Source organism: Methanoculleus methanifontis (assembly GCF_030464365.1).
GTDB lineage: Archaea > Halobacteriota > Methanomicrobia > Methanomicrobiales > Methanoculleaceae > Methanoculleus > Methanoculleus methanifontis.
Window position 1 is genome coordinate 1 of the sequence record NZ_VCYI01000009.1, and the last position, 112796, is coordinate 112796.

The window sequence follows — 112796 nt, forward strand, 5'->3', positions numbered from 1 at the left end:
CGCCCGACATGAGGTTTCTGGGGAGGGAGATGCGGCTCAATGATTGCCCAGAGTTCGTCATCGATTTCCCGGAATGCCATACATCCCGGGTTTTATTCAAGGTCTCTTATAATTGTGGGATGACCTCGGTTTGATTTTGAAACAATACCCATGGGAGGTTTATGAAGGAATAATATTAAATATTCTCTTTGTTTTATTTCGCGGGTGAGACGATCAGGAGGACATATGAGAAATATAAATGCTCGGATGCTGTTTGCCTTGTTGCTGGCGACATGTGCTTTCACTGTGCCAGTTACGGCTGAAGAATGGGATGCACCATCCCCCAATGAATCCGAACTCCAGAATATGGGAGTTGTGAACGGAAGCCCAAACTGGGCTGGAATGCGAGACTTATCTCAATTTAGCAGGTACGAGCCTCAGGTTGAGGTGACGCCGCCGTCAAGGGAAACCCTGAAAAAAATGTATCCGAATATCATCTTTTACAACTCATCGGACCTGCCTATGCATGACATAGACTTTTCCGGGCAGGTATCGTTCAACCCGGACGGGAGTTTCACGGTGATCCGGACGGCGAGCGACGGGAGAGGGGCGACGGCAGCCGAGCCCGCTCGGATGCTCCCTCCCGCGCCGGGGGGAGATCCCCTGATGGAGTTACGGGGTGCCCATCCGAACGTAGAGAGAAACGCCGAGATTATGGGATACATCCGGACCTGCGGTCTCTCCAGTTGGTATGAGAGACCCTACAACGCAACCTGCCGCTATGTCTACCTTGTCCCGGGCACGTCATGCTCGCAGACGCAGGTGTACCTGAACAGGAATGTCAACGAACGAGAGGATCATGATAGTATCGTATGGGTGGGCCGGGTCGACCGCGGCGAAGAACTCCCGGTAGAGGCGTCCGATCCGCTTGCCAGCCTCTCTGTCCGGTACCCACGGGTGATGGAGAATCCCGCAGTAGAAGCGTTCATCAGGGAGGATAGACCGGAGCGCTGGGGTGAGGTGTTCGAGAACGAAACAACGGTACAGGTCTACCTCATCGCTGAGAACGCGGCCTTCAGGGAGCTGATCGCTACCGTAGGGGCAGGGGCCGTCACTGGTGTGATGGTCCTCGATGAGCAGCACCTTGCGGTCAATAAAACCGAAGCGCTGGCAATCGCCCGGGAGGACGTCTCCCCTGCTGCACAACTCATCGACATCCATCTCCAGATGAAAGACGGGAGGGTGGTGTGGATGGCCTCGTACATGGACGGCCCCGTCTACTCCTCGATCCCGGTGGACGCCGGGGAGGCACCGGCGCCGGGAGAGAAGGTTCCCGGCTTTTCCTCCGCCACAGCGGCCGGAGCGCTTCTGGTCCCGGCGGCGTTGCACTGGAGAAGAAGATGACCTCACGAGGGTGATGCCCGCCACGGTCCATAGCATGGGGTGAGAGCCTGGGGAATGGGGTGTTTTCCTGCGTACAGCCTCTCGCTCTGCCCCATGAACGCTCCACACCCCTTCGCGATCTTCCGCGTGATCCACGCCAGAACCCCCAATATAAGATGCAATGCTCCGCTAGATACCCCTGTGCGGAACCTTTATACCCGCTACCACCTCCCCCTCCCGCAATCATGGAGTTACAGCGGGGACTCTCGCAGTTCGACCTCACAAACATCATCGTCGGGGCGATCGTCGGTGCCGACATCTACATCGCGTCCGCCCTCACTGCGGGCCTGATCGGTCCGTTCTCGATCGTCCTCTGGGTGGTGGCCGGGCTCTTCGCCGCAACGATAGCGATGGTCTTTGCCTACTGTAGTTATTACGTCCCCCGTGTCGGCGGACCGTTCGCCTACGTCTCGGAGGCGTTCGATGACTTCTATGGGTTTCTCACCGGCTGGAGCATGTGGATCTCCGAACTCCTTGCCCTCCCGGTCTTTGCAATAGCGTTCGCAAACTACCTCCAGGCGCTGGTCCCCCTCACCCCAACTGCAGAGGTCGTCGTGAGAGCACTTTTCGTCGCGTCCCTGACGCTCGTCAACATCGTCGGCGTCCGGGCCGCGGGGAAGTTGAACGATGTCCTCACGCTCATCAAACTTTTCCCGCTCCTCCTCCTCATCGTTGCCGGGCTCGGCATCTTCATCGTCCGGCCGGAGACGGTCATCGCGAACTACACCCCCCTGCTCCCTCTCGGTCTCGATAACGCCGCCCATGCCCTGGTCCTGATCTTCTGGGCATACGCCGGGTTCGAGCTGGGGACGCTCCCGGCCGGCGAGGTCGAGAACCCGGGAAAGGCCATCCCCCGCGCCATCATCACCGGGATGCTGATCGTCTCCTTCTTCTACGTCTCGACGAACTTTGTCCTCTTCGGGCTCGTCAACTGGACCGAACTCAGCCAGAGCACCGTGCCGCTCGTCGTCGCCGGCACCGTCCTCTTCGGGTCGGCAGGGGCGATCATCATGACGGTCGGCGCCCTCTTCTCGGTGGCGGGGTCGGACGAGTCAGGAATGCTCGGCAGTGCACGGCTCGCGTATGCGATGGCTATCGACGGGCTCTTTCCTCGCGCCTTCGCACGGCTCCACCCGCGCTACAACACGCCCTACGTGGTCCTCGTCGTCCAGGGAGTTATCGCGTTCGTCCTCTCCAGTATCGGGAGTCTCCCGGGACTGATATCCTTCGCCGTCCTCACCCTTGCGTTCTCGTTCCTGCTCACCTGCTTTGCCCTTATTGTCCTGCGGAAAGACGACGGCATGACCCTCCGCGGCCAGCACCTCCTCCCCCTTGCCGGCATCGGCATCTGTCTCTTTCTCCTCTTCTCCACCACGACCTTCGATAAGGTCGCAGGAGCCCTGGTCATCCTGGCAGGTATCCCGGTCTACCTCTTCTTCTCTCCAAAACAGGACATACGCCATCTCAAGGCCCTCTTCCTCTCCGAAGAGGCCGTACTCGTTCGAAGGCTCGAGGCGCGGGAGACCTACCTCGCAAACTTCCTGAACCTCGCCCGTGCGGTCTTCCGGTGGGCCAGGCGGCCGGACAACCGCGAACCCGGGAGGAGATGACGGATATTCCCCTCCGGGCAACCGCCCCCGCAACCACTCCCGGCCGGCAGCAGCAACGGGGATCCGGCGCTCCGCCCCGTTCTCCGGAGCATGGCCCCCCGGCGCTTCCCCAACCATACCCTTATATCTCCCGCTCCGTATTATGTCGAACGCATACCTGCCTTCAGGGTTGTGCCGTCTTGGTGCCGGACGCATCGTTCGAGAGTGGGTGCGCTCTGCGGCATACCGGATCTATTGGGGGACCGTCGTGGACTCAATCAAGATTGCAATCGTGGGCGTCGGGAACTGTGCCAGTTCGCTGCTCCAGGGGATCGAATACTACCGGGGGAAGAGCGAAGACGACGCAACCGGGCTGATGCACTGGAACCTCGGAGGCTACCTGCCCTCTGAGATCGAGGTGGCTGCAGCGTTCGATATCGATGCGAGGAAGGTCGGGAAGGACGTCTCGGAGGCCATCTTCGCCCCCCCGAACTGCACCACCGCCTTCTGTCCCGGGATGCCGAGAACCGGTGTTACCGTCCGGATGGGGCGTGTGCTGGACGGGTTTCCCGGGCACATGCAGGGCTACAAGGAGGAGCACCGGTTCATCCTCGCCGACGAGGAGGAGGCCTCACGCGAGGAGATCGTCCGGGAACTCGAGGACTCGGGGGCCGAGATGTTGCTCAACTACCTCCCCGTGGGGTCCGAGGAGGCGGCACGGTTCTATGCCGGGTGTGCGCTGGAAGCAGGCGTCGGCCTCGTCAACAACATGCCGGTCTTCATCGCGAGCGATCCCGCCTGGGCGGCGCGGTTCCGCGAACGCGACCTTCCGATCATCGGCGACGACGTTAAGGCCCAGCTCGGTGCGACGATCACGCACCGGGTTCTCGCGAGCCTCTTCCGGCAGCGGGGCGTGAAACTGGACCGGACCTACCAGTTGAACACCGGCGGCAACACGGATTTTTTGAATATGCTTAACCGCGACCGCCTTGCCTCGAAGAGGACGTCGAAGACGGAAGCGGTGCAGTCGGTTCTGGAAGAACCTCTCGACGACGATAACATCCATATCGGCCCGAGCGATTACGTCTGCTGGCAGAAAGACAACAAGGTCTGTTTTCTGCGGATGGAAGGGCGGCTGTTTGGGGACGTTCCCATGCATATCGACCTCCGCCTCTCCGTCGAGGACTCGCCCAACTCCGCGGGGATCGTCATCGACGCCATCCGGTGCTGCAGGCTCGCGCTCGACCGGGGCGTCGGCGGTGCGCTCATATCCCCGTCCGCCTACTTCATGAAGCACCCCCCGTTGCAGTTTCGGGACGACGACGCCTACCGCATGACCGAGGAGTTCATCCGGGGCGCCCGGAATGATTGAAGGCCGGGGCGTCACTCAATCAGGACGAGACCTACCGAGGTGATCTTGCCGTGCTCGATCTTGCCGTACTCGAGATCACGGCAGGGGACGACGTGCAGGTCCCATCCGACCTTCCGGGCGGTGGAGAAGACGTCGATCCCGGCTCCCTCCATCGTCGGGCGGACGAGATCCATGTGCCGGCAGAGTCTCCGGATGCTCTCGTCGACGACCCCTTCGTGCTCCTCGGCGACGCAGTGCAGGTGCTCGCAGTAGATGCAGGGGTATCCCCCGAACCCGAAGGCTTTCGGGAAATCGTCGTAGAACGCCGTCTTCTCGAGGAGGTGCACCGTCGAGTTCACCCAGAGGATGAGGTCGCGGAAGAACGGGTGGAAGTCGAGCGGTATCTCGTCGGGTTTGAGGTCAGGATGCCCGGGAATGCCCTCGAACCGCAGAAGGAGGGCAGTACTGTACTCGCCGAGCAGCCGCCCGGTCTCAGCGGGGGTAGGCGCGTAAGGCGGGCAGGACATGTGTTTCCCGTAGCCCTTGCACCCGAACCGGCATTTGAACCGCACCCACTCTGCGACGACGACGTCGTGGGCGGCAATCTGCCGCGCTTCTGCTCCCCGCTCCCGTGCAAGGGAGGAGAGTTTCTCGATCTCCTCTTCAAGTTCGTTTCTCATCGTCTTCGCCTCGATGGGGGATATCTGCCGGCTCCGGGTATTTATGGGTAGCGAGGGGGGGGAGGGGGGTTACGGTGAGGTGGTGGTAGGAAGAGGAGGTGACGCTCAGGAGAGAGGCGTATCGGAGGGCACGATTGTAACAGGTGAGTGAGCCTGAACTGACGTCGGGATTACTATCGTGGTAAATAGGACAAACGGAGCGATGATATAGCCTGGTACACTAAACCGTGGGGGACTACGAAAACAGTAGAAATTGTCAAAAATGTCCATACGCTGGACCTTGGGGATATCGCCATGACTGCCCCCGCCCCCCGGGGCGGGGGAGGAGGCCGAAGGCCGGGTGGGGTGGGGGCAACAGATCTCGAATTTGGAACTTGAGCACCAGGGATGCGAACTGGAGACAGGGGAGGGAGGATGCTCCCCCCTCCCCGTCAGCCCCTCCCCCAATGGCGATAGCCCATGGGAATCCGTGTCCGGGGATGTGGGGCAATGAGTTAAAGAATGGGCGCACCACTCAAAAAAATGAGCATCTCAAGAACCGAAACCGAAGACTGCACCCCCGCTCTCACTCCACCGGTTCCCACCCGGTGCAGACGTCCCGTCCGGGGTCGAGGAGCACGTCGTGGGGGAGCCCGATGAGCGAGACCGCCGCGAGCGCCCCGATGACGCCCCGGCCGCCGTGGAGCCGGATGCCGAACCCCTCGGCGGTCGCCTCCGCCGCTTCCCGGGTGAGCACCGCCTCTCGCGCACTCCTGCCGTAGGCCCGGAGTCCGCCGGGCACCCGGAACCCTTGCCGGACGGCGACGCCCCACTCGGGGGACGCCGCCTCGCCGGCGACGAATCGCACGGCCGCCTCCTCGATCTGCGGCACCCTCTCGGGCTCCACCGCAAGTTCGATGTAACTGCAGGAGTTGCCGGCGGTCGCGCCTTCGAGCCGGGGGTTGAGCATCGCGACCCGGTGGCCGATCGGCATGACGCCGTCGAGTTTCGCGAGGTGCTGGAGGAGGGCGAGGGCAAGGGCGAACGTCGCGCCCTCACCCTCGACATCGGTGTCGTCGATCCCGATGGCGACGTAGGCGAGCGCCCGGGTGACCACCTCCCCCTCGACCACCGCCCCTTCGCGGCGGACGGTGACGCCGCAGACGCCTTCGGCAAAGGACATCATATCGGTGAGCGAGTAGGCCGGACCGCCGATACACCGGATCTGCTGGCGGATGCAGCCGTCCTCGTGGAAAACGCCGACGATCCCGACCGCCGGCGCGGGATCGAGCCCGACGGCGACCTCCCGCCGCCCGAGGCATGCCCGCTCCCGGAGCAGCGTCCCGTCGCGATGGACAGACTGCAGGGCGCCGCCGGCACGGGCGTGGTGGAACTCGCAGAACGCTGCGCACCCCCCGCTCATACACTCATGGTAGATCTCGACCTCGCCGCCGTCGATCGTGGTGAAGATCCGGCGGCAGGCGCTCTCCGGCATCACGCTGGTCGCCGCATACCGCGCCGCGTGCCGCCCCCGCTGCTCCTCCGTGATGAGGACGCATCCCTCCTCGATGAGACGGTTCACCCAGTCCTGGACGGTGCTCCGGGGGGTGTCGGTCGCCTCCGCGATATCGGCCACCGTAAAGTAGCCACTCTCAAGCGTCGCCTGACGCATCAGCCGCAGGTACTGTTTCCTTCGCTCAAGAACCCTGGACATGCCGATCACGGATGTAGAGGAGATCGCCGATCACCGCGCTGGCGGTCTCGGTGGAGCCCGCACCCTTCCCGATGAACGTCAGGTCTCCGGCGAGATCCGTTCCCACGGTGACCGCGTTGAGCGTCCCTTCGACGACGAGCGGGTGCGCTTTTGAGACGATCCGCGGCGAGACGCGGAGCACCCCGGCCTCCGGCACGACCTCGCCGATCAGCCGGATGGTGCAGTCCTGATCCTCCGCAAGCCGCAGGGCTTCGGGTGTCAGGAGGGTGATCCCCGTCCGCTCCACGTCGTCGAGCGTGGTCCGCATATCAAGGATGGTGTTTGCGAGGATGACCAGTTTGATCGCCGCATCGATCCCCTCGACGTCGTAGGTGGGGTCGGCCTCGGCGTACCCGAGTTCCCGGGCCTCGGCAAGAGCCTGCTCGTAGGTGAGGCTGTCCTCGGCCATACGGGTGAGGATATAGTTGCAGGTGCCGTTGAAGACCCCGTAAAGCCGGGAGATGGTGTTGCCCGCAAGACCCTCCTGCATCGCGTGGATGAGCGGGATCGCGCCGCAGACCGTCGCCTCGTACCTCAGGAAGACGCCGTTTGCCACCGCAAGATCGCGGAGTTCCGGGTACGCAAGGGCGATAGGACCCTTGTTCGAGGTGACGACGTGTTTGCTCCGTCCGAGAGCCGCCCGTATGTAGCCCAGCGCCGGTTCGCCGTCGTCCACGTCCGTCGGGGTCACCTCGACCAGGACGTCGTATTCCGCCTTCGCCACCACGTCACTGGGGGTGACGTCCGGGCTGCCGCAGGGGCCGCCGTTCCCCTTCCGGTCAAGCGCCGCCGCAAGGTCGATCCCGGCCGGATCGATGACCCCGCCCTTTGAGTCGGCAAGGCCGGTGACGGTGATATCGAGGTTTTTTGCAAGGATTGCCCGGGCGATTCCCCGCCCGACGGAGCCGAACCCGAGTATGGCGATCCGCATCATATACCCTCCAGGGGCTCGATGATGAGGAGATCCTTCTGCTCCGCAACATTGCGCAGGATCTGCACCGCCTTCTTCATCTCCGCCCGGGTGGTCGAACGGATGGTGATGCGAGCCGACGACGGGGAGTTGATCGCGGGCATGGCAAGAGAGAGGTCCGTCACCTCGGCCGAGCCGGTCGTGTCGATCCGGTCGACCGTATCGGAAAGATCCGTGTGCATCAAATGGCCGATCGTGATCAGTGTGCATTCGTAGAGGAGCCGCTGCTCGCCGATGCGCACGACGCTGACACCCTGCTCCCGGAGCAGTTCGAGGAGTTTGGGGAGAGACCCCTCCTCGGGGAGTTCCAGCACGATCTGGACGTCCAGCACCTCCGTAGCCGCCAGTGTCTCCCTCTGGTGGATAACCGCGATGATATTTCCCCCGACAGCCGAGATCGGTTGAAGGGCTGCGACCAGCTGTCCGGGCTGATCCTTCATCTCGAGCTTCATAGATACCTGCAAAAAACCACCTGGTGAATAGTTGACCTGCCGGAGTGATAAGCCTTTTACCCCGGAACAGTCCCTTGATGGGAAGTGTGCCGAAAAAATAGAACGGGATGTTGTATTACTTCACCGACCCGGGCGCAGCGGTGACGATCGGGAGCGCCCGGGCGAACTCCGGAAGGATCTCGGCGGGAATGCCCATGACGAGCTCGTTGTCCTCGATCCCGGAGAACCGACGCGAACCGTCGCACCCGAGCGAGTAGTTGACGTTGCCGGAAAGATAGGGCAGCGCGGTCGCGTCCGCGCAGACCGACTGGATCCCCGCCATCGTGGACCCGATCCGCCCGCCGAGCTGGTAAAGCGTCGTCTGCGCGAGTTTCAGCATCGCCCGGGGTTCGGCGACGATGACGACGACGTGGGGGTCAAACGGCGTCTTTTCAAGCGGTGCATAGACGGTCGCATACGTCTCGAGTTCCGGGACGTGCGGCACCTGCCGGATGGTTCGCATGCAGGCGGCCCAGCTCTCGAACTTGCCGAGCTTGTAGTAGAACTCTCCAGAACGGAGGCTCGGCGTGAGTTCCTTCAGTCCGAGGGCCCAGCCGCCCCCCATGCAGACGTGTTTGTCGGCTGTCGCGTAGAAGATCTCGCCGTTCAGTCGCGCCCTGGTGATCATCTGGCAGTGACGAACCGTCTCGTCAATCGGCCCGACCCCTTCGGGGATTCCCTCGGGGCTCTTTGCGAGTTTGACAGCGACCGGTGAGCCCCGCAAGTCGAGGGATTTCTTGAGCGTCTCTGCGATCTCCGCGTAGGGGATCTCCGCGCGCATCTGGTCTTCCATAATTGTGCTCACTCCTCTGTGGAGATAATCCCCGCCGACACTCATAAAATCTCTGTTCGGGGTATCGGCAGGGTCAGAGGTTGCGCAGTTTATAGTTCACCTTTTCAAAGAAGGGCTTGCCCGTGTGGACGAAGAGGGCGGGCTGATCAGCTTTCTTGACCGTGAGAGTAGCCCCTTCCTCCAGCTCGAACGTGTTCTGCCCGTCGATGACGAGGTGCGCTGGTTTCTCGGTCTCGAGGGTGATCTCGAGGTTTCTTCGGGTGCTGATGAGGTTGGGGCGGGATGAGAGCATATACGGCGCAAGCGGCACAAGGAGGAAACCCTCTATCTGCGGATCGACGATCGGCCCTCCCGCGCTCATGGCGTAGGCGGTCGACCCGGTCGGGGTCGATACGAGCAGGCCGTCGGCCCGATACCGTTCTGCGGGCGTGCCGTCGACGTAGACGCCGAACCGGAGCATCTTCGCCGGACGATCGGTGACGACGAGCCCTTCGTTGAGGGCGTCGCCGAGTTGTTTCCCGTTGGCGGAGAGGCTGACCCGCATCCGGCGCTCGACACCAAACCCGCTTTCATGCGCGGCGAAGAAGGCGCGTGCTTCGTCGGGTTCCAGGTCCGTGAGGAACCCCACCTCGCCCCAGTTGATCCCGAGAACCGGAACCTGTTTCTTCATCTGCTGGACGGTGAGGAGAACCGACCCGTCGCCGCCGACGACCACGACCAGGTCGCCGCCGATCTCTTCAAACGGAATACCCTCTTCCCCGAGACATTCCGCCGTGCTTTCCTCGAGAGCGACATCGTGTCCCAGGCCTTCGAGTTCCCGGCCGAGAGACGCCGTATAGCAAAGCGCATCCACCTCATCGATGCGCGATACCAGGACAATCTTCATGCGCGGTTCACCTCAGGTACTCGATGACCTTGTTGTGCACGATACCGTTCGTGGCGACGAGGCTCCGGCCGACGGAGACCTCGTCGGGGAAGACAAGCGCTTTCCCTTCGAGATCGGAGACCGTCCCCCCGCCCTCCTCGCAGATCAGCATCCCCGCCGCCGCATCGGTGACCCGGAGCGTCCCCCGCACGTCGATGAAACCGTCGATGCGGCCGCATCCGACGTAGCAGAGCTCGAGCGCCGATGCGCCGAGGAGACGCCACCGCCGGATCTTCCGGCCGATCATCTGGACATGCGTCGGGTCGAACTTCCGGCCGTAGACGCTCATGGCGCTCTCTTCGAGGAGCGATACTCCTGAGACGTGGATGGGATGACCGTCGAGGCAGGCGCCCTGTCCCCGGACGGCATGAAACGTCTCTCCCGTGGCGAGGTTCTGGACGTATCCCGCCTGCACAACCCCTCCTTCCGCATACGCGATAGAGAGGGCGTAGAACGGGATCCCGGCCACGGCGTTGTAGGTGCCGTCGACCGGGTCGAGGAAGATGGTTCCGCTCTCCCCGCCCATCTCGGCGCACCCGAGTTCTTCACTGATCAGGTGCCGGCAGAACGGGTGGCACATGAAGTAGTCCACGATGATATCCTCTGCAATCTGGTCGATCTTCTTTGTGGGCGTGCCGTCCGCGCCCATCTTTACGTACGCCCCTGCCTCAGGCGTTCCGACCATGCCGGCTATTGCATCGCGTACCGCCCCTGCCACGTCCTCACACGCCCGGATGAACTCCATCAACTCTCCTCATCCCGTCCCTTATTCTACGGTGTATTTATGTACTGTAATCCAGATACATTAATCACGCGTTTACCGAGTGAGACAATATGAAGGAACAGACAGAAGTTGGGAAACTGAAAGAGGGACGTTACGTCGTCGTAGATGATGAACCGTGCAGGATTGTCTCCATCGCTACCTCCAAACCCGGGAAGCACGGAGCGGCAAAGTCCCGGATCGATTGTATCGGCATCTTCGACGGCGTCAAGCGCTCGATCGTCCAGCCGGTCTCGGCAAAGACTTACGTGCCCATAGTGGAACGGAAGATGGCGCAGGTCATCTCGATCGCCGGAACGGCCGTTCAGTTCATGGACGTCAAGGACTTCGAGATGTTCGAACTCGACGTGACCGAAGAGCAGGTCGCCGCCCTTGAGCCGGGTAAGGAGATTCCCTACATATCATCCCTGGGCAAGAAGAAACTTGAGTGACCTTTTCTGGCTTACGAAAACGGGCATGCACGAGCTCGCCCATCTCCATTTTGCGGATGCGGATGCGTCCTACGAGGATGCCCGCTACGCCGTCTTCGGCGTGCCCTACGACGGTACGACGTCGTTTCGGCCGGGGACGCGGTTCGGGCCCCGGGCAATCCGGGAGGTTTCGTTCAACTTCGAGTCTTACGATCCCGCAACCGGGATTGACTTTTCTGAAGTGCCGATCACGGACCTCGGCGACCTTGCGGTCTCCCGGCTACCGGAGGAGGTCGTCGGGCAGGTCGCAGACGTCGCGGGGGATATCGTCCGCGACAACAAGGTGCCGGTGATGCTCGGCGGCGAGCATACCGCGACTGTCGGCGCGGTCCGGGCCGTCCGGCCGGATGTCTACGTCGTCTGCGACGCCCACCTGGACCTCCGGGACGAACTCGACGGGACGCCCTACAGCCACGGGTGCGTCACCCGGCGCGTCCTTGATACGGTCGAGGACGTCGTCGTCATCGGGGCGCGGAGCGGCGACCGCGAGCAGTTCGAGGTTGCGGCGGAGAGGACGCGCCTCTACACCGCCGATACGGTGCGGGAGCGGGGGATCGGCGCCGTCCTCCGGGAGGTCCGGGAGCACGTTGCGGGGAGGAGGATCTACCTCTCGATCGACGCCGATGCGATCGACTGCTGTCTCACCCCCGGCCTCGGGACGCCCGAGCCGTTCGGGATGACGCCGCTCGATATCCGGGAGGTCGTGCGTGCCCTTGCGCCCGAGATCGCGGGGTTCGATTACGTGGAGGTCGCGCCGTTCGATTCCGGGCAGACGGCGGCGGTGGCGGCGCAGATCGTGCGGGAGTTCATCGCCCGGCACTGGGTTGCCGGACGGTGAAGGCCCGGGATCTTTTCTGAACCTCGTTTGGAGCCTGCCCAACCCGGAGAGCATGTCTCCGGACAACAGTCAGCCTCTCCCGCCGGTTCTCCTCGCGATCAAACCCCCATTCTACACGGCTCCCTCCGGACATGCGACCGCCCCATGAATGCCTGGAGCAGTAACCATAATAGTTGTATATCCACAACTACTCCGTTGTATGCCGTTGGTCAAGCGGCCGATCGTCCATGAGTTCGCGGCAAAAGCACGAGAGGTGTGCGGAGACGCAATAGAAGAGATCATACTCTGTGGCTCTGTAGCCCGGGGAGATGATCGGCCTGACTCAGATATCGATATCCTGGTGATTACGCCTGAAGAGGACTAACGCCCTCGCGAATACCTCACCGGATTTGCTTTAGATCTGCTGATGCAGACGGGTGAGCGGCTCCTGGTCAAGGTACTCTCCCGTGCCGATGTTGCGGCGCACCGGCAGTATCCCTTTGTCAGACATGCTCTCCGGGATGGCGTGGCGGTTTAACTCGGATACTGTCTCTTGAGGTCGGGGAGACAGGAGTCTGAATACACTTTGTTCTCAAGGCACCAGTTCCGAACGAAAGTACACCTCGCAAAGCCGTTGAACAGCCGTTGCTCAACGGCATGAGAGAGGTATGCTCGGTAGCAGGTGACGCGTCTCATTGCAGGCTCTCTGGATGGACGCTCATCAGGCCATAAGGCATCCCGTGCGGGGTGAAAGGGAACAGACCAAGGGGCGCAATTTTCCCCACGGCTCAAGCCGGGAACTTGCTTGCGCCCTTTGAGCCCGTTTTCTGTCAGAGGATGCCCGACTCTTCGTAGAGTGCGGCCAGCCCCTGCCTGTCAAGTCGGCAGTCCACCAGATCCTCGAACTGCTGTCGGGAGAGGCCGAGCTGCTCGGCCATGATGGAGAGCAGCCTATCGCTTATCTCCTTCTTCCCGTGGCTGACCCAGGTGCGGATGGCGGTATCGCGGTCGTTATAGCGGAACGTCAACTTGATGTGCCCGGACATTTCCGCATGGAAACCCTTCTTTGTGAGCCGCTTTACAATGACATAGTTCTTCCGCGAGCCCATCAGGACTCTCCGTGAACGAGCAAGAGAAGTTTTCTCCGGAATTGAAGGGCGCCGTCTGTAAGGTCGCTCTCATCCCGCTCTACAAAATCCTCCCAGTTCGTCTCAAACTCGGCGGTAATCTCCATAAGACCTTCACGCAGATCCGGGGCAACTGCAAGCAGGCGGTATGCGTGGTTATACAGAATGTACTCCCTGTCCTCGATCTCGACGCACAACATGATAGGGTCTGCAAGTTCCCGGATCTCACCGCGCACCCGGACATAGATCAGGGGAATCTGGGTGGGCGGCTGGCTTTCACGGGCGTGAGAGACGAGCCGCCCGATCAGGTCGTTATATGTCTCACGGGGATGCACCTTCAGGCTGTTGAGCTGGTATTTTAACTCGGTTGAGATCTTGATTGATGATGTGTCGGGCATACCACTCTATACCACCGCGGTGGTATATATCCGGATCGGCTGGATGGGTACCTCAAATAGGCTTCCCCCTCAGTCAAATCTCCCCGCCGTTCTTCATCACTCATCGATAATATCATAGAAGCAACAGAGCTTCATTTCGAAGAGGAAATCGAGAAGGGCGAACAAATTACCGTCTACACCACGCCCGAATCTTCGGAAGAAACGACCCCTGACAAGCCACATCTTAAGTTTAGTTACAAGGTCGATATCATTGCCAGGACGGCCAGTTGTTAGTGGATATCAGGTGATCAGAATGCTCGAATCCATCGGGTATTCTTTTCTTCGCCAAACCGGAAGTCATGTCAGAATGGGAAAACAATATGAAACTGGGATTAAACCTATCACCATCCCTCTCCATAACGAGTTAAACGTCCTCCTTAACGATATCTCCAATCAAACCAACATTCCCAGAGAAAAATTACTGGAAATGCTCCGGTAACCTCATTTTCATCTTGAATGGGCAAGGAGACCCCCTGCGCAAGTTGGGGGAGGAATTGCCCCTGTAAGAGCGTTACACTTTCACCCCGCGCATGGGAATTCTTAATGATTTATGGGATACAGAGACTGGGGATAATGGCACTGCGAGTCGTCAGCAACTACCTCCGTCTTTCCAAAAAGACGTTCCAGATACTCGACACGCTCGCGTACCATTCCAAAAGCATGTACAACGTGGGGCTGTACCATGTCCGGCAGCACTATGCGACGCATATGGGGAACAGTGCGATCCACCTGGGGGTCCGGCCAGATCTGACCTCAAAAGTTGAAGTGCTTGTTGGATCCTACCTCCCCTACACGCGAAAGAAGGACTTCCCCTTCAAAGAGTACAGCACCTATGCGCAGTCAAGAGAGAACGAAAACTACGGGTTGCTGCACAGCGATACCGCTCAGCAGACTCTGAAGTCAGTTGAAGAGGCGTACAAAGGCTATTTTGAGCTGCGAAACCTGTACCGCAAAGGGCAGCTCGAATACCCTCCGGGTCCGCCGAAGTACCTGCCAAAAGATGGGAGGTTCAAGCTGGCATTCCCTCGAGCGCACCTGACGATCCGGAACGGCTCCATCACGCTGGGCATGTCCAACAAGTTCAGGAAGCAGCACGGTCTGACGGGGAAGGAGCTGACGTTCCCGATCCCCCCGTGCATCAAGCCGCACCAGATCCGAGAAGTCACGATCCTGCCGGTCAACAACGGGAACGCCTACAAGATCGAGTTCAGCTACAAAGTGCCGAACCAACCTCAGAATCTCGACCCCGATCAGTATCTCGCTATCGACCTCGGGCTCAACAACGTTGCGACGATGGTTGACACCGCCACCGGGGCTGCCGTCATTCTCGACGGTAAGCGCATGAAGTCGATCAACCGGTGGTACAACAAAGAGAACGCACGGTTGCAGAGCATCAAGGACAAGCAGAAGATCGGCGGGATCACGAAGCGGCAGGCATGGCTGCTGAAGAAGCGGGACTGCAGGATCGACGAGGCAATGAACCGGTATGTGAACTGGATCGTGGACCATGTTCTCAGGCACAAGATCGGTACGGTTGTATTTCCTCGCTGGGACGGGATCAAGGACAAGATCCGGCACGGCAAGCGAGGCAACCAGAACTTCGTCCAGATCCCCTTCCACAAGTTCCGGCAGAAGCTGAAGAGCAAGTGCGAGCAGTACGGGATCCGGTTCGATGACTCGCACTCCGAGGCATACACTTCGCAGGTGGATGCTCTCGCGCTCGACCCGATCCGAAAACCGCCCTATGGGAGGAAGCGGCGGGTCAAGAGAGGGTTGTACCAGAGTGCTCTGGGAACCCTGATCAACGCCGACGTCAACGGTGCTCTGAACCATTTGAGAAAGGTAGCCGGTGATTCCGTGATCCCACGGATAATCGGTAGTGGCCGTGTCAACCGGCCGGTGCGAATAAGGACGTCCTTTGAACCGTCAACCTTCGCACAAATTACATTGCAACCCTGTGGCCTCCAGACCCCCGTTGCAAGCCTCCTCCGATAGGTGGGGGTAGTTGACTCTTATCTACTGCCTTGACAACAGCTCGGTGGACGAGCGCCTGGCCGGGGAACCTACCCTCGTCTCGGCTGCTATCTGCTTCAAACACAAGAACTTCAAGATCCCGGACTTCAGATAATGTACTATCACGAGCAGGGGTGCATTATGATGAGAAGCCTGAACTATTGTATCCTTCTCCGGAAGGAGCCGAAAGACGGATATACTGTCACCGTACCGATCCTCGCTCGTGCTCGCGTCACCTTCGGGGAGACCGTCGAAGAGGCGATGGCACGAGAGGCCATCGAACTCTACCTTGAAGACCTCCGGGGGAAGGGTGAGGAGATCCCCACCGAGGAGGGGCGAATACACCCTCGCCGCCGAAGCCCATGCCTGAACTTACGGCCTTCACGGCCCAGAAGGTCATCAGAAATCCTTCTCAATCCTCGCCGCCGGTCGCCCCGCCCCGGCACCGGGGAGAGCCGTCCCCGGATCTATCTTAGGTACCCACATACGTCTCAGGCACCTGGATCTTTAGGTGGTAAGAGTCGATGCACCGGGTGTTGATGACGAAGTAGTAGTCGTGGTTCCCTTCGTAGAAGGTATGTACCCACTGCTCTTTTTTGAGATCGGGCTTGCCCTTCATGGCGATGAATTCGGGAAGGCGGAGGGTGACGATCTTGATCAGCCGGTTCGGGTCTTGTGCGTCCACGACCTGGCAGTTGAAGAACGGGATCTCATCGTTTGTGGTCGCGGTGTCCGAGTAGTCGAGCCGCCACATGGGGGACGGGACCCGGACGATCCCGGTGGTCCCCGACCATTGCCCGTCGATCGTCGCGTAGGTCACCCACCGGGTGGTGCCGGGTGCGGTCCCGGCTGGCGGGGTGGACATGTTCAGGCGAGTCTCCTCAGACGGGATCTGGTAGGTCGCGGGATCGATGAACCCGATCGTCTGCGGTTTCCCGTCCCAGGTGGGCACCGGAGTGGGTGTCGGCACCGTGGTTTGGGGGGGAATCGATGGTGTCCACGCCGGGGTGACCGTCGGTTCCGGTTCCCACAACCCCGGCAGCTCGCCGGTCGCCGCCGGCTTGATGACCAGGGCCAGCACGAGGACGATCCCGATAGCCAGAATGACGTAGATGAAATCCTGTCTGTTCGCCATACTTTGCTCCTGACCCTTGAGTCCCGTCTGCGCGGCCCCCCGGCCTCTCGCCCTCCGGCACCGGAGGGATACAGATTTTTTCGCGCGTGGAAACGTTATTTCCAAATTCGGGGGCTGACATCACGGATTTTCTAGTATAGGTATCGTTGCATCTCCGGCTACAAATACTTGCCTGAGTTTGATCGAGGCGGATAAACGGAGGCCTATACGCAGCCTTTATCAAAACACGCAATTTTCAAATCCCTCTTCTATTGAATATCTTTATATATCGGGTTATGTATATACTCCAAAGAACCGAATTAGTCTGAATGAGGCGCTCGTTCGGGCTCCGGTAACAGGAGGAAACGTTTCATGAGTAAATTCGTAAGAAACGAAGATGCATTTACCGGCCTCGAGGCGGCGATCGTGTTGATCGCGTTCGTCGTCGTCGCGGCTGTATTCTCGTATGTGGTGCTCGGCGCCGGGTTCTTTACAACCGGCGAGGCGCAGAGGACCGTGCATACCGGCGTGGGGCAGGCAACCTCGAACCTTGAGGTGTCAGGGCCAGTAGTCGTGAAGGCTACAAGTGCAGATAAGCTGGGCGAGATCGCCTTCTTCCTGCAGCTTGCTGCCGGGGGGACACCGGTGGATATGAACAAGGTGACCTTCACTGTATCGACGGCTAATGATCTGGTGACCTACAAGTTTAGTGAGATAGACGATGCGTGGTACGTGGATGGCAAGGTGCAAACAGGCGACAACGACATGCTCGACAAATTCGAGATGGTGCAGATCGCAATCAAGACCAACAGCACTGCAAGTAAAACGTTGCCTACCATCGGCACGAACGCCCGGTTCACCGTTGAGGTCAAGCCCGACATCGGTGCGGCGCTCCCGATCAACCGTATAGCGCCAGCTGATTTCAAGGCAGGCAATTACTACGAGGTCTACTGAGGTGGATGAGAATGATGAAACTGTTCAAGAATGAGGATGCATTCACCGGGCTTGAGGCGGCAATCGTCCTGATCGCGTTCGTCGTCGTAGCCGCGGTCTTCTCGTACGTGGTGCTTGGTGCCGGGTTCTTCACAACCCAGGAGGCACAGAGGGTCGTCCACACAGGCTCGCAGCAGGCCAGCTCCAGCCTGGAGATCATTGGTAATGTCTATGGGTATTCCACTACCGTCGGAGGAGACCTTACTTCCATTGAGTTCACCGTCGGAAATACCGCAGGCGGCACACCGCTCGATATCAGCCAGATGCTGGTGACGTTTACTAGTGGAGAGACGTCAAAGGTAATAGGGTATGACTCAGATCACTCCAGCGTGAATAAGACTGCAGCAACTCCGAAAGGTCTCCCAGCGGTCGGCAACTGGACTGTCAATACAACCTACAACGATATCGGCGCTCAGAACCATCTCCTCGAACCAGGAGAGCAGTTTGTGCTGAATATCACGTTCCCTGCGGAGGCAAAGTTGGGCCCCAACACCCCGTTCTCCGTGAACCTGCAGCCGGCGGTCGGTGCAGTCTACCCGATTAAGAAGACCGTACCGGCACACTTAAACCTGGTGAACATTCTCTAGCGGTGAACACTTACCACAACCCTTTTTTTATCTTTCAGGTATTGATGCAATAATTTTTGTAGGAGCCGCGGCCTGCACTAGAACCCGGCCCATCGAATACGTCGGACCTTTCCAAATATGTTGATCCTGCTACGCCTATCCCTTCCATCCGACGCTCATGGAAGTGGTTCGAAGAACCAGAGCGCCGGACGCGAGAGGATCAATGGAACTGACAGCATGAGCCCATGGATCTTCTCCCTCCGGCACGAGGCTGCCTGGAGGGCCGGATTGCAAGTTCAACAACGATCAATCTCAGGATCCACCACCTGCTCCCCCGCCAGATGATTCGGGAGACAGATACACCGTCCCACCCCAACCGACAGCACATTGCCGCGACATGCAACCCACTGTGGATGTGATCTTCCAGGTATAGCGCTGATTGGTGCGGGTATCGACCATCTCAACACTGGCTCAATATACCTCTCTTCTCGTATCAAATTCGGGGATGACCTCTTTTTGAGCACGACGAGGATTTAAGCGATATTGCACTGAGGAACCTCGGGAATCGCTACAAAAAAGAGTTCGGGTTCAGGGAGTATCCAATCCCGAAACCCCAATACAATGCTGAAAGAGCGTCTCAACAACCGGGATCCAGAGCGGGTAGCCGTTGAATTTTGCCACCGAGTAGAGGAAGAGCATCATCAACTGCCACGCGAACGGAGCGGCGATGAGAAGGAGCAGGGCTGCCGTTATCCACTTGTCTGGTATACCGAACCGCTTCTGTACCGCGATGAGGATAAGGGATGCAGCAAGCAGCACGAACGTAATCTGAGTAAAGAACGTGGTATAGCCGGCATACTGGCCACCATAAGGCTGGAAGAGCATCATAACGACAAGCAGCACCGGGGCGGAGACCGCGATGACGGCGGCCAGCGAGAGCGTCTGCCGCTTCGGGTCGGCACTGCTCAGGCGCGATACGGCATAGGCCCCGAGCAACCCCGCCGGCAGGTAGAACGGTGTCAAATACCGAATATCCGGGACGATACCGTTGCTGGTATTGAGCCCGTGCATCGACCGGAGATATGCCACCCAGACCGCGATGCCGACAACAGCAAGGAGCAGGATGACCTGCCGGTCCGACGCACTGAACCGTTCGGGTCTCCTCCATAGCAGGATGGGCAGCAAAACCAGCGCGATGATGATCAGCGGCGAGACCGCCACAAGGCTCATGTTCCCGGATTCGGGGGCAAAGAGGATGCCGAAGATATCGCCGGGCAGGGTCGACCATGACGACGAGAAGTGCCTGGTGGCTATCGAGAGGAAACTTCCAATCCCGCCTGACGGCGCCTGGACCGCCTGGACGACATCACCAACCGCCTCGGCCGAACCGATGAACGACCCATCGGTTCCGGCACGCCAGACCCTGCTCTGGTAGACGTAGAACGAGGGCACAAGGGGGTTTCCTGTCACGCAGATGTTGTTGATGAAGAGCGGCACGGCCCCGGCAAGCGTGGCAAGAGGGATGCAGAGCGCTTTTGCCGTCTCCTGTACCGGCCCCCGCTGGAGGCCGCGGGAGACCTGGAGCCCGACAAAGTAGAGCGCGGAAAAGACGAAGACCGCCAGCCCGACCTCCGGCCGCGCCCAGGCGAGCAGCCCGACGAATCCAAATCCGATAGCAGCCTCCCGGAGACCCCCGTACCGGATGTAGCGCACCAGGAACAGGAGGACTGCCGCCATCATCGCCGCCACAAGCATGTGGTCCTTCGCGTTTGCAGCCCAGAAGATGTAGGACGAACAGGAGATGCAGGCGATCGTCCCGAAGAGCGAGAGCCAGGTATCCTCAAAGATGGTTCTGCAGGTGAGGTAGACCATCACCGCGAATGCAGCAAAGAGGAGATGGTTCGTGAAGACCACCGCTGCGGCCTCCACGGGTGCATCCGGAGCGGTGAACGGCCAGGGGTAGTACAGGAACAGGTTTACAAGGAACCCGACGAACGCACCACCAATCACGAGCCACGTCCACCGAACTCCCCGCCAGCGGGCATACTGCGGCCGGTAAGCGTCGACCAGCACCGCCATCACAACCGGCAGCACCGACCAGAGGAGGACGATGGCCAGCCTGAACTGGTCGCCGAAGAGGCCGAAGAACCAGAGCGCCGGGAGCGAGAGGACAGGGAGCATCATGGTATAGCCGAGGAGGTTATGGTGAGACTGCATGTACGGCCCCGGCGTCCCGTTCAGGAATGTGCCGTACTTCCCCTCGTTCACGATGATCTGGTGCCCTTCCCCAAGCTGGTGCAGCTGGTTGACGGTGATCCACTCATCGTTCAGGAAGAGCGCCGGGTTCGAGAACGTTATGATGAAGAAGAGCGCGAAGAGGAAGATGAGCACCGGGATAAAGTTCCGGTTCAATAAACAGGATAGCGCCCCCTGCTCCGGCTGGCACCGGGCTTCTTCCGCCCGATCGTGTTGGGGCCTCGACGTCGGCCCTCGTCGTCGTGAACTCATAATAATCGCCCGGATAAACCATAGGAGGAGTTAATCTATCGATTGATAAATTGTCGGCCCATCAATTCTTATATCTTCGTATATTATCCAGTTCCATCACTCGAAAGCATTATATAAGACAACATTCAGGAGCATGGGCCAGGGGGCCTCACGACTTGCCTCGGGGAGGAGCCGGCCCCCGGTGTATCCCGATACACCCACACGTCTAGGCTGCCGGGCCTACGTGGTCACGTAATTGTTCACCCTCAGGAGGACGGCGCATCTGTTTCTGAAGATGCTTTCAAATCAACAGGCATCGCCCGGCAACGTTTACCGAAAACAAAATGCGGGTGGCTTCATGGGCCGGGATCAACTACCCATCAAGTACAGAAAAACCGGCAGATATCCGGATATATGCAGATCGTCAGCAATATTGCTGACGTTAATCTCTGGAAGCAGGTGCTCTGAATACAACCCATCACGTATTCCTCCCGTCTGGTGCTGCCCACCACGGGACATATTTTATTTCAAGTCTCCAGTAGTCTCATTGTTTTTGTTATCCCGTTCCTCTCCTTTGGGCAGGGCGGCCTCCTTTAGCATCCGGTCGAAATCGCTCTCAAAAAGTCTGTCCTGAACAACCCGGTACTTCTCAAATTCACTCTCTGCGAACTCCTTTGCCATCTCTTTTGTGGCCTTTCCACGGTCTTCGAGCAGTTTGCGATCATCGAACTCAAGGAACCGGTCAAGGCGTTTTGCCCAATCCTCCATAGTCATCGAACTGTTAGATATTTTCTAATAGTTGCATCACGGGTCAACTCGCCGCTTTCGTAGATGTTTTTGAGGTGTACGTTTATTATCGGAATAGTCACATCGAAGAGCGCCGCCATCATCTTCTGGCTCAACCAGATGGTTTCGTCCTCATACCTGACCTCGATTGAGCCTTCACCGGCGGCCGAGGTAAATAGCAAAAATTCAACCGTGCTGTTCCGTATCAGTTTCTTCTCATCTCCGCTCATAGTTCCACCCCTGCTCGTACGATATTGTGGAGACCCTGCCGAACGACGGGCTTTCTCTTCTGTGATCCCCGGATCTTCTATGGCGGTTCATGATGCACTCCTCGTTCATATCCGTCAGGATGGCAGAAACGCCTTCTCGTAATGGCCCGGCCACCACCCGAGGGGGGATGGCTATTCGAAGCCGGGACGATCTGCTCAAAGTCGAGCTCCGAACATCTGGATACACTACTTGACACTCTCCCCGGGCTAAAGCCCGGGAGATTCCTGGTTCGTTGACCGGGACGTGCACCGCCAGGGTCGGCGGTGTAGCGGTCTCCATCTCCGCAAGCGTGAGCCGGGTGTGCCCCACCCGGCTCTACAGGCATTTTGGACTCTCCTGGGCATAAAGAATCGCTGTTCAGGGTGAAAGTGAACGGATCTGGGGGTGTAATTCATCCCCGGCCTTCAGGCCTCCACCCCGGCCCGCTTGAGGATGAGCCGGTAGTCTTCCTCCGGGATCTCGCGCATGGCCTGCCGGAGGTGACTGCTCCACATTGTTTTGTTCGTGATGAACGTGAGATCCCCGATCAGCGGCTTGAACTCCAGCGGTTCGGCAAAGACCGCGACCGGCCGGGCCCACAGCGGAGACGCGAACGAGGCAGGGCTTGCGTGTTCGCTGACCGGCCGGAAATCTAAAACATCAATCTTATCAAGGAAACTCAAGACCGCTCCCCGCTCCGGCCGGCACCGGGTTTCTTCCGCCCGAAGATGTTGGGGCCTCACCGTCGTGGACACATACCAATCGCCCGAAAAACTCTGCCACACGCCCCTCGAATGTACACGAACCTCTTCTCTGGACAGTTCAAACCGGCTCATACGGGGGTCACGCCAGGCCGCAACTTCGCACCGCTACCAGAAGTCCCATCCCCAACCACCCCTTCACAAACTCCAGAACACCCCAAACCAACAGGAAATCACGCGCCCATATAGCAAAGATTTATAAATAATAATGATGATATAAATCAACATTATGGTGGGGGTAGACCAGGCTCAGATCGACAAAATACTCTCCGGTATATCTTCCGATGACCCAGAGACCCGTCTCGACGCTCTCGAGAAGGAACTGGACTTCGTCAAGACCTCGATCAAGCGGCTGCTCATCGACCTCCGGGAGCGGATGAACGAACTGGACAACCCATTCACCAGCGCCACCACGTCTCACACCAGGAACTGGTCCGAGCCGCCGGCTCTTGCTATGGACGATGAGGAGAGAGACGGTGAGATGCCCGCACTCGACACTCCCCCCGCAGGCCTCAGCGTGCCGGAGGTGCACCCGGCCCCGGAGGGGCTCGGCACCGGGTTCTTCCCCGCCGATCTCGGCCTCCCCACAGGCAGCATGGCCGCTCTCCCGGAGGCAAATCCTCCCGCCCCCGAGACGAAGGCCGCGGGAAAACTCAAACTGCAGAAGGTCCACCGGCTCTTTGCCTGGGTGCACCAGGGGTGCAACAAATACGGGCATGAGCATATGACGATCATGACCGACGCCTACCGGTCGATGGGCTACATCACCGACGATGTCGCCGATCAGATCCGGGAGATCATGCGGATGGCCCCCGAGACCCGGCACGACGTCGCTGATATCGGCCCGAACGAGTTCGTCTCGGAACTCTACGTTTTAAACCGGATCCTCGACCCCGAGGATGCAACGCTTGACCGGGACCTGATCGAGGTGCTGATGCTCTCCCGGCGAGGTTCGGGGGAACAGGAAAGCAGGAAGACATCCTCACAGGAACAAGATGCCGGTGATACCTGGATTGAGTTGCTGGACAGGATATGATGGATGTCGAGTGAAACCTTCACCACCGCGATGTTCCTTATCGCCGCCATTATATCGGCCGGCGTCCTTATCAACGCAGTCTTTCCCGTCATCTACACCCTATCAGGCACGATCACGTCGTCCTCTCACACCGTAGACGAACGGCTGAGCACGGACGTGAAGATCGTCACGACGTATGCCGGCAACGAGAGCAGCACCGCCAGAATCTGGTTGAAAAACGTCGGCGCCGGCAGGATCTCCAGCGCCGACGTGCAGAAGGCCGACGTCTTCCTCGGGGGCCAGGGCGACTTCGTCCGGCTGACACGGGCAACAGAGCTCGACTATGGAACCTGGAGGTACGAGATCCTCGAGGACGCGAACAATTACTGGGACCCCGGAGAGACACTCTACATCGAGGCAAAGACTGAAAAGTTCCCCGAGAAGGAAGATATCGTCTACTTCCAGTTCGTCCTCCCCTCAGGTCTCTATCGGTCGACCACCTTCACCGCGAGTGATTAGCCATGAGTGGAGGATCCCTCGTTGCATCCGGAATCGGCATCTTCCTCCTGGTCTTCACCGCCTACATCCTGATCGGCGGAGCCCTCACCACCACGGAGGTGATGGTCGAAGCGCAGAGCAACCTCGCCGCTCACCAGGAGGCCCGGATGCGGACGGCAATCGCGATTCAGGATACAACGATCGACGGCACGACCCTCTACGTCAGGGTGACGAACACCGGGAGCGAACCGGTCGTCGATCTTGCATCGATCGACGTCTACCTCCAGAGCGAGGGGGTTCCGGTCTACATCCCCCACGGCACCGACCCCTATCACTGGAGCACAGTGAAGATAGATCCGGACGGGATTCACCCCGGCCAGCTCGACCCCGACGAGACCCTCAACCTCTCCATCACGTGCCCGGAGGGCGCCAACCCTACGTGGGTCCAGGTCGTCACCCCGAACGGGGTCTCAGGTTCCGCATACATACAGACAGGTGAATGACGAAATGGCTCTGAGCGAAGACGCGAACCGCAGTATCCTCGATCAGCCCGACAGGACAATCCTCTCGACCGGGAACTCCGAGCTCGACAAGAAGATCGCCGACGGCCTCCCCCTCGGGTCGCTCACCCTCATCGAGGGTGAGAACGACACCGGCAAGAGCGTGCTCACCCAGCAGATCGTCTGGGGTGCCTTAAAGCAGGGGTTCAACGTCGACCTCTTCTCGACCGAGAACACGAGCAAGAGTTTCCTCACCCAGATGGAGTCTATGAGCCTTGATATCTCCGACTACTTCGCCTGGGGCTACCTCCGGGTCTTTCCCATGCACGTTGTCGGGTTCGAGTGGACAAAAGAGAAGATGCAGGGAACACTCGAGCGGATGATCGCCTACATGGAGCGGAGCAAAGCGGAGGTGATCGTCATCGACTCGCTCACCCTCTTCACTGAGTACGCCAAACAGGACACGGTTCTCACGTTTTTCACCAACTGCAAGAACCTCGTCGACCACGGCAAGACCATCCTGATCACCCTGCACACCTACGCCTTCGTCGAGGACTCGCTTGTCCGCATCCGCTCGATCTGCGACGCCCACCTCTTCATGAAGAAGGCGCTCGTCGGGGGCAAATACGTCATGATGCTCGAGGTCGTCAAGGTCCGCGGGGCACGAAAGACCACGGGCAACATCATCAGTTTCGAGGTTCACCCCGGGTACGGCATCAAGATCATCCCCGTCTCGGTCGCGAAGGTGTAAGCAATGACGTCGGCGCTGGAAGCAACGGTCATCCTCCCCTTTGAGCCCGAATTCATCGACGAGGGGAACGACTGCTACAACAACGTCGAGTCCTGCGCACTCTACCGGATGCTCCCGGCAAACGCACGCGACTACGTCAAGGCAAGCCCCCACCTGCTCGAGTACCTCCACATCCTCCCGGTCAACACCGTCGGCATCCCGCTCTTCCTCTCGGAGTTGAAGCAGGACTTGAAATCGATGGAGAACCCGAACATCATCTACCCGGTGAACGAAACGACGTTCATCCACATCTTCCCTGACCCAAACGACGTCCGGAACTGGTACATCCCGATTGAACCGTCGTTCCTGCACTCTGTTAAAGAGATCCTCCCGGCGATCGAGGAGAAACTGATCGACCTGATTGACGTCCTCGAAGAAGAGCCGGTGACCCAGCAGGCACGGATCGAGGTGCTGAAGAATTTCATCCAGCAACTCGTCTACATCAAACGGCCTGGCGAGGTGATCGACGAGTCCCTGCTTGCCGGCGGAACGCCAAAGGACCTGAAGGGCCGGATAAAGACCTTCCTCACCTCGGAGATCGGGGCGTCGAAGGGACCCTCGACATCGGGGTGCCCTGAACTCGCCGACGGGCGGGTCATCCTCACGCAACAGGAATACAAGGCGCTTGAATACATGATCGTCCGTGACAAGATCGAGATGGGAACGCTCAAACCGTTTCTCTCCGACAGGTACATCGAGGATATCACCTGCGACGGCGTCGGACCGATCTTCATCGAGCACAAGATCTTCAAAGGGCTGAAATCAGTCATCGGGTTTCAGGACTCGCAAGAACTCGACAACTTCGTCATCAAACTCGCCGAGCGGATCAAACGGCCGCTGACGTATAGGAACCCCATCGTGGATTCGACCCTGCCTGACGGCTCGCGTATCAACATCGTCTACGGAACCGAGATCAGCAAGCATGGCAGCAACTTCACCATCCGTAAGGTGAGCGAGGTGCCCATGAGCATCCTACAGGTCATCGAGAGCGGGGCGTGTAACTACATGATGGCCGCCTACCTCTGGATCTGCCTTGAGTACGGGATGTCGATGTTCGTCTCCGGCGAGACCGCGAGCGGCAAGACGACCACCTTAAACGCCCTCACGACCTTCCTCTCGCCCGAGAACAAGATCGTCACCATCGAGGATACCCCGGAACTGACCGTTCCCCACAGGAACTGGACACGCGAGGTCGCGAAAGCCAAGGGGAAGGGCGAAGGGGAAGGTTCCGAGGTCACGATGTTCGACCTCCTGAAATCCGCTCTCCGTCAGCGCCCGAACCAGATCCTGGTCGGTGAGATCCGTGGTGTGGAAGGGTCAGTCGCGTTCTCCGCAATGCAGACCGGCCACCCGGTGATGAGCACCTTCCACGCAGCGTCGGTCGAGAAACTGATCCAGCGTCTCTGCGGCGACCCGATCAACATCCCGAAGACCTACGTCGACAACCTCAACCTGGTCGTCGTCCAGAGCGCGGTAAAACTCCCCCAGGGCGGAACCGTGCGCCGGATGCTCAGTATCAACGAACTCGTGGGCTACGACCCCGAGACCCAGGGATTCTCCTTCATGGCGACGTTCGTCTGGGATCCGGCGACCGACACCTTCACCTTCACCGGGAAAGGGAGCAGTTATCTCCTCGAAAACAAGATCGCAACGATGCTCGGCATTCCCGAGAACCGACGGAGCGAGATCTACGACGAGGTCGAGAAACGTGCCAGGATTCTTGAACGGCTCCACAAAGCCGGGTACACTCAGTTCTGGGACCTCTTCCACATGACCACCAAGATCAAGAAGCAGGGACTGCTCAACATTGAGGTGTAGGCGTTGTTTGAGGACGTGACCGAACGGCTGCGAGCGGCAAACCAGGGAAAGATCCCGTTCGAGGAGCAGGCTAAAACTCTCGGAGATCTCCATTCCACCATCCTCGAGAACAAGAAGATGGAGCAGGACCTGCTCTTCATGTACACCTACATGGCCGCGATCACCACATCAACCGTGACCAGGCCCGAGATCTTCCAGTACACCTCCGAGCGATTCGAGTACATCCCGTCGCGCTACATAGCAAAGGTGCAGCGCCTGGTCGCCGGGTGGGGCCAGAATTATTCCAACGCTCTCCGGGCGGTCGCGGAGCGGTGCCGGAACAAAACCCTCCAGAGCATGCTCAACCGCTACGCCAACTCCATCGACTCCGGTGTCCCGGACGACGACTTCATCGGCACGGAACTCTCGAGCATCCGGAGCATCTACCGGAACTCGTTCGAGCAGGGGATCGAACTCTTGAAGAAGTGGGGCGACGCCTACATCGCAATGCTCCTCTCCGGGGCGCTCGTCGCGATCATCATGATGATCTCCGTGGCGATCTATGCACCCGACGGGATTGAAGCGACGCTGAACACATCCTACTTCATCATCCTCGCGATATCGGTCTTCGGTCTCACGATCATGTACCGGGCCGTCCCCGATGACCCTCGCACGCACGGTCTTTCCGAGATCTGCTCACAAGAGCAGGGCCTCATCCGGCGGCTGGAACGCCTTATCCTGCCGATAACCGCCGCAATCGGGCTGATGCTCATCCTTGTCGGCGTCAACGCAGGCATCATCTTCCTGCTTGTCGGCCTGCTCGTGATGCCGCTCGGGATCATCGGCTACATCGACGATGCGAATGTCATCAACCGGGACACCGATTTCGCCACGTTCATCCGCGGCCTCGGGTCGATCATGGGAGGCAAAGGCATCACCACCGGCGACGCACTCCAGGAGGTCGACAGGAAGTCACTCTTCCACCTGGAGCCGTTCATTGACTCGGTCTCATCGAAGTTGAACCTCGGGCTCGACGAAGCCAGGAGCTGGAAGAAGTTCATCGGGGAGACCGGCAGTTACCTGATTTACAAGTACATGAACATCTTCCGCGACGCAGTGGCCCTCGGCGGGTCGCCTGACGCGATCGGAAAGATCGTCGGCTCTTCAATGCTTGAGCAGGTGCTACTCCGCAGAAAGCGCGATATGATGGTGAAGGGGTTCGTCGTCCTGCTCGTGCCGATGCATGGAGCGATGATCGCCATTTTCGTTTTCCTCTTCGAGATCCTCCTCTCGATGTCGAACGCGATACAGGAGGTGATGGTGCATTTCGACGAGACTTCAGCCGCGCTCTCAGGGAGTACGGCAACGGTCGGCGGCGGCATGGCAACGTCTTTAAACATCTTCGTAAACTTCCCCGAAGACACGATGCGAGCCTACGTGGTAACGATCCTCTTAATGCTGACCGTTGCAAATATCCTTGCAGGAAAGATTGTCATGGGCGGCGACCGATACCTGTACTACTTCTTCACGAGCCTGCTCTGCGTGGCAACCGGTATCGTCTACATCATTGCACCAATCATCGTGAGCGTATTCTTTAGCATTCCAACACTCGTGGGGGTTTGATGTTGAGAGAAGGTTTACGTCGTCCGTGTCTGTTTCTAATAACCGTCGGTACAGGTTCCGTGATTATTGTCCTTGACGCCACCGTCGAGATCGTTGTCGCCGGCACCGTGCTCGCAGGGTTCCTCGCACTCGTCGTCACCGGGGCGCTCGACCTTACCGAACTGAAACCATCGAGGCTGCGCGCCGCGTTTCGGGAACGCAGGAAGAAAAAAGAACAGCCCAATGTGTCGGAGACGGCAAAACCGGGTGCACCGGCTGAGAGCCCGGTCTCCGGGATCGGCATCTCCGGTATGCTCAGAACCTTCAAGGCATCAGTCCTGGAAGCGATCACACATGCCCGCGCTCCTGAGGATGAGAAGGAGAGGGGCATCCAGAAGATCGACGCCATGCTCGACCAGGCAGTCGAGGGTGGGGTTCCCGACCCGTCCATAACCCCGGCCCCCCCGAAGGCCGGTGGGAACGCTGCCGATCCCCTTGCTTCGCTTGCGGACCTCGATATCGACTCACTGGAGGATCTCGACCTCGATGGCGAAGCATCCGGTCCGGGGACGGTGTCTGAGCCCGACCAGATCTCTCTGCTCTCGGCAGAGGATGCGGACGCCATATCAGATATCCTCAAGTCGCACCAGAGCGAGTTAGAAGACCTTGACCTCCCGTCCAGCGCCGATCTTGCCGGGGATGCGGGCGAACCCGACGCCGACCTTCCGCCGGTAACAGCGGACGTCCCCGAGCTGCCCGGAGACGACGGCATGCCGGACATGAGCGCGCTGAGCGAAGAACTCGCCGCGCTTGACGAACTGGATCTCGACGAGATCGAGATCGAGGGGGAGGAAGAGGAAGAAGAAGAGATCAATGCTGAAGAACCCATCCAGGATGAAGATGTCCTTGGGGAGATCGAGGAAGAGACACAAGAAGACTTCGACATGGTCTCCTTCGCATCCGGCGGAGCGGTCGAGGACGACCTGATCACCGCTCTCAAAGCCGACACCAAGAAGAAGAAGTTCGTGGAGGATATCAGCCTGGTCCGCGAACTGAAAGGTGAGAAGTATCACGCGAAAGACCTGGCGGCGGAACTCGAGGAGATCCTCACGGCAATGAAATCACAACGATGATAGTATCGCGCAGGATATAGTAATGCAGAGGGGTAAGAGAGGCAACGATGAAATCGGTTCCGGTAAAGGTCGAGCATGAAGGGAAGTGGGTCCCGACGACGATGGGTATTGCTGAGGACCGTTTCCGCATCGATGCTCCCCTCAATCGGGAGATCCCTTACAAATCCGTGGTCGATCTCGAGGAGAAGAAGAACCAGGTGCTCGTCACCGTTGGGGCAAACGGAGAGGGCGTCTACCGTATCGCATCGGTCGAGAAGGTTCTCCAGATCTTAAAGAAATTTGTCATCACGCAGGCCAGCGCCTATCGGCTGAACGCTTTCTTCATGTCCCCCGCAATCCGCGGGGGAGTACTCGTCAAGAACGCTCAGTGGGAGAAGGGCGTGATCGCCGTCATGAAGACCGGCATCTGGTTCGTCAGCCAGGATAAACAGGTCTGCATTCCGCTCGATGAGGTGACCGGCATCGAACTTACGTCCCGGGAGATCCAGGAGAAGGATCTCGACGTCGTGAAGATCGACCACCTTATTGAGAACGAGGTCGTGACGAGTTTCGTTCTCTGCCCGCTGACGACACTCCAGGTTCTCTACAACTTCCTCAAAGAGGCGACACACGACACCGAGGTCAGCGAGGAGCTCGACCCCCTGACCGGGCAGGTGGCCATGCTGGTCTACAGCGGAATGGACTCGAGCACCATCGAGAACATGCTGAAACTCTCACACAGAGATCTCGACGCCATTTACGAGAAACTCCTCGGCTCAGGACTCGCCGAAGTGCTCTATGTCAGGAAAGAAGTACAACTAACCCCAAAAGGCGTAAGATACATCTCAGAGTCTGTAAAATCTCCAATGGATTAAAAACTTCATTTCTTAAAAATAAGAAGACATATATAATTTTTTTATCAAATATCCAATGAGTGGTGTCCGATGGGGAGAATCCTAATCGTCGATGATACAATGTTTATGAGAACGCTGCTGAAGAACATCCTTTTCTCCGGCGGGCACGACATCGTCGGTGAGGCAGCGGACGGGGCGGAGGCCGTTGCCAGATATCAGGAACTCAAGCCCGACCTCGTCACAATGGACGTCGTCATGCCGAAGATGAACGGGATCGAGGCGCTCAAGGCCATCAAGGCCGCCGACCCGGCAGCAAAAGTCATCATGTGCACGGCGGTCGGTCAGGAGCAGATGGTCAAACTCGCCGTCAAGAGCGGTGCAAAAGGCTACATTGTCAAACCGTTCCAGGCTCCGAAAGTGCTCGAAGAAGTCAAGAGCGTCCTCAGTGCGTAGCTATGATACGGGTTCTGATCGTCGACGATTCACTCTTTATCCGAACGATTCTCCGGGATCTGCTCAAGGACAGCCCGGATATCGAAGTAGTCGGAACGGCGGTCAACGGCATTGATGCTCTCGAAAAGATATCCGATCTAAAACCCGACGTCGTCACGCTCGACATCGAGATGCCCCGGATGAATGGTCTTGAGGTGCTCGCAGCGCTGCAAAAGGCGAGCGCAAAACCGAAAGTGATCGTCTTGAGCACGCTGACCTCCCGGCAGGCCGATATGACTCACCGGGCGCTGCGGCTTGGGGCGGACGACTTCATGCTCAAACCGAGGGACGTTCCGAACGTCAGAGGCGTCGAGAAAGAACTCGTCCAGAAGATCAGAAACCTTGTTGCGCTACCGACGATCGTAAAACCCACTGTAACCAGACGAAACGAAGCGAATATAATCGTCTTGATAGGCTCTTCTGCCGGGGGGCCACCGATGCTCGATACGCTCCTCTCCGCGCTTCCGCCGGACCTGCCCGCTGCGGTCGTCGTCACCCAGCACATGCCCGAAGGGTTCACGGCATCGCTTGCTGAGCGCCTGAACAGGGTCTCTGCTCTCCCCGTGAAAGAGACCGGGAGCGGAGACAGCCTGAAGACCGGAGCAGTCCTGATCTCAAAGGCCGGGTTCCACACCGTCATCTCGGGAGTCGCAGCGGGCGACGGAAGAAACCATGGGCGGATCATCCACTCGACTGCTCCCCACCTGCACGCAGTTCGACCTGCCGTCGACAAGACCTTCGCCTCTGCAGCACGCGTGTTCGGCCCGCGCACCGTCTCTGTGATCCTCTCAGGGATGGGGAACGATGGCGGCGAGGGAATGCTCGCGGTGAAGACTGCAGGCGGCAAGACGATGGTATGCGCCGAAGAGGACTGTCTCGTATACGGGATGGCGCGCTCCGCTCTTACCAGGAACTGCGTCGACCAGGTGGTTCCACTTAGGAATATCGCGCGCGAGATCGCGAGAGCAGTCGGACAACTCGAGGTGAATGATGTTTGACGAAGAGGGGTATCGGAAGCTGTTTGTTGAGGAGTCGCGGGAGAACCATGAGAACATCGTGAACAACCTTCTTGCCCTCGAGAACGGAGATGAGCAGCATGTCGCCATCGACGAGATCTTCCGGTCAGCACATACGCTCAAAGGGATGTCTGCATCGATGGGCTTTGACGTGATGGAACACCTCTGCCACTCGATGGAAGACGTATTCTCCCTCATCCGCAACGGGCGGCGCGAGGTGACCGCGTCGCTCACCGATCTTCTGCTCACCTGCACCGACGCGATCGAGGGGATGCTGGATGCCATCGAGGCAGGAGAAACGCTATCCGACGAGCAGTCAGCAAGCCTGGTTCAGGAACTTCAGGCGTTTACCGAAGAAGAGGAAAGAGGCGAGCAGGAATCATCGCCCGGTGCGGCGACCTCCGCCGGGATACCTCCTGAGCAGGCGGATGACGTCGACGGCCGACCACTGTATACGTTAACGGTTGCCGTCGACCCGTCCAGCACCATGAAAGACGTCCGGGCGATGCTGCTGCTGCAGAACCTGGAGGATATCGGGACGATCCACGCGACGACCCCCTCACGGGAACTCCTCGAGGACGGGAAGTTCGACGGGCCGTTCGAGATTCTTATCGAGAGCGAGGCAGGGGAGGATGCACTCAGGACGATCGCTTCCGGAACCGAGATCTCGCTCCTTGCCCTCTCCGCACCGCAGTCGGTGCCGGATGCTCCCCCCATGATCCCCCCGGCGGTGAGTGAGGAGACGCAAGCGCCTGAACCAGCTCCGGAACCGCAGATCGAGCCGCCGCTGCCACAGGCCCCGCGGACGGCGAAAATTGAGAAGAGCCGGGAGATCAAGAATATCCGTGTTGATATCCAGCGGCTCGACCGGATGATGAACCTGGTAGAGGACTTGGTGATCAACCGCGGACGGCTCGAGCAGATCGCGAAGAAGCACGGCATCAAAGAGTTCGACGAGGCACTCTCCATGGTCGGCCGTTCGGTATCCGACCTTCAGAACCTCATGATGGGGATCCGGATGATACCCCTCGAACGTATCTTCAACCGTCTTCCACGCGTCGTGCGGGACGTCGCAAACCACGACGGGAAGGTGGTCGAGTTCACCATCGAGGGCGGCGAGACCGAACTCGATCGGAGCATGATGGACAGGCTCTCCGATCCACTCCTGCACCTCATCAGGAACGCCGTGAACCACGGCATCGAGACGCCGGAGACCCGAATAGCTGCCGGTAAACCCCGGAAAGGAGCATTGCAGCTGACGGCGCGGCGGGACAAGGACAACGTCGTCATTGAGATCGAGGACGACGGTGCCGGCATCGATCCCGAGAAACTCCAGAAGAAAGGTGTTGGGAAAGGCCTCATAACGCCCGAAGCGGCAGCGAACGCAACGAAAGACGAACTCGTCGGCCTGCTCTTCGAACCCGGGTTCAGCACGGCCGAGACGATCACCGACATCAGCGGCAGGGGCGTCGGGCTCGACGTGGTCAAGAAGACGATCGAATCGCTCAAAGGAACGATCAAGGTCAAGACTGAGGTCGGCAGGGGAACGAAGTTCGAACTGGTTCTCCCCCCGACGATGGCGATCATCGACGTCATGATGGTGCACATCAACAGCAGGCGGTGCGCCATCCCGATCAGCAATGTCGTCGAGGTGGCGCAGACGAGGCCGGAGGCAATTCATCGGATCGGCAACAGCGAGGCGATCCTGCTCCGTGACCAGACCCTCCCCATGCACCGCCTTGAGGACATGTTTGGCCGGGCAGGGAAAAGCGACACGCTGGTCGTGCTGCAGAACGACGGCAGGAGATGCTGCATCGTCGTCGATTCCGTCGACGGCCAGCAGGAGGTAGTGGTGAAACCGCTCTCCAGGATTGCAGGCAACTGCCGCGGGATCAGCGGGATCACCATCCCCGGAGACGGGGATGTCGTGCCGGTACTCGATGTAAGTACAATGATTTAGGAGAAAAAGTTCATGGAGCTGGATCTGTTTCAGAAGGACGCGCTGGCAGAGTTTGGGAATATCGGTGCAGCACACGCGGCAACGTCATTATCGCAGATGTTGATGAGCCCGATCGAGATGACGGTGCCGGAGGTGCTGGCCATTGATATCGCCGATCTGCACAACTACATCAGCAACGAGATCTCGGCAATGGTCGTCTTCCAGATTCAGGGGGAGATCGCGGACGGTGGATATGTCGTCGTCAGCATGCCCCGGGAGACTGTCATCCAGCTGACCAACCAGATGCTCGGCACTACCGATACCGATCGCGAGATCAACGAGATGGACCAGAGCGCTGCGATCGAGATCGGGAACATCATGATATCGGCGTTTCTCGATGCGACAGCCGAACTGCTGGGTATCGTCATGCTGCCGTCTCCCCCTGCGCTGGCCATCGATATGACGCATGCCGCCTTCGAGTCCATCGTCGCGCAGGTGGCCGGCGACGTGAACGATGTCCTGATCTTCAACACCGAACTCACGAGCGAGGCGCCGCCCGTCTACGGGAGCATCTACATGCTCCCGAACGCCGAACTTACGCAGCAGCTGTTCCTCATGCTGGAACGGATGATGGAACCGCTCTCATAACCGGCATCCGGGATACCATGGAGAATAATTTTTTTGGTGAAGAGGCAGGAATAATCCTGGGTCTGGGCGAATTCCGGGTTGGGAAGTGCCCGATGGGGACGATAGGGCTCGGTTCCTGCATCGCGCTCATCCTGCACGACCAGCGGAGGTCGCTTGCGGGACTCGCCCATATCATGCTCCCCGAGAGCCGGGGGGAGACCGACCGGCCCGGGAAGTTCGCGGATACTGCCATACGTGCTCTCCTCGAAGAGATGAAGCAACAGGGAAGCATAAAATCCTCGATCACCGCAATCGTGGTCGGCGGTGCAAGCATGTTTGCGTTTTCGGCCAATTCCCTGAATATCGGCGAACGAAACGCCACTGTGGTGAAGGAACTGCTTCAGAAACAGGGCATCAGGATCGAGCACGAGGAGACCGGCGGAAAGATCGGGCGGTCCGTATACTACTGGCCGGAGGGGAAGGGTCGTCTCATCATCAAAAAGGCGGACGGGACATGCATCGCACTCTGATACTCATTTTAGCCGCGGCATCCCTCTTCATTCCCTTCGCATCAGCCCTGTACGTTGAAGTGCCCGATTACCATTCGGGCATCGCGTCCGCCGGGGTAAAGGACGCGATTAACGGCCGCTACGGGGACGTCATCTTTGCGACCGACACCGGCATCTCCGTATGCACGGAGAACGGTACCTGGTATTCGGTCAACGCAAGGAATCCCGGGGAGACGCCTTACGGCGTGCTCGCGCCTCTCGAGACGATGGTAACCGCGGTCGCGCTCGACGCGGAAGGGCACCTCTGGCTCGGGTACCCAAACGGGCTGCAGATCGGAGACGGGACGGGCTACCGCGCCGTCCAGGACCTGGATCTCCTCAAGAACCTCAACATCAACTGCATCACACGATGGGGGGATGAGATGTGGGTTGCCACCGGGCGGGCGGGCCTCCACCGCTGCCACGGCGATGACTGGACATGGTACAAGCCTGCCGGGCCCGAAGGCCTCGGGTGTCATACCATCGTGAGCATGGTGGTCGACGCCGCAAACGATGCGCTTGTCATCGGATCGGAAAACGACGGAGTCCGGGTGCTCAAGGAGCGGGCCGAAGAGATCCGCTTCGAGCAGGTCACCTACGGTAGCGACACACTTCGCCGGGTCTCCGAGGTGCGGGTCGATCCGTTCGGGGGGGTGTACCTCTTCAACCGCACGACGGTTCTCTATTACGCCCCAGATACGGGGGTTACACCGGTCCTCAACGCCGGGAACCTGAGCGCGTTCCCAATCGTCATCAACGACGTTGCAACGACGGCCGAAGGGATGCTCTACATCGCGTCCGATAACGGGATATACGGGTGGAATTCTTCGGGCGTCGCCCTGCATATCACGTCCGGAGACGGTATTCGCGCAAACGTCGTCAAGAAACTCTTCGTCGACGCCTACGGCCGGTGCTGGTTCGTCGTTCCCGGAAACGTGGGCTACATCCCGCCGACGGCGGGCCACGCCACCCTCGATCTCTCCGCAGTCCCGGTGCCGACACCGATGGTGACCGAGACACCCCTGCCCCAGACCCCGGCACCGGCGGTGACTGCCGGAGAGAGTGCCAGGCTGTTTGAGGGTGTGTGGGCTTTCTTTGAAGGGTTGTTCGGCGCGGGGAGCCGTGGGTGAACAGGGAGGTTGAGGCGTAGCCAGAGATTCCGGGAAGGCAGGTGCCTCCGACCATCGCAATACTACGGTCAAATGCACAGGCGTGTTTGAGCTGGCCTGTGAGTTAGTTGGGCGTATCCTCAAAGACTAGAAGCTGCTTGTTTGCCCGGCAATCACAGGTACCCCCTTTTGACGAGACTGATGGAACGTTAGAGGCCCGGAAAAAACCCGATACACTGGACCGTGGGAATATCGCCACGGGGGGGTGGGGACAATAGGGAGTGCGAACGGAGTGAGCATGAGCACCGCTAGGTGCGAGGGGGGAGACCCCCCTCCCCTGCAACCACTCCCCCAGACGCGATATCCACTGGAAAACCGTGTTTGGGAACGCTGACGAACGTAACTCTGTTTCCAATTAAATCTTCGTGGTTACTATCGACGGCTCACGAAAAAAAAGAGAACTTCGCACCCCGCCCATTACTTCGAGATCTCAGTATAGTAATACTCCCCGGCGGAGATCTGCTCCCGATCCAGGAACGAGCCGGGTTTGTTGATCCGCGGCCTTCCACTCTTGTCCCGCCGGAAGGTGATCCTGAGCGCCTCGAGGAACCGGTTCATGCCCGGCGCCATGTCGAACGGCCCGGCGGCTTTGCCGTTGATGCCCGGCTTGCCCTCGAAGACCAGGATACGGTCGCTGATCATGTCGATGACGTAGATGTCGTGGTCGATCACGAGCGTGCTCGCGTCCCGCCCTTCGGCGTGCTTCCTGATCATCCTTGAGATCTTCACCCGCTGCTCCACGTCGAGGTGGGCGCTCGGTTCGTCCAGGATGTAGAGATCGGCGTCGCGCGAGAGGCAGATCGCTATCGCCACGCGCTGGAGTTCGCCCCCGGAGAGCGTGTTTATGGGCGCCTGGAGGAGCTGCGCAAGGGAGAGCGGCTCCAGGATCTCGTGCTGGTAGTACGAGGTGTTGAACTTCGTCGTCGTCTGGCGGAGGATCTCCTCGACGGTCGCTTCCGTGTCGCCTTTGAGGTACTGAGGCTTGTAAGATATCCGCACCCGGGTATCCATCGCCCCCGTATCGGGTTCGAGCACCCCGGCGAGGAGCTGGGCGAACGTACTCTTCCCGATACCGTTCGCTCCAAGGACACCGAGAACCTCGCCGCTCCGGATCTCCCCGCCGTCGACGGTGAGCGAGAATTGCTCGAACCCTTTCGTCATCGACGGGAACTCGAGCAGCACCTCCCGGTTCACATCGGAAGCATGCGCCCGGGCATCGAACGTCACCGCATACGTCCTGAACCTGACGTTCTCCTCCGGGAGGAAGCCTTCCAGGTACTGGTTTATCCCCACCCGGACGCCTTTCGGGTGGGTGATGACACCAAAGACCGCCGGTTCTCCGTAGGCGATGTGCACGGTATCGGCAAGCATGTCGAGGATGGCAAGGTCGTGCTCGACGATCACGACCGGCCGCTCCAGGGCAAGTTCCCGGATCAGGTTCGCGGCAGCCATCCGCTGGTAGACGTCGAGATAGGGCGTGATCTCGTCGAAGAAGTAGAAGTCGGCGTCACGCGCAAGACAGGCGGCGAGCGCCACCCGCTGGAGTTCGCCACCGGAGAGGGTCGTGATAGGCCGATCCATGACAGCTGAAAGCGAGAGCCGGTCAATGTAGTAGTCGAGTTTGCCGCGCTCGTCGGTGGTCGTGAGGAGGTCGCGCACCGACCCGGAGAAGACCTTCGGGATCTGGTCGATGTACTGCGGTTTTACCGCGACCTTCACGTTCTTCTGCGAGAGCAACTGGAGGTAGTCGAAAAGCTCGGTCCCCTGGTAGAGGTCGAGGACTTCTTTCCAGGAGATCTCGGCATCGATTCTCCCCAGGTTCGGGACGAGCGTGCCCGAGAGGATATTCACCGACGTGCTCTTCCCGATACCGTTCGGGCCGAGGATCCCCGTGACCTTCCCCTCGACAGGGATCGGAAGGCCGTAGAGGACGAAGCCGTTCTGGCCGTAGCGATGGGTCGGCTGGTCGAGTTGTTCGGGGAGGTTGACAATGTCGAGCGCCTGGAAGGGGCACTTCTTCACGCAGATACCGCACCCGACACAGAGTTCTTCAGATATGACGGCCTTCTGGTCTTCGCCGATGACGACGGTCTCGTCACCGGTTCGGACACGGGGGCAATAGAGGATGCATTCGGTGCCGCACTTGACAGGGTGACACCGATCACGGTGTACAACAGCAATACGCATGGGTGATCACAGAACAGTGGTAGTCAGAAGGATCGTCCAGGTCATGAACCAGAGCGCGAACGTCATGAAACCCTGGTAGAACCAGTCTTTTCCGGTCAGTGCCATGTGGTCGACCCGGATGAGCATGAAGATGTGTTTCTGGAAGACGACGCCCGCCATGAGAAGGAGGATGCCGATGATGGCGTTTTCCTGAAGGCCTGTGACCGGGTCGGGCGTGCCGGAGAGGTAGAACGAGAGTCCCCCGGCCAGAATACCCATGAAGCAGGCTACAAGCGTCCGTGTTATCCGATTTCTGTGCTCAGCCTGTTTCTCGGCACGTGTCCGTGGCCGTGTCATTTCAGACTCTGCTGCTACCGCATTCTCGCTCATCGTGACACCAGTGTTGCGCCATTCCTGAAAGGGAAGAGTCCCTTCGGGGCGGCGGCCCGGCGGGAGCAAACCGACTTCTGGCCACTTCCCGGGATTGACGGAATTACTACATTATTGGGCGTTCTCCGGTTATAAAAGTAGGTACCTTCCTGCCCGGCGGGGCAGGAGGGGCAGCGGAGCGGGTGATAGTAACGAGGTGCAGTGACGTAGAAAGGACCGCATCGCACTTGCGATGTTCGTCGAACTCCGGTCCGACGCACGTTACATGAGACGACGATACAGAGATAGCGTCACGATCTCACGCGAAGAACAACGTTTCGAAGAAATGGAGTTTGAGCACTCGAAGAGTGCGCAGGGGAGTCATATACTCATCTACTGAACTTCGCGTTCTTCGCGGCTTCGCGTGAGCTGGGAGAAGAGATAACGGTGGAGCCTCACGCGAAGAGCGCGAAGCCGCGAAGTGCGACTGGCCGAAGGGCAGGAGCGTGAGCACCGTCAGGTACGAAGTGCGACGTTCCGTAGGAACGGAGTTTGAGAAACCTGAAGGGTGCGACTGTTCAGAGAACCGGAGATCGAGAAACCCGAAGATTTTCGAGGAAGGAGGTCGAGCACCATCAGGTGCGAGGTGCGCCGCCTCTCACTCGATCTTATACCGCAGAAGCGCCGCGGCGCCCCCGATGGCATCAAGGCGCTCCCCGGGCTCGAACTCAGTGCTCAGCACCACGACCGTTGCGTTGACGCGCTCGGCCTGCTCGATGACGCCCGTAGCCTCATCGTCACGGAGCAGGGTGTCGGCGACCAGCACCGTCTCCGCCGCCCCGTAGGCGACCGCTTTCCGGACTTCATCGAGGCCGTAGGCGACGGCGCCCTCGGTCGCGATCCGGAGCAGGACCTCGTCCATCAGCGCAACCTCCCGTGCGAGGTGCAGGTCGCCGAGCAGCCGGTCAAGGATCCCCTGCCCGATCACCTCCTGCACGGCGCCCCGCCCGATGCGCCGGGTCTCGACGGTGACCATCCGCCCGGCGAGATCGGGGGCGCGGGCCTTCACATACTCCGCAAACTCGTCCTTCACGAACCCCGGGCCCGCGACGACGAGAGGGCCGGTGACGGCGGCAACCGTGTCAAGCGTCTTCTCAAAAAGCGCCGACCGGGTGCCGGTCTCGGCACCCTTGCTGCTCCCGATCGTGATGGTCGTCACCCACTCCGGGCCGAACTGGCGCAGCCGGTAGACCTGCGCCTCCCCTTCCTCGACGCTCACGACGTGAACCACGCCGTACGCGGAGGCGTCGACCGCGCGCCGGATCCGCTCGCAGTCGACGGCACGCCAGCGTTTGACGACCGAAATCTCGAACCCGGCCTCGACGTTCAGGGTGTGGTGTGCGGCAACGTCCACCCCGCTCTCGATGACGCCCGCGATCCGGAGGCGGTTCGTGTGCTGGTGGAACTCCACCTTCTCGACGCGGATCCCGAGCCGCACCGGCCGCTTCTCGACCTTCTCCGGCCGGAGTTTGTCGGTCGCCGCCTCCACGCTCCGGAAGGTCGTCGCGAAGACGAGATCCCCCGGCCCGACCAGGTGGGAGAGGTGCCAGAGGTCGTCGAGCGTCTCCGGGAAGAGACGTATCTCGCCGAACTGCTTCTTCATCTCCCGGACTTCGGCCTTCATGATTCTACAATGTCGGAGCCTCCCGGCGGGACGAACGCGGCGACCGCTTCGGTGTTTAAGGCGTTCTTCAGCCCTTTCCACTCGTCCTCTGAGAGTTTCTCCCTGAGCGCCCGGACAACCTTCCTTGCGGTATCGTTCGGCTCGAACTGCCCGGGACGGAGTTCCACCCACACTTTCGTACGCCCGGTGACGGCACCCGGCGGGCCGCCGATGACGGCGACCTCAGGCGCCATCTGAAGGCCGATCGCCACCCCAACCGGGACGTTCCTGAAGTACTGCCGCTCACCACGGACGATGAAGGCGCCTCTCGCCACGTACTCGCCGGACTCGGCCGTCTTGCTCACCTGGTCGGGCCGGGCGGCGTAGACGTCCGCCGTGAAGTGCCCGGCCTTCCAGGCGTTGGAGTAGGATGCAGCGAACCGCACGGCCTCGTCAAGGTGCTCGGTCGCGCCCTTCACGATGACGACGCTCCCGCCGTGGACGTCGGCGTGGACGAAGAGGTCTCCGCCCTCCATGTACTTCTTGACGAGTTCCTCGTTCTGGGAGGCGTCCCGGCCACCGATGACGAGGACGCCGTCGCTGGTGGTGAACCAGCGGAAACGGTGATACCACCGTTTTTTCAGGAGGGGAAGGTTCCGCTTCGTCCGGGGCTTCTCGGGGACCGTCCGCTCCATCGCCGTGAGCGCGCCCGCCTTCTTCTTCTTGAACTTCTTGATCTGGTCGTAGTAGCGGCCGAGGTTCTGCTCGATCGTCTCGTGGACGTAGATCTTCACCCGCTCCCCCGAGAGATCGAGGTCTACCGCCGCATCGGCAGGATGGACGCCCCTGACCATCTTTGCCGCCGGGTTATCGCCGTTCGCTTTCAGGATCTGCTCGATCTCCTGCCACGACCGGTTTTTGCTCGCCTCATCGAGCGTTGCTATGATCCCGGCAACGTCCGTATAGTTCTCGTAGATCACCTCCACGAGCCGCTGATTGCGCTCGATCTTCTTCTCGAACCCCTTGATTGCGTCGGCCTGCCGGCGGCGGATCACCTCCGCCTGGGAGAGGCGGGGCTTCTCGGCCGCGGCCTCCTGCTTTTCGCCAACCGTCTTCGGGTAGAACGCATCCAGCGCCTCGCTGAAGGTCGCAAACCGCTCGCGAACCTCCCCACCAGCCAACACCACCGGCCAGCACCCGGACGCCGTTATCACCGGCTCGCGGTGCCCCCAAACATCGGCCATCAGCCGTTCGAACGCTTCCCGGACGGCTTTTGCGTCCACTTCCGCGGCGGCGGCGCTCTTCTCGACGCCCGCCGCCCGGCAGACCTCTTCGGCATACGCGCCGCCGAGCATGCACCCGACGGCGAGCGTCCGGACGATGTCGCGGTCGGACTGTGCGAGCAATGCGCGGAACTCTTCCGGGGAAAGGGTCGAGCAGTCAGAGCCCTCAAAGGCGTAGACCGCTCCCGGGACAACCTCCCGGGTCTTGAACCGGTGGTGCCAGAGGGGCTTGACGATCGTATACGATTCATCGCAGAGGACGGCGTTCCCTTCGTCGAAGAGTTCGAAGATGAGGTGATAAGTCGTATTCCGCTTCCCGATATCGAGGCTCATCGTGCGCTCGAGTCCGAGCTGGCGGATGCCGAGCACCTTCCCGCCCTCGAGGTGCTTGCGGAGCAGCATCGCGAAACTCGGCGGGTTCTTCGGGGGTGTCGGAAACTCCGCGGTGAAATGGGCGCGCCGTCCCGTCTCGACGAGGAACAGGTATTTCGCCCGGTCTTCACCGTTCAGCCTGATGCCAAGGGTCTTCGCGTCGAACTGGTAGATCTTGCCGACCCAGAGCGGGAGGCGATCGGCAGCCTCCGCTACCAGCGCCCGAAGATCGACCCCGCTCATTCCCTGTAGTGTCGCCATTGATTCAGAATACATTCGGCCCGGTACCTAAAGAAGGGTACGGGCGGGCGGCACGGGTTCCTGATCTGGTGGGGAGCGGGTATCCGGGGTCAAGAGGATCGGCGACAAAATATTCATTGCACTCGGGGACCTGAAGACAGTCGTAGTTCGAACCCAAGGAACTCAGATGCTCCTGCTGTTGCGCATTCCCGGAAACGGATTTCCAGTGGATATCGCCACGCGGGGGAGGGGCTGACGGGGAGGGGGGAGCATCCCCCTCCCCTGTCCCCACCCCCCTTAGGGCGATACCCCCACGGTCCAGTGTACGGGGTTTTACCCTCGCTTCCAGGTGCTCAAACCCCTGGTGAGTGCTATAAGCGTGAAACGCAGATATGAGAACTCATTTCATGCTGCCGTCGGTCATAAACAAGCATCCCAGACAGGGGTGCCCGACAGCCCATGACACCTCGCACTCAGGGAGCATCTACAGGCGTAGAAAAGTCTTCAAAAAAAAGCAAAACCGCAAGAGCGGAGGAGAATTACTCCTCGGACTCTTTCGTCTCTTCGGTCTCTTCGGTCTCAGCGGGTTCGGGAGCCTCTTCGGCCTCAACGACCTCAGGCACCGGCTTCTCCGGGCGGGAGATCGTCTCCTTCATGACGACATCGTTGATCTCAGAGTAGTTCTCGAATATCTCGCGGACGAGAGTGCCCCGCCAGACCATCCAGCGTCGGTCGTAGGTGATCGCGGGAGGGAGCTCCAGTTCAGCCGTCCCGCCGGCGATGCTGATCCCGATGTCGGTCCGGCCCGAGAAGAGCTTGATGAGGCCCTTGATCTGCTCCACCGGCTCCTCGACCTTCTCGAGGATCGCGTAGGAGTAGTTCAGGGTCTTGCCGGCAAGCGGGTGGTTGAAATCGACGACCGCACGCCGTCCGATGACGTCGACGACGACACCCTCGCGCCCCTCGACCTCGATCCGCATCCCCCTCTGGGGCTTCTCGCGGAACTGCGTGACCGGGACGGACTTTACGGCCTCATCCTCGTGCGCCCCGAACGCTTTCTCGGGCGGGACGTCGATCTCGCCCTCGGCGCCGACCTCTTTACCGATCAGCTCGTCCTCAAGGCCGACAATGATGTGGTGACTCCCCAGGCGGACGGTTACAGGACCGTACTCTGCCCGCGGGTTGTAGATCCCCTCTTCCTTTGCGTTCTCCTCATCCGTGGTATCGAAAATATTCTCACCGACGCGGCCGGTGTACCTGAGCCTGATAAAATCTCCTTCCTGAAGTGCCATTCCATTCACCTTGGATAGCGGATGCGTGCGGTCCCGGTACGCCTCCCGCACCGGCCCGCCGCATGCCTGCGTCTTGTTGTTCCATTTTATTTGGATGGAATGGTATTTATACTGTCTATCAGAACATCCGGCAGGATCATGGACGAGATACAGCAGCAGGTCGGTGGGGTCTCGTACGCCCCCTCGCCGCCAGAGGAGTTCTGCGGCAGACGGGAGGAACTTGAGCAACTCTCGACTATCCTCTCACGGGCGGGAGAGCATGGACAGACAGTGATGATCTCCGGGCCGCCGGGCATCGGGAAGAGTTCGCTCCTGAACAGGCTCGCATACGAGGTGCAGGAACACCCCGGCGGGCGGCAGTCCCCCGTCCTCAGGGCGGAGGCCTTCGACCTCCCGGGGATGATCTTCTCTGCGGTCCGGGAGTTGTTGAGCGATCTTCAGCGATCCGCGGCATCCGCAAGGTTCACAAGTATTCTTGATGTCGAGAGCATGAGAGAGGCTATCCGGTACGCCGACGACGTCTTCGAGAAATACGCCGCGCCGGTGGAGCCAATCGGCCTGCTCCCGAAGGGCGGCGAGGAGATCGTCGGTGTCTTCGCCCGGTCGCCCGAGGTCGGATACGACCGCGTGTACCAGGCGTTCGAGGAACTGCTCGGCGAGCTCGGGAGACAGATGAGCATGGCCGATCGCGTTGCTGCAGTTCTTCTGGACGACGTCCACCTCGCTTCGAGTCACGACCGGCGCCTCCTCCGGGATGCCGTGCGCAACCTCCCGCCCGGTATCCTCCTCGCCTTCACCTGCAGGATCGAAGATGGCGCCGGTTCCGGGTACGCGACGATGCAGGAGGAGATCCAGGAGCTCGGTATCGAGGAGGTGCAACTCACCGGGATGCGGAAGCACGAGATTCGGGAACTCGGGGAGAGGCGATTTCACTTCTCCATCGACGACGCAGCAGCCGGCCTCCTCGAAGAGAGATCGGGCGACCCGTTCGCCCTTATGGCCTGCTTCAACACCCTGCGCAACCAGGGGCTCGCACCGTCCCGGGAGAACGTCACGGACATCATCGCCGGGGAAAAGGATCCCGCAGGGCTTATCTTCGACGCGCTCCCCGAATCCATGAAAGCATGGACGGATGACCTCTGCGTCTTAAACCCCCCGTTCCCCGTGCCGGTCATGGCCTGCATGCTCGAACTCCAGGGGGCGGGCGTGGCGCCGACAACCGATCAGCTGCTGGAGAGCGGGATGTTCCGCAGGCTCCCGGGCGACGAGTATGCCTTCGCGCACCCCCTCCTGCAGGAGCACTGCAGGAACAGCCTCACCGAAGACACGCAGATTGCGCTTAACGCCCGCGCTGCAGACTGTTTCGAGCGCTCCATACATCGCCTCCCCAGCAGGCTGCACGTCCTTCTCTCGCTTGCCGGCCACCTCTTCCACGCGCGCGAGTATGGAAAAGCCGCCGACCTGAACCTGGAGATCGGGCTCCGGTTTCACCATCGTGATGATCACGACATCGCCCTGATGCTCACGGAGCGGGCGATCGTCTCCGCTGAACAGCTCGGGGACGACGCGCTTCTCGCCGCCGCAGAACGGCAGAGAGACCTTATCCGGCAGAGAGCCTCCGGCGCGCTCACGCCCGGACAGTGAGGGTTTATCGTCGTTCCCAAGAGACAGATCTGACGCAGAATGGGCATGCTCGAAGTAGAAGCAAAATATGCGGTCGGAGACCTGGAGAGCGTCAGGGCCGGGCTCGACCGGAAGGAAGTGCGGATGGAAAGAAGGCAGCAGGAACGCGACGTCTACTACAACGCTCCCCACCGTGATTTCGGAGAGACGGACGAGGCGTTAAGGGTCAGGTACGACGACACCGGAGTCACTGTGACCTACAAAGGCCCCAAGATCCGGGTCGGGAGCGCCAAGGCCCGCGAGGAGTTCAACCTCGCGATCGCCGACGGGGAGACGCTCGAAGGGATCCTCTCCCGCCTCGGGTTCCGGCGCGCCGCAACGGTCTCGAAGATGCGGGAGTTCTACGAGATGGGAGATATGACGGTCACGCTCGACGACGTCGAGGGGCTCGGGACGTTCGCCGAGATCGAGATCCTGACAGAAGAGAACAAAGAGGATGCCGCCGACCGGATCGGGGCTATTGCAAAAGAATTGGGTGTAGACGGTCCACCGATCTACACCTCGTATCTGGAGATGCTGTTATCTAAACAGCAATAAGGTCGATATGGATATCTTTGGGCTCCTTTCCGAAACGGATGATAGCTCCGTAGCCTTCTGAAGCGGGTCCGGGGTTGACGACCTTGACGCCGTCGACCTCGGTGACGCCCCGTGCCTCGTGGATGTGAGCACAGCAGACCAGATCGAACCGGGTCATGTGCTTGCGGATGCTCTGGCTGCCGACGTGGTTATCCTCGACGGCATCCAGCACCTCATACGGAGGGGCATGGCAGAGCAGGACATTGTGGATGTTTTTGTCCATGTGATTGGTTATCCGGGTAAGTTCTTTATCGATCTCCTCCTCCGTCAACTCGAACGGCGTGTCGAACGGGGTCTTGTTCGAACCGCCAAGACCCGCGAGCGTGATCTTGCCGAGCGCGATCCACGAATCGTGCAGGCAGACCGCATCCGAGCGCTCGAGCACATCGATGATCTCGCGGGGATCACAGTTGCCAGGGATTGCGAAACACGGTACCTCGAAGTTCGAGAGTACCGAATCTACAGGCTCAAGTGGACCGAAATTGGTGATATCGCCTGCAATGATGACTGCATCGTAGTCGTAGCTGAGAAAAGCGTCAAGCTTTCCGTAGTTACCGTGCAGATCTGCTAGGAGTAGCACATCCGTCATGCTCTATAGATGAGAAGTGCGTCTAAAAAACCTTATCTCATGATCCATCCACGAGCCGGTTATTCTGCCGTCGAGCGCCAGTTTCCCGAGAACCTTTTCCGTCTCAGGAAGGAGCGGGCGGGGGCGGGCGTTCTGGAGAGGAGTCCCGGGCAGCGGCATGAAGTAGTGGATGTGCGCCTTCCCGCCCCGGGTGACCATCTTCACAAGGTCGAGCGTCGCGCGCTGGTCGTCGTCGCTCTCGAACGGCAGCCCGAGGATGAAGTCGACGACCGGAACGAGCCCGTGCTCCCGGCAGAGATCGAAGGCACGGACGACGTCCTCGACGGTATGCCCCCGATGCAGGCGGTAGAGCACCGCGTCGCTCCCTGACTGCGCCCCGAAATGCAGGCGGGTGTTGGCGCAGTGGTCAAGGACGAGCTCGACCGACTGCCGCGAGACGCACTCCGGGCGCACCTCGCCGGGAAAGGTGCCGAAGTAGACCCGGCCTTCGAGGCTCCGGAGGAGACGTTCGATCTTATCGAGACGGAGATGAACGCCGTCGGAGCCGTAAGCGAACGCGTTCGGGGTGACGAAACGGATATCCCGGAAACGCGAGGCGGAACGGACGATCTCGTCTATAGAACGGTGGCGCATGCACCGCCCGAAGAGGCGCGGCGTCTGGCAGTAGCCGCAGGAGAACGGGCATCCCCGGGTGATCTCGACGAAGCCCTTGACCCGCGAGAAAGGCGGGTAGCCGTCGAGGAGGACGGTGTGGCGGGCGGGTGCGTAGCCGGCGGTGGTGGCGACCCCGGGAGGAGGATCTCTCCCCTCCTCGATGGCGGAGAGAAGCGCCGGGAGGGTGTACTCTCCCTCCCCGACGACGACGTAGTCGGCGTACTCCGCCACCTCGCGGTAGCAGGCGGAGGCATGGGGGCCGCCGACGATCGTTATGGTGTCGGCTCCCGCGATCTCGTCGTGGTAGATGCGCTCGTTGATAGAGTTCAGACTGTAGATGGTGACGTCGGGGAGCGGCCTATCCGTCGCCTCGAGGTCGTATCCGTGTACCTCGCACGCAGCGGCAAGCGCGGCGAAGGAGTTATTCGCCTGGGGGATGTGTCGCCAGTATACCTTCATATCTGCAATATTCCAGCCGTGCAGCATGCGCTCACCGGGTTGGCGGTTCTGCCTGCACGGCATACGTACCCTGTACTCTCGCCGCGCACGCGATTAAGGTGACGACCTGCCGGACTGTCTGCCGGACCGATACGTTTATCCCGGGAACGGGAGAAACTGCGCAGATCGGCTGGTGAGGTGCGATGCCGAAGTACCGACAGAACAAAGACCTGCCATTGCAGGTGAGAAAGGCGCTTCCCGAGCATGGTCAGGACATCTACCGTGAAGCGTTCAACAGCGCCTGGGAGCAGTACGCCGACCCTTCTAAACGGCGAAACCCCGAAGAGTCGCGTGAGGAGGTTGCCCACAAGGTCGCCTGGGCGGCGGTGGAGCAGGTCTACGAGAAAGGTTCAGGCGGAGCGTGGCAACTGAGGGAGGAGGCGAAGCAGTAGGTCGTGCTCCGGGCAACGCCGTCGCCGACCGCCTGCCCTGGAGAGCGCTCCTGTGGCACCAGGTATCCAACCACCATTATATTTCAATAAGAATTAAATATCCCCGGCCTGTATTCACCCCCTTGCCGTGGGACAGGACGTTCCACGATCATGGAGATGTGATGCAGATGAGAGGAACTGCCACAGAGACGCAGACACGAAATATTATACGGGGAAAGGATATTGCGGATTACTCGGTCAGGAACCCGCGCGGTGAAGACCTCGGGAGCATCGAGGACATCGTGATCGATACGAGCGAAGGCTGCATTGCCTATGCCGCCCTCTCGTTTGGAGGAATCATGGGGCTTGGAGACAAACTCTTCGCCATCCCCTGGGAGGCCCTGCAGTACAACGCGACCGACGATGCTTTCGTCCTTGACGTGCCCAAAGAGCGGCTGGAGAACGCGCCGGGTTTCGACAAGGGCAACTGGCCGACGACCGCCGAACGCGAGTGGCTCACCGGGATGTACAGCCACTACGGCTACACGCCCTACTGGGAGCGCCGCATGGAACGGTGAACCTGCTGAAGAGAACCGGGATCCGACCAGCCGCCGGCCCCCTGCCGGGAACCGGGGCTGGCGACACTTCTTTAGGGAACTGTGACCAGAGAGATCGAGACCGTCGTCTTTCGCACGGGTTCATGTCCAGGTGCCGCTGCGAACACTATATATGCCAGGGTACGCATGCACTGCGACACCGTAATCCGGCGGGGAACGGCAAAACGATCGAAGGGAGCCGGACAGGGAAGCGCGGCCGCCCGCACACCCGGGATGGGAACTCTGCCGTTCTCCGTTGCTCCGGGGGTATGCCGGTATGCAAAACGTGATACCAAGACGGAAGAAGACAGTTCGGGAGATCGACGTGCAGGGCAAAAGGGTGCTCGTCCGTGCCGACTTCAACGTGCCTCTCGATGAAGAAGGGGCAATCGCCGATGATACCCGTATTCGAGCCAGCCTGCCGACGATACGCTACCTCTGCGAGCGGGGGGCGCGGGTGATCCTCTGCTCCCACCTCGACCGGCCGAAAGGTGAGATCGTCGAACGGTTACGCCTCGCTCTCGTGGCAAACCGGCTCTCCGAGCTGCTTGACCAGCCGGTCGTCGCGCTCCGGGACTGCATCGGACCGGAGGTGGAGAGCGCGGTCGCGGCGATGAACGATGGGGATATCATCCTCCTCGAGAACCTCCGGTTCCACTCAGAGGAGCGGGCGGACGACTCCCCCTTTGCGGAGAGGCTCGCCGGTCTTGCCGATGTCTACGTCAACGATGCGTTCGGCGCCTCGCACCGCGCCCACGCATCGGTCGTGGGTGTCCCACAGCACCTGCCGGCGGTGACCGGGCTCCTGCTGGAGAGGGAGGTCAGCGCGTTCACGCGGATCCTGGAAAAACCTGAGAGGCCGTTTGCCGCAGTGATCGGCGGTGCCAAGGTGAGCGATAAACTGGAGGTTCTCGATAACGTCATCTCCCGGGTGAACCTCCTTCTCATCGGGGGAGGCATGGCGGCGACGTTCCTTGCAAGCCGGGGCTACCAGACCGGTGCGTCGCGCGTCGAGACCGACCGCCTGGACGACGTCAGAAGGATCGAGGCGAATGCCGGGCGACGCGGCGTCCGCCTCATCCTTCCTCGTGACGTCGTCGTCGCAGAGAGGCTGGAAGCGGGCGCCCCGACCCGGGTTGTGTCCGCGACGGAAATCCCGGACGGCTGGATCATCGCCGATATCGGACCGGGGGCTGCCGACGAGTTCTCCCGGGAACTCGGGAATGTGCGAACCGTCGTCTGGAACGGGCCGATGGGGGTCTTCGAGATCCCGGAGTTTGCGGAAGGAACCCGCCGCGTCGCCGCGGCCCTCGCCAACCTCCGCGGCACCACGGTCATCGGCGGCGGTTCGACAACGGATGCGGTGCAACGGTTCGGGCTTGCCGACGAGATGACCCACGTCTCGACGGGTGGCGGGGCTGCGCTGACCATGCTCGCGGGCAAGGCGCTCCCGGGCGTTGAGGCGCTCGATGATGCAGAGACACCATGAAGCGCATCGGTATCCTGACGAGCGGGGGCGACGCTCCCGGGATGAACGCCTGCATCCGGGCGGCGGTGCGGACCGCGCTCGCAAACGACCTTGCCGTCGTCGGGATACGCCGGGGGTATACCGGGCTCATCGCCGGCGACGCGACACCGCTCGACCGGAAGGCCATCCGTAACACCATCCACCTGGGCGGCACCATCCTCGAGACCTCCCGGAGTCGGGACTTCTACACCCAGGAAGGGCGGCTCAAAGCAGCGGCCGCCATCGACCGGATGGGGCTTGACGGGATCATCCTGATCGGCGGCGAGGGAACGTTTCACGGGGCAAGCCTGCTTGCTGCGGATGCGGATACAGCGGCGCTCGTGGGGGTGCCGGCGAGCATCGACAACGACGTTTACGGGACCGACTACTGCATCGGGTTCGATACGGCGGCAAACTGTGCGGTCGAGGCGATCGACCGCATCCGCGATACCGCCCGGTCGCACGACCGGCTCTTCTTCATCGAGGTGATGGGGCGGACGGCCGGGTTCCTGGCGCTCGAGAGCGGCATCGCCGGCGGCGCCGAGGAACTGGTAATCCCGGAAGAGGAAGTCTCGGTCGACCGGATCAGCGAGCGCATCAAGAAAGGGTTCACCATCGGCAAAAAGAGCGCGATCGTGGTGGTGGCGGAGGGGAAGAGACCCGGCATCTCTTTTGAGATTGCCCGGGAGGTCGGGGAAAACCTCAACTTTGACTCGCGGGTCGTCGTCCTCGGCCACCTCCAGCGGGGCGGGCCGCCGACACTGCGTGACCGGGTGCTCGGGAGCCTCCTCGGTTTTGCCGCCGTCGAGGCGCTGATGGATGGGCGGAGCGGGTGCATGGTAGGAGAAGTCGGCAGAGACCTCACGTGTACGCCGCTTGAGGAGACCTGGCAGAAGAAGAAGCCGCTCGATAAGAATCTGCTGCGGATATTCCCGTTCCTCTCGGAGTAGAAGGGGGCAGACAGAACACGGGCCGCGCTTGCAAAAAAAAGCGGTCTCGACACCCCACCGGGGCTGGTGGTCGCCAGCCCCGGAATAGGGGAAAATGGCAGGACGTTGAAGTTTTCCCAGGAATGCTGTCACTATAGATACTTTTGCCGCGCGAAAAAACGGGTGATGCGCTTAATACGCTGTCCACCCGCCGTCGGCCGCAACAACCGCACCGTTCACGAAGCTGACATTATTCGAGATTGCCGCGCTCATCCCGCAGCTCGCTCCGACGATAACGGCAACCCAATCTGATGTCATGCTGGTAACACACTTCAATATCGGTTCGGATCTTACCTATCCATGATGGCGACCATTCTACCTTTAACGCCGCCCTGTTTTAATTTCTCCAGACCCTCAGCGATCTCCTCAAACCCAATCTCGGTGACGTCCGGCTTGAGGTCGCCTGATGCCATCATCTTATAGACGCTGGCGATATCGTCGACGTTACCGCCCTGGCTACCGACGATTGTGACCTCTTTCGTGATCAGGGGCATCGTGTTGAGGGTGGTCTCCAGTTTCGCCATACCGACCAGGACGATGCGGCCGTTGACGCCAACCGCTTCCAGGGCATCTGTGGTTGTCTGGCCAGCGCCGGCAAAGTCGACGATGACATCCAGATCGTGGTGTTCGGCGACCTCGCCGATCGTCGGGTATGCAGCCTTGCACCCGAGTTTCATGGCCTCTTCCCGTGCGGCGGGGTTCCTGGAAGCCGCGTATACGTTGGCGCCCTTGAGGACCGCAACCCGGGTGCCTATCTGGCCCAGGCCACCGATGCCGATGATGCCCATGTTGATGCCGGGCCTGGCACCGCCCGCCACGGCTACCGCATGATGGGACGTCATCCCCGCGTCGGTAGCGGCCGCAGCGTAGGCAAAAGAAACGTTATCGGGAACCGGAACCAGCATCTCGGCCGGAGCGGTCGACTTCGTGGCGTACCCGCCGTCCCGGCCGTATCCCCCGCCATACCCGTCTTTGGTGGGCATGGGGCAGACGCCGACTCTATCCCCCACTTTGTATCCGGTGACGCCCTCGCCGATCTCCGTGATGACGCCGGCGTATTCGTGCCCGATGATGAGCGGATACTTCATCAGCGCCAGCCACTTCTCATCTTCCAGTGCACCGACGTCCGAATGGCAGAGCCCGCAGGCCTTCACATCGAGCGCGACGTAACCGGGTTTCGCGACCGGATCGGGTTTTTCAACAAGTCTCAGCGGTTTATGTGTGTAGGTAAATTCCCATCCTTTCATCATAGTTATACTCTCCTCGTTTCAGCTGCTCCATCCTGTCTGGATGTGCAGTCTCGCGATCCAGCACCTACAATCACAACCCCGCCCAGACATCCGGTCATCCCATGACGTTTCCCCGGCGGCCGGGTTTGAGCGAAGATACTGGCCGCTCCTGCCGTTGCCGGGGCGCGGGGTCCAGCCCGTGCACCCGCCCGGCAGGGTGTGTTCGTCTACTCTACCTTACCACGCAGACCAGCCGGCATCCGCCGGAACGACTGCGCCATTGACCAGGCTCGCCTCGTCCGATGCGAGGAAGAGTGCCAGGTTCGCGATCTCCTCGGCCTTACCCATACGCGGGTTGGCCCCGACACCGGCGGAGACGAGTTCCATCCCCTCAGGGTGGCTCTGGGTCGTCTGGGAGAGCTCCACCATCTCGGTTGCGACGTATCCGGGCGCGATGATGTTGGACCGGATGCCCTTCTTAGCGTACATGTAGCCAGTGTTCTTTGCGAGCCCGAGGCTCGCGTGCTTGGACGCCGTGTAGGCGGCCCCGCTGTGCCCGCCGTGAGTGCCGCCGATGGATGAAACCGTGACGAAGGCGCCCTTGTTGAGCCCCTCAGCGTCACCAGGGTTCTTGAGCATCTCGGGGATCGCGGCGCGGAACATGTACATCGGGCCGTCGACGTTGACGGCAAAGACCTGCTCCCACGTCTTATCGTCGAGATCTCCGACCGGGGCCACCCTGTCCAGGCTGCCCGCGTTGTTGACGACGATATCAAGCTTGCCGAACTCTCGGACGGCGGTCTTCACGGCATTCTTGACGTCCTCTTCCTTCGCGACGTCGCCGGAGACGGCGATGGCCGTGCCACCTTTCTTGGTGACCTCGTCGATCACGCCCTGGAGTTTCTCCTTCCTCCGTGCAATGGCGATGACTTTCGCGCCTTCCGTGGCAAAGCGCTTCGTGATCGCTGCACCCATCCCGGAGCTCGCTCCGGTTACAATTGCTACTTTTCCATCAAGTCTTCCCATGATAATTTCTCCGTCGTTTAGCTGGCCCGGCCCTTGTTGGCCTACTTGGTCTCGCAGGCCTTGATCCGGTCAAGGCCGGTGATCCGGATCCCGCCGAACTGGCACTTGTTCTTGATGTTCAAGCCGATCAGGAGCGGCGTGATCTTTTCGATAATGCAGGCCCGCTCGAGCTTGCCGCAGTCGATCACCTTGACACCGGGGATCTTCTCGATCAGCGGGGCCACCATCGCCTTGGCATCCTTGTCGTCGCCGCAGATGAGGCAGTCACAGTCGATCGGTTCGCCGAGCTGCATGAACCAGGTCTGGGAGATGTTGTTGAATGCGCAGATCACCTTCGCGTCCGGCAGGATCGACTGGGACCGCTCTGCGGCAGACCCCTCGGGAAGGTCGATGTACTTCGTCGCGGACCCGCCGATACAGGACTCCAGCGGGCCGGTCGCATCCAGCAGGGGCTTTCCGGCTGCACCTTCCTTGATGGAGAGCAGGGTGTCCTTTTGGGCCGCGAGCGGCACCGTGAGAACCAGGACGTCGGCGGCCTTCGCCGCGTCGGGGTTCGCCATGGCCCGGACGTTCCTGGCGTCCGGGAGCAGCTCCTTCACCTTGTCCACCGCGGCCTGGGCCTTCTCAATCGTCCTCGAGCCGATGATGACGTCTTCTCCTGCCTCTACAAAACGGGTCGCGATCCCGAGACCCTGACCCCCCGTTCCACCAATTACTCCAATTGTCATATCGTTCACCTTTCTGAATTTGTGTTCGTTCTCTCTGTTCGTCTCGCTATACTTACATACAGGTGTAGCCACCGTCGACGACCGTGGTCGTGCCCGTGGTGTAACTCGCTTCGTCGCTTGCGAGATACACAACAGCCGGGTTCAGCTCGCCGTCCCGCCCGTTCCGGTTCATCGGGACCATGGCCTTCACGTAGGTCTTCCACTCCGGTGACTCGAGCGCGGACTTCGTCAGCGGCGTCGGGAAGAATCCGGGGCAGATGGCGTTCACGGTGATGTTGTACTGTGCCAGTTCGACCGCCATCTGGCGGGTCACGTTGACGACGCCGCCCTTTGCTGCCTGGTAGCCGACCGTCGAGGCCGTGGCGCCGACGAGGCCGTACATCGAGGCCGTGTTGATGATCCGGCCGTAGTTGTTCTTGACCATCACTTTCGCGAACTCGCGGGCCACCTTGAAAACGGCCGTGAGGTCAACGGCGATCGTCGATTCCCAGCCCTCGTCGGAGTAATCCAGGAACGGTGCCATGTGGGCATTTCCTGCATTGTTGAGCAGGATGTCCACTTTTCCGTACTCCTTGACGATCTCGCCGACCGCGTTCTTGATCGACTCGGTGCTCGTGACATCGCACTGCACCGCCAGGCACCGGACGCCGAGGGCGCGGATCTCCTCCGCGACCTCGTCCAGTTTCTCCTTTCTCCGGGCCATGATGGCGAGATCCGCCCCCTGCCCCGCCAGAGCTTTTGCCATCTGCACGCCAATACCCGATGATGCGCCCGTTACGGCCGCAACCCGACCGTGTAAATCAAACATTGCCATAGTTGATCTCTCTGTACTCTTCCTGTTCGACGTTCTTCACTCCAGAATCACTGCTGGCTTGATCAGGTTCTTTGGCTTCTCGTGCATCAGCAGGAGAGCCTCTTCGATATCCTCGAAGTTCGTGAACCGGTGTGTGATCAGCCTGCCCGGATCGATCCGGCCGGCCTTGACGAGGGCGGCCAGCTGTTCCATCCGCGCCCTGCCGCCGGGACAGACATCCCCTTTGATGGTCTTGTTGCCGAGACCGGCTCCCCATGCAGCAAGCGGGATAGGGATCGACTCGGCATGCTCCATGGCGTTGATGTTCCCGAGCGTGCCGCCGGGCTGCAGGACCTCGACCGCCTGGCCGATGGTCTCGACACCGCCGCCGGCCGTGATCGCGGCGTCCACGCCCGCACCGTCGGTCAGGTCCATGATCTGACGGACGGTGTCGCCGTTATGGTAGTCGATGATCTCAGTCGCCCCGTACTCCTTCGCGACCGTAACCGCGTTCGGCCGACTTCCCACAGCGAGGATCCGTGCAGCGCCCAGGAGGTGGGCACCGGCAACGGCCATCAGCCCGACCGGCCCGATCCCGAAGACAGCAACCGTGGACCCGAGCCCGACGTTGGCCATCTCGGCGCCGTGAAAGCCCGTAGTCATCATATCGCCGATCATGACGGCCTGGTCCAGGCTCACGCCGTCGGGAAGCAGTCAATCTGGGCGTCTGCGTCGTTGACGTGGAAATACTCTGCAAACACGCCGTCCTTCTGCGTGCAGAACGGCATGCCGGAAGCCATCCCATCACAGTGCTGGGCAAACCCGCGCTGCGAGGGGACACGGAGGTAGTTTGGTGTGATCGCAGGAACGATGACACGGTCGCCGGGTTTGAAGTCCCTGACCTCGTCCCCTACTTTCTCGACGATGCCGACAGCCTCGTGGCCCATGATGCGGTCCGGGGGCATGTAGTCGCCCATATCGCCCCAGATCATGTGCAGCTCTGAGGAGCACGGAGCGAGAGCGAGCGGCCTGAGAATCGCGTCGCGCGGTCCGGCGACAGGTCTGTCTTTCTCAACCCATCCAATTTTGCCTTTACTTGTTCTTGCTAACCCTTTCATTCAGTCACCTGAATATAATGGAAAGAAGAGTGCGGCACCCCTTATAGGTTCGTTTTACTGATAATCGCTAAGGTGCAGAATTTATATGATATGAGACAGACGAGGGGGTTCGTCTCGCCAATAAGCTCCACCCGGGGTCCCGATCGCTACAGAATATGGGTGTTGCGCGGTTCGCGCGATCAGCGGGCCTTATAACATTGGTTATCAGCGAATACCAGGATCCGAGAGCGGGCCGTTTCCGTCTCGGACCTCCTTGGAGACATCGATCATAATAGAGGCGAGCTCGCCCGAGGGGAGCTTGAAGAGGTAATGCCAGATCCAGACGTCGTCTCCCTCCCGATACTGGAGCGGTGGGAGGAAGACCGGGCGCTCCCTGGCAAAACCGTGTTGAACAGTCTTCAACAACCCGGGTTCGGCAAGAGCAGGGAAGACATCCCAGACATTCCGGCCGATCAGTTCCTCCTTCTTTAGCCCGAGGATCTTCTCGGCCGCCCGGTTGATGTCGTTAAAGACGAAACCCTCACCGCCACGGATCACCCCATAAACGATCACGCCGCTGCAGGCGTTCTCGAAGAGCGAGCGGTACCGCGTCTCCCGAAAGGTCAGATCTTTGCGTTCCCGCCGATCGGTCGTGATATCCTTGAAGAGGATGGCGAACTCGTCTGGGGGACCGCCGTTCTCCCGGCGGATCGGGGTGAAGACCACGTTGAAGTACGCCACGCCGGACTTCGTGCTCGGGATCTGCTCCAGTTTCATGCGGTCGAAGTCGCAGGCGAGCTCGATCTCGGCCACCTGCCCTGCACGGATCAGCGACTCGAGCGTTCCCGGGGAGCAGGCCAGGATGAAGATACTCGTGGCGCTCAGTTGCTCGAAGGTTCGCAGCCCGAGGATCTGGAGCGAGGCCGGGTTGGCGTTCAGGATGGTTCCGTCGGCGGAGAACATGATAATCCCGCCCGGGACCGTCTCGAAGAGCGTCGCGATCTTCCGCTCCGAGTTCTTCAGGGCAACCTCGGTCTTCTTCAGCGCGGTCATGTCCCGGAGGCTGACCATGATCCCGGGCTGGCTGGTCCGCGAGACGATCGGTGCGAAGTCGACGAGATAGATCCGGTCCGTCCACTCGTCGATGATCTGCATCTGGTCGAGATACGTCTCCGATCGGTTGATCCGCTCAATATTCCGTCGGACCGATGGTTCGGAGAAGACCGGCAGGTCGAGGTCGAAGAGCGGAACGCCGACCAGATTCCGAGACGGCTGGAGGGTGAAGGTGGCGACGAAACTTGCATTCACCGTGCGGATCTGCAGGTCGGTATCCAGGATCACGAGCGCGTTCGGCAGGCGGTCGAAGACCTCCGGGAGGGGCAGGCGCTGCGACCGCCGGTAGAGTTTCTTCTGGCCGAACCGTTCCATGCAGACATCGCCGTTCGCAGCAAGGAGCTCAAGGTATTTGGCGGCGGAGATGCGGGTAATGTCAAGTTCCCGGGCGACCGCCGTCACGGACAGCCCTGTCGTCGCGTGCTCTTCGAGCAGGTCAAGGATCTGGCCGAACTGCTCCTGGTATCCGGCCGCAAAGTCCGACATTTGTGACAGAACGTCTCCTTCTCCACTCTCAAATACTTTTTGCCGGCTGTGCTGTGTTGCAGAGAAGATAACTGCCTGCTGGTACTCCAGGTCTGTGCCTTTCAACCTTCGGCCGATACATAGTTCGCTGTGAGGGGAGTTGAGGTGCACCGTTCTGCCCATCCTCCCCGCGATGAACGGGGAGGCATCCTTCTCGCCCCCGTTTTCCGGCCGGGCGCGGCAACCGACTCAGTAAGCAGTCCACCCGGCATCGGCGACTACCGTCGCCCCGTTCACGAAACTTGCTTCATCGGAGGCCAGGAAGAGCGCTACGGATGCAATCTCCTCGGCCTCCCCCATTCGCGGGTTGATGCCCATGCCCGCCATACATACGGCCGCACCTCCTTCGTTCGCCTCCTGGCCTGCGCCGATCTCGGTCTTGACGCCGCCCGGCGCGATGACGTTCGACCGGATGCCTTTTACGGCGTACATGTATGCAACGTTCTTCGCGAGTCCGATCACACCGTGTTTCGACGCCGTATACGCCGCCCCGGCACGGCACCCGTGAAGCCCGCCGATGGATGCGATGGTGACAAAGGCGCCGCCGCCGACCTTCACCATCTCCGGGATCGCGGCCCGGAACATCCGCATCGGCCCCGTCAGGTTGACTTCGATGACCGCGTTCCAGAGATCGCTATCGAGTTCGGCAACCGGAACAAACCGGTCCAACAGCCCGGCGTTGTTGACGACGACGTCAAGTTTGCCGAACTCCCGGACGGCCGTCTTCACCACATTTTCAACATCCCCATCACGGGTCACATCTCCGGCAACGGCGATGGCCCTGCCGCCGTCGGCAGCGATCTCATCGATAAGGGTCTGCAGCCTCTCTTTCCGCCGTGCAAGCGCAACGATCGAGGCGCCTTCCTTTGCAAACCGCTTTGCAATCGCGGCTCCCATCCCGGAGCTCGCTCCAGTGACGATAGCGACCTTATTTTCCAGCATCATGGCAATTTCCTCCTACGTTAAGCGGGCTGAGGCTGCCTTGAGGCCTGATCTACTATTACGGGAGGGGATCACCCGCCTGCGGAAGGTTCAAGGAAGACCTCAGTAACGGGCAATTAGGGATTGCACCGCATAAGCATTTGCACACCGCAGAACGAGTACCGTTATCAGGTATTTCGTTGGAATGATCAAAGAATGCGCTTTCAGTCGAGATCGGACACGATCCAGGTGATGCTGGAAGCAAATCGATCTTCACATATATGATTACCGGGTATATTCGGACTGTGGCGCGCTCGAGCGGGCCTGCATTGTCGAGAAGAACACGCCGCTCCTGATCGGTCTCAACATCAAAAAAACAAGTGCCAGTTCGGTGGCATCCGGATCACCGGCCCCGACAGGGGTCAGAAGCGCGTCTGCCAGCACCGTCATTCGAACAGAACACAAAGCAGGAACCATTATGGGAAGAATGGAAAACAAAGTCTGTGTTATCACCGGATCCACCAGCGGTATCGGTGAAGCGTGCGCGAAGGACATGGCAGCCGAAGGCGGCAAGGTCGTCGTCTCTGGCCGGAACGAGAAAGAGGGCGCGAGGATCGTTAACGAGATAAAAGGAGCGGGTGGAGAGGCGATATTCATCCGGGCGGACGTCGCCATCGAAGACGACGTCAAGAACCTCATCGCGAAGACCGTCGAGGCCTTCGGGAGACTGGATGTCTTCGTTGCCAACTCCGGCCTCGGCAGCATTGGTGACCCTCACGAAGTAGAGACAGAAGAATGGGACAGGATTCTCAACGTGAACCTGAAGGGCGTCTTCCTCTGCGACAAGTATGCCGTCCAGCAGATGCTGAAGCAGGGTCATGGAGGCGCCATCGTGAATACCGGATCCATTCATAGTTTTGTCGCCAAACAGGGTGTCACGGCATACGGCGCCGCCAAAGGGGGCGTCGCCATGCTGACCCGGACGGTCGGCACCAGCTACGCGGCGCAGGGAATCCGCGCAAATTTCATTGCACCCGGGTATATAGACACGCCTCTCCTCGCTGACCTTCCAGAGGAATTCTACGAGGAGCTGAAAAAACTGCATCCCATCGGGCGCCTGGGCAAGCCGATGGAGGTCGCGAAGGCCGTCACGTTCCTGGCGAGCGATGACGCTTCGAACATAACCGGAACCAGCCTGCTCGTCGACGGCGGGTACACTGCGGTATAGTCCCCGCAGCATCGGGCAGGGTAGCCTGGAAGGATAGCGCGTTCAGCCAGTTCTCACGCTGAGGAACGGGGAGTGACCGTCCCGCCCCCTTCCCCGGCCCGGGCACGGTAACCGAGCAGGTATGCGGTTCAGTAGGAATTTTCAACTAACTCCGCAATTCCTCCCCGGCCTTTAGGCCGGGGAGGAATTGCGGTTCACACAAATAACTCTAAATGCTTTTGGGTGAATATGCATATGTGCTCGGAACATCGAGTCCAGAGCACGCACCTACAGGTATACCCTGGAGGTGCAGGGTGCAGTCAACCACCCGGACGAGAACTATCGACATGATAGAGTCTCAAGCCCCGCCCTTCAGGGCGGGGTAGTTGACTAACAGTCGCCCCGATCGCGAGCCTGGCTTCATCTGAAACGATGCAAAGAGCCGTGCCGCGAGATCGCAAGGTTGTGAGTAAATAGATCGATGAGACTCTTTTACGCGAATTCCCTATAAAAACAGGTAGACCACTCCCGGTCCTGACCCATACCACAATGAGGGAGGCGCATGGTTAAATGCGCTCCCTCGTGTGGTTCCAGGTAGGCGTGCCCGTATCCTCAGGCCCGGCCCTTTTCGAGGCCGGTGATCCGGATCCCACCGAACTGGCACTTGTTCTTGATGTTGAGCCCGATCAGGAGCGGGGTGATCTTCTCGATGATGCAGGCCCGTTCGAGTTTGCCGCAGTCGACGACCTTGATCCCCGGGATCTTCTCGATCAGCGGAGCCACCATCGCCTTGGCCTCCTGGTCATTGCCGCAGATGAGGCAGTCACAGTCGATCGGCTCGCCAAGTTGCATGAACCAGGTCTGAGAGATGTTGTTGAACGCACAGATCACCTTCGCGTCCGCCAGGATTGACTGTGACCGCTCTGCGGCGGACCCCTCCGGAAGATCGATGTACTTCGTTGCCGACCCGCCGATGCAGGACTCCAGCGGGCCGGTCGCGTCCAGCAGGGGCTTTCCGGCTGCACCCTCCTTGATGGAGAGCAGCGTATCCTTCTGGGCCGCGAGCGGCACCGTGAGAACCAGGACGTCGGCGGCCTTCGCCGCGTCGGGGTTCGCAGCCGCCCGGACATTGTTAGCGTTGCTGAGAAGCTCCTTCACCTTGTCCACAGCTGCCTGAGCCTTCTCAACCGTCCTCGAGCCGATGATGACGTCTTCTCCTGCTTCGACAAAACGGGTCGCGATACCGAGACCCTGGCCGCCAGTTCCACCAATTACTGCAATCGTTGCCATATACCTTTCACCTCAACCAGTCTACGTTGTTATACTCGCTTTCACTGCTCCTTCTATGAGATGCAGTGCATCCGCCATCGACAACCGTGGTTGTCCCCCTGTAACTCGCTTCTGATGCTTGCGAGGCACACGGCGGCGTGTTCAATACACTCTTCTCCCATATCGTCCCGTTGGGACCATGGGCTTGATGCAATTATCCATCTGTTTCGGAGGACCCCCAAAACGATCTGCGAAGCATAGGCAGGCCTAGAGCAAAGCGCCCACATGCAGGGTTTCGCCCGGGGGCCATAACCTGAGCCGGAACATGGCAGTCACCCAGTGACCGCACCGGACGATCTCCCTGCTCCTGCCCGAGCGGCAGTCGCATACCGCAGCTGAGGCGCACCCGCTTTTTGCCGGTGCATGAGCACCCAGAGGTGCAAATAACGGCTACCTGGAGGCAGGATTTCGAGAGACCCGGATTGCTTTGAGTGGGAAGAACGGAGGGGATATCCCCTCCCGGCAGAGGGTTTCAGGACGACCTCTCTAAAGAGTAACTCTCACTTGTACCATACATGTGTTTCCCAACCACAAAAAGAGCCTGAATGGGCATAAATCCCCCAGAAACAGGTTTAATTGACGTTTTTCATGAAACCATCCATTCTGTTTTGGCTTACATCGGATCCGGCATACCGGGCGTATTTGCGTCGCCCATTACGCAAGGTATCCAGCGGTAAGAGTTGCTGCCATTACAGGCGATGAAGGTCCGGCCCGCTGACGGCGGAATATGCAATGTGGCCCATGCGGTGGTCGGGAGCATAGATTCTGGATGTTTCACGGCACCGGACGAGCACTCACTTCCACCAGCAGGGAGGTATAGTCAGATGTGGTATGTGCGTTTTTAAGGTCTTACGGATGAAGAACAACCTGCGATTGTCCACGCTGCAACAGATGCGCGGCTCCTGGCGATATGGCAGGCGGCACCCCGCACGACCTTGCACTGACTTCCCGGGACTGCGCACGGAAAACGGCAGTTCCTGCCCGACCTCCTGGACCCGGTGCCCCCTTGCCCCGGCGGTTGATGATTGACCGACAGCGTCCTTTCGCGGAAAGATTTTCCAGAAAAAAAATCAGATTGACTGTTCCCAGCTCTGGCCCATATCAACGAGTGGACGGGCTTCAGCGACCTCAAACGTCACTGAGGCGTGGATCATCGCCGCCGCATCCTCGCCCGCGACTTTGGCAATCTGCTTGCGGTAATTGTCCAGCATCTCCCCTGAGGTCGCATACTCCTTCATCTTCAGGTAGACCCGGATTCCTTTCCAGTCCATGATCGTCTCTCCACTCTCGACAATCGTGTAGACGGCGTTCGGGTTCTCCTGCAGGTATTCAAACGTGCGGTTCTGTCCGAGCCCCATGACGACGGTCTTCTCGTCGACCATCATCGGCGAACCGAAGATTGCCGCATCGACTTTTCCCTCCTTGTTTGCGGTGCTGAGAAGGCCGATCCTCGGCTGCTTGTTGAAGTAATCCATCAGTCTGGATGCCATGATTCTTTCCTCCAATCATATCCAGCCTTATCGCCTCTCCTTAAAATAGTATGGGTGACGGCGTCCCCAGGAAGGAGAGTTGCGGGAGCTGCGGCCTCAGATCGCCAGGAACTCCTCCGGTGCAAGGCTGGTAACGAGCATCACCGTGTTGATCTCCCGATTTTGCATCCAGGTGCCGGCTTTCTGGTTCTCGGAGTCCATCCAGAAGTGCTCGATCTCATCGGCGAGCGGGACATACCGCATGAGAGCGTCCGCCCGCCGGGAGAGGGCCGGGTTCTCCCGGACCCGTTCCGCGAGGGGGCCGACCCCCCGGATCCCGATCGAGAGCCCGAGCTCCCGGAAGGCGAGACGGTAGTCCGCGGGGTAGCGGAGCGTCCCGCCCCCGGCAAAGCGTGCGAGGCCTGATTGGGCCGCCTCGAGGACGGAAGCCAGCAGGTCTTCGTATGCGGATCCGGCACGGCCGGGGAGCTGCCCTATTCTTCCGGAACCCTCCAGGATCTGCACGATCCTTCCGGCATCAAAGAGAAGGCCGCCGATGCCGAGCGGGTCGTCCGTGGCAAGGTTCCCACCCCGGCAGATGCGGGCCATATCGGCGATCTCGACCGAGAGAATGGTCCCCCCTGCCGCCGCCTGGAGCTCGCTGTAGGTGACGAACCCGTCGAGTGGGTCGTGCTGGCCCATGGCAGGGACGAGCGGTCGGGAGAGGTCGATGCTCATCTTCCAGTACATCCTCTTGCCGCCGGAGGAGGGGGCGTAGGTGAACGCGGCATGAGCGATCCCTGCAAGCTCCACCGCCCACCAGGTATAGATCGGATCTCCAGTGACCCGGCTCACCCGGTTGAGCGCGTGCATCCACTTCGTCAAATAGTGATAATACTGCCCGTCCCGGTCCCACTCCAGCCGCTCGTCGAACGGCTCATCAGGCCTTCGTTCGGGAAGAGGTTTTCCGATCCGGAGGCCGCCCCGGGTCGGGTGCGCCTCGCCCTCCTCCTCGGAAAGACCGCTGATCCAGCCGGTCCGCGGGTCGTCGTCGCGGTGCCGGCCGAGGGTGTGGTGGACCTGGTCGACGAGGCGGAGGGCGAGGTCGCGGTAGGTCGCATCGCCCGTTCGGCGGAAGAGTTCGAGATGGTTGCAGACCGCATAAGCATCCGTCCAGAGGTAGCGCCGCGGGCGGTCGTGAGGCGGGTCAAGCCCGGTCAGGCCGGCGAACTCCGCCATGAGGTCGCGGACGATTATGGCACTGGCATTCTCCGTCATCCCGTTCCGGGATACTGCACCGGCACCTTAAGTGTTGTCCCGGTAGTTACATGCGGCAGAGGGGCTCACCGGAGGGCATGGCAGACACTGCATTCTGGTATGCCATTATCGGAGTGATGTTCGGAATGGTCGTAGGACAGATGCTTGCCGGAATACCGGGTGTGATTGGGGGCATTGCGGTCGGTGCGGTTGTCGGGTGGTATATCGGGAAAAGAGCACGCGGGTAGCATTACCGGACCCGGGGCGTCGCACCGACCGTAAAAAAAAGGTTCACCGGCCTCCGGCTCACCGTGCGGGGCCGGGAACCATCCTGCCCCCGGACTCAGGCCGCGGGGGCTTGATCCCGAACTCGGGCAGGATGACGTCGTGCGCGAGGTTGATGAACTCTTTCTGCTCCGGGCCGACCTGGTGAAGCAGGATGCTGTCGTAACCCATATCGACGAATTTGCCCACCTTCTCTATGATCTTCTGCGGGTCGGGGCCGCAGAGGACGTTCTTTGCAACATCGTTCGGTGTCACCATCTGCTGCAACTGCTCGAATTGCGTCGGGGTGGGGACGATCCAGTTCAGCTCTCCCTTGTTTGCGGCCACGGGGAACCACTCGTATGCCGTGCGCTTCGCCTCGTCAACGCTCCGGCCGTAGCAGACCACGGTCTCGATCATGCACGACTTACCCTCGCCGCCTGAAGCGCGGAACGTCTCGATGACCTCCTCGGGCTTCTGCTCGAAGTGGATGAGCGCGTCTCCAATCTCGCCGGCAACCTCCGCCGACATCGGGCCTTCCGCCGAGATGCGGATCTGCGGAAGCTCCCGCGGCAGTTCATAGATCTGTGCGTTGTCGAGGGTGTAGTAGATGCCGGAGTAATCCTGCATGCCACCCTTCCAGAGCAGCCGGATGATGTTCACCGCCTCGCGGAGCATATCGAGCCGCACCGGCTCGGATGTCGGAAAGACGCCGCTGACGACGTGTTCGTTCAAACTCTCGCCCGTCCCGAGCCCGAGCTCGAATCTTCCCGGCATCAGCGTGGCGGCGGTTGCGGCGGCCTGCGCGACGATCGCCGGGTGGTAACGTATCAGCGGGCAGGTCACGCCGGTGGAGACCCTGACCCGCGAGGTGGCCTGCGATACCCCGCCGATGGTGCACCAGGCAAACCCGGCGCGCCCGTGGTTCGAGATCCACGGGAGGTAGTGATCGCTGATGCTCAAAAACGAGAACCCGGCATCCTCGGCAAGTCTTGCGTAGTTCACCAGTTCGGGCGCACTGTGCGACTCGGTGAAGAGTTTGTAGCCAATCTCGACCATGTTTCTCTCTCCTCTCGGATTCCCCCACACGTTGGTGCCGGGGTATAGGCGGCGGGAGAGATCGTCACCGGCCTTAAGCGTTGTGTCGATTGGAAAAATGAGGTTTCAGGGGGTCTTTCAGTAGCCCGTCGCGTAGTAGTAGCCGTCCTCCTCCCGGACGCGGACCGGGACGCGGAAGAGGTCGCCGACGGCTTCATCGGTCAGGACTTCCGCCTTTTTGCCGTCCATCCGGACGGCGCCGTCCCGCATCAGGACGACCCGGGAGATCTCGGGGATGATGTCGTGGAGGTTGTGGGTCACCAGGATGATCCCGGTGCCGGCCCGGGCAATCTTCCGGAGGGTCTTACGGAAGGTGTGGAGCGCGTGGAGATCGAGGCTGTTCGTGGGCTCGTCGAGGACGAGGGTGCCCGGGTCGTGGACCAGCGCCCGCCCGATCAGGAGCCTGCGTGCCTCGCCCGAGGAGATCTCCGTCATCGGGCGGTCGGCGAGGTGCGCGACCTCGAGGAACTCGAGGATCTCGTCGGCCTTTCGCTCCATCGCGTCCGTCACCTTGTGGGAGAGGAAGAGCCCGATGCTCGAGAAGAACCCCGAAAGCACGACCTCGCGGCCCGATATGCCGCGGGTGAAGGTCTGCTGGAGGTCGCCGGAGACAAGCCCGATGTGCGACCGAAGATCGAAGGCATCCCATGTATCCCGCCCCCGGAACCGGAACGTGACGTCCGGGCCCGGCGAGGAGGGGTAGTACTCGCGGGTGATCGCCCGGATGAGCGACGACTTCCCGGCACCGTTCGGGCCGAGGATGGCGATATGCTCTCCCTCGCGGATCGTGAGCGATACCCGTTCGAGGAGTCTGTGGCCGTCCCGGACGACGCTGACGTTCCGGAACTCGACGAGCGGCGGGGAAGAGGGGTGAGCGCCGGCGGAACTATCGGTCATGCCGGCTGCTCCGTCGGGGGTTGCAGGAGGGTGTTCGGTACAGAGGACTTCATTGGATGTCGCTCTGTATGTTGGACGGTTCTCGTCAAAAGGTATGCACCATCATTGCGGGGAACCGAGCAGCGCGGCAACCCTCTCCAGGTCGTCCGCATAGATCTGGAGGAACCCGGCGGGCTCCAGCCTCACCCAGACGCGGCCGGGATACCGCAGACTGACCAGGCCACGATAGAGCAACTCCAGCATGAACACCATCCAGCCGACCGCCAGGAGAACCAGAAAGCCCAGATCGGGGTCGACGATCGGGCCGCCCGGGTAGCGCATCAACCAGTTTCCTACGCCGGCAAAGAATATCGCTGCAGTCATGAGTACCAGGAGCAGCGCGGATGCCCACCGGGGTATGGGCAGGTAGGGCTGTTTCACCTCGACCGACCTGATCGTATCCTTTTCAAAGACGAGCGGCCGGGCACGCGATCTCCGGACGATGACGGAGGTCCCGGAGAATTCTATCATGGTTCGGTAGGGATCGAAGTAGATGCGCCATGCGGCCCAAGCCAGAAGGGAAACAGCCATGAAGGTAAAGATGAGCCCTGGCCACAGGGAGGGGATGAGGACGGATATCACGAAGAGGAGGAGGAAGGTGAGGACGGCAAACGGCATCAGCACAAAGAAGCGAGGACTGGTGTACTCCACGAACACGTCCTCCACCACCTCCCGGTTGCCGGCCGCCGCCGTCCCGAACCCGACCTCGCCGACCGGCGCGGCGTACCGCCGCCGGACGGGCCTGACGGCGTCGGCGTTCGGGCACCAGCCGAGTTTCTTCCTGAGATACTCCATAAAGACCGTCATCAGGAACCCCCCAGAACCCGGGCTACCCGTTCGGGGTCGTCGGTGTAGACGTGGAGGAATCCGGCGGGCTCCAGCCTCACCTTGAGGTAACCGGGATACCCCAGACTGAGAAGGGCGTGATATAACTTCGCTAGCAAATACACCACAAAGCCGGCTGAAAAGAGAAGATGAAACGAGAGATCGGGGTCGACGACCTGGCCACCTAAAAACTGCGTCAACCCCCTCCCTGCGAGGCCGAAGAATATCCCCGCAACCAGGAGAAGAAAGAGCAACGCGACCGCCCAGCGGGGAATGGGAAGGTTTGTCTCTTTCACCTCGACCGACCTGATGGCATCCTTTCCGAAGACGAGCGGTCGGGAATGTGGTCTTCGGACGACGATGGCATCCCCGAAGGACTCTACTACTGTCTGTTTCGTATCGAGATAGAGACGCACCGCGGCATACGTCGTGAAGGTGAGGGCGAGGAGGATATAGAACCCGGAACGCAACTGGGGGATCAGGAAGCCTACTACGAGGAGCCCGAAGAACCCGCCGAGGGCAAGGAGCATCAGCGGTAAGAGGCGGGGACTGACGTAGTCCACAAGGGCACCCTCCACCATCTCATGGTTGCCGCCCGCCGCCGCCCCGAGCCCGATATCGCCGGCCGGCTCGGCATATCGCTGGCGGACAGGTCTGACGGCGCCGGCGTTCGGGCACCATCCGAGCTTCTTCCGGATATACTCCATGAAGACCGCCATCAGGAAACCTCCAGCACTCGGGCTATCCGTTTGGGATCGTCCGTGTAGATCACAGCAATCCTCTTCTTCGTGGTCGTTATCACCAGGACCTGCAGGTAGCGGGTCCGCACGTAGGTGCGGTAGAAGAGCACCGGAAAGAAGATCGCGGCGGCAAGCCCGAAGATGAACCGCATGGAAGATGGATCTGAAAATCCAGCGTATATACTGCCGGCCGCCGATATGAAAAGCGCCGTGAACGCTGCCGTGAGAAGCCGGGGTGAGAGGGGAGGTCGGTTCTCCTTCACCTCCGCCTTCACGATGGCATCCTTTGGAATGACGATAGGCGAAAAGAGCGGCCGCTGGATGACGACGGCGTCGCGAGCGACCTCGATGCAGGCTCTTCGTATGGCCCCGTATAACTCCAGGGCGGCGTAGCCCAGAACGATCGCCGGCAGGAACAGCCTCCCTGCAGGAGGGATAATGAATGTCGGAACCGTAACGAGGGCTGCCGGAGCCGTAACAAGGAGGATCCCGATGAGAGAGGCGCCGGCAAGCAGCAGCAGGAAGAGCCTCCCCGGGGTGCCGATTGGGCCGTAGTCCACCAGTGCACCCTCCACCACATCCCGGTTGCCTTCTCTCGCCATACCGACCTCGCCCTCCGGCACTGCATACCGCCGCCGGACGGTGCCGGCAGCTGCCGCGTTCGGGCACCAGCCCATCCATCTCCGTATCGTCTCGGAGAACTTCATCATACGCGTTCACCCTCTGTTGCCGTATCCACGGTATACACCGACCCCCACTCCGCGATCATGATCGCCTTGTGCCGGCGCTCCCAGAGGATCGTGAGGCCGTACCAGGTCCAGCAGATGAGACATATGCCCAGCATGAGCCCGAGAATCCGGTCGAACATCCCGCCCAGAACAAAATACGCCATAACGGCGGCGAGGAGAACGGAGGCCACCGGCACCCTCAGGTACTGAACAATGCGCTGTCTCCGGGTCATGTTGTCCCTGACGAACTCGCCGGCGGCAACCCGTGCATACCGGGAGCGGTAACTGAGCAGAGAGCCGAGGAGCGCCCCTACCCCGACGGCAAGACCCGTCCACATGGCGAGGTGCCCTGAAGCATCCTCGACCAGGGTAAAGAGCGCCGCTGCCGCCGCCGAGAAGGCTATTGCCGCGACCAGCAGCTGGTTGTGGTGGAGTCGCCACCACCCGGGCTCGGTCCGGGGGACGCAGTCACGCCCGCCCGCCGCTACGGCCGTCGTCGACCGTACCTTGAGATCCGCCCGCATCGACGCCTGCAGGGGGCACCAGCCCATAAGCCTCCGTATCGCCCCGGTGACCTTCAGCATCATGCGTTTTCACCCTCCGCTGTCGTATCCAGGGTATACATCGACCCCTTCTCCGCGATCAGGGTTGTGTGGTGTCGGCGCTCCCAGAGGATCGTGATACCGTACGTCGCCCACCCAATGAGGCTCACGGCCAGCATGAACCCGATGATCTGGCCGAACATCTCGTTCCGAATAAAAAGCACCATGATGGCGGCGGAGAGAATGAGGGCCACCGGCCCGCCCAGGTTCCGGATGACGCGCTGCCACCGGCTCATGTTGGCCCTGATGAACTCGCCGGCGGCAACCCGCGCGTACTGCTTCCGGTGACCGAGCAGGAAGCCGAGGGCCCCTCCAGCCCCGATGGCAAGGCCCGTCCACACATCCGGATACCCCAACTCATCCCCGATCAGGAGATAAGCCGCTGCTGTCGCCGCCGATGCGGCCAGCGCCATGGTGAAGAGTTGGTTGTGATAGCGGCGCCACCACCCGGGTTCGACCCGGAGGGGGCCATCCTGCCCCCCCGCCGCCGCGGCCGTCGCCGGCCGCACCTTGAGATCCGTCCGCATCGACGCCTGCAGGGGGCACCGGCCCAGGTATGCCCGGATCGTCTCCAGAAGCGGCATCATACCATCTCCCGGAGTTTCGCAAAGAGTTCGTCGGCCAGACGGGTCGGGTCGTCGGTCTTTGTAAGCGCAATCCCCAGTTCGTCCGCGTAGCCCCAGAGGAGCTCGATGCACCGGGCGTACCGGGGGCATGTGCCGCAGTCGCCCTCGTGCTCGTACCAGACCTGCACCCCGTGATCCGCCGAGACGAAGACGATGGCCGCCGCATTGAAGGGGACGGAGCGCCCGAAGAGGACGCCAATCTCAGCATTCAGGCGCTCGACCTCGATCTGGTTTGCCTGCGCCATCTCGAGAAGCGTCTCCTCGACCTTGCGGTCCATGGCAAGCAGCGCCTTCGAGACCGCCTGGCGGGATATGCGGAAGCGGTCCGCGATCTGGATGTTTACAAGACCGCCGCGGCGGAGTTTCCAGAACGCAAACTGCCTGTCGTTCAGGGGGAGAGGCATGCGTCAACAGTTGCAGGTTGACAATATATGCATTTCGATCTCTCCCGCCGATCCGGCTCGTGTGCGGTTCCCCGTAGCCGGCTCTCCCCCGTCGAGATCTTCCTTTTCGGTAAGGACGGTGATAGTCCGTCAGCTCGGTACTCCGCCGGGTTCCTGCTGAGGCCGGACGCGCCACGCCAACAAGCGGATCAGAATATTAATCCCCGCTGCCCCGGACAAACCCATATGGACACAGCACTGCGCGACGCCTACACGCGGCTCCACGAGAACTACTTCCCGGGGACGGACCTCCCGATCGCCTTCGAGGTCGGGGGTCCAACCGACGGGGTGGAGAAGGCCTCCGCCCCGAAAGGCTGGAGGTGCTTCGTCTGCGACCTTACGAAGGTACGGAACGGCAAAAGCCTCGCCTTCTCCGAAGAGTCAATAGGATGCCGCGGGGGGAGGTTCTACCTCGGCTACGACGCCGAGAGGTTCCCCGACTTCCGCTACTTCCTCTCCTACGGAAAGCCCGGTGAGATGGAGGGGGAGCGCTACAAGCAGACACCGGAGATCGTCGACAAACTCGACCGGGGAACCGCCCGGATTCCGACGAAGGGAAAGAGCATCGTCTTCAAGCGCTGGGACAACCTGACGGAGAGAGACAACCCGGACGCCGTCGTCTTCTTCGCCCGCCCGGAAGTGCTCTCCGGCCTCTTCACGCTTGCAAACTTCGACCGGGCCGACCCGAACGGCGTCATCTCTCCCTTCGGCGCCGGGTGCAGCTCGGTCTTTTACTTCCCATGGCTCGAGCAGCAGAACGAGAACCCACGAGCGGTGCTCGGGATGTTCGACCCCTCGGCACGGCCCTGCGTCCCGCCGGACGTCCTGACGATGGCCTTTCCCATGAAGAAGTTTACGAAGGTCGTCGGCTTCATGGAGGAGAGTTTCCTCACAACGGGCTCCTGGGAGAAGGTGATGAAGAAGATTGATAGGAGTAACCAGCGACTGGTGGGCGCATAAGCGCCCAGCAGGAGCTGGAGAAAATGCGGAGCATTTTCGACCCGCGACTGGTGTTCGGAGAATGGGAACTCTTTCGACCAGCGAACAGGCGCCCCAGCAGGAGCTGGAGAAAATGCGAAGCATTTTCGACCCGCGACTGGTGTTAGGGCCAAAAAAAGATGATCAGATGAGTTCCCGGATGTCCGCAAACGTCGCGTTCAACGGAGCCCGGACAGTGTTGCCGGTATAGTTCAGCCCGTCGGCAGCGTGGAGTTCCTCAAGCGGGTAGACCCGCAGCCCGTACTGGTACCCGGTCTCGTTCAGCCACCACGCCGGATACCCGGGCTCCTCGACCGCCTCCGTCGCCGGGTCGGTGATGAGGCCATTCGAGTACGTGACGATCAGCGTGCCCGTGAGGGCGTGCCACTCATCGATGATCTCATCGCCCCGCGTGACCGTGAAGTCCGTGAGGAGACGTGCCGCCTCTTCATTGTCGCCGGCGGCGATGAGTTCGGCCGCCTCTCTGTCGGTCTCCTGCACGAGGGCTATCGACTCGGCCTCGATCTCGCCCTGCTTTGCGATGATTTCGTCGATCATCGCGTCGTAGCGGAGCATGGCCCAGTTCGTCACAAGGTCGAACGTCCAGTAGGCGCTGTCAGGGTCGTACTGCAGCCGGTCGCCGGTCGTGTATGCGGTGGATACGTTCGTTGAGCCCGCGTAGAACGGCGCATAGACCGTCTCGTACGCGACCGCCGGGCCGAACCAGAGCACGCCTCCCACCGGGTCGGGGAGGGAGGAGCGTGCCTGGGCGACGTAACTGTAACTGCAGAAGACCGCCGAGACCGGCCGCGGATTCGCCCCGGCACGGACCTCCATGTACGACGCGTTCTGGAAATCCGTGTGGCCGTCGTCGGGCCCCAGGTAGCGGTACGGGTTCCCGAACGGCCCAGCGGCCTCGCCGGTTGTGAGGTCGAACCCGGTTCCCTCGTAATGGTCCCGGAAGAGCGAGAACGCCCCGGTCAGGTTGACCTTCTCGTCGGGCGTGATGGTGAACGGGTACGCCTTCGTGTACGAATTCTCGACGTACGGGCTCAGGTTGAGCGACGGGGCGAGCCGGTCCTGGATGCGCCAGACCCGCATCAGCGAGTAGTAGGGATGCGCATACTCGCCGTAGCTGACAGCCTCGAGCCAGTCGAGGGTGCCGTCCGCAGGGGACCAGACCCCCGCATCTTCGAGTTTGCTGAAGAGATCGGTCGAGTAAATCTGGTCGGGGTTTCCGGGAACGACCTCGCGGATCCTGAACTCGTTTGCCGCGACGAAGACCTCTCCGTCGGGGATCTTCTGTGCGACCCAGAGGCCCCCGCCGTCCTCCTCATCGAGGCTCGAGCAGATCTCGATGACCCACGCCTCCTCCGGGTCGGCAAAGATGAGCGTCTCGCCGGTTCCGTAGTAGCCGTAGGTGTCGATCAGGCCGCCGACCAGTTCAACCGCCTCACGTGCTTTCGTGCACCGCTCGAGCGCCACGTTCGAGAGCTCCGAGGAGTAAAAGATCCGCTTTCCTTCGGCCGCACCGAGCTCGACCTTCGCGTATTCGGTGCATTCGGCGGAGAGGAGCTGGTGCTCGTTCATCATACCGTACGAGCCGGTGTAGTAGGCGTAGGTGTGCGGCACCTGGTCGATATACCCAAGAACCCGGCCTGAGTCGCTGCTATCTTCGCCTCCTGCCGCATCCGAACCGCTGTCGGGATCGAAGAAGACCGGCCTCTTTTCTCCTGCCGCATGATCGGCCGCGGGAACGAAAGTCAGGCTTATGTCGTCGATGTTTCTCCAGTCCTTTCCGACGCCATCGTTCGTGTGCCCGACATACATCGACCCGTCTTCGGATGCGCCGGGTGTTATCGCAAAGACGGTGCATGCCGCTGCATTCGATACCAGCAGGAGCACGGCAAACAGACAGAGGAAATTTTGAAAAAAATGAGTCGTACCGATACGCTTTCGCATGAAGGAAAAAGGCAATCAGGGTAGAAAAGCATAGCGAATTTATCGTCGTATCCGGCGCCTCTTTCGGGGAAAAAGTGCTCCCTCAGCTTAATGGAATTCACGCACAGCCCATCCGCCGCCTGCTCCCGGTCGGGCTATTCCGACCGGCAGTTTGCGAGGAGGAGATAACAAATTAAGGGCGTTAAGCGCTCAAAATGAGCCAGATGCTTCCTTCGTGCGTCTTTGCGGGCACTCAATGCCAAACGTTAATTGTAAACGTATCCCAAAACTGTTCTACGGGAAGAATCCAGTTCCATTCAAGCATTCTACTCAGAACATCGCCGGAGTAGCCTCCCATAAAGGCCGGCACCGGGAGATAGAGAGGGAAAACCGCTCCGGACCGCCGATGCAAGCTCCCCGCAGCACCGGTTCGCTCGACGACACGTCTTCCGAAGGAGGAACGAATTTTGATACGCGATCACAAAACACTCGAGAAGATGGCCGAAACGACCCAGTACCTGGAGAATCTGATCAGATACGCCAATGCCCCCATCATCGTCTGGGATGCGAGTCTCAGGATCACGAGGTTCAACAACGCCTTCGAACGGTTGACGGGACGGGCCGCGAGCGAGGTTCTCGGCCGGTCGCCGGAGATCCTCTTCCCCGAGAACCGGCGGGAAGAACTGATGGATCTCATTTGGAAGACAACCGCCGGGGAGCGTTGGGAAGTCGTCGAGATCCCCATACTCACAGCGGACGGCAGGATCAGGACGGTCCTCTGGAATTCCGCCGCCGTGTACGAAAACGACCGGGAAACGGTCTCCTCGGTCATCGCCCAGGGCCACGACATCACCGGGCGCAAACAGGCAGAAGAGGCGCTGCAGAGAGCGCACGACGAACTGGAGACGCGGGTCCTGGAACGCACCCAGAAGCTCCGGGAGTCGAACGAAGCCCTGCAGGCAGAGATTGCCGAACGCACCCGGGCAGAGGAGGCGGTGAAGGCCGAGCGGCAACGTCTTTACGACGTGCTGGAGACGCTGCCGGCGTACGTGATACTGCTCTCGCCGGACTATCACGTGCCTTTCGCGAACCGCTTCTTCCGGGAGCGGTTCGGCGAGTCCGGCGGCCGGCGCTGCTTCGATTACCTCTTCTCGCGCTCGGAGCCCTGCGAGAACTGCGAGTCCTACAACGTCATGAAGACGGGAGCGCCCCACCACTGGGAATGGACCGGCCCTGACGACCACGATTACGATATCTTCGACTTCCCCTTCACCGAGGCGGACGGCTCCCCCCACATTCTGGAGGTGGGTATCAATATCACCAAGCGCAAGCGTGCCGAGGAGGCGCTGCAGAAGTTGAACGAGACGCTTGAGGAGCGCGTGATCGAACGCACGGACCAGCTCGCGAAGGCCAATGCCCTTCTCAACGCCATCTGCGAGAACACGCCGGCGCCCATCTACGCTGTAGACCTCCAGAACCGGTTCGTTATGTGCAACCCCGCCGTGCTCCGGATGATCGGCAGGCCGGCCAGCGAAGTGCTCGGCAGATCGGTGATCGACCTCCTGGGCGAGGAGGTCGGCGGACCTGTCGTTGCCAACGAGCGGCGCGTTATGGAGACCGGAACCACCGAGACCTTCGAGGAAGCGGCCGGCGACAGAACATTCTATTTCACAAAAACATCCCTGCGGGACACGCAGGGAGATGTCACCGGAGCCATCGCCGTCGGAACGGAGATTACGGAGATTAAGCGGGCGGAAGCGCAGAAGCAGAAACTCCTGGAACAGCTGCAGCAGTTCGCCGAAGAGATGGAGGTCCAGAACGAGGAACTGCAATGCACCACCGAGCAGTTGCAGGAGAAGAGCAACGAACTGGTGCATCTCAACCGGGTCCTGCAGGAGAGCGAGGAGCACTTCCGTTCTCTCATCGAGAACGCATCCGATATCATCATCCTCCTCGATATGCAGGGGCGCATCACCTACGCGAGCCCTTCGGTGAAGCAGATCGGGGGCTATGAGCCCGACAACCTCATCGGCACGGACGTGCTCGACCTCATACACCCCGGCGACGCCCCAAAGGCCCTTGAAGCCGTGAGAACCGGAGTACCCCGCCAATCAGCGAGACTCACGTTCGAGGTCAGGGTCAGGGATGCTGCCGGCCGGTGGATCATCCTTGACGTTACGGGTGCGAACCTGCTCCGGGAGGGGAGCGCCCGGGGGTTCATCGTGAACGCACGCGACATCACCGATCGGAAACAGGCCGAGGAGGAGCGAAGTCGGCTGATCGCCAGTCTGGAGGAGGCGCACCGGGAGGCAAACCTGTACCTCGACATCATGACGCACGACATCCGGAACGCAAACAACGTCTCCGGCATATACGCCGACCTCATGCTCGACCTGCTCGAGGGGCCCGAGAGAACCTACGCCCAGAAACTCCGCGACAGCATCTCGCGGAGCACCGAGATCCTCATGAACGTCTCGACGATCAGGCGTATTCATACCAGTTCGACCGGATTTTCTCCGGTCGACCTCAGCGCGACCGTCAGTGAAGAGGCCAGAAACTTCCGCTACGCATCGATTCGCCGCGAAATTCCACCGCTCGAGGTCCAGGCGGACAACCTCCTCTCCACGGTCTTCATGAACCTCATCGGCAACAGCGTCAAGTTCGGCGGACCGGGCGTGGAGATCGTCGTCCGGGCGGAGGAGCGGGACGGCGAGGTGCTGGTGGCGATCGAGGACAACGGGCCCGGCGTGCCCGACGACGTGAAGAAGAAGCTCTTCCACCGGTTCGAGCGAGGGAAAGCCCGGGGGAGGGGTGACGGGCTCGGACTCTTCATCTGCAGAACCGTCATCGAGCGCTACGGTGGGCGAATCTGGATCGAGGATCGCGTGCCCGGCCGGCCGGAGGACGGGGCGGCATTCAGGTTCACGCTCAAACCGGCGAACCGGGATCCCGATCCCGATTCGTGAGCAGAATGGTGCGCTGCCCTATGGAGACACCTTAATTATCCGCGACTTCGACACCCTCTGCATGAAAACGCCGCGGTCGACGTTTTTTCCCTCTCGCTGCTTACAGGGGCGATCATAGCAGGATCAGCCGCAGGAGGCCTTGCTGCTCCGCTGTACGCTGGCGTACCTCGCCGTCGCCACCCTTGCCGTCTTAAACCGCGACGAGGTTCACGCCGATAACCTTGAAGAGGAGAGTCTCGAGGTCGCTGTCGCCGGAGCGTGACCCCCACCCCGCGTATCAAGGAGAGAGGAGGATTTCATCTTCCCGCCTCTTTTCTCCGACGCGTCAGAAGATCACGAAGGCCTGGGTCGTCGCCTGGCAGGTGTTCCCGTCATCGAGCGTCACGGTCAGCGTGACCGTATAGGTTCCTTCCGCCGTGTAGTCGTGGGTGACGTCCTGGCCGCTGCCGGTCGTTCCGTCGCCGAAGTCCCATGCCCAGTCAGTCACGGAGCAGTCGCCCTGGATATCGGCCTCGCCGTGGAACGAGTTCCCACTGGTCGTGATGATTGCCGAGCAGGAGCAGGGCTCCGGCGGAGCGGTCACCGTGATATCCGTCGTTGCCCGGCAGGTGGTGCTGTCGCTGAGTGTTACAACCAGCGTGACCGTGTAGGTTCCCGCCGCGGCGTAGGCGTGGCTCGCGATCTCGCCTTCACCGGTCGCTCCGTCGCCGAAGTCCCAGGCCATGCTCAATACGGTTGCGGTGCAGTCCCCGGAGAGGATGACTGAACCCGTAAGCGCAACAGGTTGTTCTGGACTGGCCCGGTCGCAGTCTCTCCCAATGATTCCAGTGCAGGAGCAGTTCTCCGGGATATGCGGCGAACCGGTGACGTTCCGCGGCTCTTCACAGTTGAGGAGACAGAACCGGACGGCATCCGCCAGGTCGCCAATCGTCAGGAAGAGAAGCGTGTCCTCGGCCTCGATGACGGTGCTGCCGCCCGGGACAAAACGTTCCTCCCGCTTCTGCATCATGATGATAAGGGCACCCTCCGGCAACCCGAGATCGACGACCTGTTTTCCCACTGCCGGAGCGTCGGGAGGGATGACCAGTTCGAGCAACTCGCTCGGAGTATCGGGGTTTACGTCGAACTCCCGGGAGAGCCTGTGTGTCTCCTCGAGCGGGGCGGCAAGGCCGAGCCAGCGGGCGACTGAGGGGATCGATGTCCCGTGCACGAGCGCCGAGAAGATGACGATGAAGAAGACGATATTAAAGATAACGGCTGCGTCCGGCACCCCTGCAACGAGGGGGTAGGTCGCGAGGATGATCGGGACGGCCCCCCGGAGCCCCACCCACGAGACCAGGGCCTTCTCGTTCATCGGCATCTTCCAGGGGAGCAACGTGAGCAGGACGGCAATCGGCCGCGCGATGAATATCAGGAAGAGGGCGGCGAGAAGGCCGGGGACGAACGCCGATGCAAGCTGCGAGGGGAAGACGAGCAGCCCGAGCGCAAGGAACATCACGATCTGCATCAACCACGCAATTCCGTCGTAAAACCTGATCAGACTCTTTTTGTGGACGATGACGCTGTTACCAATGATAAGACCGGCGAGGTAGACAGCGATGAACCCGTTTCCGCCGATGGTAGTGGTCAGCCCGTAGACCAGCAGCACCATCGCGAGGGTGAGCACCGGGTACAGACCCTCGGTCTCCAGTTTGATACGGTTGATGAACCAGACCGTGAACATGCCGAGCCCGTAGCCCATGAGGCCGCCGACCGCCATCTGTTGCGCGAACGTCGGGACGAGGCTGAAGATCGACGAACCCGGGGTAAGGATCAGGCCGATGATCCCGGTGGTGAGCAGGACCGCCATGGGGTCGTTGCTCCCCGACTCGAACTCAAGGAGCGGCCGCAGGTTTCCCTTCAGGCGGGCCCGTGCCGTTCGCAGGATCGAGAAGACTGCCGCCGCATCGGTGGACGAGACGACCGCACCAAGGAGTAGGCCTGTTAACGGAGAGAACCCGAGAACCAGAACGGCGAACCCGCCGAGCAGGGTAGCGGTCAGAACAACGCCGACCGTCGAAAGAGCGACCCCCTGCCAGAGGACAGGCTGGATCTGCTCCCACCGGGTGTCGAGACCGCCGGAGAAGAGGATGTATGCAAGCGCAACAATCCCGATGACCTGCGCAAGCACAGGATCGTCGAACGGGATTCCGCCGGGACCCTCCGAGCCCGCAAGCATCCCGACGACGAGGAAGATGAGGAGGGCAGGGACGCCCAGACGCTCCGAGAACTTGTTTGCAACGATGCTGATCAGGAAGAGCAACGCTACGCCGACGAGAATGAGTTCGAGGGTGAGTATCATCAGTGAATATCAATCATGCTTGCGGTGCCTTAATATTGACTCTTCGATCGTTCGAGCGGATATCCTTACGCGTTCTGCCTTCAAGACCCGGGCGGCGACAGCAACGCAGGCAGCCCGACGACAGCGGAGGAAACGCATACCATGGCCGGATTATTACCTGTTCCGCCGCGTTTCGCGGGATTAATATAGTTTCCGTTGAAACTCTCACTCAGGATGACAGAAACTCCGGTCTTTCCCAGGCACGTGAGCACCATACTCCTGCTGACGGCAGTGGTGTTCCTCATCATCGGGATCCAGGCAATCGCGTACATCATCACCATCATCGCCGTATCGATTATCCTCGCCATGATCGTGTACCCCGCAACGAAAGCGCTCCGGTCGAGAGGGGTTCCCGAGACCGCCGCCGTCGGCGTGGTCACCATCATCGCCTGCCTTGCCGTCCTGTTGATGTGCTACCTCGTCTTCTTCTCGTTCGAGAATCTGGTCTCGGCTATCCCTCTCTACCAGCGGGAGTTGACCGCCAGGCTTTCAGAGATCCTTGCCCTCCTGGGCAGGTACGGGATCAGCACGGGTTCGTTCTCACCATCCTCGGTGAACCTGCAGGGATTCGCAGGATTCCTCTCTTCATCAGCTATCAGTATCGCGGATCTCCTGCTCTACCTCTTCTTCATAGCGGTGACGACGATCTTTATGCTCCTTGAGGCGCCGCGGATGCCTGAGCGCATACAAAATGTGACGAACAAGCCCGAGAGCGTCGAGGCATTCTCCCGCATGAGCAGGTTCCTGATCGACTTTGTCATCGTCAGGACCGAGGCAAACCTCGTCCACGGCTTCCTCTTCGGTGCTTTCCTCTGGGTGATGGGGGTGCACGCGGCCGTACTCTGGGGCATACTGACGTTCCTGCTCTCATACATCCCCTACATCGGCCTGATCATCGCCGCACTCCCGGCGATCTTCTTTGCCTGGCTGCAGTTCGGGATCTGGGGCGCGATCGCGGTGGTTGCAGCCGTCGTGATCTTGAACGCTCTCGTGGAAAACCCGATCTTTGCGCACTTCGCATCGAGGCGTTTCGACATCCCCGCCCTCGTGGTCATCCTCTCGGTCATCTTCTGGGGATGGGCGCTCGGCGTCGCCGGGATGATCTTTGCCGTCCCGCTCACGCTCATCGTCCTGATGATCGTCCAGTTCAGCGACGACTGGGCCTGGGTGAACACGATTCTCGGTGTCGACCACCTCTTTACGGGAGAACGAGCGCCTCCTGCGAAGGCCAGAGAAAAAGACGTGCCATCGGTGAGGTAGGGGAAGAACGCCACCTCATATTTTGCCCCGATGCCATGCCGGAGGTTTGATACCCTCTTCACGCACCTTCTCTTTTGGGAACAGATAATGTTGCACACACGTGAGATCATCCAGAAACTATGGGATGCACAGGGCTACGGAAACCTCGCGGTCTGGGGGGACGGGACGGCCGCCGTCATCGCCCCGGGCGAGAAACCGGAGAAAGACGGAAAAGCGCCACTTGCGATCTTCAAGCCCATCCCCCTCGTGGCAGGGTTTCCGCTGCTGGACTTCGCCACTCACGACACCGCTCTCCTCGAGCATATCGAGGCGACGATCCGGGAGGCGGGTGGCGAGATCAAACGCGACTGAAGGCGTTCCGGCCTTTAACTATACCGATAAAAAAGATACGTTTTAGAGCGATCCCAGAAGAATCACTCAGTCGTCTTCCCGTCGAAGTGCTCTTCGTCCGCCATTGCTTCATCGCGGGTCTTGTGCACAACCTTGTCCCGGTGCTCCGGCGGGGAGTAGATCGTGTAGAGTTTGAGATCGGCGGTCTTTGAGGTGTTGACAACGTTGTGGTTCGCGCCGTTCGGCACGATCACCGCGCTGCCGTCCTTGACGGTGTGCTTCGTGTCGTCGATCACAACAACCCCTTCCCCTTCCTCGAACCGGAAGAACTGGTCGACGTCGTCATGCACTTCCGCACCGATCTCCTCACCGGGCTTCAGGCGCATCAGCACGAGCTGGCTGAAATTACTCGTATAAAGGACCCTGCGGAATTCGGTGTTCTTTACGGTCTCGGTTTCGATATCTATTGCAAATCCGTTCTTCATATCCAAAACCTCCTGATGAGGGGTGCTATAGGGTAGTAACAATATCTCTTGTGGCGTCCCCGGTATTTAATCGTTAGGTCGTCTCGGGGGATCGTTTGTGAAACGACCCCCGGCAAATCTCAGCGGGCACCAATGGTTCCCTGTTTGACAAACTTGACAGTTCGGCACGTATTGCACCGGTTCACGCGTTTACCCGACTCAGGTTCGCTACCGCGAGGCCGTCATCCGGAACGTTGATGGGCGGGCAGAAGAGATCTTTCAGGATAAGACCAGACCAACATGACCCTTCCTGCTACATTCTGCGAACGCGATACCGTAACCGTCGCAAAGGACCTGCTGGGATGCCTGCTCGTCCACCACGAAGAGACAGCGACAGCCGGACGGATCGTCGAGGTCGAGGCCTACCTCCAGGGGGATCCGGCGGCCCACTCTTACCGCGGCGTGACGAAGAGGAATCGGGCTATGTTCGGCCCGGCAGGACACGCTTACGTCTACCGGATCTACGGCATGCACACCTGTGTCAACGTCGTAACGGGGGCGGAAGGGGCAGGGGAGGCGGTCCTCATCCGGGCGCTCGAGCCGGTCACCGGGATCGACCTCATGCAGGCACGGCGGGGAACGGACGACCTCCTCTCGCTCGCGAGCGGGCCCGGCAAACTGACGCAGGCGCTCGGCATCACCATGGACCTGAACGGAACCTCCCTTCGCGACGGCCCGCTCCAGGTCAGATCGTCCGCGAACCCGCCGGAGTTCCGGCCGGAGGATATCGTGCAGACGACCCGGATCGGGATCACGAAAGCGGCGGACCTCCCTCTCCGGTTTTACCTGAAGGGGAGCCGGTACGTCTCGCGGCGGTAAGGCCGGGCCCGTGGCCCCGGCCCATCCCGGAACCCCGGCGCTGAATCGTCCCCTCACCCTCCTCCGCGACCCTCCCGCTGATCAGGATGGTGTGCTCTTTTACCGGGATCTCCTTTCCCGAGCGTTCCAGCGCCCGATCCACGACGTACCGCACCCCGCTGCAGCAGGGAACCTCCATATGCAGGACGGTGATGGAGCGGATCGCATGCAGCGAGAATATCTCCGCGAGTTTCGTGACGTAGCCCTCGACGTCCGAATCCAGTTTCGGGCAGAAGAGGATCACGATCTTATCGCGGAGAAAGTCACGATGGAAATCCGCGTATGCAAAGGGAACACAGTCCCCGGAGACGAGGAGATCCGCATCGTCGAAGTACGAGGCTGCGGAGTTCATGAGTTGCAACTGGATCGGCCATTGCCTCAGTTCCGACTCTATCCGCCCGGCACGTTCAGCCTCCGCAGTCTCCCCTCGCGGAAGGCTCACCGCAGCGGAACCCGGGCATGTCGCACCACCGACCGCGGTCTCGTGCTGTGGAACCGGGACAGCATTCTCGTTCAGGTACTCGACGGCCTCGCGGTACAGCCCCTCCTCCCCGTGGCCGAGGAGATGCTCGAGGTGCGCCCTGATGACCCCTTCTCCCTGGGGCACGATCTTCTCCATCACCGCCCGCTCGTCATACGGCCCGGCCTCCCGTTCGACGACGCAGATCGCCCCCTCCGGGCACGTCCCGATACAGGCACCGAGCCCGTCGCAGAAGAGGTCGCTCACGAGCCGCGCCTTCCCGTCGATGATCTGGAGCGCACCTTCCGGGCAGTCGGGGATGCAGAGCCCGCACCCGGTGCATTTCTCCTCGTCGATATCGATGATCTTTCTCTTCATCCTTGTCCCCTGCACCATCCCGTGACCTCTTACCATCAAAAAACGTTTGTGCTCCCGACCGGCAACGCCGATCTCTCGCCGGGAGAGGAGCGCCGTTCATCGCCCGTATCCCCGGCCGGCGGATGCTTGAGTAACCATCGGAGATCTCCTGCACAAAGGCGAACGAGAAAGCAGTTATCCTCGAACAGAGAGACTACTGGTAGCATGCTCCCTTCCTCGATTCACCATCCCGCACCGGCCTTCGATATCTTCAACGTCTATTTCGAACGGATCTACGATCCGACGATGCACGTCGTCTTCGCACTCGACGGCGAAGTCGACGAAGGGGCCATGAGAGCGGCGACGATGAGGGTCGTTGCGTCCGACCCCTACCTCCGGTCGAGGTTCGCGGAGGTTGACGACCGGCCGGTCTGGGAGGAGATCCCGGAGGAACGGTGGGAGGAAGCGTTTGTCCTGGTCGAGGCCGACGGGGACGAACCCCTCCACACGCCTCCGTCCCCGCTCGACGTCCGCACCGGGCCGCAGGTGCGGGTCGCACTCTACCGGAGGAAGGAGGGCGATCTGGTGACGGTCTCCTGTCACCACGGCTTCTGCGACGCCACCGGCGCCCTCACCCTTGCCCGGGACCTCTTTGCGGCCTACCGGCGGATCGCGGACGACCCCGGTTTCCGACCGCCGCCCCGCGAGCCTTACGAGCGGAGCACGGACAGAATCCTTGCGCTCTACTCCGACGAAGAACGGCAGCAGGCGCTCGCGGAGGAGGAACAATTCATCGACCGGTGGCGCTTTCCGGTCGAGCAGACCGGGAGGGGGACGCCGCGTATCGCCCGCCGGACGCTCTCCCCCGAACGGCTCGGGCGCATAAAGGCGTTCGGGAGAGAGCACGGTGCTACGGTGAACGACGTCCTTATCGCTGCGTTCTTCCTTGCGTTCCAGAAGATCCGGGACGAGCCCGCTGACCGGGAGGAGCCCCGGTCGCTCCTGACCTCGGCCGATCTGCGGAGGAGGTATCCCGGCCTCTACGAGGACTGCCCGCTCACGAACCTCTCCATCGCCTACGAGGTCACCCTCTCCTCCGGGGAGGGGGCGCGGCTCGAGGATATCATCGGCCGGGTGACGGCGATAACGGCCCGCCGGAAGGCAGGGAGTCTCGGCGTTGCGGCGATCCTCTTCTACGAGGAACTCATGGCAGGCGGGATGGCGGCGGTGCGGGCGTTCTTCGACGATATGATCGAGCGCTACCGTACGTCCGGCCAGAAGAACCCGGTCTTCTCGAACCTCGGGGTCTTCGACCCCGGCGATTACCTCCCCATCCCCGGAAAGGACGGTGCAATGCTCGATCTCCTGGACGTCCAGTACCACCCCTGCACCTGCTGGCCGTACGGGTTTTTGCTGATCGCCTCCACCTTCCGCGACCGCCTGACCCTCGCCACAGCCTACGAGGAAGGGCCCTACTTGACGGCCGTCGTGGAGCGGTTCCTCGAGTACGTGGACGGGTATCTGCCATGAGGCGAAGGTGCTGGATTGCCAAACAGACCGCGAAACCTATCGTCTCCTGCGGTAGTATCTCCGGGTCATGCCGCGGACGAGGATACTCGCATTCAGCGATCTCGCATGGGGGACAGGGGAGAAGGGGCCGTCCGGCGGCCGGGTCGAGATCGGCTCATTCCTCCGGGCGGTCGAGGAGACGGACCCGGAAATCGTCGTCTTTGCCGGCGACGGTGCCTACGACCGGTGCTCGCGCTCAAAACTCGACGAGACGGAACTCTTCATCGGCCTCCTCCGCGAGATCGCAGCGGCGGGCCGGCACTGCGTCGTCGTGGAGGGGAACAACGACGACACGATGGGCACCTACGGCCGCGTCCGGGAGGCGGCGGAAGCGAATCCTTACATCCACGAAATAACGGGGGAGGTGCAGAACGTTTGCGGCATACGCTTCCTCGGCGTCCCCACCGGGAAGGAGAGGAGGATGGCCCGCTCGGCCGAAGGGCCGGTCGATATCGTGGTGGCTCACGCGCCTCTCGCGAACCGGGTATGGCTCTTCGACCTCCCCGCGGCGTGCATCGTCACCGGCCACTACGGGATGATGGCGGCCGTGGTCGCCGGGAAGGCCTACGTCGCACTCGACTGCTCCCCGGCTTCCTACGCCGTGATCGACCGGGAGGAGGGGTGGCGGCGAATCGAGTACGTCGCCGGGACGTGCCGGATCGATCTGCGCCCCGGGGAGAGGTTCGCCGCGCCCGGCTGTGATCCGGCCCTCCTCAAGGACCTGACGGAGGGGCGGGGGGAGATCCCGTATCCCGACGAAGTCGAGGCGCTGCGGAGGGCAAAGCGGGAGAGCGCTGCCAGCGGGCGGAAAGAGGTCTTCGAGCGCCTGCTCGGTGCGGGGATCAAGAAGACGCATATCGAGCGGTATCTTGGGCGTGGGAGGAGAGGGCACCAGGCACGGTAGTGCCTCCGGGCTTGCGACCGGGTGCTGGCGAAGGGCCTTCCGTTGCACTGCTTATTGCGCATCCCGCGAGTATCCAGGCACTGAACATGGGCCATGGGGCTGCGGGTCGGGAGCGCGCACCTCTCCGAGCTCATCGCCGTACCGGAGCAGGGAGGATCCTGGACGCTGCAGGCAGGCATCTTCACGGAGAACGAAGCGAGCCTCACTCTCCACAAAAGGCACGGCTTTCGCGTTGTCGGACGCCGCGAGCGCATAGGCCGGATGAAGGACGGTGCGTGGCGAGACGTGCTGCTCCAGAAGTGCAAAAGCGGCAGAATCGAGCGATGAACCCTCCGATCGCCGGAGGGGGTCTTTTTATTATGGATGTTTTGCTCCCGGCTGTGGTTGCACCTTCATCGCGGGAAACCAGGAATATGCCTGATTTGAACCTGAACTGCAATTTAGCGGCACACGTTTACTTTAAAGGGCTGGACAACAGTACCCAGGAAAAGCAAAATAAATATATATGATTATTCACCTCAATTGGCTATAGGAAGCCGTGTGTCTGGCCCGCTGCCGGCGGAACAGCAGGCCTGACTCCGGCGCTACGGGACACCGGGTATAAACAGCATCGAAGGTCAAAAAAGCCCGTAACGGGTTCCAGCACAGCCGTTGGACGGCGCGTTTCATGTACAGGAGGGCCGGAACCAGAGGATGGGCTCCTGTAGGTTCTCCAGCAAAAACCCCTGTGTCGCCCAATCGATACCGCACAGGATCCGATATGGAACAACTGGAACTCCTCCGAAGAACTCTCCGTCCCCTGCTGGAACGGCTCCCTGCAGAAGAGCAGAAGGAAGTTGTCGCGGCACTCGCCGGGATGGAGAGCGGCATAGCCAGTCTTACGGCAGGCTACGACCATATCCAGAGATACCGAACGGTCTTCGAGAACACCAGCACTGCAGTCGTCGCCCTAAAAGCCGATTGCACCATCAACCTTGCAAACACGCAGTTCGAGCAACTTGCCGGGTACCCGAAGTCCGAGATCGAGGGAAAGAAGCGCTGGACAGAGTTCGTCGTCTCCGAAGACCTCGCGAGGATGAGAGAGCAGCACCTGCTCCGGCGCGAGAGGGAAGAAAGCGCGCAGACCCAGTATGAGTTCAGGTTCCTCTCGCGTACCGGCGAGATCCATGATATCTTCGCGAACATCGACATGGTTCCCGGCACGAGGGAGAGCATTGCCTTCCTGTTCGATATCACGGAACAAAAGAAGACAGAAGAGATTATCCGTCAGACCGAGGCCCAGTTGACGAACGCGATGGATATTGCCCAGCTGGTGGAGTGGGAGGAAGACGTCGAATCCCAGACGTTCACGTTCAATGACCAGTTCTATTCCCTGTACGGCACGACCGCGGCCAGGGAGGGCGGGAACGTGATGCCCATGGAGAGGTATGCACGGGAGTTCGTGCATCCCGACGACCTCCAGGTCATTGCCGAGGTGATGGCCAGAACGACAGAAGGAACCGTTCCGGAAGTCCAGCAGGTGGAGCACCGGATAATACGCAAGGACGGCACGATTCGCCACATCATCGCCAGGATCAAGTGCGTGAAGGATGCCAACGGGAAACCCGTGAGAGTCTACGGGGCGAACCAGGATATCACCGAACGCAAGCGGATGGAGGAAGCGCTGCAGAAGAAGAATGCCGAACTGCAGACCATCATAGACAACATCCCTGACCTCGCCTGGCTGACGGATACCGACTCACGGTTCATCGCGGTGAACAGAAAGTTCAGCGAGGTTGTAGAAGTTAACCCGGAGAACCTGATAGGCAATACCTGTGATCTCTGTTTCGGAAGGCGCGCGGCAGAGATATTCGAAGAAGAGAACCGGAAGGTGATGGCGAGCAAAGAACAGGCAGTCGCCGAAGAGAGTTTCATCAACGTGGGGCAGAGCGGATCTATCTTTGAAACGATACGGTCGCCAATCCTGGACAGATCCGGGGAGGTTATCGGAACGGTGGGCATCGCACGCGACATCACCGGGCGCAAGAAGACGGAGGAAGCGGTCAGACTGGCAAACAAAAAGTTGAACCTCCTCTCGAGCATCACCCGGCACGACGTCCTCAACCAGCTCACCGTGGTTCTCGGCTACCTCCGTCTTGCTGAAGAACAGGTAACCGATCCCCTCCTCCGCGATTACCTCGAGAAGATGAGCAAGGCCGGAGAGATAGCCCGTCGCCAGATCGAGTTCACCAGGGAGTACCAGGAGATCGGCGTCCGACTGCCCAGATGGCAGGATGTCAGATCAACGATCCTGCAGGCGACAAAAGACCTCACCCCTGGCCTGGTGACGCTCTCGGTCGATATCCGGGACGTCGAGGTCTTTGCAGATCCGCTCCTTGAGAAGGTCTTCTACAACACGGTGGAGAATGCCCTGAGACACGGCGGAAGCATCACGAAAGTCAAGTTTTCCGCCGAAAATTCAGACGGCTGCCTGCGGATCGTCTGTGAAGACGACGGAACCGGTGTTCCCGAGAGTGAGAAGCAACACATCTTCGAGCGAAGATATTTCAACCACACCGGATTTGGGTTGTTCCTCGCAAAAGAAGTCCTCGCCATCACCGGGCTCTCCATCAGGGAGACCGGGGTGCCGGGAGAGGGAGCACGGTTCGAACTCCTGGTGCCGGCGGGCGTGTACCGTCTGAACGGTCAACAGTCGTGACCTTCCGATAGATCCCCGCATTTCTTGCTCTGCACGCCGTCACCAGGCATTCCCCGTGCCCGGATAGGGCGGAACGTGGATATGAATGGCGCATTCTTTATCACTTCCCCCTCCGTACACCTGCACATGGACCCGGTCGTCGAAGCGATACGGCAGGAGTTTGCGGCGCAGGCGGACCCCGAACTCCGGGCGAGCGGTCAGCGGTTCTTCAAGGAGGAGGTCCGGTGCTACGGGATGAAGACGGCAACCGCGACCGCGATCGCAAAGAAGTACTGGAAGAAGGTCAAAACCCGCAAAAAAGAGCAGATCTTCGCCCTCTGCGAGGAACTCTATAGATCGGGGATGATGGAGGAGGCGTTCGTGGTATCCACCTGGGCCCAGCGGCTCGCCGATCGCTACGAGCCGGACGACATCGTCGTCTTCCGGCACTGGATTGAGACCTATATTACCAACTGGGCCACCTGCGACGGCCTCTGCACCCATGCCGTCGGGGACTTCATCGTCCGGTATCCGGAACATATCGAGGAACTGAAACGCTGGACGCAGTCTGAGAACCGCTGGATGCGCCGGGCGGCGGCGGTCTCGCTGATCGTGCCCGCAAAACGCGGGGAGTTCCTCGACGAGGGCCTTGCAATCGCCGACCTCCTCCTGACCGATGAGGACGACCTGGTGCAGAAAGGCTACGGATGGCTCCTCAAGGAGGCGAGCCGGAAGCACACGGACGAGGTCTTCTCCTACGTCATGGCGAAGAAGCGGGAGATGCCCCGGACGGCGCTCCGGTACGCCATCGAGTTGATGCCGAAGGAGTTGAAGGCGGAGGCGATGAAGAAAGATTGGTAAGCCTCGCGTGAGGTTCTATCGATACCCCTGTACTTCACTTCATGCGAAAGCGCAGGGTGGCTCAGAACCTGATCCGGGGCGCCTCGGCTTCCCGCATGTTGTTCTCCATCGTCCAGAAGTACGCCTCACCGTGCGCCACGCGGAAGACGGCGAGTTTTGGGTCGTCCGCGCCCGACATCCCAATCTGAAGGAGCCACGGCCGCTCTTTGACGAGCCGCTCTTTCAGGGCCGGGTCATCGAGGAACTCGACCGCTCCCGCAATCCGCATCATCATTCCTTTACCCTCGGGATTGTAGAAGCAGAGCTCGACCTTCGGGTTCTTCGTAAGCTGCTGCCAGACGCTCTTCGGTGTTCCGGTGTGGTAGTAGAACCCGGTCGCATCGGCAAACCACATGGCAAACGCCCGGACCCGGGGCTGGTCGCCGTCCATTGTCGCGATATAGGTCACGGGGTTTTCGTTTGCGAATTTCACGCAGTCGGAAAAGTCCATTTTCCTTCCTCATCCATCAATACGGAGAGGAAGTAAAAAATGTTTCCGGGAAAACTCGGGCGGAATCGGACAGGAGATCTGCCCAGATCCGGGGTTCCGGCGCCCATATAAATAGGTATTAAAGTCTTCAAGGAGAATCTCGGTACAATGAAGAGCCCTTTTCACGTCATGATCATCCCCACGCTCGGTTGCCCCTCAAAATGCCATTACTGCTGGAGTTCTGATGAAGGGTCTCCCGTGATGAGTATCGAGACCGTCCGGGAGATCGCGGAATGGCTCAAGGACTACCAGTCCAACCAGGTCACCATAACCTTCCACGGGGGAGAGCCCCTCCTTGCAGGCGCGGACTTTTACCGGCAGGCCCTCCCCACCCTCTCCGAAGGCCTCGCCCATCTCGAACCGACGTTCGCCCTGCAGAGCAACCTCTGGCTGCTCACCCCGGAGATGGCTCAGATATTCGCAGAATACAATATTCCCATCGGCTCCAGCATTGACGGCCCCGAGGAGATCAACGACACGCAGAGAGGGAAGGGCTACTTCAAAAAGACCATGCGGGGCTACGAGATTGCAAAAGCAAACGGACTCGAGGTTCGGTTCATCTGCACGTTCACCTGCCGGTCGGTCGAGCGTAAGGAGGAGATCTTCAACTTCTTCCTTGAGAACGGCTTTCCCCTCAAACTGCACCCGGCGTTGCCGTCGCTCCGAAGCGAGGACCCGAAAGAGTGGGCGCTCGAGCCGGAGGTCTACGGGGACCTGCTGGTCTACCTCCTCAATAAATACCTGGAAAACCAGGGCAAAATCGAGGTCATGAACATCAACGACCTCTGCAAGTGCGTCTTTACCCGGCACGGCACCGTCTGCACGTTCGTGGACTGCATGGGAAGCACCCTTGCCTTCGGGCCTGACGGGAGCATATACCCCTGCTACCGCTTCGTCGGGATGCCGGAGTACGCGATGGGGAACGTCTACGACCATCCCACAGCCGAAGACCTCGCCCAATCAGACGCCTGGAAACTCATGCACGCATTCAAGGAATACGTCGACCGCGAATGCGCAGGGTGTCCCCACATCAAGTACTGCCGGGGCGGGTGCCCCTACAACGCGATAACGCCGACAGACGGCGAGATCCGGGGCGTCGATCCCCACTGTATCGCGTATAAGCGGATATTCGACGAGATCACCGACCGGTTGAACGAAGAGATGTTCGGCTCCGGTGACATGGAGATGGAAGAGTTCGGCTCGCCGTTTGCGAGGGGGACAAAACCCGGGATCATGGCGATCCTGCGCGCGATGGCGACAAAGTAGGCGCCCGTTACCGTTCCCGGATCTCGTTAACGCTGTTAACGGCAATCCGGGCACGCTACGAAGGCTGCAAACCATCTCAATACCGCCGGTGGCTACTTCTTTCCCGTCGCCTTGAAAACGTGTAGCAGAAGACCCCGTCCAGTTCAGAGGTGCGGTGCAGGCGGCCGTCGCGGACGGGACCCTCTCTGCAGCACGGCTGGAGAGTTTCCGGAGGCTCATGCGCGAACTCGCGTTCGAAGAGGAGAAAGCGGAGATCGGACTTGTAAGGCTCGAGAAGAAGCGCTGGAAAGGGATCGGAAAACTCGCAAGGGATATCGGGAAGATGAAGGGGAGGTGACGCTCACCCCTTCTTTTGCAGAATGAAGAACTCGTAGCCGTACTCGTCGGCATGCTCCCGGTAGACGGCGATCTCCCGGTCGGCGAACTCAATCTGCGCCTCTGCCTCGGGATTTCCGGCGACTTTCGGCCGCAGGTCCTCTACCCGCTTGAGGACCGGCACATAGTAATTCTCCCACCATGCGGACGCAGGCAGCGGAAAGGTCGCGACGATCTCGTAGCCGGCGCTCTCGGCGATTGCGCGGTTCGCCGCGACCGTCGTTATCGCCGGGTAGCAGTCGTTCCAGAACGCCGCCGCCTCCGGCGAGGGGTGTTCGGTGAACCAGACGGATTCGGTGAGGCAGAGGTAGCCGCCCGGCCGTAGCAGCCGCCTCCACGAGACAAGCCCCTCCTGGAACCCTATGACGAAGATCGAGCCCTCCGCCCAGAGGACGTCGAACGATGCGTCATAAAAAGGCAGGTCGTCCATCGAGGCGCGGACGGTGGTGATCCGGTCGCCCACCCCGGCCGACGCCGCCCGTCGGCTGAGCTCGTCGAGGAACGGCTGGTGGACATCAGTGGCGGTGATGCGGCAGTCAGGGCAGGTCCGGGCCAATTCAACCGTCTGCATCCCAGTCCCACACCCGACATCCAGGAACTCTGGCCGGGCGGGGAGGTCGGCAAGCACCGAGAAGGCCTTCCTCGTACACTCGTTGCTCCCCGGCCCCTGGCGGGGCAGGCCCTCGTGCATCGTAAAGACAAAAGGTGTTTTCATGACAGTGATGCGTCGTGCGGCTCTATAACCCATGCGGTCGGAATTGCCCCCGTTCATCGCGGGAAACCGCCCGTGCCGAACCCGGAGTTATACGCGAGGTTGCCCCGCCAGAGCTAAATACGATCGTCGCCCACTCATGCGTATGGAGCATAAGACCCCCGCCTCAGAACTCCGGGACCGTATGGAACGGTTCCGGCTCCGTATGGATGCCAAGAACCCCTCGTGGGAGTTCGCCGCGATCTTCGGGCGGACAAACCAGTTCTACTTCACCGGGACGATGCAGGACGGGGTCCTCCTCATCCCCCGCGACGGCGAGGGCGTGCTCTGGGTGCGCCGGAGCATTGAGAGGGCGCTCGACGAGTCGCACTTCCCCGAAATCCGGCCGATGAAGAGTTTCCGCGACGCGGCTGCCGGGATGGACGCATGCCCGGAGACGGTTCACGTGGAGATGGAGACGGTGCCCCTCGCGCTGCTCGAACGCTTCCGGAAGCACTTCCCGATCCGCGAGATAAGATCGCTCGATGCACAGGCGGCGAAGGTCAGGTCGGTCAAAAGCGCTTACGAGCTCACGATCCTGGAGCAGGCCGGGAGGATTCATCGCCACGTGCTCGAAGACTGCGTCCCCGCGATGCTCAGAGAGGGGATGAGCGAGGCGAAGCTCGGGGGTGAGGTCTTCTCATGCCTGGTCCGGGAAGGACATCATGGGATTGCCCGGTTCGGGATGTTCGGGACGGAGATGATCCTCGGGCAGCTCGGGTTCGGGGAGAGTTCCATCTACCCGACCGGTTTCGACGGACCGGGCGGGTGCCTCGGAGCAGCTCCCGGCGCGCCGGTGCTCGGCAGCCACGACCGGAAACTTAAGGCAGGGGATCTGGTCTTCGTCGACTGCGCATGCGGGGTGCAGGGCTACCACACCGACAAGACGATGACGTACATGTTCGGGAAACCACTCCCCGAGGAGGCGATCGAGGCGCATCACCGGTGCGTGGAGGTCCAGGACGAGACGGCGTCCATGCTGCGGCCGGGGACTGCGCCCTCGGAGGTCTACACGACGATACTCGACGGCCTGGAACCCGGGTTCCTCGAGAACTTCATGGGGTTCGGTGAGCGGCGGGTGCAGTTCCTGGGCCACGGCGTCGGCCTCGCCGTGGACGAGATGCCGGTGATCGCCCGGGGCTTTGACGAGCCGCTCGAAGAGGGGATGGTGATCGCCCTCGAGCCCAAGAAGGGGATTGCAGGCGTCGGAATGGTCGGGATCGAGAACACCTTCGTGGTCGGCCGCGGGGGCGGCCGGTGCATCACCGGGACGAATCCCGGCCTCATCCCGGTGGAGTGAGGGGAACCCTCGCCCCTCTACGTAGGATTTGCGGCAAACGGCTGGGCCTCCAGAACCTCCTGCCCGAGGAAGTCCAGCAGTTCGCGGTTGACCTGCCCGGCGTGGGTCCAGATAATCCCGTGCGGCCCGCCTTCAACCACCACGAGGCGGCCGTCTTTGACCATCTCTGCGGTGCGCTTTCCCGAAGCGGCAAAGGGTACGATCCGGTCTGCGTTGCCATGGATGACGAGGACAGGGACGTCAATACTGGTAAGATCGTCCCGGAAGTCGGTCAGCCACGCGGGGACACAGTCGAGCGTGCCCACAGGAGAGGCGGCGGCCGCGACGTTCCAGCTGAAGCGGACGGCCTCGTCGCTGATGAGTTCTCCCCCGAGGACGTCGACGTTGTAGAACTCCGAGAGGAACGCGGAGAGGAACGCCGGACGGTCGGCGGCGATGTTCTCCATGATCCCGTCGAAGACGCTGCCGTCCACTCCTTCGGGATTATCAGACGTTTTGAGCAGGAACGGCGGGATCGCGGATATGAAGACCGCCCGCTCCACGCGATCGCTCCCGTAGGTGCCGAGGTATCGGGCGACCTCGCCGCCACCCATCGAGAATCCGACGAGCGTGGCCTCGGCGAGGTCGAGTTCCGCCATGAGTTTGTGCAGGTCCTCGGCCAGGGTGTCGTAATCATAGCCGAAGGTCGGTTTCGCGGAGTTCCCAAACCCCCTCCGGTCGTAGGCGACGACGCGGTAGCCTGCATCAAGCAGCGCCGGCACCTGCTTCTCCCAGGACTGTCCGGAAAGCGGCCAGCCGTGGATCAGGACGACCGGCTTACCCGCACCGTGATCCTCGTAGTAGAGGTCGATGATGCCCAAATTTTCCTTCCCGACGGTGAGATACGGCATAGGAACCTCCAATGCTATGGGTTCCCGGGAGCCGCACAACTATAAAAGATTGTAGCCCCGCCTCGTCTGCCCGGGCGTGGGAAGGGGCAAGCGGTCGGGATGGAGAGACGGACGCCTGAAAACCGGCAACTATAATACCGCCAGTTCCCTGAAGGTTTTACTGATGGGGACCCACGCAAAGACGCTCAGGAACCTGCTCATCGCGGCGGGCATCCTCATGGCAGTTCTCTTCGTAATTGTCGCGCTGATCGCGGCAAATCTCGGCCAGTCCGCGTCCGAGAGTTTCAGGTCGCAGTACCACTACGAACTGAAGATCTCGACGTCGGGGCCGATCGAGGACGCGGTTCTCCTGATCCCTCTTCCATCCCGTTACGATCCGGAGACCGGAACGAACGTCACCCCGATCAATCTCTCCCGGGCGAGTCTCCGCAACTTCGACAGGAGCGGGATATCGGTGAAGATCGAGGACTTCGACGGGGTTCCTATGCTCAACATCTCGGCCGACCGGATCGGTCCCATCTACAAAAACCGCATCACGCCGATTCCGATCATGCCGGGGCAGAACGAGTCGGAACTCCCGAAGCCGACCCAAATCTACTCCGACCGCTATTCGGAGGAGACACCAGTTCTCGTCGAGATGGAACTGTATAATATGATTGGTGCCGATCCGAACCACGAGATCGAGACCAGGAGGCCGATTGGAAACGAGCCCCTCGTCATGCCCTACCGGGTCGTCAGTACCCTGAACGCCTCAGGAGGACCCATCGACGCCTATTACGTGAGCCCCGGGTCGTCCGGCTACGTCGTCGAGGTGCCGTTCATCCTCTCGTTTGACGCTGAGGACGAGAACGTCCTCACCATCTCGTCCGATTTCCTGGGGACAAATCAGTGGTGGATTCTCGGGTGGCAGTCGAACTCGTACCACGAGAGATTACGCCACGAGTTCACGGGCCCGTGCAACGGCACCTATCCGGTGCGAGGCGTCCTCGTGACGGGTGAAGGCGTATACTGACGCCCCACCGAGCACCGGCATGGGGGCATAAAAACGCCTCATTTTAATCCCGCACCGCAGAAGATCTATCATGAGCAAAAACCTGAGCGGGCGCAACTCACTATCGGAGGGACGGGTATGACGGATCGGCATCCCGACGCACCGCCCGTACCGCCCCGGGCCTCGCGAACCGAGTGGTACATGAATATCGCGGTCGAGACCGCCCGCCGTTCAACCTGCATCCGGCGGTGCTACGGTGCGGTCGTGGTCAACTCAGCAGGGGAGATCGTCTCCACCGGGCACAACGGTGCGCCGCGGGGAGAGGCCCACTGCGATGAGTTGAACACCTGCATAAGGAAGCAGTACAACATCCCCTCCGGCGAGCGCTACGAGTTCTGCCGCTCGGTGCACGCGGAGATGAACGCGCTCCTGCAGGCGGGACGGGCCGCCGCCGGGTGCACGATGTACCTTGCCGGGTTCGAGCGCCTGACGGGGGTGCCTTCCTACGACCCGCCCTGCCTGATGTGCTCGAAGATGCTGGTGAACGCCGGCATCGACAGGGTGATGGTCAGGACACCGGATGGGCTTGAGGAACTCGACCCGCAGGAACTCTACCGGCAGCATCTGGATCGCGTGATCGCAAGGGTCTCGGGGAAGTAGTATACGAGAAGGCGCCGGAACGAACCTGGCCGACGGGCCGAAAAGAGATATCGGAGCCCCCTACGACCCCAAGATGGCGACACGGGCTCTTTTAGGAAGAGGCAGGGTGAGGACCTGTTCCGGCAGTGGGGAACAGGTGTCCCGAATCAACCGGGTTCTCGTGCCACTCGCCGACCCGGCTCGCTCCACCACCTCGCATGACGCTTCCCGGTTAACGTTGTTTCATAACCCCCGTCCAAATGTTGACATAAAGGCATTTTCCCACCGTACTCCAGGAGAACCTGCGTAGCCCAGGAGCGCTACCGTTAATACTGCTAATGTGAAACTCACTGTACCTGCTGTTTAATAGGAGTCCCTACACCAGATGCCAGCGCCCCCAGAAACTCCACGGAGGAAGCCTGATCCTGCCGGGCGGGATGAGGTTCCACAGGAGAACCCTGCAGAGACCGAACGGCTCGTCGAAGAGCGGATCAGTGAACTCCAGGTAGAGATTGACGCCCTTCGCCGGGAGAACGAAGAACTCAGGCTGGCCGAGACCGAATGCAGGAGAGACGAAGAGGCGCTGCGCCGGGAGAAGGATAGGGTGGGTGCCATCCTCTCCGCCCTTGATACGGGGCAGTCCCTTGTCGACCCGGATATGACGATCGTCTGGGTCAACCAGGAGGCCCGTGACATACTTCCCGAACAGGAGCCCATCGGCCAGAAGTGTTACCGCTATTTCGAAGGCCTGAACGAACCGTGCGAAGTGTGTGCAGCACGGCGTGTCTTTGCAACGGGCGAGGTTACAAGAGTAGAGAAGTGCGTCTCGCGCCGTGGGCGCTGGATGAATATCGTTGCTCAGCCGGTGAAAGATGCATCCGGCCGGGTAACACATGTTCTCGAGAGTTTCACCGACATCACCGAGCAGAAGCAGGCGGAAGCAGCCCTGCGGGAGAGCGAGGCCAAGTACCGAACCCTGGTGGAGACCGCTCTCGACATCGTCCTCATTCACGACAGTGAGAAGATCCTCTACATCAACCCAACCGGGGTGAACCTTCTTGGCGCATCCTGTCCGGATGAGATCCTCGGCAGGAACTTCCTTGAGATCATTCATCCCGACTTCCGCGACCGTATCCGGGAGAATGTTGCGATGGATCTCCTGGGCGAGTCTTCGCCAACCACCCAGCTCCAGATCCTCCGGCTGGATGGAACCCCTTTCTGGGTGGAGGGGAAAGGAGTCATGACCTACATTGCCGGCACCCCTGTCATCCAGGTGATCATGCGGGACATCACCGGGAGAAAGCAGATGGAGGATGCCCTCCGGGAGAGCGAGGAGCGGTACCGTTCCCTCGTCGAGCTCATGCCGGATGCCGTGGTCGTACACCAGGACGGCATCATCGTGTACGTGAATCCCGCCTGTGTCCGGATTGCGGGCGCGAAGAGCCCTGAAAATATCGTGGGCAAACCACTGGATCTCTTCGTCTCCCCCGAATACCGCGAGCGTATCGCCGGGCATATCCGCCGGATGGAACAGGAAGGCACGTCTACCTCATTAGCCGAACAGGAACTCAGGACCCTCGACGGCCGGGCGATCCAGGTCGACATCACGGCGACCCCCATACTCTACCAGGGCCAGCCTTCTATCATGGTTGTTTTCCGGGATATCGCCGAGCGCAAGCAGGCTGAGGCGAAACTCCGTGCCGTCATGGAAAGAGAGCATCTGAGAGCCACCGAACTGGATGCGACTCTTGCCTCGATCGCATCGGGCGTCATCATCTACGATACCACCGGGGCTATTGTTCGGGTGAACGAGGCGGTGCGTAAGATGATCGACAGAACACCGACATCTTTTGATCCAATCCGCTTTGAGGAGCGCCAGGCGGGTTTTGGAGTCTTGCAGGAGGATGGGGCGCCGCTCTCCCTCGAGGCGACCCCCTACTACCGGGCGTTGCGCGGAGAGACCGTGCAGGGAGAAGAGGTGATGGTTACCCGCCTGGACCGGGAACCGCTCTGGGTGGACACGTCGGCAGCCCCTATCCGCGATGCCGGCGGTGCTATCGTCGGGGCCATTGCCATCCTCACGGATATTACCGAGCGCAAACGTGCGGAAGAAGCGCTCATACGCCACACTGAGGAGCTCACCCGGCTCCACCACGATCTGGAGACCTCAAATCGGGAGGCGAACCTCTACCTTGACATCCTCACCCACGATATCGGCAACACCGAGAACGTCTCCAGGCTTTACACCGACCTGCTGCTCGAGACACTCGATGGCGAAGCCGCCGGATATGTGGGGAAACTGAAGCGGAGCATCAACAAGAGCATCGAGATTCTGGGCACCGTCTCCACTATCCGCCGGATTCATCAGGCTTCGTTGGAGCTTAAAGAGACGGATCTCGATAGAGCAATCCAGGGAGCGATCGAGGACTTCCCCACCACCGCCATCTACTATAACGGGACCTGCCATCAGGTCCGGGCAGACGACCTTCTTCCGGTGGTCTTCAACAACCTCATCGATAATGCCATCAAGCACGGCGGTCCTGATGTCGAGGTCGCGGTCCGGGTTGAGGAGCTGAATGGTGAGGTGCAAATTTCGGTCGAGGATACCGGTACGGGCGTGCCGGATGAGGAGAAGGAGGCAATCTTCCACCGCTACCAGCAACAAAAGCGGGGCGTCGGCGAAGGTCTCGGCCTCTACCTCGTGCAGATACTGGTGGAGCGCTACGGAGGACGGGTCTGGGCCGATGACCGGGTGCCGGGCCACCCCGGGGAAGGCGCAGCGTTCCGGTTTACCCTGAAGAAGGCATGAGAGAAGAGAGGGACAGATTGCAGCCGCTGCATCCATGGGGGCGGCGACGACATCATCCTCCAACGCCTGCACTCCCCACCGGGATCAGTACTTCGCTATTCTGACACCCGGTATGGAACGAGGCGGTCGCACGCGACACCACAAAGCAGAGTTGGCAGCACACGGACACTGGACTTCGCACCTCTCGGTGCTCGAGCTCCATTCCTCACATCAGACGGAACATCCAGAGAAGGAAAGCATCTTCAGAACCTTTAGCGTAGTCCCGGGGCCGGTGAGTGTTCTACCGGCCTTTCCTCGCGGCGATAACCGAGAACCCGGCCCTTGAGTCGACCTCCACCACGCGAAACCCGGTGCGTCCGAGGAGTTGACGGACTTCATCCGATGAGTAAAACCGGGCGCGGGAGAGGAACCGGTGTTTTTCTCTCTCGTGCAGGTATTTCCGGGCAACCTCTCCTTCGCGTTCGAGGAACGCGAGGACAAGCGAACCCCCCGGGACGAGGATCCGGTGGATTTCGCGAAATGCCAAAACAGGATCGTCCAGGAAACAGATGACCGTCACCATGAGCGCGGACGAGCAGGACCCGTCCCTGATCGGGATCGATTCCGCTCGCCCGCGGATCACCTCGATCCCCCGGCGCCACGCCATCCGCCCGAGGGCACATGAGGGCTCTATCCCGAGCGGGACACCGAGGGGTGCGGCAAACCTCCCGGAACCGACCCCTACTTCGAGGGCACGGGAGTCCGGGCGAGGGAAGAGGCGCCGGATCCGGGCGATTTCTGCGTGGTACTCGGCTCGGTGCTCCTCGAACCAGCGATCATAATCTTCGGCAAACTGCTCAAATACGTCCCCGGACATTGCGCCTTCCGTCAATCAGGTCCGTACAGGTGTTCTCTCACCCGTTTCCCGACCGCCTGCTCCCTCTGCTTCAGCACCGAGAGATCCACCGGCCCTTCCCGATAAGAGGTGAAGAGGAAGTAGAGGAACTCTACCGTCAGATCCATGACCTCCTTTTTGAACCTGACCTCAACGGTGGTGTCCCCGGCAAGGCCTTTGATGGAGAACCAGTCGGGTTTCTCGAACTTGTAGAACCCCTCGCCGAGGTTGGGGAGCGCTTCAACCTCCCCGAAGTTCTCCAGGTAGGCAAAGAACCCCGCCGGCACCGGTTCACTGAGGAGAAACTCCTTCATGAACGAGCCGTCGGCACAGGATTTATGGCGAACCGAACGAAGAATTCGCATTTTGTGCAATCTCCTTTACTGCTTTTGCGGCGGTCCGGCACTCACCGTCCGTGGTAAACCAGGAGAGGCTGAGCCGCACGGAGCCTTTCCCCCCGTCAATCGCCCGGTGCACGAGGGGTGCACAGTGCAGCCCAGTGCGGGCGACGATCCCGTAGGCACGGGCGAGGATGAACCCCACGTCGTCGTTCTCCATGCCGTGGATGTTGAAGGAGACGATCGGAAGGGCGGGCGACTCGTTATAGACCGTGATGTTGGGCTCTTCCTTCAACGCCCCGATGAGAGACGCCGTCTGACGCTCCGCTTTCTCTGCGATGGCCTCTACCCCGATAGCTGCGATGTAGTTCACCCCGGCAGCGAGGGCCGCAAGGCCGGGATAGTTGTGCGTTCCGGTCTCGAACCGCTCCGGCATCTCCCGCGGCTGGAAGAGCGAGAAGGAGTCCGTTCCGGTCCCCCCGTAACAGAGAGGAGCGATCGATTCCGGGTCTTGCAGGTAGAATCCGCCGGTACCGGGAATCCCAAGAAGGCCCTTATGGCCGGTGAAGACGTAGGCGTCGACCGGGAGTTTCCCAAGATCGACGGGTATGTGGCCGGCGGTCTGTGCTCCGTCGACGATGAAGTAGACGCCGTGTTCGTGCAGGAGTTCCCCCATCCGGGCGACGTCCTGCACGGAGCCGAGCACGTTGCTCCCGTGGGCCGTGACCATGAGCCGGGTATCGGGCGTGACGGCCGCTTCGACGGCGTCGGGGCGAACAGCGCCGTTCTCGAAGGGGAGGACGGTCAGCCGGATACGTCCCTGCCGCTCGAGCTCGTGAAGCGGCCGCAGAACCGAGTTGTGGTCAAGCTCGGTCGTGATGACGTGACACCCGTCCTCTCCGGCGAGAAATCCCTGGATGAGGATGTTTAGTGAATCGGTCGCGTTCTGGGTAAAGACCACATGCTCCGGAGGGGCTGCGGCAAGGAGGCCCGCGAGCGCCTCCCGCGCCAGCGTGATGTAGTCTTCGCCCTGGCTGCCGGTGGTCCTTCCCGACCCGAAGACCGGGAGCGCAAGCGATTGCCTGACAGCCTCGAGCACCTCCGGGGGTTTCGGCCAGGTCGTGGCGGCGTTGTTTAAGTAGATGATCGGCGGTTTATCTGCCATAAGACTCGTTTCCAGTGAATCTATCGTCCGCGGCCAAAAAGAGATCGCTTTGGGCACTTCGCAACACTTATCCTGCGGACACGGTATACGGATCTTCAATGGCCACAATAACCGCCGGACGCGTGAGGGAGGCGGCTGAGCTGCTCGGCATCCGTGACCGGGCCAGCCTGAGTGAGATTCGCGTGCGCTACTCCGAGAAGATCAAGGAGTGGCATCCCGACGTGTCGCGAAAAGACCCGGCGGAGTCCCACGAGATGACGATACGCTTAAAGGAGGCCTACGACCTCCTGGTCGACTACTGCATGAACCGTCCTGTCTCGTTCCGGCTCGAAGACCTTGAACGGGACCTGGAGCAGAGCCCCGCCGATTACTGGATGGACCGGTTCGGCGACGACCCGATCTGGGGCTGACGGTCTCCCCAGTCACGAACCGCGCTGCCCCTGTGCGAGAAAGATCGGTATGCCCGCCAGCATGACCGCGCTCCCGATACCGACGGCTGTTGCCGGCAGCGTGAACGCAAGCACGAGGCAGCCCAGAAGGCCCAGTAGCGCAAAATTTCTGCTGTACAACCTCTCCTGCCCCGATAACGTGTATGCAGAGAGGTTCGTGACCGCGTAGTACAGCAGCACGGTAAACGAACTGAACCCTATCGCCGCGCGGAGGTCCGCGAGCAGCACCACCGCGACCAGGATTACGCCGACCGTCAGTTCGGCAAGGTGCGGGACCCTGTGCGCCGGGTGAACCCGGGCGAGGTACGAAGGCATCTTATGGTCCGCCGCCATGGCAAAGAGCATCCGGCTGATGCCCGTCATCAGGGAGAGCAGCACCCCGAGTGTCGCGAAGGTCGAACCGACCCTGATGATCCACTGCCACGATTGAAAACCTGCCCCGGCAAGCGCCGTCACCAGGGGCGCGTCGGACTCTGCGAGCAGGGCAGGCCCGACGAGGAGGAGCGCCGAGACGACGACGGCAACGTAGACGAGGAGCGTGATGCCAAGACCGAGCACGATCGCCCGGGGAATGGCCGTCTCCGGGTCTCTGACTTCCTCTGCAAGGGTGGCGATCCTCGAATACCCCGCAAACGCGAAGAACCAGATCCCTGCCGACTGCAGAACCCCGTACAGGCCGTTCTGTCCGAGGATCGGGCTTACGTTGCCGATATCCGGCTCGCCGACGAAGAGGAGGGCGACAACTGCGGCAAGAGAGAGCAGAACCACCACCACGATGACCTTCGTCGCACGGGCGGTCTTCTCGATCCCGTGGTAGTTCAGCACCGTGAACGCGATCACCGCCCCTGCGGCAAGGGGCCGTGCATACTCCGGAACCAGGTAGTAGCCGAAGGTGAGCGCGACGGCAGAGCAGCTGGCGAGTTTCCCGACCACAAAACCCCAACCCGCAATCCAGGCCCAGAACTCGCCCAACCGTTCTCGTGCGTAGACGTAGGTGCCGCCGGACGCCGGGTAGAGGCGGGCGAGTTGTGCGGAGGAGGAGGCGTTGCAGTACGCCACAGCGGCCGCAATCGCGAGGCCGAGAAGCAGCCCGGCCCCGGCCGCGGCCGCCGCAGGTGCAAGAGCCGTGAAGATGCCGGCCCCGATCATGGAACCGAGCCCGATGAAGACGGCGTCCCCCGTAGTCAGCCTTCGCGAGAGCCTGCTCGGCCGAATTTCTCCGCGAGGGGTCGTTGCCATACGTCCTCCACGGTCACGACGAACGGCGGGATAGTTAACCGTTCTGGCGACGTGAACGAACGCCGGAAGGGAAAGGAAAGGTGCCGCCACGGGCGGGATACCCTGAAATTTCTTCATTTTGCCGGGAACTGCGATACTTTGATATAGGGTTGTCCGGGTATACCCACTCCTCTCTTCGGGGGAGCGTATGAGACTGGTGATCGGTTGATGCGGAACAGTATCGGGGACGGCGCGAAGAGCGAACCCACCCTCATATCATGGAACGTCACCTACCGGTGCAACCTGCGGTGCGCCCACTGCTACATGGATTCCGGAGACGGGGGAGGGGCCCCGGAACTCACCACCGATGAAGCGAAGATGCTCATCGACCAGGTTGCGCAGACCGACTCCCCGGTGCTGATCCTCAGCGGGGGAGAACCCCTGCTGCGGGACGATATCTTTGAGATTGCCAAATACGGGAGTTCTCGCGGGCTCAGAATGGCTATCGGGACGAACGGAACCCTGATCGGCGACCGCACCGCAGGGAGGCTCGCCGGGGCGGGCATCCGGAAAGCGGCGATAAGTCTCGACTCGGCGGATCCGGATACGCACGACCGGTTCAGGGGGGTGACGGGTGCCTGGGAGCGTGCCGTCGCGGGCATCGAGGCCTGCAGGGATGCCGGCATCCCCGTCCAGGTGCATACAACGGTGACCCTGCAGAACCACCGCGAGCTGGAAGCTATCGCGGATCTCGGCGAGAGCCTCGGGGTGCACGACTTCCAGTTCTTCTTCCTCGTCCCCACAGGGAGGGGAAAGGAGGTCGTCGACATCTCCCCGGAGATGTATGAGTCCCTGATACGCCGAATCCTCCGGCTGAGGGCGGAGAAGGGTCTCTCCATCCGCCCGACGTGCGCCCCGCAGTACGTGCGGATCGCGTCCGAGATGGGGCTACCTATAGCCGAGGGAGAACGGGGGTGCATCGCGGGCATCCGCTACTGCAGGATTGACCCGACGGGCGAGGTCACACCCTGCCCCTACCTTCCGCTGGGTCTTGGGAACATCCGGGAAACTTCGTTTGCGGAGATCTGGAGGGGGTCGCAGGTCTTTGCGGCCCTCCGGTCCGGCGAGGGCCTGACGGGCAAATGCGGCGCGTGCGAGTACCGCGTTGCCTGCGGCGGGTGCCGCGCCCGGGCATACGGACTCACGGAAGGGAATTCACAGGCCGGCGATCACCTGGCAGAGGACCCCTGGTGCCTCTATGAGCCGGGGGTGCGGTGAGTGCGCCTCGACCCGCTCGACCGGGTGCTCCTCCAGCGGGTGCAGGACGACTTTCCCCTCGAGCCCCGGCCGTACCGGGTCATCGGCGAAGCGCTCGGGATGCCGGAGCAGGAGGTGCTGGAGCGGCTGGCAGATCTCTCCCGCCGGGGGGTGATCAGGCACATCGCGCCGATCCTCGAACCCGGAAGCCTCGGCATCCGCGCTTCCACGCTCGTTGCGATGCGGGTGCCGGAGGAGCGGATGCACAAGGTCGCGGGGATCGTGAACGAGTACGACGGTGTGTCGCACAACTACCGCCGCGACGGCGAATACAACCTCTGGTTCACCGTCGCCGCTATGGGAGAAGAGGAACTTCAGAGGATACTCGAGGAGATCATGCGGCGATCGATGATCCCTCCCAGGGGCGTCCTGAACCTCCCGATAGTGCGGAGGTTCAAACTCGACGTCCGGTTCCGGTTTTTAGCAGAGGAAGACGATGATGGACGAGATCGATAGAGATCTACTCATATTGACACAGGACGGCATCGGGCTTGAGGAGAGGCCGTTTCTCTCCGTAGCAGAGCGGCTCCGGATCAGCGAGGAGGAGGTCGTCGCACGGCTGCGAAGGCTTGGGCAGATCGGCGTCGTCCGCCGGTTCGGGACGAGGATCAACCCCCGGAGGGCCGATCTCATGGCGAACGCCATGGTGGTCTGGAGCGTCCCTCCGGATCGCATCGCCGAGGTCGGAGCCGCGATGGCGGAGAGCCCCGACGTGACCCACTGCTACGAGCGCCGCACCGTCCCCGGACGCTGGGAGTACAATCTCTATACCGTGCTCCACTGCCGTGACCGCGAGGACGCGCTCCGCAGGGTCGCGGCCCTCTCCCGGGCGACCGGTGCCGCCGACTACCGGGTTCTCTTCAGCACCGAAGAGTTCAAGCGGCGGCCGAGCGGCCGGATCGACCCTGCGGCAGGGCCGGAGCGTGGGCGATGAACCGGATCACCAGATACCTGCACGCAGGCGGCACGGTCAGCGAGGTGCTCCGGCACCGTGCGGCCGGTAAGACACCGAGCGGCATCCTCGCGTTCTCAGAACTCCGCCGGCCGGTCGTCTTCTGGAACATCACGAACCGGTGCAACCTCCTCTGCTCCCACTGCTACATCCGGGCAGGACCGGGAGAGCGGCGGGAGAACGAGCTGACGACAGAAGAGGGACTCGGCCTGATCGACGACCTTGCAGCGATGCGGGTCCCCCTCCTGCTCTTCTCCGGCGGCGAGCCGTTGGTCCGGGAGGACTTCTGGGATCTTGCCGGACACGCGAAGGATCGCGGCCTTACCACCGCCCTGAGCACCAACGGCACGCTGATCACGCCCGCCGTTGCACGGCGGCTCCGCGATCTCGGGGTGGAGTATGCGGGGGTCTCGCTCGACGGCGCGACCGCACGGACCCACGACCGCATACGAAACGTCCCGGGGAGCTTTGACCTGGCCGTCTCGGCGCTCGAAAACTGCAAGGCTGCCGGGCTGAAGTGCGGCGTCCGGGTGACCGCAACACGGGAGAACCGCACCGAGATCCCCGCCCTCATCGACCTCTCGCTGGAAGTCGGGGCAGAACGGTTCTGCGTCTACTGGCTGGTCCCGAGCGGCCGGGGAGGGGAGGGCTACGATGGCCTTCAACTTCGATCCCGTGAGGTTGCCGATCTGCTCGACCTGCTCTTCGAAAAAGCGCACGACGTCGACCCGGGGGTCATGGAGTTCCTCACGGTCGACGCACCCCAGGACACCATATACCTGCTCAAGAAACTGCAGGAGGAGGATCTCCCTCGATACGAGAGCATGTGCACGCTCCTCGCACGCTCCGGCGTCGGGTGCAGCGCGGGGGACCGTGTCGCAAACATCGATCCTTCTGGTGCCGTCTACCCCTGCCAGTTCGCCCAGATGGACGAGCTCAAGGTGGGGAACATCAGGGAGAAGCCGTTCAGCACCATCTGGAACGACCCGGAGAACCGGATCCTCGCCGACTTCCGGAGAAAGAAGGATCTGGTCGGGGGCTCCTGCGGGCGATGCTCCTACCGCGACCGTTGCGGTGGGGGGTGCAGGATCCGGGCGTTTGCCGATACCGGCGACCTCTGGGCCGAAGACACGCTCTGCCCCGTCCGCCGCGAGGAGCCACGGGAAGGGGCGTAATCGGGGAGGCCCGATCCCCTGAATATCTGTTTTCAATGTGTATTTGGCGGAGATGGCCGTTCTACGAGCCCGCCCGCGCCGCGCAGTTACATTTATCAGACCCGACCGGGATGTGGGGGCACGCCCCCCCGGGAAGAGCAGGGGTGCATGACCGGCCGGGGCGCGAGGGTTGCAGGTGAGAGTATGGATGAGAAGAGAAAGATAGGTGAGAAGAGCAAGCAGGAGCAGCTCGACGGGTTCCGCCAGGACCCGGAGCAGGAGTACCTGACGACGAACCAGGGGCTTCGGGTCAGCCATACCGATGATGCGCTGAAAGCGGGAGAGCGGGGGCCGACGCTCCTTGAAGACTTTCACTTCCGCGAGAAACTGACGCATTTCGACCACGAGCGGATCCCCGAGCGGGTTGTCCATGCCCGGGGTTCGGGCGCTCACGGCTACTTCCAGGTCTACGAACCGATGACCGAGTATACGAGAGCAGCGTTCCTCCAGGATCCGGGGAAGAAGACACCGGTCTTCGTCCGGTTCTCGACCGTCGTCGGATTCCGCGGCTCCGCTGATACGGTCAGGGATGTCCGGGGGTTCGCGACGAAGTTCTACACGGAGGAAGGGAACTACGACCTCGTCGGCAACAACATGCCGATCTTCTTCATCGTGGACGCCATCAAGTTCCCCGACCTCGTTCACGCCATCAAACCGGAGCAGCACCACCAGATGCCGCAGGCTTCGGCCGCCCACGACACCTTCTGGGACTTTGTCGGGAACCTGCCCGAGATCACGCACATGATCATGTGGGTCCTCTCGGACCGTGCGCTCCCGCGGAGCTACCGGATGATGGAGGGGTTCGGGGTCAACACCTTCCGGTTCGTCAACGCTGAAGGGAAGGCGCGGTTCGTCAAGTTCCACTGGCGGCCGCTGCTCGGCGTCCACTCGCTCGTCTGGGACGAGACGCAGAAGATTGCCGGAAAGGACCCGGACTTCAATCGCCGCGACCTCTGGGAGGCGATCGAGATGGGGGACTACCCGGAGTTCGAGTTCGGGGTTCAGATGATTGAGGAGGCGGACGAGCACAACTTCGACTTCGATATCCTGGACGCGACGAAGATCTGGCCCGAGGAGGAGGTGCCGATCCGGTGGATCGGGAAGATGACCCTGAACAAAAACCCGGACAACTTCTTCGCGGAGACCGAGCAGGTCGCTTTCTGCCCGGCGAACGTCGTGCCGGGGATCGACCTCTCGAACGACCCGCTCCTCCAGGGCCGGCTCTTCTCGTACCTGGACACCCAGCTGATACGCCTCGGCGGCCCGAACTTCCAGGAGATCCCGATCAACCGGACGCTCGCGCCCGCCGCGAACAACCAGCGGGAAGGCTACAACCGGATGACGATCAACATGGGCGAGAGCAGCTACTTCCCGAACGCGCTCGGCGGGAACAAGCCCCGGCCGGCCCGGGTGGAGGAGGGCGGCTTCGTCCACTACCAGGAGAAGATCGAGGGCAAGAAGATCCGTGCACGGAGCGAGAAGTTCAACGACCACTTCAGCCAGGCGAAGCTCTTCTGGAACAGCATGTCGGACGCGGAGAAGGAGCATATCGTCAAAGCCTTCCACTTCGAACTCGGGAAAGTCTCGGACTTCGGGGTCAGGAAGAGGGTGGTTGACCTCATGAACAACGTCGACGGCGATCTCGCGATACAGATCGCGGAAGGGATCGGGGTGCCGCCACCGGCGGAGAAGGGCGCATCCTCCGGCACGAAGAAGTCTCCGAACCTCAGCCAGGAGAGGACCGTCATGGACACGATCAAGAGCCGGAAGGTCGCAATCCTCGCGATGGAGGGCTACAACCACGACGAGGTGATACAGGTCAAGAAAGCGCTCAAAGATGCCGGAGCTCACCCACAGATCGTCTCGCAGTTCCACGGCACGGTCAAGTCCGCCGACGGCAAGGAGATGGAGGTAGACAAGAGCTACGTCACCACCACCTCGGTCGTGTACGACGCCGTGTATATCCCGGCGGGATGCATGCGGAGACCCTGAAGAACCAGGGCTTCGCAGTCAACTTCGTCAACGAGGCCTTCAAGCACTGCAAACCGATCGGGGCGATGGGAGAGGGAATCGAACTTTTAAAGGCCTCCGACATCAAGGGCGTGGCCTTCGTCGATGCCGGCACCGGAGGGGAGGCCGTCTCCGAGATGGGGGTCGTGACCTGCGGGAGCCAGGGGGACGTGAACTCGTTTGTCGAGCAGTTCAAGACGGCCATCGCCCGGCACCGCCACTGGGACCGGGAGAAGAAGGAGCAGGTGCCCGCCTGACATGCCCTCTCTTTTTTCATCGGTAGAACGAGAGGGCGATCTCCTTCCCTGCACCCCCTGGCATGTACGGTGAGAATAGATTCTCGCCACACAAAATACCGGCAATTTACCGGCCGACAGGTTCTCTCCCCTCGATGAGGATCCGGTAGACCGTTATAACCCAGGTCAGGATCAGCGGCCCGAAGACAAAGCCGAAGATCCCCATCACGTACAGGCCGCCGAAGATCCCGATCCAGAGGATGACCGGGCTGATCCCGGTGTGCCCGCCCATCAGGACGGGACGGATGTAGGCGTCGGGAAAGGCGGCGACGACGGGATACCCGACGGCGATGAGGAGTACGGCACGGATAATATCGCCCTCGAGCACGGCAAGGAGGGAAAAGAGGACCATGATGAACGAAGGGCCTATAATAGGCACCAGCTGGAAGACACCTGTAATGAAGGCGAAGAAGAGGGTGCGATCGTACCCCATGAAGTAGAAGAACGGAATGGCGATGAAGAACGTGATTACGGCGACGATGACCTCGACGATGTAGATAGCGTAGAGCGTATCCACCGAGCGTGCCGAGATCTCTCCGACGGCGTAGTCAAGCCGATCCGGCAGTCTCTGCCGAATCTCGGCATAGACCCTCTCTCCGAAGAGCAGGGCCAGATAGAGGACCAGAAAGAATGTTGCGGCACGGAGAAAGAAGCCCGGAACCGCAAATACCTGCGCGGCCAGATACTCAAGGCCTCCGGCCAGCCCTGCGTCCAGCCCTCTCCAAATGGTTTCCGGTTGGATAAAGGGCAGGAACTCGAAACCGCCGGCCTGAATCTCGCCGAAGACCGAGGCAAGACGTGCCACCGTATCCCTGAAGTAATCGATGTTCTGGTAGAGTATACCGGCGACGAAGAGCCCCAGGATCAGGAGAAGAGCAAAAGCCGTGATTGTCGTTGCCATGGCGGCGAGAGGGGGCCCGAACCTGCGGTTCAGCCTTCTTTTGAGCGGCATCGCGACCACGGCGAATGTCATGGATAGGGCTATCACGTCGAGGAGTGGGCGGAATACCACGGCCGCAACAATGAAGATCGCAGCTGCCAGGAGAAGATCCCCGTATCCACGGAGGAAGTGGTCTCTGCACATGAACCGTCGTGAGTAGTCCGATGAGGAGATAAAGGGTGAGGGAGAGGTGCCGGTGCGATACACTCCTCACCCCGGTGGGGAGGGAAAGGTTCGACCCCAAGAGAGCGTGAACAACGTTCTCCCGATATGGCAGGTGGCTGCGGGGCCGACCGATACGTTCCCGCCGGACAGATTTAAACTGCCTCAACTGCGCAGCTTCGGCGAGTTGAACCAGAGGCCGTGGAGCCGGTGCGACTCGTCGCCCTTCTGGAAGACGAACCGGAGAGCAACGCCGTCTTCCTGCTCGAACACTGCCCGGTAGGTCACGGCGATGTACTCGCCGGCCTCTGTGACGACGGGATCGCTCCTGGATTCATAGAGCCCGATCCGGGACGTAACGTCTTCGTGGTTCTGCTCGAACACGGCTTCGTCCAGGGCCTGTCTCATCTCCGCGCCGAAATCGCGGGAGTACATCGTGTAGTTGCCCTCGTTGAAGCCCTGCATGACGTTGTCGGCGATCGGGTCCGCGTATGCAAGCACCTCCGCCTTCATGTCGCCGGAGATCACCGTCTCCTGGCTCATGCAGCCGGATGCAGCGGCCGCGGCGAGGAGGAGCAGGGCGGTGAGGAGCGGGATTTTGCGGAGATTCATGAGATAGAGTCGGATAGGGGAGGGATTAAGGTAGGGGTTGGATAACAGGGGCGGCATCGAGGAGACAAAACGATCCAGCGGACACGGCGCTTGAACCCCGACAATACCCGCCGTGTACGAACGTGAACGCCCACGGGATGTTCGATGGCGTTGATCGAGGTGGCGGGGGTGGCGACCAGCCTCTATCCGTTCCTTTCCTGCAGCAGGGTGGAGATGTCTTTCTCGGTCCTGCAGAGGCGCACCATCGATTGGGCAATCCAGTACGGGTCGATCTCTTCCCCGAAGAAGAACAGAAGCCTCGTCCACCCGGAAGGATCGGTAACCAGCTCGACCCTCTGCGTCTCCGGGATGGCCGTGGCGAGGTGCTCGCGGAGTCTGGGGAGGAAGCCTGCGGTCGTCGGGTACTCCTTGTGGTTGACCTGAATCTCGATACTTATTGAATCCCCCCAGTCGGTGAACCCGTAATGCACCGTTCTCGGCCACCCTTCGCGGTATACGCGGACGCTCTCTTGGGTCGCGTGCGTTGAGAATATGGGCGGCTTCATCTTCGAGAACTTCTCGGCGATCAGGCGAAGCCGTAACCTCTGCCCCTTTATCTCCGGATCGACCTCTCCCGATACCAGGAAGCGGGAGTGGTAGAAGTACTCGTGCCTGCCGAGCCGGTAGCGCTCGACCACCAGCAGCCGGAGATCGAGATCGCTGTGTTCGTTGAGGTAACTGAACTCCCGGATAAGGTCGTCCGGGGCAGCGTCGAGGACGATGATGCCCCGAACCTGCCCGGCTCTCAGATACGATGCAACGTTGCTCTTCACCAGGGCGAGCCGGGCCTCTGGGTTCTCTTCCCCCTCGGCACCGGCCATGGACTGGAGTGTTTCTTCGAGAAGGCCTGCAGACCTCTCGTTCACCTCGTCGGGCGAAAGTCCGCCCATTGCAGAGAGGTTGTCGCAGAGCCGGCCGATCATTTCGCGCCGCGACTCTTCGTTCCGGGCCAGTTTCACCTCGACGAGGACCGGCTGCCCATTGCTGTCGACGAGAACGATATCGGCGAATCCGTTCTCAAACGGCAACTCCCGGCAGATCGTGACGAGCGCGGAATCGCCCCGGTCGACGAGGAGCACCGGGTGCTCGGCAAGGATCTCCTGCAGTTCGTATTCATTCTTGAAGGGTTCCGGCTGCTGGGCCAGCTCGCTCCCTTCGCTTATTCGTATCGCGGGCATCGAATCTCCATAGCGAGTATGGAGGGGGAGGTTGATATGTTTATCAATAGAACGGGTATCGCGTCGTTCGCGTGTCAGGCAGCGCCAGCCCGAAGTTACCGCCCACGCTCCTGCTCGATCTCATGCAACAAGGAGGTCCCGGGTAACCGATCTCCGGATCTCCGGGCGGAGTGCCGCCGCCGGGACGACGTCCACGCCGGACCCGAGTTTTTCTTCGAGGTACTGTGACAGCCCGACGAAGTCGAAGAGATCCGCACCGGAACCGAACTCGACAAGTACGTCGATATCGCTGCCCTCCCCCTGTTCTTCACGGGCATACGATCCGAAGAGAGCGATGCTCTCGACGTGATAGCGCTCTCTGAGTTCGGCCTTCAGGGAGCGAAGGATCTCGAGGACTTCGGTGCGGGTTTTCATGTGCACAACGCTCCTGCTGTATCTCCTCTTACGCTCGCGGATTGCTTTAATCTATTGTTCGCCGCGAGAGCATCGGCCCCGGTCATCGCGGTATCCTCTCCCGAAGGTGGTGCCGGCACGGCAGGCCCCGGCACCGGTGCTTTTCAGGCCGGGTCTGTTGGATCCACCGGGTCAAACGAGAGATTGTGCAACGGTCCATTGCACTAACGTGATGGTGTAACGGTATTGGGGACCGACGATACCCGGGAATGCGCCAATTCTCCAACCGGTGGTTGGAGATCTACAGGAGGAGATTCTGGCATCGATGGTCTCCGGCGTATGGAGTGTTGTCTTTGGGGCATACGCCGCCCTGAAAAACTCGCACAACCTGTGCGAGATATCGGGTAGGTGAGAAATGTGAGTTTATCCCCCCATCACTGCGCCGCCTTCTTCTCCTGCACCGGGGGATTCTTGATCGTAACGTCGATCGACTTCGAGTTCTTCCCGCGAACCTCCACCTTGTAGGTGCCCGGCGCCGGGAACTTGTGCGCGAAGAACGTGTAGGTCTGCGGGCCGCCGGCGGAGAGGTCCTGCTTCTTGCCGACCTGCTCGCCGTTGATCCACAACTGCGCTTTGAAGTGCGTATCCCAGTCCGAAGACGGAACTCCTTCGTTGTCGAACCAGTAGCCGATGCTCACCGAGACGTCCGGGAAGAAGTACACGTTGCCCTTCTCGTCGCGGCCGCCGCCCGTGCTGCCGCTGACCGTGGCAGTCGCTTCGACGGAGTTGATGGTTGCATCACGGTATGTTGGAGCCATGGGGGCACATGTATAAAAGAAGTATAATAAATTACGTGTGCAGTTCGTTGGTGCTGCACCTCGTCGAACTCCGTCCCGAAAGTTACGACAATGTACCAGGGGCACATCTATTCTCCAACAACGGGTTGGAGATTTACAAATCGAATTCTACCGCCATTAGTCTTAGAGGCACACGCTGCCTTCAGAAACCTCGCACGGATGGTGCGAGGAATATGCGGGGATGTCAGATCCTGACTAAAATCCCGGATTACAACTGCTCGATTTACCATCAACCATTAAACGAAAGAACCTCATATAAATTCAGAATTGGGAAAAATCAAGAGATACCCGAATATAGAAAATGGTAAGTTAATATAGTCCCGATCCAAAATTGATACTTAACACGTTGCAAAGACTGGAGAAGAAAGATTGGATCGAATCTGCAGAGAGATAGCCCACCTTCCCCCCGCAGTCCTTGCACAGCTCCTCTTGAGGTCAAACAATGGACACCACGACAACATCCCTTGCTCAACTAAAATCGCACCTCTGGGAAGCCGCCAATATCCTGCGTGGACCTGTCGACGCGGCCGACTTCAAGACATATATCTTCCCGCTGCTCTTCTTCAAACGGATCTCCGATGTCCATGACGAGGAGTATCGGGCAGCTCTCGCCGAATCCGGGGGCGATGAAGAGTATGCCCGGTTCCCGCAGAACTACCGGTTCCAGATCCCTCATGAGTGCCATTGGAACGATGTCCGCCAGGTGACGACAAACGTCGGGCAGGCCCTGCGGAAAGCAATGCGCTGCATTGAGACGGCGAATCCGGATACGCTCTACGGCATCTTCGGTGATGCGCAATGGACGAATAAAGATCGCCTCTCCGACGCTCTGCTCCGTGACCTCATCGAA

112 protein-coding genes and 1 pseudogene (1 of these 113 running past the window's edge) are annotated in these 112796 nt (G+C 60.7%); 56 read left to right on the forward strand and 57 right to left on the reverse strand.

Annotation, left to right across the window (positions count from 1 at the left end; all coding sequences use genetic code 11):
- The first annotated feature begins 501 nt into the window (after positions 1 to 501).
- The 3 genes from FGW20_RS07645 to FGW20_RS07655 all read left to right on the forward strand — a co-directional run bounded on the left by FGW20_RS07645 (position 502) and on the right by FGW20_RS07655 (position 4383).
- The gene (locus FGW20_RS07645) at positions 502 to 1383 is read left to right on the forward strand and encodes a hypothetical protein (protein ID WP_292392291.1); all 882 of its coding nucleotides are present in this window, start codon (positions 502 to 504) and stop codon (positions 1381 to 1383) included.
- 224 nt (positions 1384 to 1607) lie between these two features.
- Positions 1608 to 3032, forward strand: a complete 1425-nt coding sequence (locus FGW20_RS07650) for an amino acid permease (RefSeq protein WP_301677494.1) — start codon at positions 1608 to 1610, stop codon at positions 3030 to 3032.
- A gap of 142 nt (positions 3033 to 3174) precedes the next feature.
- Positions 3175 to 4383: an inositol-3-phosphate synthase gene (locus FGW20_RS07655; RefSeq protein ID WP_301677495.1), complete on the forward strand. Its 1209-nt coding sequence runs from the start codon at positions 3175 to 3177 to the stop codon at positions 4381 to 4383.
- 11 nt (positions 4384 to 4394) lie between these two features.
- Here FGW20_RS07655 and FGW20_RS07660 read toward each other — a convergent pair whose 3' ends face one another.
- The 7 genes from FGW20_RS07660 to FGW20_RS07690 all read right to left on the reverse strand — a co-directional run bounded on the left by FGW20_RS07660 (position 4395) and on the right by FGW20_RS07690 (position 10698).
- Positions 4395 to 5042 (reverse strand): DUF2284 domain-containing protein, encoded by a 648-nt coding sequence (locus FGW20_RS07660; protein WP_301677496.1) that lies wholly within the window; start codon positions 5040 to 5042, stop codon positions 4395 to 4397.
- Between the two features lie 565 nt (positions 5043 to 5607).
- Complete coding sequence (locus FGW20_RS07665; protein ID WP_301677497.1) at positions 5608 to 6735, reverse strand: helix-turn-helix domain-containing protein; 1128 nt, start codon at positions 6733 to 6735, stop codon at positions 5608 to 5610.
- Positions 6719 to 7705 (reverse strand): homoserine dehydrogenase, encoded by a 987-nt coding sequence (locus tag FGW20_RS07670; RefSeq protein ID WP_301677606.1) that lies wholly within the window; start codon positions 7703 to 7705, stop codon positions 6719 to 6721. Before FGW20_RS07670 ends, FGW20_RS07665 begins: the two co-directional genes overlap by 17 nt.
- On the reverse strand, positions 7705 to 8196 hold the full coding sequence (locus FGW20_RS07675; protein ID WP_301677498.1) for an amino acid-binding protein: 492 nt from the start codon (positions 8194 to 8196) through the stop codon (positions 7705 to 7707). The genes FGW20_RS07670 and FGW20_RS07675 overlap by 1 nt, the downstream gene beginning before the upstream one ends.
- Positions 8197 to 8311: 115 nt before the next feature.
- Positions 8312 to 9028: a DUF169 domain-containing protein gene (locus FGW20_RS07680; protein ID WP_301677499.1), complete on the reverse strand. Its 717-nt coding sequence runs from the start codon at positions 9026 to 9028 to the stop codon at positions 8312 to 8314.
- A gap of 73 nt (positions 9029 to 9101) precedes the next feature.
- Positions 9102 to 9914: an NAD(+)/NADH kinase gene (locus tag FGW20_RS07685; protein ID WP_301677500.1), complete on the reverse strand. Its 813-nt coding sequence runs from the start codon at positions 9912 to 9914 to the stop codon at positions 9102 to 9104.
- Between the two features lie 7 nt (positions 9915 to 9921).
- Entirely contained in the window at positions 9922 to 10698 is a 777-nt protein-coding gene (locus tag FGW20_RS07690; protein WP_301677501.1) for a bifunctional fructose-bisphosphatase/inositol-phosphate phosphatase, read from the reverse strand.
- Between the two features lie 89 nt (positions 10699 to 10787).
- Between FGW20_RS07690 and FGW20_RS07695 the strand changes: the two genes are divergently transcribed.
- The 3 genes from FGW20_RS07695 to FGW20_RS07705 all read left to right on the forward strand — a co-directional run bounded on the left by FGW20_RS07695 (position 10788) and on the right by FGW20_RS07705 (position 12406).
- On the forward strand, positions 10788 to 11165 hold the full coding sequence (locus FGW20_RS07695) for a translation initiation factor IF-5A (protein ID WP_301677502.1): 378 nt from the start codon (positions 10788 to 10790) through the stop codon (positions 11163 to 11165).
- A gap of 25 nt (positions 11166 to 11190) precedes the next feature.
- Entirely contained in the window at positions 11191 to 12042 is an 852-nt protein-coding gene (gene speB, locus FGW20_RS07700; RefSeq protein WP_301677503.1) for an agmatinase, read from the forward strand.
- Positions 12043 to 12241: 199 nt separating this feature from the next.
- Complete coding sequence (locus FGW20_RS07705; protein WP_301677504.1) at positions 12242 to 12406, forward strand: nucleotidyltransferase domain-containing protein; 165 nt, start codon at positions 12242 to 12244, stop codon at positions 12404 to 12406.
- 445 nt (positions 12407 to 12851) lie between these two features.
- On the opposite strand, the gene FGW20_RS07710 is transcribed toward FGW20_RS07705, so the two are convergent.
- Together FGW20_RS07710 and FGW20_RS07715 are read right to left on the reverse strand one after the other, a co-directional pair.
- Positions 12852 to 13130, reverse strand: a complete 279-nt coding sequence (locus FGW20_RS07710) for a hypothetical protein (protein ID WP_301677505.1) — start codon at positions 13128 to 13130, stop codon at positions 12852 to 12854.
- Positions 13130 to 13546, reverse strand: a complete 417-nt coding sequence (locus FGW20_RS07715) for a DUF7557 family protein (RefSeq protein WP_301677506.1) — start codon at positions 13544 to 13546, stop codon at positions 13130 to 13132. Before FGW20_RS07715 ends, FGW20_RS07710 begins: the two co-directional genes overlap by 1 nt.
- Positions 13547 to 13838: 292 nt before the next feature.
- On the opposite strand from FGW20_RS07715, the gene FGW20_RS13335 reads away from it, so the two are divergent.
- On the forward strand, positions 13839 to 14024 hold the full coding sequence (locus FGW20_RS13335) for a type II toxin-antitoxin system HicA family toxin (RefSeq protein WP_367617930.1): 186 nt from the start codon (positions 13839 to 13841) through the stop codon (positions 14022 to 14024).
- 134 nt (positions 14025 to 14158) lie between these two features.
- The gene (locus tag FGW20_RS07720; protein ID WP_301677507.1) at positions 14159 to 15580 is read left to right on the forward strand and encodes an RNA-guided endonuclease InsQ/TnpB family protein; all 1422 of its coding nucleotides are present in this window, start codon (positions 14159 to 14161) and stop codon (positions 15578 to 15580) included.
- A 490-nt stretch (positions 15581 to 16070) separates the two neighbouring features.
- Here the strand turns inward: FGW20_RS07720 and FGW20_RS07725 are convergent, their stop codons facing one another.
- A complete protein-coding gene (locus tag FGW20_RS07725; RefSeq protein ID WP_301677508.1) occupies positions 16071 to 16733 on the reverse strand; it encodes a hypothetical protein in 663 nt (220 codons plus the stop codon).
- Positions 16734 to 17084: 351 nt separating this feature from the next.
- Between FGW20_RS07725 and FGW20_RS07730 the strand changes: the two genes are divergently transcribed.
- Both FGW20_RS07730 and FGW20_RS07735 read left to right on the forward strand, forming a co-directional pair.
- Positions 17085 to 17666, forward strand: coding sequence for a flagellin (locus FGW20_RS07730; RefSeq protein WP_301677509.1), 582 nt, complete (start codon positions 17085 to 17087; stop codon positions 17664 to 17666).
- Between the two features lie 11 nt (positions 17667 to 17677).
- Positions 17678 to 18292 (forward strand): flagellin, encoded by a 615-nt coding sequence (locus FGW20_RS07735; RefSeq protein ID WP_301677510.1) that lies wholly within the window; start codon positions 17678 to 17680, stop codon positions 18290 to 18292.
- Positions 18293 to 18859: 567 nt separating this feature from the next.
- Here the strand turns inward: FGW20_RS07735 and FGW20_RS07740 are convergent.
- The 4 genes from FGW20_RS07740 to FGW20_RS13340 all read right to left on the reverse strand — a co-directional run bounded on the left by FGW20_RS07740 (position 18860) and on the right by FGW20_RS13340 (position 22536).
- Positions 18860 to 20683 (reverse strand): hypothetical protein, encoded by a 1824-nt coding sequence (locus FGW20_RS07740; RefSeq protein ID WP_301677511.1) that lies wholly within the window; start codon positions 20681 to 20683, stop codon positions 18860 to 18862.
- Positions 20684 to 21280: 597 nt separating this feature from the next.
- Positions 21281 to 21526 carry a RhuM family protein gene (rhuM, locus tag FGW20_RS07745; RefSeq protein WP_301677512.1) on the reverse strand — a complete coding sequence of 82 codons (246 nt, stop codon included), beginning with the start codon at positions 21524 to 21526 and terminating at the stop codon, positions 21281 to 21283.
- 2 nt (positions 21527 to 21528) lie between these two features.
- Positions 21529 to 21774 carry a virulence RhuM family protein gene (locus FGW20_RS07750; protein ID WP_301677513.1) on the reverse strand — a complete coding sequence of 82 codons (246 nt, stop codon included), beginning with the start codon at positions 21772 to 21774 and terminating at the stop codon, positions 21529 to 21531.
- Positions 21775 to 22218: 444 nt separating this feature from the next.
- The gene (locus FGW20_RS13340; RefSeq protein ID WP_367617931.1) at positions 22219 to 22536 is read right to left on the reverse strand and encodes an EVE domain-containing protein; all 318 of its coding nucleotides are present in this window, start codon (positions 22534 to 22536) and stop codon (positions 22219 to 22221) included.
- Positions 22537 to 22783: 247 nt separating this feature from the next.
- Between FGW20_RS13340 and FGW20_RS07760 the strand changes: the two genes are divergently transcribed.
- The 14 genes from FGW20_RS07760 to FGW20_RS07825 all read left to right on the forward strand — a co-directional run bounded on the left by FGW20_RS07760 (position 22784) and on the right by FGW20_RS07825 (position 36474).
- Positions 22784 to 23590 (forward strand): hypothetical protein, encoded by an 807-nt coding sequence (locus FGW20_RS07760; RefSeq protein WP_301677514.1) that lies wholly within the window; start codon positions 22784 to 22786, stop codon positions 23588 to 23590.
- Between the two features lie 3 nt (positions 23591 to 23593).
- Positions 23594 to 24088 carry a flagellin gene (locus FGW20_RS07765; protein WP_301677515.1) on the forward strand — a complete coding sequence of 165 codons (495 nt, stop codon included), beginning with the start codon at positions 23594 to 23596 and terminating at the stop codon, positions 24086 to 24088.
- 2 nt (positions 24089 to 24090) lie between these two features.
- Positions 24091 to 24570 (forward strand): flagellar protein FlaF, encoded by a 480-nt coding sequence (locus FGW20_RS07770; protein ID WP_301677516.1) that lies wholly within the window; start codon positions 24091 to 24093, stop codon positions 24568 to 24570.
- 4 nt (positions 24571 to 24574) lie between these two features.
- Complete coding sequence (gene arlH / locus FGW20_RS07775; RefSeq protein WP_301677517.1) at positions 24575 to 25318, forward strand: archaellum protein ArlH; 744 nt, start codon at positions 24575 to 24577, stop codon at positions 25316 to 25318.
- A gap of 3 nt (positions 25319 to 25321) precedes the next feature.
- Positions 25322 to 27175 (forward strand): archaellum flagellar ATPase motor FlaI, encoded by a 1854-nt coding sequence (gene flaI, locus FGW20_RS07780; RefSeq protein ID WP_301677518.1) that lies wholly within the window; start codon positions 25322 to 25324, stop codon positions 27173 to 27175.
- 3 nt (positions 27176 to 27178) lie between these two features.
- Positions 27179 to 28777 carry an archaellar assembly protein ArlJ/FlaJ gene (gene arlJ, locus FGW20_RS07785; RefSeq protein ID WP_301677519.1) on the forward strand — a complete coding sequence of 533 codons (1599 nt, stop codon included), beginning with the start codon at positions 27179 to 27181 and terminating at the stop codon, positions 28775 to 28777.
- A 59-nt stretch (positions 28778 to 28836) separates the two neighbouring features.
- Positions 28837 to 29889 carry a hypothetical protein gene (locus tag FGW20_RS07790; protein WP_301677520.1) on the forward strand — a complete coding sequence of 351 codons (1053 nt, stop codon included), beginning with the start codon at positions 28837 to 28839 and terminating at the stop codon, positions 29887 to 29889.
- A gap of 47 nt (positions 29890 to 29936) precedes the next feature.
- Positions 29937 to 30743 carry a DUF8579 domain-containing protein gene (locus FGW20_RS07795; RefSeq protein ID WP_301677521.1) on the forward strand — a complete coding sequence of 269 codons (807 nt, stop codon included), beginning with the start codon at positions 29937 to 29939 and terminating at the stop codon, positions 30741 to 30743.
- 69 nt (positions 30744 to 30812) lie between these two features.
- Complete coding sequence (locus tag FGW20_RS07800) at positions 30813 to 31175, forward strand: response regulator (protein ID WP_301677522.1); 363 nt, start codon at positions 30813 to 30815, stop codon at positions 31173 to 31175.
- A gap of 2 nt (positions 31176 to 31177) precedes the next feature.
- The gene (gene cheB, locus FGW20_RS07805) at positions 31178 to 32212 is read left to right on the forward strand and encodes a chemotaxis-specific protein-glutamate methyltransferase CheB (protein WP_301677523.1); all 1035 of its coding nucleotides are present in this window, start codon (positions 31178 to 31180) and stop codon (positions 32210 to 32212) included.
- Positions 32205 to 34190, forward strand: a complete 1986-nt coding sequence (locus FGW20_RS07810; protein WP_301677607.1) for a chemotaxis protein CheA — start codon at positions 32205 to 32207, stop codon at positions 34188 to 34190. Before cheB ends, FGW20_RS07810 begins: the two co-directional genes overlap by 8 nt.
- Before the next feature lie 12 nt (positions 34191 to 34202).
- Entirely contained in the window at positions 34203 to 34817 is a 615-nt protein-coding gene (locus FGW20_RS07815) for a chemotaxis protein CheC (RefSeq protein WP_301677524.1), read from the forward strand.
- A 17-nt stretch (positions 34818 to 34834) separates the two neighbouring features.
- The gene (locus FGW20_RS07820; protein WP_301677525.1) at positions 34835 to 35326 is read left to right on the forward strand and encodes a chemotaxis protein CheD; all 492 of its coding nucleotides are present in this window, start codon (positions 34835 to 34837) and stop codon (positions 35324 to 35326) included.
- The gene (locus FGW20_RS07825; RefSeq protein ID WP_301677526.1) at positions 35311 to 36474 is read left to right on the forward strand and encodes a ligand-binding sensor domain-containing protein; all 1164 of its coding nucleotides are present in this window, start codon (positions 35311 to 35313) and stop codon (positions 36472 to 36474) included. Before FGW20_RS07820 ends, FGW20_RS07825 begins: the two co-directional genes overlap by 16 nt.
- Positions 36475 to 36930: 456 nt before the next feature.
- On the opposite strand, the gene FGW20_RS07830 is transcribed toward FGW20_RS07825, so the two are convergent.
- From FGW20_RS07830 to FGW20_RS07850, 5 genes are all read right to left on the reverse strand, one after another.
- A complete protein-coding gene (locus FGW20_RS07830; RefSeq protein WP_301677527.1) occupies positions 36931 to 38700 on the reverse strand; it encodes a ribosome biogenesis/translation initiation ATPase RLI in 1770 nt (589 codons plus the stop codon).
- A gap of 6 nt (positions 38701 to 38706) precedes the next feature.
- Positions 38707 to 39069: an EMC6-like membrane protein gene (locus FGW20_RS07835; RefSeq protein ID WP_367617932.1), complete on the reverse strand. Its 363-nt coding sequence runs from the start codon at positions 39067 to 39069 to the stop codon at positions 38707 to 38709.
- A 637-nt stretch (positions 39070 to 39706) separates the two neighbouring features.
- Complete coding sequence (locus tag FGW20_RS07840; RefSeq protein WP_301677529.1) at positions 39707 to 40732, reverse strand: mRNA surveillance protein pelota; 1026 nt, start codon at positions 40730 to 40732, stop codon at positions 39707 to 39709.
- Positions 40729 to 42609 carry a ribosome rescue protein RqcH gene (gene rqcH / locus FGW20_RS07845; protein WP_437178574.1) on the reverse strand — a complete coding sequence of 627 codons (1881 nt, stop codon included), beginning with the start codon at positions 42607 to 42609 and terminating at the stop codon, positions 40729 to 40731. The genes FGW20_RS07840 and rqcH overlap by 4 nt, the downstream gene beginning before the upstream one ends.
- A gap of 536 nt (positions 42610 to 43145) precedes the next feature.
- Positions 43146 to 43898 carry a peptidylprolyl isomerase gene (locus FGW20_RS07850; protein ID WP_301677530.1) on the reverse strand — a complete coding sequence of 251 codons (753 nt, stop codon included), beginning with the start codon at positions 43896 to 43898 and terminating at the stop codon, positions 43146 to 43148.
- 138 nt (positions 43899 to 44036) lie between these two features.
- Between FGW20_RS07850 and FGW20_RS07855 the strand changes: the two genes are divergently transcribed.
- Complete coding sequence (locus tag FGW20_RS07855) at positions 44037 to 45542, forward strand: AAA family ATPase (protein WP_301677531.1); 1506 nt, start codon at positions 44037 to 44039, stop codon at positions 45540 to 45542.
- Between the two features lie 45 nt (positions 45543 to 45587).
- Entirely contained in the window at positions 45588 to 46118 is a 531-nt protein-coding gene (cyaB, locus tag FGW20_RS07860; RefSeq protein WP_301677532.1) for a class IV adenylate cyclase, read from the forward strand.
- On the opposite strand, the gene FGW20_RS07865 is transcribed toward cyaB, so the two are convergent.
- On the reverse strand, positions 46105 to 46746 hold the full coding sequence (locus tag FGW20_RS07865) for a metallophosphoesterase family protein (RefSeq protein WP_301677533.1): 642 nt from the start codon (positions 46744 to 46746) through the stop codon (positions 46105 to 46107). The genes cyaB and FGW20_RS07865 overlap by 14 nt on opposite strands.
- A gap of 3 nt (positions 46747 to 46749) precedes the next feature.
- Positions 46750 to 47859 (reverse strand): TIGR04013 family B12-binding domain/radical SAM domain-containing protein, encoded by a 1110-nt coding sequence (locus FGW20_RS07870; protein WP_301677609.1) that lies wholly within the window; start codon positions 47857 to 47859, stop codon positions 46750 to 46752.
- A gap of 182 nt (positions 47860 to 48041) precedes the next feature.
- Here FGW20_RS07870 and FGW20_RS07875 point away from each other — a divergent pair, with 182 nt between their 5' ends.
- The 4 genes from FGW20_RS07875 to pfkA all read left to right on the forward strand — a co-directional run bounded on the left by FGW20_RS07875 (position 48042) and on the right by pfkA (position 51322).
- Positions 48042 to 48290 (forward strand): ChaB family protein, encoded by a 249-nt coding sequence (locus tag FGW20_RS07875; RefSeq protein WP_301677534.1) that lies wholly within the window; start codon positions 48042 to 48044, stop codon positions 48288 to 48290.
- Between the two features lie 167 nt (positions 48291 to 48457).
- The gene (locus FGW20_RS07880; RefSeq protein WP_301677535.1) at positions 48458 to 48847 is read left to right on the forward strand and encodes a PRC-barrel domain-containing protein; all 390 of its coding nucleotides are present in this window, start codon (positions 48458 to 48460) and stop codon (positions 48845 to 48847) included.
- 295 nt (positions 48848 to 49142) lie between these two features.
- Entirely contained in the window at positions 49143 to 50354 is a 1212-nt protein-coding gene (locus tag FGW20_RS07885) for a phosphoglycerate kinase (RefSeq protein ID WP_301677536.1), read from the forward strand.
- Positions 50351 to 51322, forward strand: coding sequence for a 6-phosphofructokinase (gene pfkA, locus FGW20_RS07890; protein ID WP_301677537.1), 972 nt, complete (start codon positions 50351 to 50353; stop codon positions 51320 to 51322). The genes FGW20_RS07885 and pfkA overlap by 4 nt, the downstream gene beginning before the upstream one ends.
- Positions 51323 to 51493: 171 nt before the next feature.
- On the opposite strand, the gene FGW20_RS07895 is transcribed toward pfkA, so the two are convergent.
- The 9 genes from FGW20_RS07895 to FGW20_RS07935 all read right to left on the reverse strand — a co-directional run bounded on the left by FGW20_RS07895 (position 51494) and on the right by FGW20_RS07935 (position 58817).
- On the reverse strand, positions 51494 to 51619 hold the full coding sequence (locus FGW20_RS07895; RefSeq protein ID WP_301677538.1) for a hypothetical protein: 126 nt from the start codon (positions 51617 to 51619) through the stop codon (positions 51494 to 51496).
- Positions 51620 to 51651: 32 nt separating this feature from the next.
- On the reverse strand, positions 51652 to 52611 hold the full coding sequence (locus FGW20_RS07900) for a zinc-binding dehydrogenase (RefSeq protein WP_301677539.1): 960 nt from the start codon (positions 52609 to 52611) through the stop codon (positions 51652 to 51654).
- A gap of 216 nt (positions 52612 to 52827) precedes the next feature.
- The gene (locus FGW20_RS07905; RefSeq protein WP_301677540.1) at positions 52828 to 53616 is read right to left on the reverse strand and encodes an SDR family oxidoreductase; all 789 of its coding nucleotides are present in this window, start codon (positions 53614 to 53616) and stop codon (positions 52828 to 52830) included.
- A 41-nt stretch (positions 53617 to 53657) separates the two neighbouring features.
- Positions 53658 to 54344, reverse strand: a complete 687-nt coding sequence (gene npdG, locus FGW20_RS07910) for an NADPH-dependent F420 reductase (protein ID WP_301677541.1) — start codon at positions 54342 to 54344, stop codon at positions 53658 to 53660.
- Between the two features lie 52 nt (positions 54345 to 54396).
- Positions 54397 to 55158: an SDR family NAD(P)-dependent oxidoreductase gene (locus FGW20_RS07915; protein ID WP_367617933.1), complete on the reverse strand. Its 762-nt coding sequence runs from the start codon at positions 55156 to 55158 to the stop codon at positions 54397 to 54399.
- A 36-nt stretch (positions 55159 to 55194) separates the two neighbouring features.
- Positions 55195 to 55836: a zinc-binding dehydrogenase gene (locus FGW20_RS07920; RefSeq protein ID WP_301677542.1), complete on the reverse strand. Its 642-nt coding sequence runs from the start codon at positions 55834 to 55836 to the stop codon at positions 55195 to 55197.
- Complete coding sequence (locus FGW20_RS07925; RefSeq protein WP_301677543.1) at positions 55833 to 56255, reverse strand: alcohol dehydrogenase catalytic domain-containing protein; 423 nt, start codon at positions 56253 to 56255, stop codon at positions 55833 to 55835. The genes FGW20_RS07920 and FGW20_RS07925 overlap by 4 nt, the downstream gene beginning before the upstream one ends.
- A 204-nt stretch (positions 56256 to 56459) precedes the next feature.
- Positions 56460 to 57833, reverse strand: a complete 1374-nt coding sequence (locus FGW20_RS07930; RefSeq protein WP_301677544.1) for a PAS domain-containing protein — start codon at positions 57831 to 57833, stop codon at positions 56460 to 56462.
- Between the two features lie 228 nt (positions 57834 to 58061).
- Positions 58062 to 58817, reverse strand: coding sequence for an SDR family oxidoreductase (locus FGW20_RS07935; RefSeq protein WP_301677545.1), 756 nt, complete (start codon positions 58815 to 58817; stop codon positions 58062 to 58064).
- A 463-nt stretch (positions 58818 to 59280) separates the two neighbouring features.
- Between FGW20_RS07935 and FGW20_RS07940 the strand changes: the two genes are divergently transcribed.
- Positions 59281 to 60021: an SDR family NAD(P)-dependent oxidoreductase gene (locus tag FGW20_RS07940; protein ID WP_301677546.1), complete on the forward strand. Its 741-nt coding sequence runs from the start codon at positions 59281 to 59283 to the stop codon at positions 60019 to 60021.
- Positions 60022 to 60612: 591 nt separating this feature from the next.
- On the opposite strand, the gene npdG (FGW20_RS07945) is transcribed toward FGW20_RS07940, so the two are convergent.
- The 3 genes from npdG (FGW20_RS07945) to FGW20_RS07955 form a co-directional block, all read right to left on the reverse strand.
- On the reverse strand, positions 60613 to 61290 hold the full coding sequence (npdG, locus tag FGW20_RS07945) for an NADPH-dependent F420 reductase (RefSeq protein ID WP_301677547.1): 678 nt from the start codon (positions 61288 to 61290) through the stop codon (positions 60613 to 60615).
- Between the two features lie 1109 nt (positions 61291 to 62399).
- The gene (locus FGW20_RS07950; protein WP_301677548.1) at positions 62400 to 62819 is read right to left on the reverse strand and encodes a pyridoxamine 5'-phosphate oxidase family protein; all 420 of its coding nucleotides are present in this window, start codon (positions 62817 to 62819) and stop codon (positions 62400 to 62402) included.
- A gap of 96 nt (positions 62820 to 62915) precedes the next feature.
- Positions 62916 to 64076 carry a hypothetical protein gene (locus FGW20_RS07955; RefSeq protein WP_301677549.1) on the reverse strand — a complete coding sequence of 387 codons (1161 nt, stop codon included), beginning with the start codon at positions 64074 to 64076 and terminating at the stop codon, positions 62916 to 62918.
- A 77-nt stretch (positions 64077 to 64153) separates the two neighbouring features.
- On the opposite strand from FGW20_RS07955, the gene FGW20_RS07960 reads away from it, so the two are divergent.
- Positions 64154 to 64303, forward strand: coding sequence for a hypothetical protein (locus FGW20_RS07960; protein WP_301677550.1), 150 nt, complete (start codon positions 64154 to 64156; stop codon positions 64301 to 64303).
- A 58-nt stretch (positions 64304 to 64361) separates the two neighbouring features.
- On the opposite strand, the gene FGW20_RS07965 is transcribed toward FGW20_RS07960, so the two are convergent.
- The 8 genes from FGW20_RS07965 to FGW20_RS08000 form a co-directional block, all read right to left on the reverse strand.
- On the reverse strand, positions 64362 to 65378 hold the full coding sequence (locus tag FGW20_RS07965; protein WP_301677551.1) for a TIGR03557 family F420-dependent LLM class oxidoreductase: 1017 nt from the start codon (positions 65376 to 65378) through the stop codon (positions 64362 to 64364).
- A gap of 117 nt (positions 65379 to 65495) precedes the next feature.
- The gene (locus FGW20_RS07970) at positions 65496 to 66314 is read right to left on the reverse strand and encodes an ABC transporter ATP-binding protein (protein ID WP_301677552.1); all 819 of its coding nucleotides are present in this window, start codon (positions 66312 to 66314) and stop codon (positions 65496 to 65498) included.
- Positions 66315 to 66416: 102 nt separating this feature from the next.
- The gene (locus FGW20_RS07975; RefSeq protein WP_301677553.1) at positions 66417 to 67160 is read right to left on the reverse strand and encodes a hypothetical protein; all 744 of its coding nucleotides are present in this window, start codon (positions 67158 to 67160) and stop codon (positions 66417 to 66419) included.
- Positions 67160 to 67897 (reverse strand): DUF1673 family protein, encoded by a 738-nt coding sequence (locus FGW20_RS07980; protein ID WP_301677554.1) that lies wholly within the window; start codon positions 67895 to 67897, stop codon positions 67160 to 67162. Before FGW20_RS07980 ends, FGW20_RS07975 begins: the two co-directional genes overlap by 1 nt.
- Complete coding sequence (locus FGW20_RS07985; RefSeq protein WP_301677555.1) at positions 67897 to 68628, reverse strand: DUF1673 family protein; 732 nt, start codon at positions 68626 to 68628, stop codon at positions 67897 to 67899. The genes FGW20_RS07980 and FGW20_RS07985 overlap by 1 nt, the downstream gene beginning before the upstream one ends.
- A complete protein-coding gene (locus FGW20_RS07990; protein WP_301677556.1) occupies positions 68625 to 69233 on the reverse strand; it encodes a DUF1673 family protein in 609 nt (202 codons plus the stop codon). Before FGW20_RS07990 ends, FGW20_RS07985 begins: the two co-directional genes overlap by 4 nt.
- On the reverse strand, positions 69230 to 69835 hold the full coding sequence (locus FGW20_RS07995) for a hypothetical protein (protein WP_301677557.1): 606 nt from the start codon (positions 69833 to 69835) through the stop codon (positions 69230 to 69232). Before FGW20_RS07995 ends, FGW20_RS07990 begins: the two co-directional genes overlap by 4 nt.
- Positions 69832 to 70278 carry a hypothetical protein gene (locus FGW20_RS08000; protein WP_301677558.1) on the reverse strand — a complete coding sequence of 149 codons (447 nt, stop codon included), beginning with the start codon at positions 70276 to 70278 and terminating at the stop codon, positions 69832 to 69834. Before FGW20_RS08000 ends, FGW20_RS07995 begins: the two co-directional genes overlap by 4 nt.
- 225 nt (positions 70279 to 70503) lie before the next feature.
- Between FGW20_RS08000 and FGW20_RS08005 the strand changes: the two genes are divergently transcribed.
- A complete protein-coding gene (locus FGW20_RS08005) occupies positions 70504 to 71277 on the forward strand; it encodes a DUF169 domain-containing protein (RefSeq protein ID WP_301677559.1) in 774 nt (257 codons plus the stop codon).
- A 162-nt stretch (positions 71278 to 71439) separates the two neighbouring features.
- Here the strand turns inward: FGW20_RS08005 and FGW20_RS08010 are convergent, their stop codons facing one another.
- The gene (locus FGW20_RS08010) at positions 71440 to 73200 is read right to left on the reverse strand and encodes a dipeptidase (RefSeq protein WP_301677560.1); all 1761 of its coding nucleotides are present in this window, start codon (positions 73198 to 73200) and stop codon (positions 71440 to 71442) included.
- 533 nt (positions 73201 to 73733) lie between these two features.
- Here FGW20_RS08010 and FGW20_RS08015 point away from each other — a divergent pair.
- Positions 73734 to 76202, forward strand: coding sequence for a PAS domain-containing protein (locus tag FGW20_RS08015; RefSeq protein ID WP_301677561.1), 2469 nt, complete (start codon positions 73734 to 73736; stop codon positions 76200 to 76202).
- A gap of 139 nt (positions 76203 to 76341) precedes the next feature.
- Positions 76342 to 76464 (forward strand): hypothetical protein, encoded by a 123-nt coding sequence (locus tag FGW20_RS08020; RefSeq protein WP_301677562.1) that lies wholly within the window; start codon positions 76342 to 76344, stop codon positions 76462 to 76464.
- Between the two features lie 63 nt (positions 76465 to 76527).
- Here the strand turns inward: FGW20_RS08020 and FGW20_RS08025 are convergent, their stop codons facing one another.
- A complete protein-coding gene (locus tag FGW20_RS08025) occupies positions 76528 to 78543 on the reverse strand; it encodes a potassium/proton antiporter (RefSeq protein WP_301677563.1) in 2016 nt (671 codons plus the stop codon).
- A gap of 213 nt (positions 78544 to 78756) precedes the next feature.
- Here FGW20_RS08025 and FGW20_RS08030 point away from each other — a divergent pair, with 213 nt between their 5' ends.
- Both FGW20_RS08030 and FGW20_RS08035 read left to right on the forward strand, forming a co-directional pair.
- Positions 78757 to 79842, forward strand: a complete 1086-nt coding sequence (locus tag FGW20_RS08030) for an AI-2E family transporter (protein WP_301677564.1) — start codon at positions 78757 to 78759, stop codon at positions 79840 to 79842.
- An 87-nt stretch (positions 79843 to 79929) separates the two neighbouring features.
- Complete coding sequence (locus tag FGW20_RS08035) at positions 79930 to 80193, forward strand: hypothetical protein (protein ID WP_301677565.1); 264 nt, start codon at positions 79930 to 79932, stop codon at positions 80191 to 80193.
- A 62-nt stretch (positions 80194 to 80255) separates the two neighbouring features.
- On the opposite strand, the gene FGW20_RS08040 is transcribed toward FGW20_RS08035, so the two are convergent.
- A complete protein-coding gene (locus FGW20_RS08040) occupies positions 80256 to 80657 on the reverse strand; it encodes a cupin domain-containing protein (protein ID WP_301677566.1) in 402 nt (133 codons plus the stop codon).
- A 279-nt stretch (positions 80658 to 80936) separates the two neighbouring features.
- Here FGW20_RS08040 and FGW20_RS08045 point away from each other — a divergent pair, with 279 nt between their 5' ends.
- Positions 80937 to 81515, forward strand: a complete 579-nt coding sequence (locus FGW20_RS08045; RefSeq protein WP_301677567.1) for a DNA-3-methyladenine glycosylase — start codon at positions 80937 to 80939, stop codon at positions 81513 to 81515.
- On the opposite strand, the gene FGW20_RS08050 is transcribed toward FGW20_RS08045, so the two are convergent.
- On the reverse strand, positions 81448 to 82392 hold the full coding sequence (locus FGW20_RS08050; RefSeq protein WP_437178575.1) for an ATP-binding protein: 945 nt from the start codon (positions 82390 to 82392) through the stop codon (positions 81448 to 81450). The two genes, FGW20_RS08045 and FGW20_RS08050, sit on opposite strands and share 68 nt — an antisense overlap.
- Positions 82393 to 82596: 204 nt before the next feature.
- On the opposite strand from FGW20_RS08050, the gene FGW20_RS08055 reads away from it, so the two are divergent.
- The 5 genes from FGW20_RS08055 (at position 82597) to FGW20_RS08075 (ending at position 88382) form a co-directional block, all read left to right on the forward strand.
- Positions 82597 to 83901 carry a condensation domain-containing protein gene (locus FGW20_RS08055; protein ID WP_301677569.1) on the forward strand — a complete coding sequence of 435 codons (1305 nt, stop codon included), beginning with the start codon at positions 82597 to 82599 and terminating at the stop codon, positions 83899 to 83901.
- 67 nt (positions 83902 to 83968) lie between these two features.
- Positions 83969 to 84844 (forward strand): metallophosphoesterase family protein, encoded by an 876-nt coding sequence (locus tag FGW20_RS08060; RefSeq protein ID WP_301677570.1) that lies wholly within the window; start codon positions 83969 to 83971, stop codon positions 84842 to 84844.
- 93 nt (positions 84845 to 84937) lie between these two features.
- On the forward strand, positions 84938 to 85171 hold the full coding sequence (locus FGW20_RS08065) for a GNAT family N-acetyltransferase (protein WP_301677571.1): 234 nt from the start codon (positions 84938 to 84940) through the stop codon (positions 85169 to 85171).
- 433 nt (positions 85172 to 85604) lie between these two features.
- Entirely contained in the window at positions 85605 to 87542 is a 1938-nt protein-coding gene (locus tag FGW20_RS08070) for a sensor histidine kinase (RefSeq protein WP_301677572.1), read from the forward strand.
- A gap of 126 nt (positions 87543 to 87668) precedes the next feature.
- Positions 87669 to 88382: a DNA alkylation repair protein gene (locus FGW20_RS08075; RefSeq protein ID WP_301677573.1), complete on the forward strand. Its 714-nt coding sequence runs from the start codon at positions 87669 to 87671 to the stop codon at positions 88380 to 88382.
- Between the two features lie 61 nt (positions 88383 to 88443).
- Here FGW20_RS08075 and FGW20_RS08080 read toward each other — a convergent pair whose 3' ends face one another.
- Complete coding sequence (locus FGW20_RS08080) at positions 88444 to 88872, reverse strand: pyridoxamine 5'-phosphate oxidase family protein (RefSeq protein ID WP_301677574.1); 429 nt, start codon at positions 88870 to 88872, stop codon at positions 88444 to 88446.
- A gap of 147 nt (positions 88873 to 89019) precedes the next feature.
- Between FGW20_RS08080 and FGW20_RS08085 the strand changes: the two genes are divergently transcribed.
- Complete coding sequence (locus FGW20_RS08085; protein WP_301677575.1) at positions 89020 to 90177, forward strand: TIGR04083 family peptide-modifying radical SAM enzyme; 1158 nt, start codon at positions 89020 to 89022, stop codon at positions 90175 to 90177.
- A gap of 154 nt (positions 90178 to 90331) precedes the next feature.
- Positions 90332 to 90514, forward strand: coding sequence for a hypothetical protein (locus FGW20_RS08090; protein WP_301677576.1), 183 nt, complete (start codon positions 90332 to 90334; stop codon positions 90512 to 90514).
- Positions 90515 to 90517: 3 nt separating this feature from the next.
- Here the strand turns inward: FGW20_RS08090 and FGW20_RS08095 are convergent, their stop codons facing one another.
- The gene (locus tag FGW20_RS08095; protein WP_301677577.1) at positions 90518 to 91267 is read right to left on the reverse strand and encodes a class I SAM-dependent methyltransferase; all 750 of its coding nucleotides are present in this window, start codon (positions 91265 to 91267) and stop codon (positions 90518 to 90520) included.
- Positions 91268 to 91409: 142 nt separating this feature from the next.
- Here FGW20_RS08095 and FGW20_RS08100 point away from each other — a divergent pair, with 142 nt between their 5' ends.
- Entirely contained in the window at positions 91410 to 92603 is a 1194-nt protein-coding gene (locus FGW20_RS08100) for a M24 family metallopeptidase (RefSeq protein ID WP_301677578.1), read from the forward strand.
- A 17-nt stretch (positions 92604 to 92620) separates the two neighbouring features.
- Here FGW20_RS08100 and FGW20_RS08105 read toward each other — a convergent pair whose 3' ends face one another.
- Positions 92621 to 93493: an alpha/beta fold hydrolase gene (locus FGW20_RS08105; RefSeq protein ID WP_301677579.1), complete on the reverse strand. Its 873-nt coding sequence runs from the start codon at positions 93491 to 93493 to the stop codon at positions 92621 to 92623.
- 163 nt (positions 93494 to 93656) lie between these two features.
- On the opposite strand from FGW20_RS08105, the gene FGW20_RS08110 reads away from it, so the two are divergent.
- The 3 genes from FGW20_RS08110 (at position 93657) to FGW20_RS08120 (ending at position 97932) form a co-directional block, all read left to right on the forward strand.
- Positions 93657 to 94505 carry a hypothetical protein gene (locus FGW20_RS08110; protein WP_301677580.1) on the forward strand — a complete coding sequence of 283 codons (849 nt, stop codon included), beginning with the start codon at positions 93657 to 93659 and terminating at the stop codon, positions 94503 to 94505.
- 117 nt (positions 94506 to 94622) lie between these two features.
- Positions 94623 to 95144 (forward strand): deoxycytidylate deaminase, encoded by a 522-nt coding sequence (locus FGW20_RS08115; RefSeq protein WP_301677581.1) that lies wholly within the window; start codon positions 94623 to 94625, stop codon positions 95142 to 95144.
- A 364-nt stretch (positions 95145 to 95508) separates the two neighbouring features.
- Complete coding sequence (locus FGW20_RS08120; protein ID WP_301677582.1) at positions 95509 to 97932, forward strand: PAS domain S-box protein; 2424 nt, start codon at positions 95509 to 95511, stop codon at positions 97930 to 97932.
- Positions 97933 to 98212: 280 nt separating this feature from the next.
- Here the strand turns inward: FGW20_RS08120 and FGW20_RS08125 are convergent, their stop codons facing one another.
- From FGW20_RS08125 to FGW20_RS08135, 3 genes are read right to left on the reverse strand one after another with little or no spacing between them, the layout of a single operon-like run.
- Positions 98213 to 98788 (reverse strand): class I SAM-dependent methyltransferase, encoded by a 576-nt coding sequence (locus tag FGW20_RS08125; protein ID WP_301677583.1) that lies wholly within the window; start codon positions 98786 to 98788, stop codon positions 98213 to 98215.
- Positions 98789 to 98799: 11 nt separating this feature from the next.
- Entirely contained in the window at positions 98800 to 99171 is a 372-nt protein-coding gene (locus FGW20_RS08130; protein ID WP_301677584.1) for a hypothetical protein, read from the reverse strand.
- Complete coding sequence (locus FGW20_RS08135) at positions 99143 to 100309, reverse strand: aminotransferase class V-fold PLP-dependent enzyme (protein ID WP_301677585.1); 1167 nt, start codon at positions 100307 to 100309, stop codon at positions 99143 to 99145. Before FGW20_RS08135 ends, FGW20_RS08130 begins: the two co-directional genes overlap by 29 nt.
- Before the next feature lie 98 nt (positions 100310 to 100407).
- Here FGW20_RS08135 and FGW20_RS08140 point away from each other — a divergent pair, with 98 nt between their 5' ends.
- Complete coding sequence (locus tag FGW20_RS08140) at positions 100408 to 100719, forward strand: J domain-containing protein (protein WP_301677586.1); 312 nt, start codon at positions 100408 to 100410, stop codon at positions 100717 to 100719.
- 12 nt (positions 100720 to 100731) lie between these two features.
- Here FGW20_RS08140 and FGW20_RS08145 read toward each other — a convergent pair whose 3' ends face one another.
- Complete coding sequence (locus tag FGW20_RS08145; RefSeq protein WP_301677587.1) at positions 100732 to 101997, reverse strand: APC family permease; 1266 nt, start codon at positions 101995 to 101997, stop codon at positions 100732 to 100734.
- Between the two features lie 207 nt (positions 101998 to 102204).
- Between FGW20_RS08145 and FGW20_RS08150 the strand changes: the two genes are divergently transcribed.
- From FGW20_RS08150 to FGW20_RS08170, 5 genes and pseudogenes are all read left to right on the forward strand, one after another.
- Positions 102205 to 103254 carry a radical SAM/SPASM domain-containing protein gene (locus FGW20_RS08150; protein ID WP_301677588.1) on the forward strand — a complete coding sequence of 350 codons (1050 nt, stop codon included), beginning with the start codon at positions 102205 to 102207 and terminating at the stop codon, positions 103252 to 103254.
- Positions 103255 to 103749, forward strand: a complete 495-nt coding sequence (gene ahbA / locus FGW20_RS08155) for a siroheme decarboxylase subunit alpha (protein WP_301677589.1) — start codon at positions 103255 to 103257, stop codon at positions 103747 to 103749.
- Positions 103730 to 104227: a siroheme decarboxylase subunit beta gene (ahbB, locus tag FGW20_RS08160; protein WP_301677590.1), complete on the forward strand. Its 498-nt coding sequence runs from the start codon at positions 103730 to 103732 to the stop codon at positions 104225 to 104227. Before ahbA ends, ahbB begins: the two co-directional genes overlap by 20 nt.
- Positions 104224 to 105420 (forward strand): radical SAM/SPASM domain-containing protein, encoded by a 1197-nt coding sequence (locus FGW20_RS08165; RefSeq protein WP_301677591.1) that lies wholly within the window; start codon positions 104224 to 104226, stop codon positions 105418 to 105420. Before ahbB ends, FGW20_RS08165 begins: the two co-directional genes overlap by 4 nt.
- A gap of 183 nt (positions 105421 to 105603) precedes the next feature.
- Positions 105604 to 107726: pseudogene (locus tag FGW20_RS08170) on the forward strand (catalase).
- Between the two features lie 106 nt (positions 107727 to 107832).
- Here the strand turns inward: FGW20_RS08170 and FGW20_RS08175 are convergent.
- From FGW20_RS08175 to FGW20_RS08195, 5 genes are all read right to left on the reverse strand, one after another.
- The gene (locus tag FGW20_RS08175; RefSeq protein ID WP_301677592.1) at positions 107833 to 108849 is read right to left on the reverse strand and encodes an AI-2E family transporter; all 1017 of its coding nucleotides are present in this window, start codon (positions 108847 to 108849) and stop codon (positions 107833 to 107835) included.
- 183 nt (positions 108850 to 109032) lie between these two features.
- On the reverse strand, positions 109033 to 109479 hold the full coding sequence (locus tag FGW20_RS08180; protein WP_301677593.1) for a DUF3887 domain-containing protein: 447 nt from the start codon (positions 109477 to 109479) through the stop codon (positions 109033 to 109035).
- Between the two features lie 182 nt (positions 109480 to 109661).
- Positions 109662 to 110696, reverse strand: coding sequence for a PDDEXK family nuclease (locus FGW20_RS08185; RefSeq protein ID WP_301677594.1), 1035 nt, complete (start codon positions 110694 to 110696; stop codon positions 109662 to 109664).
- 120 nt (positions 110697 to 110816) lie between these two features.
- Positions 110817 to 111110: a nucleotidyltransferase family protein gene (locus FGW20_RS08190; protein ID WP_301677595.1), complete on the reverse strand. Its 294-nt coding sequence runs from the start codon at positions 111108 to 111110 to the stop codon at positions 110817 to 110819.
- A gap of 413 nt (positions 111111 to 111523) precedes the next feature.
- The gene (locus FGW20_RS08195; RefSeq protein ID WP_301677596.1) at positions 111524 to 111907 is read right to left on the reverse strand and encodes a hypothetical protein; all 384 of its coding nucleotides are present in this window, start codon (positions 111905 to 111907) and stop codon (positions 111524 to 111526) included.
- A 481-nt stretch (positions 111908 to 112388) separates the two neighbouring features.
- Between FGW20_RS08195 and FGW20_RS08200 the strand changes: the two genes are divergently transcribed.
- A protein-coding gene (locus FGW20_RS08200) for a type I restriction-modification system subunit M (protein ID WP_301677597.1) crosses the window boundary here: on the forward strand, positions 112389 to 112796 show its 5' portion. The gene runs 1092 nt beyond the window's last position; only the first 408 of its 1500 coding nucleotides appear in the window; the start codon lies at positions 112389 to 112391; the stop codon falls past the right edge of the window.

Excerpts from the sequence above, each read along its gene's own strand:
- FGW20_RS07645 (WP_292392291.1), top strand. The coding sequence starts at position 502 with ATGCATGACATAGACTTTTCCGGGCAGGTATCGTTCAACCCGGACGGG.
- FGW20_RS07650 (WP_301677494.1), top strand. The coding sequence starts at position 1,608 with ATGGAGTTACAGCGGGGACTCTCGCAGTTCGACCTCACAAACATCATC.
- FGW20_RS07655 (WP_301677495.1), top strand. The coding sequence starts at position 3,175 with ATGTCGAACGCATACCTGCCTTCAGGGTTGTGCCGTCTTGGTGCCGGA.
- FGW20_RS07660 (WP_301677496.1), bottom strand. The coding sequence starts at position 5,042 with ATGAGAAACGAACTTGAAGAGGAGATCGAGAAACTCTCCTCCCTTGCA.
- FGW20_RS07665 (WP_301677497.1), bottom strand. The coding sequence starts at position 6,735 with ATGTCCAGGGTTCTTGAGCGAAGGAAACAGTACCTGCGGCTGATGCGT.
- FGW20_RS07670 (WP_301677606.1), bottom strand. The coding sequence starts at position 7,705 with ATGCGGATCGCCATACTCGGGTTCGGCTCCGTCGGGCGGGGAATCGCC.
- FGW20_RS07675 (WP_301677498.1), bottom strand. The coding sequence starts at position 8,196 with ATGAAGCTCGAGATGAAGGATCAGCCCGGACAGCTGGTCGCAGCCCTT.
- FGW20_RS07680 (WP_301677499.1), bottom strand. The coding sequence starts at position 9,028 with ATGGAAGACCAGATGCGCGCGGAGATCCCCTACGCGGAGATCGCAGAG.
- FGW20_RS07685 (WP_301677500.1), bottom strand. The coding sequence starts at position 9,914 with ATGAAGATTGTCCTGGTATCGCGCATCGATGAGGTGGATGCGCTTTGC.
- FGW20_RS07690 (WP_301677501.1), bottom strand. The coding sequence starts at position 10,698 with ATGGAGTTCATCCGGGCGTGTGAGGACGTGGCAGGGGCGGTACGCGAT.
- FGW20_RS07695 (WP_301677502.1), top strand. The coding sequence starts at position 10,788 with ATGAAGGAACAGACAGAAGTTGGGAAACTGAAAGAGGGACGTTACGTC.
- speB (WP_301677503.1), top strand. The coding sequence starts at position 11,191 with ATGCACGAGCTCGCCCATCTCCATTTTGCGGATGCGGATGCGTCCTAC.
- FGW20_RS07705 (WP_301677504.1), top strand. The coding sequence starts at position 12,242 with ATGCCGTTGGTCAAGCGGCCGATCGTCCATGAGTTCGCGGCAAAAGCA.
- FGW20_RS07710 (WP_301677505.1), bottom strand. The coding sequence starts at position 13,130 with ATGGGCTCGCGGAAGAACTATGTCATTGTAAAGCGGCTCACAAAGAAG.
- FGW20_RS07715 (WP_301677506.1), bottom strand. The coding sequence starts at position 13,546 with ATGCCCGACACATCATCAATCAAGATCTCAACCGAGTTAAAATACCAG.
- FGW20_RS13335 (WP_367617930.1), top strand. The coding sequence starts at position 13,839 with ATGCTCGAATCCATCGGGTATTCTTTTCTTCGCCAAACCGGAAGTCAT.
- FGW20_RS07720 (WP_301677507.1), top strand. The coding sequence starts at position 14,159 with ATGGCACTGCGAGTCGTCAGCAACTACCTCCGTCTTTCCAAAAAGACG.
- FGW20_RS07725 (WP_301677508.1), bottom strand. The coding sequence starts at position 16,733 with ATGGCGAACAGACAGGATTTCATCTACGTCATTCTGGCTATCGGGATC.
- FGW20_RS07730 (WP_301677509.1), top strand. The coding sequence starts at position 17,085 with ATGAGTAAATTCGTAAGAAACGAAGATGCATTTACCGGCCTCGAGGCG.
- FGW20_RS07735 (WP_301677510.1), top strand. The coding sequence starts at position 17,678 with ATGATGAAACTGTTCAAGAATGAGGATGCATTCACCGGGCTTGAGGCG.
- rhuM (WP_301677512.1), bottom strand. The coding sequence starts at position 21,526 with ATGGAGGATTGGGCAAAACGCCTTGACCGGTTCCTTGAGTTCGATGAT.
- FGW20_RS07750 (WP_301677513.1), bottom strand. The coding sequence starts at position 21,774 with ATGAGCGGAGATGAGAAGAAACTGATACGGAACAGCACGGTTGAATTT.
- FGW20_RS07760 (WP_301677514.1), top strand. The coding sequence starts at position 22,784 with ATGGTGGGGGTAGACCAGGCTCAGATCGACAAAATACTCTCCGGTATA.
- FGW20_RS07765 (WP_301677515.1), top strand. The coding sequence starts at position 23,594 with ATGTCGAGTGAAACCTTCACCACCGCGATGTTCCTTATCGCCGCCATT.
- FGW20_RS07770 (WP_301677516.1), top strand. The coding sequence starts at position 24,091 with ATGAGTGGAGGATCCCTCGTTGCATCCGGAATCGGCATCTTCCTCCTG.
- arlH (WP_301677517.1), top strand. The coding sequence starts at position 24,575 with ATGGCTCTGAGCGAAGACGCGAACCGCAGTATCCTCGATCAGCCCGAC.
- flaI (WP_301677518.1), top strand. The coding sequence starts at position 25,322 with ATGACGTCGGCGCTGGAAGCAACGGTCATCCTCCCCTTTGAGCCCGAA.
- FGW20_RS07795 (WP_301677521.1), top strand. The coding sequence starts at position 29,937 with ATGAAATCGGTTCCGGTAAAGGTCGAGCATGAAGGGAAGTGGGTCCCG.
- FGW20_RS07800 (WP_301677522.1), top strand. The coding sequence starts at position 30,813 with ATGGGGAGAATCCTAATCGTCGATGATACAATGTTTATGAGAACGCTG.
- cheB (WP_301677523.1), top strand. The coding sequence starts at position 31,178 with ATGATACGGGTTCTGATCGTCGACGATTCACTCTTTATCCGAACGATT.
- FGW20_RS07810 (WP_301677607.1), top strand. The coding sequence starts at position 32,205 with ATGTTTGACGAAGAGGGGTATCGGAAGCTGTTTGTTGAGGAGTCGCGG.
- FGW20_RS07815 (WP_301677524.1), top strand. The coding sequence starts at position 34,203 with ATGGAGCTGGATCTGTTTCAGAAGGACGCGCTGGCAGAGTTTGGGAAT.
- FGW20_RS07820 (WP_301677525.1), top strand. The coding sequence starts at position 34,835 with ATGGAGAATAATTTTTTTGGTGAAGAGGCAGGAATAATCCTGGGTCTG.
- FGW20_RS07825 (WP_301677526.1), top strand. The coding sequence starts at position 35,311 with ATGCATCGCACTCTGATACTCATTTTAGCCGCGGCATCCCTCTTCATT.
- FGW20_RS07830 (WP_301677527.1), bottom strand. The coding sequence starts at position 38,700 with ATGCGTATTGCTGTTGTACACCGTGATCGGTGTCACCCTGTCAAGTGC.
- FGW20_RS07835 (WP_367617932.1), bottom strand. The coding sequence starts at position 39,069 with ATGAGCGAGAATGCGGTAGCAGCAGAGTCTGAAATGACACGGCCACGG.
- FGW20_RS07840 (WP_301677529.1), bottom strand. The coding sequence starts at position 40,732 with ATGAAGGCCGAAGTCCGGGAGATGAAGAAGCAGTTCGGCGAGATACGT.
- rqcH (WP_437178574.1), bottom strand. The coding sequence starts at position 42,609 with ATGAGCGGGGTCGATCTTCGGGCGCTGGTAGCGGAGGCTGCCGATCGC.
- FGW20_RS07850 (WP_301677530.1), bottom strand. The coding sequence starts at position 43,898 with ATGGCACTTCAGGAAGGAGATTTTATCAGGCTCAGGTACACCGGCCGC.
- FGW20_RS07855 (WP_301677531.1), top strand. The coding sequence starts at position 44,037 with ATGGACGAGATACAGCAGCAGGTCGGTGGGGTCTCGTACGCCCCCTCG.
- cyaB (WP_301677532.1), top strand. The coding sequence starts at position 45,588 with ATGCTCGAAGTAGAAGCAAAATATGCGGTCGGAGACCTGGAGAGCGTC.
- FGW20_RS07865 (WP_301677533.1), bottom strand. The coding sequence starts at position 46,746 with ATGACGGATGTGCTACTCCTAGCAGATCTGCACGGTAACTACGGAAAG.
- FGW20_RS07870 (WP_301677609.1), bottom strand. The coding sequence starts at position 47,859 with ATGAAGGTATACTGGCGACACATCCCCCAGGCGAATAACTCCTTCGCC.
- FGW20_RS07875 (WP_301677534.1), top strand. The coding sequence starts at position 48,042 with ATGCCGAAGTACCGACAGAACAAAGACCTGCCATTGCAGGTGAGAAAG.
- FGW20_RS07880 (WP_301677535.1), top strand. The coding sequence starts at position 48,458 with ATGAGAGGAACTGCCACAGAGACGCAGACACGAAATATTATACGGGGA.
- FGW20_RS07885 (WP_301677536.1), top strand. The coding sequence starts at position 49,143 with ATGCAAAACGTGATACCAAGACGGAAGAAGACAGTTCGGGAGATCGAC.
- pfkA (WP_301677537.1), top strand. The coding sequence starts at position 50,351 with ATGAAGCGCATCGGTATCCTGACGAGCGGGGGCGACGCTCCCGGGATG.
- FGW20_RS07895 (WP_301677538.1), bottom strand. The coding sequence starts at position 51,619 with ATGACATCAGATTGGGTTGCCGTTATCGTCGGAGCGAGCTGCGGGATG.
- FGW20_RS07900 (WP_301677539.1), bottom strand. The coding sequence starts at position 52,611 with ATGATGAAAGGATGGGAATTTACCTACACACATAAACCGCTGAGACTT.
- FGW20_RS07905 (WP_301677540.1), bottom strand. The coding sequence starts at position 53,616 with ATGGGAAGACTTGATGGAAAAGTAGCAATTGTAACCGGAGCGAGCTCC.
- npdG (WP_301677541.1), bottom strand. The coding sequence starts at position 54,344 with ATGACAATTGGAGTAATTGGTGGAACGGGGGGTCAGGGTCTCGGGATC.
- FGW20_RS07915 (WP_367617933.1), bottom strand. The coding sequence starts at position 55,158 with ATGGCAATGTTTGATTTACACGGTCGGGTTGCGGCCGTAACGGGCGCA.
- FGW20_RS07925 (WP_301677543.1), bottom strand. The coding sequence starts at position 56,255 with ATGAAAGGGTTAGCAAGAACAAGTAAAGGCAAAATTGGATGGGTTGAG.
- FGW20_RS07930 (WP_301677544.1), bottom strand. The coding sequence starts at position 57,833 with ATGTCGGACTTTGCGGCCGGATACCAGGAGCAGTTCGGCCAGATCCTT.
- FGW20_RS07935 (WP_301677545.1), bottom strand. The coding sequence starts at position 58,817 with ATGATGCTGGAAAATAAGGTCGCTATCGTCACTGGAGCGAGCTCCGGG.
- FGW20_RS07940 (WP_301677546.1), top strand. The coding sequence starts at position 59,281 with ATGGAAAACAAAGTCTGTGTTATCACCGGATCCACCAGCGGTATCGGT.
- npdG (WP_301677547.1), bottom strand. The coding sequence starts at position 61,290 with ATGGCAACGATTGCAGTAATTGGTGGAACTGGCGGCCAGGGTCTCGGT.
- FGW20_RS07950 (WP_301677548.1), bottom strand. The coding sequence starts at position 62,819 with ATGGCATCCAGACTGATGGATTACTTCAACAAGCAGCCGAGGATCGGC.
- FGW20_RS07955 (WP_301677549.1), bottom strand. The coding sequence starts at position 64,076 with ATGACGGAGAATGCCAGTGCCATAATCGTCCGCGACCTCATGGCGGAG.
- FGW20_RS07960 (WP_301677550.1), top strand. The coding sequence starts at position 64,154 with ATGGCAGACACTGCATTCTGGTATGCCATTATCGGAGTGATGTTCGGA.
- FGW20_RS07965 (WP_301677551.1), bottom strand. The coding sequence starts at position 65,378 with ATGGTCGAGATTGGCTACAAACTCTTCACCGAGTCGCACAGTGCGCCC.
- FGW20_RS07970 (WP_301677552.1), bottom strand. The coding sequence starts at position 66,314 with ATGACCGATAGTTCCGCCGGCGCTCACCCCTCTTCCCCGCCGCTCGTC.
- FGW20_RS07975 (WP_301677553.1), bottom strand. The coding sequence starts at position 67,160 with ATGACGGTCTTTATGGAGTATCTCAGGAAGAAACTCGGCTGGTGCCCG.
- FGW20_RS07980 (WP_301677554.1), bottom strand. The coding sequence starts at position 67,897 with ATGGCGGTCTTCATGGAGTATATCCGGAAGAAGCTCGGATGGTGCCCG.
- FGW20_RS07985 (WP_301677555.1), bottom strand. The coding sequence starts at position 68,628 with ATGATGAAGTTCTCCGAGACGATACGGAGATGGATGGGCTGGTGCCCG.
- FGW20_RS07990 (WP_301677556.1), bottom strand. The coding sequence starts at position 69,233 with ATGATGCTGAAGGTCACCGGGGCGATACGGAGGCTTATGGGCTGGTGC.
- FGW20_RS07995 (WP_301677557.1), bottom strand. The coding sequence starts at position 69,835 with ATGATGCCGCTTCTGGAGACGATCCGGGCATACCTGGGCCGGTGCCCC.
- FGW20_RS08000 (WP_301677558.1), bottom strand. The coding sequence starts at position 70,278 with ATGCCTCTCCCCCTGAACGACAGGCAGTTTGCGTTCTGGAAACTCCGC.
- FGW20_RS08005 (WP_301677559.1), top strand. The coding sequence starts at position 70,504 with ATGGACACAGCACTGCGCGACGCCTACACGCGGCTCCACGAGAACTAC.
- FGW20_RS08015 (WP_301677561.1), top strand. The coding sequence starts at position 73,734 with ATGGCCGAAACGACCCAGTACCTGGAGAATCTGATCAGATACGCCAAT.
- FGW20_RS08025 (WP_301677563.1), bottom strand. The coding sequence starts at position 78,543 with ATGATACTCACCCTCGAACTCATTCTCGTCGGCGTAGCGTTGCTCTTC.
- FGW20_RS08030 (WP_301677564.1), top strand. The coding sequence starts at position 78,757 with ATGACAGAAACTCCGGTCTTTCCCAGGCACGTGAGCACCATACTCCTG.
- FGW20_RS08035 (WP_301677565.1), top strand. The coding sequence starts at position 79,930 with ATGTTGCACACACGTGAGATCATCCAGAAACTATGGGATGCACAGGGC.
- FGW20_RS08040 (WP_301677566.1), bottom strand. The coding sequence starts at position 80,657 with ATGAAGAACGGATTTGCAATAGATATCGAAACCGAGACCGTAAAGAAC.
- FGW20_RS08045 (WP_301677567.1), top strand. The coding sequence starts at position 80,937 with ATGACCCTTCCTGCTACATTCTGCGAACGCGATACCGTAACCGTCGCA.
- FGW20_RS08050 (WP_437178575.1), bottom strand. The coding sequence starts at position 82,392 with ATGAAGAGAAAGATCATCGATATCGACGAGGAGAAATGCACCGGGTGC.
- FGW20_RS08055 (WP_301677569.1), top strand. The coding sequence starts at position 82,597 with ATGCTCCCTTCCTCGATTCACCATCCCGCACCGGCCTTCGATATCTTC.
- FGW20_RS08060 (WP_301677570.1), top strand. The coding sequence starts at position 83,969 with ATGCCGCGGACGAGGATACTCGCATTCAGCGATCTCGCATGGGGGACA.
- FGW20_RS08065 (WP_301677571.1), top strand. The coding sequence starts at position 84,938 with ATGGGGCTGCGGGTCGGGAGCGCGCACCTCTCCGAGCTCATCGCCGTA.
- FGW20_RS08070 (WP_301677572.1), top strand. The coding sequence starts at position 85,605 with ATGGAACAACTGGAACTCCTCCGAAGAACTCTCCGTCCCCTGCTGGAA.
- FGW20_RS08075 (WP_301677573.1), top strand. The coding sequence starts at position 87,669 with ATGGACCCGGTCGTCGAAGCGATACGGCAGGAGTTTGCGGCGCAGGCG.
- FGW20_RS08080 (WP_301677574.1), bottom strand. The coding sequence starts at position 88,872 with ATGGACTTTTCCGACTGCGTGAAATTCGCAAACGAAAACCCCGTGACC.
- FGW20_RS08085 (WP_301677575.1), top strand. The coding sequence starts at position 89,020 with ATGAAGAGCCCTTTTCACGTCATGATCATCCCCACGCTCGGTTGCCCC.
- FGW20_RS08095 (WP_301677577.1), bottom strand. The coding sequence starts at position 91,267 with ATGAAAACACCTTTTGTCTTTACGATGCACGAGGGCCTGCCCCGCCAG.
- FGW20_RS08100 (WP_301677578.1), top strand. The coding sequence starts at position 91,410 with ATGGAGCATAAGACCCCCGCCTCAGAACTCCGGGACCGTATGGAACGG.
- FGW20_RS08105 (WP_301677579.1), bottom strand. The coding sequence starts at position 93,493 with ATGCCGTATCTCACCGTCGGGAAGGAAAATTTGGGCATCATCGACCTC.
- FGW20_RS08110 (WP_301677580.1), top strand. The coding sequence starts at position 93,657 with ATGGGGACCCACGCAAAGACGCTCAGGAACCTGCTCATCGCGGCGGGC.
- FGW20_RS08115 (WP_301677581.1), top strand. The coding sequence starts at position 94,623 with ATGACGGATCGGCATCCCGACGCACCGCCCGTACCGCCCCGGGCCTCG.
- FGW20_RS08120 (WP_301677582.1), top strand. The coding sequence starts at position 95,509 with ATGCCAGCGCCCCCAGAAACTCCACGGAGGAAGCCTGATCCTGCCGGG.
- FGW20_RS08125 (WP_301677583.1), bottom strand. The coding sequence starts at position 98,788 with ATGTCCGGGGACGTATTTGAGCAGTTTGCCGAAGATTATGATCGCTGG.
- FGW20_RS08130 (WP_301677584.1), bottom strand. The coding sequence starts at position 99,171 with ATGCGAATTCTTCGTTCGGTTCGCCATAAATCCTGTGCCGACGGCTCG.
- FGW20_RS08135 (WP_301677585.1), bottom strand. The coding sequence starts at position 100,309 with ATGGCAGATAAACCGCCGATCATCTACTTAAACAACGCCGCCACGACC.
- FGW20_RS08140 (WP_301677586.1), top strand. The coding sequence starts at position 100,408 with ATGGCCACAATAACCGCCGGACGCGTGAGGGAGGCGGCTGAGCTGCTC.
- FGW20_RS08145 (WP_301677587.1), bottom strand. The coding sequence starts at position 101,997 with ATGGCAACGACCCCTCGCGGAGAAATTCGGCCGAGCAGGCTCTCGCGA.
- FGW20_RS08150 (WP_301677588.1), top strand. The coding sequence starts at position 102,205 with ATGCGGAACAGTATCGGGGACGGCGCGAAGAGCGAACCCACCCTCATA.
- ahbB (WP_301677590.1), top strand. The coding sequence starts at position 103,730 with ATGATGGACGAGATCGATAGAGATCTACTCATATTGACACAGGACGGC.
- FGW20_RS08165 (WP_301677591.1), top strand. The coding sequence starts at position 104,224 with ATGAACCGGATCACCAGATACCTGCACGCAGGCGGCACGGTCAGCGAG.
- FGW20_RS08175 (WP_301677592.1), bottom strand. The coding sequence starts at position 108,849 with ATGTGCAGAGACCACTTCCTCCGTGGATACGGGGATCTTCTCCTGGCA.
- FGW20_RS08180 (WP_301677593.1), bottom strand. The coding sequence starts at position 109,479 with ATGAATCTCCGCAAAATCCCGCTCCTCACCGCCCTGCTCCTCCTCGCC.
- FGW20_RS08185 (WP_301677594.1), bottom strand. The coding sequence starts at position 110,696 with ATGCCCGCGATACGAATAAGCGAAGGGAGCGAGCTGGCCCAGCAGCCG.
- FGW20_RS08190 (WP_301677595.1), bottom strand. The coding sequence starts at position 111,110 with ATGAAAACCCGCACCGAAGTCCTCGAGATCCTTCGCTCCCTGAAGGCC.
- FGW20_RS08195 (WP_301677596.1), bottom strand. The coding sequence starts at position 111,907 with ATGGCTCCAACATACCGTGATGCAACCATCAACTCCGTCGAAGCGACT.